The 112,073-nt window shown below is 70.2% G+C and carries 109 protein-coding genes, 3 tRNA genes and 1 pseudogene (1 of these 113 running past the window's edge); 82 read left to right on the forward strand and 31 right to left on the reverse strand.

Translation table 11 applies throughout. The annotated features are described in order from the left end of the window. Positions 1 to 290: 290 nt before the first annotated feature. A complete protein-coding gene (locus N1028_RS11735) occupies positions 291 to 611 on the reverse strand; it encodes a putative quinol monooxygenase (protein ID WP_259529110.1) in 321 nt (106 codons plus the stop codon). A 99-nt stretch (positions 612 to 710) separates the two neighbouring features. Between N1028_RS11735 and N1028_RS11740 the strand changes: the two genes are divergently transcribed. The 3 genes from N1028_RS11740 to N1028_RS11750 are packed head-to-tail and all read left to right on the forward strand — an operon-like array spanning position 711 to position 6,581. Next, positions 711 to 1,295, forward strand: coding sequence for a TetR/AcrR family transcriptional regulator (locus tag N1028_RS11740; RefSeq protein ID WP_259529111.1), 585 nt, complete (start codon positions 711 to 713; stop codon positions 1,293 to 1,295). Positions 1,296 to 1,344: 49 nt separating this feature from the next. Then, positions 1,345 to 4,476 (forward strand): MMPL family transporter, encoded by a 3,132-nt coding sequence (locus tag N1028_RS11745; protein ID WP_259529112.1) that lies wholly within the window; start codon positions 1,345 to 1,347, stop codon positions 4,474 to 4,476. Beyond that, positions 4,473 to 6,581, forward strand: a complete 2,109-nt coding sequence (locus tag N1028_RS11750) for a YhgE/Pip domain-containing protein (protein WP_259529114.1) — start codon at positions 4,473 to 4,475, stop codon at positions 6,579 to 6,581. The genes N1028_RS11745 and N1028_RS11750 overlap by 4 nt, the downstream gene beginning before the upstream one ends. On the opposite strand, the gene N1028_RS11755 is transcribed toward N1028_RS11750, so the two are convergent. After that, positions 6,551 to 6,730 (reverse strand): hypothetical protein, encoded by a 180-nt coding sequence (locus N1028_RS11755; RefSeq protein ID WP_259529116.1) that lies wholly within the window; start codon positions 6,728 to 6,730, stop codon positions 6,551 to 6,553. The two genes, N1028_RS11750 and N1028_RS11755, sit on opposite strands and share 31 nt — an antisense overlap. On the opposite strand from N1028_RS11755, the gene N1028_RS11760 reads away from it, so the two are divergent. The 9 genes from N1028_RS11760 (at position 6,729) to N1028_RS11800 (ending at position 16,188) form a co-directional block, all read left to right on the forward strand. Continuing rightward, a complete protein-coding gene (locus N1028_RS11760; protein ID WP_259529118.1) occupies positions 6,729 to 8,006 on the forward strand; it encodes an MFS transporter in 1,278 nt (425 codons plus the stop codon). The two genes, N1028_RS11755 and N1028_RS11760, sit on opposite strands and share 2 nt — an antisense overlap. Positions 8,007 to 8,128: 122 nt before the next feature. Continuing rightward, positions 8,129 to 10,030 (forward strand): MSCRAMM family protein, encoded by a 1,902-nt coding sequence (locus N1028_RS11765; RefSeq protein ID WP_259529119.1) that lies wholly within the window; start codon positions 8,129 to 8,131, stop codon positions 10,028 to 10,030. 9 nt (positions 10,031 to 10,039) lie between these two features. Beyond that, positions 10,040 to 10,966: an LLM class F420-dependent oxidoreductase gene (locus N1028_RS11770; RefSeq protein ID WP_259529121.1), complete on the forward strand. Its 927-nt coding sequence runs from the start codon at positions 10,040 to 10,042 to the stop codon at positions 10,964 to 10,966. Positions 10,967 to 11,073: 107 nt separating this feature from the next. Next, positions 11,074 to 11,412, forward strand: a complete 339-nt coding sequence (locus N1028_RS11775; protein ID WP_259529123.1) for an L-rhamnose mutarotase — start codon at positions 11,074 to 11,076, stop codon at positions 11,410 to 11,412. Continuing rightward, the gene (locus tag N1028_RS11780; protein WP_259529125.1) at positions 11,409 to 12,284 is read left to right on the forward strand and encodes an amidohydrolase family protein; all 876 of its coding nucleotides are present in this window, start codon (positions 11,409 to 11,411) and stop codon (positions 12,282 to 12,284) included. The genes N1028_RS11775 and N1028_RS11780 overlap by 4 nt, the downstream gene beginning before the upstream one ends. After that, complete coding sequence (locus N1028_RS11785) at positions 12,281 to 13,297, forward strand: aldo/keto reductase (protein WP_259529127.1); 1,017 nt, start codon at positions 12,281 to 12,283, stop codon at positions 13,295 to 13,297. Before N1028_RS11780 ends, N1028_RS11785 begins: the two co-directional genes overlap by 4 nt. A gap of 57 nt (positions 13,298 to 13,354) precedes the next feature. Beyond that, a complete protein-coding gene (locus N1028_RS11790; protein ID WP_259529128.1) occupies positions 13,355 to 14,494 on the forward strand; it encodes a mandelate racemase/muconate lactonizing enzyme family protein in 1,140 nt (379 codons plus the stop codon). 49 nt (positions 14,495 to 14,543) lie between these two features. Next, on the forward strand, positions 14,544 to 15,395 hold the full coding sequence (locus N1028_RS11795) for a fumarylacetoacetate hydrolase family protein (RefSeq protein ID WP_259529130.1): 852 nt from the start codon (positions 14,544 to 14,546) through the stop codon (positions 15,393 to 15,395). Further along, positions 15,388 to 16,188, forward strand: coding sequence for an SDR family NAD(P)-dependent oxidoreductase (locus tag N1028_RS11800; protein WP_259529139.1), 801 nt, complete (start codon positions 15,388 to 15,390; stop codon positions 16,186 to 16,188). The genes N1028_RS11795 and N1028_RS11800 overlap by 8 nt, the downstream gene beginning before the upstream one ends. 26 nt (positions 16,189 to 16,214) lie before the next feature. On the opposite strand, the gene N1028_RS11805 is transcribed toward N1028_RS11800, so the two are convergent. Continuing rightward, positions 16,215 to 16,964, reverse strand: a complete 750-nt coding sequence (locus N1028_RS11805) for a FadR/GntR family transcriptional regulator (protein WP_259529141.1) — start codon at positions 16,962 to 16,964, stop codon at positions 16,215 to 16,217. Positions 16,965 to 17,097: 133 nt separating this feature from the next. Here N1028_RS11805 and N1028_RS11810 point away from each other — a divergent pair, with 133 nt between their 5' ends. The 5 genes from N1028_RS11810 to N1028_RS11830 all read left to right on the forward strand — a co-directional run bounded on the left by N1028_RS11810 (position 17,098) and on the right by N1028_RS11830 (position 24,055). Beyond that, positions 17,098 to 18,453 (forward strand): ABC transporter substrate-binding protein, encoded by a 1,356-nt coding sequence (locus tag N1028_RS11810; RefSeq protein ID WP_259529143.1) that lies wholly within the window; start codon positions 17,098 to 17,100, stop codon positions 18,451 to 18,453. Between the two features lie 204 nt (positions 18,454 to 18,657). Next, entirely contained in the window at positions 18,658 to 19,446 is a 789-nt protein-coding gene (locus N1028_RS11815; RefSeq protein ID WP_259529145.1) for a carbohydrate ABC transporter permease, read from the forward strand. Further along, entirely contained in the window at positions 19,433 to 20,365 is a 933-nt protein-coding gene (locus N1028_RS11820; RefSeq protein WP_259529147.1) for a carbohydrate ABC transporter permease, read from the forward strand. The genes N1028_RS11815 and N1028_RS11820 overlap by 14 nt, the downstream gene beginning before the upstream one ends. 254 nt (positions 20,366 to 20,619) lie before the next feature. After that, positions 20,620 to 23,064, forward strand: a complete 2,445-nt coding sequence (locus tag N1028_RS11825; RefSeq protein WP_259529149.1) for a DEAD/DEAH box helicase — start codon at positions 20,620 to 20,622, stop codon at positions 23,062 to 23,064. Between the two features lie 16 nt (positions 23,065 to 23,080). Continuing rightward, positions 23,081 to 24,055 carry a DMT family transporter gene (locus tag N1028_RS11830; protein ID WP_259529151.1) on the forward strand — a complete coding sequence of 325 codons (975 nt, stop codon included), beginning with the start codon at positions 23,081 to 23,083 and terminating at the stop codon, positions 24,053 to 24,055. Positions 24,056 to 24,070: 15 nt separating this feature from the next. Here N1028_RS11830 and N1028_RS11835 read toward each other — a convergent pair whose 3' ends face one another. Genes N1028_RS11835 through N1028_RS11845 form a run of 3 tightly spaced genes read right to left on the reverse strand, consistent with a single transcriptional unit; the run spans position 24,071 to position 27,530 of the window. Further along, positions 24,071 to 24,925 carry a siderophore-interacting protein gene (locus N1028_RS11835; RefSeq protein WP_259529152.1) on the reverse strand — a complete coding sequence of 285 codons (855 nt, stop codon included), beginning with the start codon at positions 24,923 to 24,925 and terminating at the stop codon, positions 24,071 to 24,073. Continuing rightward, a complete protein-coding gene (locus N1028_RS11840) occupies positions 24,922 to 25,779 on the reverse strand; it encodes an energy-coupling factor transporter transmembrane component T family protein (RefSeq protein WP_375163467.1) in 858 nt (285 codons plus the stop codon). The genes N1028_RS11835 and N1028_RS11840 overlap by 4 nt, the downstream gene beginning before the upstream one ends. Further along, positions 25,776 to 27,530 carry an ABC transporter ATP-binding protein gene (locus N1028_RS11845; RefSeq protein WP_259529153.1) on the reverse strand — a complete coding sequence of 585 codons (1,755 nt, stop codon included), beginning with the start codon at positions 27,528 to 27,530 and terminating at the stop codon, positions 25,776 to 25,778. The genes N1028_RS11840 and N1028_RS11845 overlap by 4 nt, the downstream gene beginning before the upstream one ends. A 179-nt stretch (positions 27,531 to 27,709) precedes the next feature. Here N1028_RS11845 and N1028_RS11850 point away from each other — a divergent pair, with 179 nt between their 5' ends. After that, positions 27,710 to 28,990 (forward strand): hypothetical protein, encoded by a 1,281-nt coding sequence (locus tag N1028_RS11850; RefSeq protein WP_259529154.1) that lies wholly within the window; start codon positions 27,710 to 27,712, stop codon positions 28,988 to 28,990. A 7-nt stretch (positions 28,991 to 28,997) separates the two neighbouring features. Here the strand turns inward: N1028_RS11850 and N1028_RS11855 are convergent, their stop codons facing one another. Genes N1028_RS11855 through N1028_RS11865 form a run of 3 tightly spaced genes read right to left on the reverse strand, consistent with a single transcriptional unit; the run spans position 28,998 to position 30,282 of the window. Continuing rightward, on the reverse strand, positions 28,998 to 29,543 hold the full coding sequence (locus tag N1028_RS11855; protein ID WP_259529157.1) for an ECF transporter S component: 546 nt from the start codon (positions 29,541 to 29,543) through the stop codon (positions 28,998 to 29,000). Positions 29,544 to 29,572: 29 nt separating this feature from the next. Next, complete coding sequence (locus N1028_RS11860) at positions 29,573 to 29,869, reverse strand: DUF202 domain-containing protein (RefSeq protein ID WP_259529158.1); 297 nt, start codon at positions 29,867 to 29,869, stop codon at positions 29,573 to 29,575. Then, entirely contained in the window at positions 29,866 to 30,282 is a 417-nt protein-coding gene (locus N1028_RS11865) for a YidH family protein (RefSeq protein WP_259529159.1), read from the reverse strand. The genes N1028_RS11860 and N1028_RS11865 overlap by 4 nt, the downstream gene beginning before the upstream one ends. Before the next feature lie 88 nt (positions 30,283 to 30,370). Between N1028_RS11865 and N1028_RS11870 the strand changes: the two genes are divergently transcribed. Beyond that, a complete protein-coding gene (locus N1028_RS11870; RefSeq protein WP_259529161.1) occupies positions 30,371 to 30,511 on the forward strand; it encodes an LPXTG cell wall anchor domain-containing protein in 141 nt (46 codons plus the stop codon). A gap of 21 nt (positions 30,512 to 30,532) precedes the next feature. Here the strand turns inward: N1028_RS11870 and N1028_RS11875 are convergent, their stop codons facing one another. After that, a complete protein-coding gene (locus N1028_RS11875; protein ID WP_259529162.1) occupies positions 30,533 to 31,816 on the reverse strand; it encodes an isochorismate synthase in 1,284 nt (427 codons plus the stop codon). Positions 31,817 to 31,951: 135 nt separating this feature from the next. Here N1028_RS11875 and N1028_RS11880 point away from each other — a divergent pair, with 135 nt between their 5' ends. The 3 genes from N1028_RS11880 to N1028_RS11890 are packed head-to-tail and all read left to right on the forward strand — an operon-like array spanning position 31,952 to position 35,064. Continuing rightward, positions 31,952 to 32,620, forward strand: coding sequence for a class I SAM-dependent methyltransferase (locus N1028_RS11880; RefSeq protein WP_375163464.1), 669 nt, complete (start codon positions 31,952 to 31,954; stop codon positions 32,618 to 32,620). 10 nt (positions 32,621 to 32,630) lie between these two features. Continuing rightward, positions 32,631 to 33,674 carry a polyprenyl synthetase family protein gene (locus N1028_RS11885; RefSeq protein ID WP_259529164.1) on the forward strand — a complete coding sequence of 348 codons (1,044 nt, stop codon included), beginning with the start codon at positions 32,631 to 32,633 and terminating at the stop codon, positions 33,672 to 33,674. Between the two features lie 31 nt (positions 33,675 to 33,705). Next, positions 33,706 to 35,064 carry an FAD-dependent oxidoreductase gene (locus tag N1028_RS11890; RefSeq protein ID WP_259529168.1) on the forward strand — a complete coding sequence of 453 codons (1,359 nt, stop codon included), beginning with the start codon at positions 33,706 to 33,708 and terminating at the stop codon, positions 35,062 to 35,064. A 52-nt stretch (positions 35,065 to 35,116) separates the two neighbouring features. Here N1028_RS11890 and N1028_RS11895 read toward each other — a convergent pair whose 3' ends face one another. After that, on the reverse strand, positions 35,117 to 36,043 hold the full coding sequence (locus N1028_RS11895) for a DMT family transporter (protein WP_375163693.1): 927 nt from the start codon (positions 36,041 to 36,043) through the stop codon (positions 35,117 to 35,119). 64 nt (positions 36,044 to 36,107) lie between these two features. On the opposite strand from N1028_RS11895, the gene N1028_RS11900 reads away from it, so the two are divergent. Both N1028_RS11900 and N1028_RS11905 read left to right on the forward strand, forming a co-directional pair. Further along, a complete protein-coding gene (locus tag N1028_RS11900; RefSeq protein ID WP_259529177.1) occupies positions 36,108 to 37,517 on the forward strand; it encodes an aminotransferase-like domain-containing protein in 1,410 nt (469 codons plus the stop codon). Positions 37,518 to 37,698: 181 nt separating this feature from the next. Then, positions 37,699 to 45,396, forward strand: a complete 7,698-nt coding sequence (locus N1028_RS11905; protein ID WP_259529179.1) for a DUF5979 domain-containing protein — start codon at positions 37,699 to 37,701, stop codon at positions 45,394 to 45,396. A 132-nt stretch (positions 45,397 to 45,528) separates the two neighbouring features. On the opposite strand, the gene N1028_RS11910 is transcribed toward N1028_RS11905, so the two are convergent. Then, positions 45,529 to 46,209 carry an NUDIX domain-containing protein gene (locus tag N1028_RS11910; RefSeq protein WP_259529181.1) on the reverse strand — a complete coding sequence of 227 codons (681 nt, stop codon included), beginning with the start codon at positions 46,207 to 46,209 and terminating at the stop codon, positions 45,529 to 45,531. Continuing rightward, the gene (locus tag N1028_RS11915; protein ID WP_259529183.1) at positions 46,206 to 46,694 is read right to left on the reverse strand and encodes a YajQ family cyclic di-GMP-binding protein; all 489 of its coding nucleotides are present in this window, start codon (positions 46,692 to 46,694) and stop codon (positions 46,206 to 46,208) included. Before N1028_RS11915 ends, N1028_RS11910 begins: the two co-directional genes overlap by 4 nt. Before the next feature lie 53 nt (positions 46,695 to 46,747). On the opposite strand from N1028_RS11915, the gene N1028_RS11920 reads away from it, so the two are divergent. The 4 genes from N1028_RS11920 to N1028_RS11935 all read left to right on the forward strand — a co-directional run bounded on the left by N1028_RS11920 (position 46,748) and on the right by N1028_RS11935 (position 50,255). Further along, on the forward strand, positions 46,748 to 47,518 hold the full coding sequence (locus N1028_RS11920; protein ID WP_259529185.1) for a lytic murein transglycosylase: 771 nt from the start codon (positions 46,748 to 46,750) through the stop codon (positions 47,516 to 47,518). 91 nt (positions 47,519 to 47,609) lie between these two features. Next, positions 47,610 to 47,694: transfer RNA gene (locus N1028_RS11925), tRNA-Tyr, on the forward strand. 18 nt (positions 47,695 to 47,712) lie between these two features. Next, on the forward strand, positions 47,713 to 48,597 hold the full coding sequence (locus N1028_RS11930) for an inositol monophosphatase family protein (RefSeq protein WP_259529187.1): 885 nt from the start codon (positions 47,713 to 47,715) through the stop codon (positions 48,595 to 48,597). Between the two features lie 443 nt (positions 48,598 to 49,040). Next, the gene (locus N1028_RS11935; protein WP_259529189.1) at positions 49,041 to 50,255 is read left to right on the forward strand and encodes a M23 family metallopeptidase; all 1,215 of its coding nucleotides are present in this window, start codon (positions 49,041 to 49,043) and stop codon (positions 50,253 to 50,255) included. 8 nt (positions 50,256 to 50,263) lie between these two features. Here N1028_RS11935 and N1028_RS11940 read toward each other — a convergent pair whose 3' ends face one another. Further along, positions 50,264 to 52,027, reverse strand: a complete 1,764-nt coding sequence (locus N1028_RS11940; protein ID WP_259529191.1) for a glycoside hydrolase family 13 protein — start codon at positions 52,025 to 52,027, stop codon at positions 50,264 to 50,266. Positions 52,028 to 52,119: 92 nt separating this feature from the next. Between N1028_RS11940 and N1028_RS11945 the strand changes: the two genes are divergently transcribed. After that, a tRNA-Thr gene (locus tag N1028_RS11945) sits at positions 52,120 to 52,191 on the forward strand. 50 nt (positions 52,192 to 52,241) lie between these two features. Continuing rightward, positions 52,242 to 52,315, forward strand: a tRNA-Met gene (locus N1028_RS11950). Positions 52,316 to 52,375: 60 nt separating this feature from the next. On the opposite strand, the gene N1028_RS11955 is transcribed toward N1028_RS11950, so the two are convergent. Both N1028_RS11955 and N1028_RS11960 read right to left on the reverse strand, forming a co-directional pair. Continuing rightward, a complete protein-coding gene (locus tag N1028_RS11955; protein ID WP_259529192.1) occupies positions 52,376 to 52,672 on the reverse strand; it encodes a DUF2277 domain-containing protein in 297 nt (98 codons plus the stop codon). A 19-nt stretch (positions 52,673 to 52,691) separates the two neighbouring features. Further along, positions 52,692 to 53,033: a hypothetical protein gene (locus N1028_RS11960; RefSeq protein ID WP_259529194.1), complete on the reverse strand. Its 342-nt coding sequence runs from the start codon at positions 53,031 to 53,033 to the stop codon at positions 52,692 to 52,694. Between the two features lie 390 nt (positions 53,034 to 53,423). Here N1028_RS11960 and N1028_RS11965 point away from each other — a divergent pair, with 390 nt between their 5' ends. Further along, entirely contained in the window at positions 53,424 to 53,813 is a 390-nt protein-coding gene (locus N1028_RS11965; RefSeq protein WP_259529195.1) for a hypothetical protein, read from the forward strand. Between the two features lie 75 nt (positions 53,814 to 53,888). On the opposite strand, the gene N1028_RS11970 is transcribed toward N1028_RS11965, so the two are convergent. Beyond that, positions 53,889 to 55,241: an APC family permease gene (locus tag N1028_RS11970; protein ID WP_259529197.1), complete on the reverse strand. Its 1,353-nt coding sequence runs from the start codon at positions 55,239 to 55,241 to the stop codon at positions 53,889 to 53,891. 154 nt (positions 55,242 to 55,395) lie between these two features. Here N1028_RS11970 and N1028_RS11975 point away from each other — a divergent pair, with 154 nt between their 5' ends. The 3 genes from N1028_RS11975 to N1028_RS11985 are packed head-to-tail and all read left to right on the forward strand — an operon-like array spanning position 55,396 to position 58,765. Further along, complete coding sequence (locus tag N1028_RS11975) at positions 55,396 to 57,387, forward strand: amidase (RefSeq protein ID WP_259529199.1); 1,992 nt, start codon at positions 55,396 to 55,398, stop codon at positions 57,385 to 57,387. 53 nt (positions 57,388 to 57,440) lie between these two features. Then, complete coding sequence (locus N1028_RS11980) at positions 57,441 to 58,169, forward strand: SDR family oxidoreductase (protein ID WP_259529201.1); 729 nt, start codon at positions 57,441 to 57,443, stop codon at positions 58,167 to 58,169. Then, the gene (locus N1028_RS11985; protein WP_259529203.1) at positions 58,166 to 58,765 is read left to right on the forward strand and encodes a TetR-like C-terminal domain-containing protein; all 600 of its coding nucleotides are present in this window, start codon (positions 58,166 to 58,168) and stop codon (positions 58,763 to 58,765) included. Before N1028_RS11980 ends, N1028_RS11985 begins: the two co-directional genes overlap by 4 nt. A 36-nt stretch (positions 58,766 to 58,801) precedes the next feature. On the opposite strand, the gene N1028_RS11990 is transcribed toward N1028_RS11985, so the two are convergent. After that, the gene (locus N1028_RS11990) at positions 58,802 to 59,323 is read right to left on the reverse strand and encodes a cupin domain-containing protein (RefSeq protein ID WP_259529204.1); all 522 of its coding nucleotides are present in this window, start codon (positions 59,321 to 59,323) and stop codon (positions 58,802 to 58,804) included. Further along, positions 59,316 to 59,567 (reverse strand): tautomerase family protein, encoded by a 252-nt coding sequence (locus N1028_RS11995; RefSeq protein WP_259529206.1) that lies wholly within the window; start codon positions 59,565 to 59,567, stop codon positions 59,316 to 59,318. The genes N1028_RS11990 and N1028_RS11995 overlap by 8 nt, the downstream gene beginning before the upstream one ends. 209 nt (positions 59,568 to 59,776) lie before the next feature. Between N1028_RS11995 and N1028_RS12000 the strand changes: the two genes are divergently transcribed. The 14 genes from N1028_RS12000 (at position 59,777) to N1028_RS12065 (ending at position 72,376) form a co-directional block, all read left to right on the forward strand. Beyond that, entirely contained in the window at positions 59,777 to 60,466 is a 690-nt protein-coding gene (locus N1028_RS12000) for a helix-turn-helix domain-containing protein (protein WP_259529214.1), read from the forward strand. A gap of 191 nt (positions 60,467 to 60,657) precedes the next feature. Then, a complete protein-coding gene (locus N1028_RS12005; protein WP_259529218.1) occupies positions 60,658 to 61,677 on the forward strand; it encodes an alpha/beta fold hydrolase in 1,020 nt (339 codons plus the stop codon). 118 nt (positions 61,678 to 61,795) lie between these two features. After that, positions 61,796 to 62,995, forward strand: coding sequence for an acyl-CoA dehydrogenase family protein (locus N1028_RS12010; protein ID WP_259529222.1), 1,200 nt, complete (start codon positions 61,796 to 61,798; stop codon positions 62,993 to 62,995). Between the two features lie 101 nt (positions 62,996 to 63,096). Beyond that, a complete protein-coding gene (locus N1028_RS12015; RefSeq protein ID WP_259529224.1) occupies positions 63,097 to 64,134 on the forward strand; it encodes an ABC transporter substrate-binding protein in 1,038 nt (345 codons plus the stop codon). Next, complete coding sequence (locus N1028_RS12020; RefSeq protein WP_259529227.1) at positions 64,131 to 64,991, forward strand: ABC transporter permease; 861 nt, start codon at positions 64,131 to 64,133, stop codon at positions 64,989 to 64,991. Before N1028_RS12015 ends, N1028_RS12020 begins: the two co-directional genes overlap by 4 nt. Beyond that, positions 64,988 to 65,746, forward strand: a complete 759-nt coding sequence (locus N1028_RS12025; RefSeq protein WP_259529230.1) for an ABC transporter ATP-binding protein — start codon at positions 64,988 to 64,990, stop codon at positions 65,744 to 65,746. The genes N1028_RS12020 and N1028_RS12025 overlap by 4 nt, the downstream gene beginning before the upstream one ends. Continuing rightward, positions 65,743 to 66,249 carry a cupin domain-containing protein gene (locus tag N1028_RS12030; RefSeq protein WP_259529235.1) on the forward strand — a complete coding sequence of 169 codons (507 nt, stop codon included), beginning with the start codon at positions 65,743 to 65,745 and terminating at the stop codon, positions 66,247 to 66,249. Before N1028_RS12025 ends, N1028_RS12030 begins: the two co-directional genes overlap by 4 nt. 11 nt (positions 66,250 to 66,260) lie before the next feature. Further along, the gene (locus N1028_RS12035) at positions 66,261 to 66,668 is read left to right on the forward strand and encodes a nuclear transport factor 2 family protein (RefSeq protein ID WP_259529237.1); all 408 of its coding nucleotides are present in this window, start codon (positions 66,261 to 66,263) and stop codon (positions 66,666 to 66,668) included. A 14-nt stretch (positions 66,669 to 66,682) separates the two neighbouring features. Next, positions 66,683 to 67,951, forward strand: coding sequence for an acyl-CoA dehydrogenase family protein (locus N1028_RS12040; protein WP_259529240.1), 1,269 nt, complete (start codon positions 66,683 to 66,685; stop codon positions 67,949 to 67,951). Position 67,952: 1 nt separating this feature from the next. After that, the gene (locus tag N1028_RS12045; protein WP_259529242.1) at positions 67,953 to 69,236 is read left to right on the forward strand and encodes a carboxylesterase family protein; all 1,284 of its coding nucleotides are present in this window, start codon (positions 67,953 to 67,955) and stop codon (positions 69,234 to 69,236) included. Between the two features lie 103 nt (positions 69,237 to 69,339). After that, positions 69,340 to 70,659 (forward strand): phenylacetate--CoA ligase family protein, encoded by a 1,320-nt coding sequence (locus tag N1028_RS12050; RefSeq protein WP_259529244.1) that lies wholly within the window; start codon positions 69,340 to 69,342, stop codon positions 70,657 to 70,659. Positions 70,660 to 70,719: 60 nt separating this feature from the next. Then, a complete protein-coding gene (locus N1028_RS12055) occupies positions 70,720 to 70,923 on the forward strand; it encodes a DUF6052 family protein (RefSeq protein WP_259529245.1) in 204 nt (67 codons plus the stop codon). Between the two features lie 2 nt (positions 70,924 to 70,925). Further along, positions 70,926 to 71,831, forward strand: coding sequence for a fumarylacetoacetate hydrolase family protein (locus N1028_RS12060; protein ID WP_259529246.1), 906 nt, complete (start codon positions 70,926 to 70,928; stop codon positions 71,829 to 71,831). A gap of 53 nt (positions 71,832 to 71,884) precedes the next feature. Next, entirely contained in the window at positions 71,885 to 72,376 is a 492-nt protein-coding gene (locus N1028_RS12065; protein ID WP_259529247.1) for a VOC family protein, read from the forward strand. Positions 72,377 to 72,452: 76 nt separating this feature from the next. Here N1028_RS12065 and N1028_RS12070 read toward each other — a convergent pair whose 3' ends face one another. Beyond that, on the reverse strand, positions 72,453 to 73,028 hold the full coding sequence (locus N1028_RS12070) for a TetR/AcrR family transcriptional regulator (protein ID WP_259529248.1): 576 nt from the start codon (positions 73,026 to 73,028) through the stop codon (positions 72,453 to 72,455). 62 nt (positions 73,029 to 73,090) lie between these two features. On the opposite strand from N1028_RS12070, the gene N1028_RS12075 reads away from it, so the two are divergent. Beyond that, positions 73,091 to 73,666 (forward strand): dihydrofolate reductase family protein, encoded by a 576-nt coding sequence (locus tag N1028_RS12075; protein WP_259529250.1) that lies wholly within the window; start codon positions 73,091 to 73,093, stop codon positions 73,664 to 73,666. 87 nt (positions 73,667 to 73,753) lie between these two features. Here the strand turns inward: N1028_RS12075 and N1028_RS12080 are convergent, their stop codons facing one another. Next, positions 73,754 to 75,382 (reverse strand): thiamine pyrophosphate-binding protein, encoded by a 1,629-nt coding sequence (locus tag N1028_RS12080; protein WP_259529252.1) that lies wholly within the window; start codon positions 75,380 to 75,382, stop codon positions 73,754 to 73,756. A 3-nt stretch (positions 75,383 to 75,385) separates the two neighbouring features. Beyond that, entirely contained in the window at positions 75,386 to 76,168 is a 783-nt protein-coding gene (locus N1028_RS12085; protein ID WP_259529255.1) for a cyclase family protein, read from the reverse strand. A 181-nt stretch (positions 76,169 to 76,349) separates the two neighbouring features. Between N1028_RS12085 and N1028_RS12090 the strand changes: the two genes are divergently transcribed. The 7 genes from N1028_RS12090 to N1028_RS12120 all read left to right on the forward strand — a co-directional run bounded on the left by N1028_RS12090 (position 76,350) and on the right by N1028_RS12120 (position 83,874). Then, the gene (locus N1028_RS12090; RefSeq protein WP_259529258.1) at positions 76,350 to 77,564 is read left to right on the forward strand and encodes an ABC transporter substrate-binding protein; all 1,215 of its coding nucleotides are present in this window, start codon (positions 76,350 to 76,352) and stop codon (positions 77,562 to 77,564) included. Continuing rightward, positions 77,557 to 78,354 carry an ABC transporter ATP-binding protein gene (locus N1028_RS12095; protein ID WP_259529262.1) on the forward strand — a complete coding sequence of 266 codons (798 nt, stop codon included), beginning with the start codon at positions 77,557 to 77,559 and terminating at the stop codon, positions 78,352 to 78,354. Before N1028_RS12090 ends, N1028_RS12095 begins: the two co-directional genes overlap by 8 nt. Continuing rightward, positions 78,347 to 79,120, forward strand: coding sequence for an ABC transporter ATP-binding protein (locus N1028_RS12100; protein WP_259529264.1), 774 nt, complete (start codon positions 78,347 to 78,349; stop codon positions 79,118 to 79,120). Before N1028_RS12095 ends, N1028_RS12100 begins: the two co-directional genes overlap by 8 nt. Further along, entirely contained in the window at positions 79,117 to 80,001 is an 885-nt protein-coding gene (locus N1028_RS12105) for a branched-chain amino acid ABC transporter permease (RefSeq protein ID WP_259529266.1), read from the forward strand. Before N1028_RS12100 ends, N1028_RS12105 begins: the two co-directional genes overlap by 4 nt. Continuing rightward, on the forward strand, positions 79,998 to 81,077 hold the full coding sequence (locus N1028_RS12110; protein ID WP_259529267.1) for a branched-chain amino acid ABC transporter permease: 1,080 nt from the start codon (positions 79,998 to 80,000) through the stop codon (positions 81,075 to 81,077). Before N1028_RS12105 ends, N1028_RS12110 begins: the two co-directional genes overlap by 4 nt. A gap of 83 nt (positions 81,078 to 81,160) precedes the next feature. After that, positions 81,161 to 83,434 (forward strand): bifunctional salicylyl-CoA 5-hydroxylase/oxidoreductase, encoded by a 2,274-nt coding sequence (locus tag N1028_RS12115; RefSeq protein WP_259529268.1) that lies wholly within the window; start codon positions 81,161 to 81,163, stop codon positions 83,432 to 83,434. Then, positions 83,431 to 83,874, forward strand: coding sequence for a PaaI family thioesterase (locus N1028_RS12120; protein ID WP_259529270.1), 444 nt, complete (start codon positions 83,431 to 83,433; stop codon positions 83,872 to 83,874). The genes N1028_RS12115 and N1028_RS12120 overlap by 4 nt, the downstream gene beginning before the upstream one ends. Positions 83,875 to 83,987: 113 nt before the next feature. Here N1028_RS12120 and N1028_RS12125 read toward each other — a convergent pair whose 3' ends face one another. Then, a complete protein-coding gene (locus N1028_RS12125) occupies positions 83,988 to 85,580 on the reverse strand; it encodes a phytoene desaturase family protein (protein ID WP_259529273.1) in 1,593 nt (530 codons plus the stop codon). 109 nt (positions 85,581 to 85,689) lie between these two features. Here N1028_RS12125 and N1028_RS12130 point away from each other — a divergent pair, with 109 nt between their 5' ends. The 5 genes from N1028_RS12130 to N1028_RS12150 all read left to right on the forward strand — a co-directional run bounded on the left by N1028_RS12130 (position 85,690) and on the right by N1028_RS12150 (position 88,677). Further along, entirely contained in the window at positions 85,690 to 86,115 is a 426-nt protein-coding gene (locus N1028_RS12130) for a cupin domain-containing protein (protein ID WP_259529276.1), read from the forward strand. After that, complete coding sequence (locus tag N1028_RS12135; protein ID WP_259529277.1) at positions 86,112 to 87,026, forward strand: acyl-CoA thioesterase; 915 nt, start codon at positions 86,112 to 86,114, stop codon at positions 87,024 to 87,026. Before N1028_RS12130 ends, N1028_RS12135 begins: the two co-directional genes overlap by 4 nt. After that, positions 87,023 to 87,451 (forward strand): RidA family protein, encoded by a 429-nt coding sequence (locus N1028_RS12140; RefSeq protein WP_259529278.1) that lies wholly within the window; start codon positions 87,023 to 87,025, stop codon positions 87,449 to 87,451. The genes N1028_RS12135 and N1028_RS12140 overlap by 4 nt, the downstream gene beginning before the upstream one ends. Before the next feature lie 257 nt (positions 87,452 to 87,708). After that, a complete protein-coding gene (locus tag N1028_RS12145) occupies positions 87,709 to 87,957 on the forward strand; it encodes a DUF4287 domain-containing protein (RefSeq protein ID WP_259529279.1) in 249 nt (82 codons plus the stop codon). A gap of 42 nt (positions 87,958 to 87,999) precedes the next feature. Then, complete coding sequence (locus N1028_RS12150) at positions 88,000 to 88,677, forward strand: hypothetical protein (protein WP_259529280.1); 678 nt, start codon at positions 88,000 to 88,002, stop codon at positions 88,675 to 88,677. On the opposite strand, the gene N1028_RS12155 is transcribed toward N1028_RS12150, so the two are convergent. Then, on the reverse strand, positions 88,658 to 89,392 hold the full coding sequence (locus N1028_RS12155; protein ID WP_259529285.1) for a DUF72 domain-containing protein: 735 nt from the start codon (positions 89,390 to 89,392) through the stop codon (positions 88,658 to 88,660). The two genes, N1028_RS12150 and N1028_RS12155, sit on opposite strands and share 20 nt — an antisense overlap. Before the next feature lie 170 nt (positions 89,393 to 89,562). Between N1028_RS12155 and N1028_RS12160 the strand changes: the two genes are divergently transcribed. Next, positions 89,563 to 91,464: an ABC transporter ATP-binding protein gene (locus tag N1028_RS12160; protein ID WP_259529286.1), complete on the forward strand. Its 1,902-nt coding sequence runs from the start codon at positions 89,563 to 89,565 to the stop codon at positions 91,462 to 91,464. On the opposite strand, the gene N1028_RS12165 is transcribed toward N1028_RS12160, so the two are convergent. Further along, complete coding sequence (locus N1028_RS12165) at positions 91,461 to 92,669, reverse strand: glycoside hydrolase family 32 protein (RefSeq protein WP_259529287.1); 1,209 nt, start codon at positions 92,667 to 92,669, stop codon at positions 91,461 to 91,463. The two genes, N1028_RS12160 and N1028_RS12165, sit on opposite strands and share 4 nt — an antisense overlap. Positions 92,670 to 92,842: 173 nt before the next feature. On the opposite strand from N1028_RS12165, the gene N1028_RS12170 reads away from it, so the two are divergent. The 6 genes from N1028_RS12170 to N1028_RS12195 all read left to right on the forward strand — a co-directional run bounded on the left by N1028_RS12170 (position 92,843) and on the right by N1028_RS12195 (position 99,372). Beyond that, positions 92,843 to 94,159, forward strand: a complete 1,317-nt coding sequence (locus N1028_RS12170) for an extracellular solute-binding protein (protein ID WP_259529289.1) — start codon at positions 92,843 to 92,845, stop codon at positions 94,157 to 94,159. 129 nt (positions 94,160 to 94,288) lie between these two features. Beyond that, positions 94,289 to 95,182, forward strand: a complete 894-nt coding sequence (locus N1028_RS12175; protein WP_259529291.1) for a carbohydrate ABC transporter permease — start codon at positions 94,289 to 94,291, stop codon at positions 95,180 to 95,182. Then, positions 95,179 to 96,018, forward strand: coding sequence for a carbohydrate ABC transporter permease (locus N1028_RS12180; protein WP_259529295.1), 840 nt, complete (start codon positions 95,179 to 95,181; stop codon positions 96,016 to 96,018). The genes N1028_RS12175 and N1028_RS12180 overlap by 4 nt, the downstream gene beginning before the upstream one ends. Before the next feature lie 27 nt (positions 96,019 to 96,045). Then, a complete protein-coding gene (locus tag N1028_RS12185; protein ID WP_259529297.1) occupies positions 96,046 to 97,107 on the forward strand; it encodes a LacI family DNA-binding transcriptional regulator in 1,062 nt (353 codons plus the stop codon). Further along, positions 97,100 to 98,035: a carbohydrate kinase family protein gene (locus N1028_RS12190; RefSeq protein WP_259529298.1), complete on the forward strand. Its 936-nt coding sequence runs from the start codon at positions 97,100 to 97,102 to the stop codon at positions 98,033 to 98,035. Before N1028_RS12185 ends, N1028_RS12190 begins: the two co-directional genes overlap by 8 nt. Next, complete coding sequence (locus N1028_RS12195) at positions 98,032 to 99,372, forward strand: NosD domain-containing protein (RefSeq protein WP_259529300.1); 1,341 nt, start codon at positions 98,032 to 98,034, stop codon at positions 99,370 to 99,372. The genes N1028_RS12190 and N1028_RS12195 overlap by 4 nt, the downstream gene beginning before the upstream one ends. 103 nt (positions 99,373 to 99,475) lie before the next feature. Here the strand turns inward: N1028_RS12195 and N1028_RS12200 are convergent, their stop codons facing one another. Next, positions 99,476 to 100,378 carry a helix-turn-helix transcriptional regulator gene (locus N1028_RS12200; protein WP_259529302.1) on the reverse strand — a complete coding sequence of 301 codons (903 nt, stop codon included), beginning with the start codon at positions 100,376 to 100,378 and terminating at the stop codon, positions 99,476 to 99,478. A gap of 302 nt (positions 100,379 to 100,680) precedes the next feature. Between N1028_RS12200 and N1028_RS12205 the strand changes: the two genes are divergently transcribed. The 6 genes from N1028_RS12205 to N1028_RS12230 are packed head-to-tail and all read left to right on the forward strand — an operon-like array spanning position 100,681 to position 104,534. Next, positions 100,681 to 101,037: a cyclophilin-like fold protein gene (locus N1028_RS12205; RefSeq protein ID WP_259529303.1), complete on the forward strand. Its 357-nt coding sequence runs from the start codon at positions 100,681 to 100,683 to the stop codon at positions 101,035 to 101,037. 47 nt (positions 101,038 to 101,084) lie between these two features. Beyond that, the gene (locus tag N1028_RS12210) at positions 101,085 to 101,429 is read left to right on the forward strand and encodes a carboxymuconolactone decarboxylase family protein (RefSeq protein WP_259529305.1); all 345 of its coding nucleotides are present in this window, start codon (positions 101,085 to 101,087) and stop codon (positions 101,427 to 101,429) included. Beyond that, positions 101,426 to 102,673 carry an MFS transporter gene (locus N1028_RS12215; RefSeq protein WP_259529307.1) on the forward strand — a complete coding sequence of 416 codons (1,248 nt, stop codon included), beginning with the start codon at positions 101,426 to 101,428 and terminating at the stop codon, positions 102,671 to 102,673. The genes N1028_RS12210 and N1028_RS12215 overlap by 4 nt, the downstream gene beginning before the upstream one ends. Then, positions 102,651 to 103,688: a zinc-dependent alcohol dehydrogenase family protein gene (locus tag N1028_RS12220; protein WP_259529308.1), complete on the forward strand. Its 1,038-nt coding sequence runs from the start codon at positions 102,651 to 102,653 to the stop codon at positions 103,686 to 103,688. Before N1028_RS12215 ends, N1028_RS12220 begins: the two co-directional genes overlap by 23 nt. A gap of 15 nt (positions 103,689 to 103,703) precedes the next feature. Further along, positions 103,704 to 104,093, forward strand: a complete 390-nt coding sequence (locus tag N1028_RS12225) for a hypothetical protein (RefSeq protein ID WP_259529309.1) — start codon at positions 103,704 to 103,706, stop codon at positions 104,091 to 104,093. A gap of 3 nt (positions 104,094 to 104,096) precedes the next feature. After that, on the forward strand, positions 104,097 to 104,534 hold the full coding sequence (locus N1028_RS12230; protein WP_259529310.1) for a cupin domain-containing protein: 438 nt from the start codon (positions 104,097 to 104,099) through the stop codon (positions 104,532 to 104,534). 182 nt (positions 104,535 to 104,716) lie between these two features. Here N1028_RS12230 and N1028_RS12235 read toward each other — a convergent pair whose 3' ends face one another. Beyond that, positions 104,717 to 105,055 carry a MoaF-related domain-containing protein gene (locus N1028_RS12235; protein WP_259529311.1) on the reverse strand — a complete coding sequence of 113 codons (339 nt, stop codon included), beginning with the start codon at positions 105,053 to 105,055 and terminating at the stop codon, positions 104,717 to 104,719. Positions 105,056 to 105,088: 33 nt separating this feature from the next. Then, the gene (locus N1028_RS12240; protein ID WP_259529312.1) at positions 105,089 to 106,036 is read right to left on the reverse strand and encodes a quinone oxidoreductase family protein; all 948 of its coding nucleotides are present in this window, start codon (positions 106,034 to 106,036) and stop codon (positions 105,089 to 105,091) included. Positions 106,037 to 106,201: 165 nt separating this feature from the next. On the opposite strand from N1028_RS12240, the gene N1028_RS12245 reads away from it, so the two are divergent. Continuing rightward, entirely contained in the window at positions 106,202 to 107,083 is an 882-nt protein-coding gene (locus N1028_RS12245; protein ID WP_259529313.1) for a helix-turn-helix transcriptional regulator, read from the forward strand. 131 nt (positions 107,084 to 107,214) lie between these two features. Here the strand turns inward: N1028_RS12245 and N1028_RS12250 are convergent, their stop codons facing one another. After that, positions 107,215 to 107,802, reverse strand: coding sequence for a TetR/AcrR family transcriptional regulator (locus tag N1028_RS12250; RefSeq protein ID WP_259529316.1), 588 nt, complete (start codon positions 107,800 to 107,802; stop codon positions 107,215 to 107,217). Positions 107,803 to 107,897: 95 nt separating this feature from the next. On the opposite strand from N1028_RS12250, the gene N1028_RS12255 reads away from it, so the two are divergent. From N1028_RS12255 to N1028_RS19780, 6 genes and pseudogenes are all read left to right on the forward strand, one after another. Beyond that, positions 107,898 to 108,218, forward strand: coding sequence for a carboxymuconolactone decarboxylase family protein (locus tag N1028_RS12255; RefSeq protein WP_259529317.1), 321 nt, complete (start codon positions 107,898 to 107,900; stop codon positions 108,216 to 108,218). A 22-nt stretch (positions 108,219 to 108,240) separates the two neighbouring features. Further along, positions 108,241 to 108,642 (forward strand): cupin domain-containing protein, encoded by a 402-nt coding sequence (locus tag N1028_RS12260; protein ID WP_259529319.1) that lies wholly within the window; start codon positions 108,241 to 108,243, stop codon positions 108,640 to 108,642. Positions 108,643 to 108,741: 99 nt separating this feature from the next. Beyond that, positions 108,742 to 109,419: an SDR family NAD(P)-dependent oxidoreductase gene (locus N1028_RS12265; protein ID WP_259529323.1), complete on the forward strand. Its 678-nt coding sequence runs from the start codon at positions 108,742 to 108,744 to the stop codon at positions 109,417 to 109,419. Positions 109,420 to 109,451: 32 nt separating this feature from the next. Beyond that, positions 109,452 to 109,778, forward strand: coding sequence for a hypothetical protein (locus N1028_RS12270; RefSeq protein ID WP_259529325.1), 327 nt, complete (start codon positions 109,452 to 109,454; stop codon positions 109,776 to 109,778). A gap of 112 nt (positions 109,779 to 109,890) precedes the next feature. Next, complete coding sequence (locus tag N1028_RS12275; protein ID WP_259529328.1) at positions 109,891 to 111,051, forward strand: MFS transporter; 1,161 nt, start codon at positions 109,891 to 109,893, stop codon at positions 111,049 to 111,051. A gap of 38 nt (positions 111,052 to 111,089) precedes the next feature. Further along, a pseudogene (locus tag N1028_RS19780) lies at positions 111,090 to 111,185 on the forward strand (NAD(P)-binding domain-containing protein); the annotation flags it as partial. 44 nt (positions 111,186 to 111,229) lie between these two features. On the opposite strand, the gene N1028_RS19785 reads toward N1028_RS19780, so the two are convergent. Next, positions 111,230 to 111,592 carry an aldehyde dehydrogenase family protein gene (locus tag N1028_RS19785; RefSeq protein ID WP_375163413.1) on the reverse strand — a complete coding sequence of 121 codons (363 nt, stop codon included), beginning with the start codon at positions 111,590 to 111,592 and terminating at the stop codon, positions 111,230 to 111,232. Between N1028_RS19785 and N1028_RS12285 the strand changes: the two genes are divergently transcribed. After that, entirely contained in the window at positions 111,507 to 111,791 is a 285-nt protein-coding gene (locus N1028_RS12285; protein ID WP_259529331.1) for a phosphotriesterase family protein, read from the forward strand. The genes N1028_RS19785 and N1028_RS12285 overlap by 86 nt on opposite strands. Positions 111,792 to 111,970: 179 nt before the next feature. Here the strand turns inward: N1028_RS12285 and N1028_RS12290 are convergent, their stop codons facing one another. Continuing rightward, on the reverse strand, positions 111,971 to 112,073 hold the final stretch of the coding sequence (locus N1028_RS12290) for an SDR family NAD(P)-dependent oxidoreductase (RefSeq protein WP_375163412.1). 668 nt of this gene lie beyond the right edge of the window; the window shows 103 of its 771 coding nt (coding positions 669-771); its start codon lies off the right edge, out of view; it ends in the stop codon at positions 111,971 to 111,973.

The following is a 112,073-nucleotide window of genomic DNA, read 5'->3' on the forward strand; positions in this document are numbered from 1 at the left end:
GTGCGGGCGCCGGGCCGCCCGCTGCGAGCTCGATCACACGGTGGATTGGGCGCACGGGGGTCGGAGTACCGCGTCGAACCTCGCCCACCTCTGCACGGGCCACCATCACCTGAAGCACGAGGGCGGCTGGCAGGTCGCCCGCCCACCCGATACCGGCCCGGCATCCCGCACCCTCGAGTGGCGATCACCACTCGGCGCCACCTGCCGCACGACGCCCACCGGCCCAGGCGACGACATTCGAGGTGGCGATGATCCGCCGCCATTCTGACGATTCGTGCCGTGGCGGTGGGTTAGAGACTGCCCTGTTGCGGTGTGCCCACGGGCAGGGGAGTGAGCTCGGTGATGACAGGGATGGCCGACAGCAGAGGCGAGAGGCGCTCGGCCAACAGGGGGAGCGCGGCGCTCGTGCTGCCGTGATGATCGGCATCCGCCTTCGAGGCCCACTTCTCGATGAAGAAGAGCGTGCCGTCGGAAGCCTCGTGCAGAGCGTAGAGAAGACAGCCGGGCTCGGCCTGCACCATCTCGATGATCGGACCCAGGGCTTCGACCACATCGTCGCGCCGCCCCGGCAGCGGCAGGAACGACACGACCGCAACGAGCGGATCAGGCATGGGTTCTCCTTCGAACGGGTAGAAGCATAACTGGCAGAAGGCTCACAGTCTGACCGATCGTGCAGGCGCTGACCGATCGGTCAGAATAATCTCGACATCGTGCCCACGCCCCAGCCGATCACCCGCCCGCAGACCGATGTCGCGGCCGAACTCCGATCCATCGCACTCGAGATGTTCGCCGAGCACGGCTACACGGGCACGAGCCTGCAGCAGATCGCCGACGCCGCGGGCTACTCCAAGTCGAGCGTGCTCTACCACTTCCGCTCGAAGGAGGCGCTCTTCGAGGAGGCACTCGCCCCGAGCGTGGCCGAGCTCGAGGAGTTCCTCGACTCCATCGTCGAGAAGGCCACTTCCGGCGACTCGCGCGCCCAGTTCACCGCCGACTTCGTCGACCTCCTGCTCGACCACCGTCTCGCCGCCCACATCATCATCAACCAGGGGCAGACCCTCTCCGACATCCCCACCGTCGACCGCGCCCGAGGCCTCATCGACCGGATCGGCGAGTCGTTCATGTCGGGCCTGCCCACCACCAAGCAGCGCATCCGCCTGGGTGTCGCCCTCGCCGGCGCAGCCTACGTGATGGTGGCCTCCCGCCCGAGCGCCACCGAGATCGACGACATCGACGAGGTCAGGGAAGCCCTCATCGACGTCGTCGGCGAACTCATCACCCCCCTGTCGAACTGACACGAACGCACGACACCCGAACACGACCGCACACCCGAGGAGCTTCCCTGTGGCCACCCTGCTCTACCGCATCGGCCGATTCGCCTACCGCAAGGCGTGGTACGTCGTGATCGCGTGGCTGTTGGGGCTCGCCGCCATCCTCGGCGGCGGACTCGCCCTGGGCGGCCAGACCGCCGAGAGCTTCACCATCCCCGGCACCGAATCCCAGCAGGCCATCGACAAGCTCGAGAACCTCTTCCCCTCCGCCGCCGGCGCCGCCGCCACGGTCGTGATCGTGGCCCCCGACGGCCAGAACGTGAACGACGACGCCGTCGAACAGGAGATCACCGCGGTCTCGGACGACATCGCCGACCTCGACCAGGTCTCCGCCGTCATCTCCCCCTACTCCGAGTACGCCACCAACGCGATCTCGGAAGACGGCACCACAGCCCTCCTCAAGGTGCAGTTCGACGGCCCTGCCACCGACGTCACGGATGCCACCCTCGACGAGGTCATGACCGCCGGCGACACCCTCGAGAGCGAGGGCATGACCGTCTCCTTCGGCGGCGAGGTCTTCCAGAGCGTCGAGTTCGGCCTCACCCCCACCGAGGCCATCGGCGTGCTCTTCGCGGGCATCGTGCTCTTCATCACCTTCGGATCCCTGCTGGCCGCCGGCCTCCCTCTCTTGACCGCCCTCCTCGGCGTGGGCATCTCGATGGGCGGCATCATCCTCGCCTCGGCCTTCACCACCGTCTCGAGCACCGCCCCCATGCTCGCGGTCATGATCGGCCTCGCGGTCGGTATCGACTACGCCCTCTTCATCCTCTCGAGACACCGCACCCAACTGGCCGCCGGGATCGACTCCGAGGAGTCGGCCGCACGCTCGGTCGCCACCGCGGGTGCCGCCGTCGTGTTCGCAGGCCTCACCGTCATCATCGCGCTGCTGGGCCTCCTCGTGGTGGGCATCCCGTTCCTCTCGGTCATGGGTGTCGCCGCCGCGTTCGCCGTCTTCGTGGCCGTCGCGATCGCCATCACGCTGCTGCCCGCCATCCTGGGCATCGCGAAGGGCAGGCTCATCCCGAAGCCGGGCTCCCGTGCCGCCCGCCGTGCACTTGCCGCGGCCGAGCACGACGCGCAGGGCGAGCACGAGCAGAAGCGCGGCCGGCAGGCGGCACCGGATGCGACAACACACGACGCCGCCGAACCCACCCGGCCAGCCAAGACCGACACGCCCACCAAGACCGACAAGCCCACCAAGCCCCTCAAGCCCTCGATGGGCGGCCGGTGGGTGGCCCTCGTCATGAAGGCCCCGATCGTCTTCATCGTCGCCGTCGTCGGCCTGCTCGGCGTGGCCTCGATCCCCGTCGCGAGCCTCGACCTCAACCTCCCGACCGCCGCCTCCCAGCCCGAGGGCTCGACCGCCCGCACGGCCTACGACACCGTGGCCGAGAAGTTCGGCGCCGGCTACAACGGCACCATCGTGGTGGTGGCCGACATCACGCAGACCACCGACATCCAGAACGATCTCGATGGCATCCGCAGCGACCTCGAGGCCGTCGACGGCGTCGCGACCGTGGGCCCGGGCCTCCCCGACGAGACGCTCGACACCGCCATCTTCCAGGTGGTGCCCACCACCGCCCCCGACTCGCACGACACCAAGGAGCTCGTCGAGCGCCTCCGCGACATGAAGGGCGAGATCGAGGCCGACTACGGCACCCCCGTCGTGGTGAGCGGCCAGACCGCCGTGGCCATCGACGTCTCCACGCAGCTCACCAACGCGCTCGTGCCGTTCGGCATCCTCGTGGTGGGACTCTCGATCCTGCTGCTCGCGATGGTCTTCCGCTCGATCGCCGTGCCCATCAAGGCGGCCCTCGGCTTCGTGCTCTCCGTGGGCGCCTCGTTCGGCGTCACCGTGGCCGTCTTCCAGTGGGGCTGGCTCGCCGACCTCCTGCACGTCAACGCCACGGGCCCCATCATCAGCTTCCTGCCGATCCTCCTGATGGCGATCCTCTTCGGCCTCGCCATGGACTACGAGGTGTTCCTCGTCTCCGGCATGCGCGAGGAGTACGTGAAGTCGAGGGATGCGCGACGCGCCATCCGGATCGGGTTCCAGCACGGCGCACGGGTCGTCACGGCTGCCGCCCTCATCATGTTCTTCGTCTTCTTCGCGTTCGTGCCCGAGGGTGACGGCCCCATCAAGGCCATCGCGCTCGCCCTCGCGGTGGGGGTCGCAGTCGACGCGTTCCTCGTGCGCATGACGCTCGTGCCCGCCATCATGACGTTGCTCGGCGACAAGGCCTGGTACCTGCCGAAGTGGCTCGACCGGCTGCTGCCCAACGTCGACGTCGAGGGTGAGAGCCTCCGCGAGCACATCGAGCAGCGCGCGTGGACCGAGCGGGCCACCGGCACGGGCACTGGCACTGGCACGGGCACCCGCGCCGACGCCGTGAGCGCCGAGGGCCTCGAGGTCGAAGGCGCAGGACCGCCCGCGACCTTCCGCATCCCGCTGGGCGCCGTGGCCGTGCTCACGGGCCCCACCGCCTCCCGCCGTCTCGTGGGCGCCGCCATCGCCGGCCGCATCGCACCGGCCGCCGGTCACCTCCAGGTGCTCGGCCTCAGCGTGCCGTCGGAATCCGGAGCCGTGGCCAAGCTGGTGACCCTGGTCGACCTCGAGTCGCGGCGCCCCGACCTCTCCACCGCCGTCGGCGACGCCCTCAAGGAACGACTCCGCCTCTCCCGCGGCTGGTTCCGGGCCGTGCCGCGGGGTGCCGCCGAGCATCTCGTCGACCGCGTCAACCGCGCTCTCGAGCCCATCGAGGGTGAACGGCCCATCAGCATCCACCGCACACTGGGTGAACTGAGCCCCATGGCGCAGTCGCTCGTGACCGTCGCCCTCGGGGTCGCCGACGGCGCCAGAGTGCTCGTGATCGACGCCGGAGACGGCGACGTCCCGCACTCCACCACCCCGCACTCCACCACCCCGCACTCCACCACCCCCGAGTTCGTGCGGGCCGTCGCCGGCATCGCCGAACCGGATGCCACGGTGCTGTTCGGGGCCGCGACCCTGCACGCGGTGCACACGGCTCCGGATGCCTCCACGGGAGACCGGCCGCTCGTGCGCATCGATCTGGCTGAACACACTCCCGTAGCTTCCCGCACGACGAACCGCACGACCGACCTGCCCGAGGAGGGCACCCGATGAGCACCCCGACCTCCATCCCCACCCCGCGATCCCGCCGCCGCACCAGGATCGTCCTCGTCGCCCTGACCGCGCTCGCCGTGGTGCTCACACCCTTCGCCGTCAACGGCCTGTTCTCCGGTGCGCTCGCGAACGCCGACACCAACCTCTCCTCGGTGCCGGCCGCCGTGGTCAACAACGACGAGATGACCACCACCACGAACCCCGACGGCACCGAGTCGGTCAACTTCGCCGGCCGAGCCGTCGTGACCGAGCTCACCGGCAGCGGCGAGACCGGATTCGACTGGAACGTCACGAACTCGGCCGACGCCGAGAAGGGACTCGCCGATGGCACCTACTATGCGGTGCTCACCATCCCGAAGACCTTCTCGGCCGACATCAACACCCTCGGCACCCCCACCCCCGAGCAGAGCCTCATCCACATCGAGACCGACGACTCGCACGGCTACCTCCAGGGCGTGCTCGCCTCGACCGTGGCCTCCGCCGTGCAGGCCGGCTTCGGCCAGCAGATCACGGCCCAGGTCGTGAACGGCATCTACACGAGCTTCGGCACCGTGGGCACGAGCCTCTCGGATGCCGCCGACGGCGCCTCGCAGCTCGCCACCGGAGCCGACGGACTCGCCTCGGGCGGCACCCAGCTCACCGATGGGCTCACCCAGCTGAGCTCGGGAGCCGCCTCGGCCACCACAGGGGCCTCGGAGCTCGCCGACGGCCTCGGCCAGCTCTCGTCGGGTGCTACCGACGCTGCCAACGGAGCGACGCAACTGAGCGTGGGCGTCACGCAGTACACGACGGGCGTAGACGAGCTCGCGACAGGGCTCGGCACGCTGCGCGACCAGACCACCGGTCTGGGTCAGCTCAGCACGGGGATCGCCGACTACACGGGTGGAGTTTCGCAGACCGCGGCCGCCGCGCAGCAGCTGTCAGACGGAGCCGCCCTCGATCCTCGAATCCCCGAGGAGTACGTGACTGCACTCGGTCAGCTGTCGAGCGGACTGCAGGAGCTCGCGGCAGGCGGCACGGTTCTCACGAGCGAAGTCGCCGGCCTTCCTGAGCTCGAAGGCGGGATCGCCGATGCCGCGAACGGGGCGGCGCGGATCTCCACCGGCAGTGCCGACATCTCGTCAGGCGTTTCCGGCCTCGCCGACGGCGTGAGCCAGCTCGCCTCGGGCCTCTCGCAGACCGCACCCGGCGCCACCCAGCTCGCCGACGGCGTGGGCCAGCTCAGCACCGGCCTCGCGCAGACCGTGCCGGGCGCCCAGCAGATCGCATCCGGTGCCGGCCAGCTCGGCGACGGCGCCACCACCCTCGCCGATGGCCTCTCCACCGGCGCAGACCAGCTCTCGGCGAACGTCTCGGACGATCCCGAGGCGGCGTCGAAGGTCATCGCCCAGCCCGTGACGGTCGACGTCACGAGCCAGAACCAGGTCGGCGAGATCGGGCAGGTCGTCTCCACGCTCCTGCTGCCCGTCGCACTCTGGCTCGGCGCACTGGCCCTGTTCCTGTGGCTCCGCCCGTTCTCGGCGGGCGTCCTCGCCTCCTCGGTGTCGACCGGCCGCCTGACCCTCCGCACTTTCGGGCGTGCCGCGGTGTTCGCCGCCCTGCAGGTCGTGCCGATCGTCGCGTTCCTGCACCTCGCGCTCGGCGTGGAGTGGAGCCTGCTGCCCGCCACTCTCGGCTTCTCCCTCGTGGTCGGCCTCGCGTTCACGGCCTTCCATCAGCTGCTCGCCACGGCCTTCGGCCGGATCGGCGCGATCGTCTCGCTCGTGCTGCTCGCGCTGCAGCTCGCCTCCACGGGAGGGCTCTACCCCATCGAGATCCTCTCCGGACCGTTCCAGGCCATCAGCGCCATCAGCCCGCTGAGCTACGCGGTGTCGGGCATCCAGGCCATCTTCACGGGCGGATCGGGCGGCACGGTCGTCACGGCCCTGCTCGTGATGGCCGTGCTGCTGCTGGTCAGTCTGCTGCTCTCGGCGGCGGCCCTGAGGCGCAGGCGCCGACCCGTCGAGATCGGCTGGGTCGTGCCCGCCCCCACGCCGGTGCAGGCCCCGGCCGCCCGCCGGAGCGGACCTCGACCTCAGACCGTGGTGATCGGCTCGCGCGCGTAGAGGCTCGCCATCCTGGCCGGGCTCGCGATCCTGCCCGTGCGCCGTCGGTCGTTGTCCGGCGTAAAGTGGGTCTCGCCCCGCACCACCCCCGCCGACGACGCTCCGCCGTGGGCGTCGGCGGCGCCCGGGAATGAGGACCTTCTCGCCATGGATCGACCGAACCGCTCGGGCTTCCCGTGGCTGCTCGTGGCCGGCATCGTCTGCATCGGCTTCATCCTGCGCGGCCCGATCGTGGCGGTCGCACCCGTCTCGGGCGACATCGGCCAGGACCTCGTGCTCAGCGCCGCCCAGATCGGTCTGCTCACGAGCCTGCCCGTGCTGTGCTTCGCGGTGATGACGCCGTTCGCCTCGATCTTCGTGGGCAAGGCGGGGGCCAACGTCGCGACCACGGTCGCCATCCTCGGGGTGGGAATCGGCTCGATCGTGCGCTCGGCCGGCGGCGTGGAGGCCACGTTCGTCGGCACCATCGTGATGGGCGCCTTCATCACGATCGGCAACGTCGTCATCCCGGTGATCATCCGCCGCGACGTGCCGACCGCCCGGGTGGGCATCGTCACGGGCGCCTACACGTCGGCCATGAACGTGAGCTCGATGATCACGACCCTCGCCACCGTGCCGCTCGCAGCGGCGTTCGGCTGGCGCGGGGCACTCGCGGCCTGGATCGGCTTCGTCGTGCTCGCGGCCGCCGCATGGCTCGTGGCCACGGGCCGCGCCGCGTTCCGCTGGGGCCCGCTGAAGCCCGCCATCGAGACGGGCGCCTTCGACACCGTGGCCATCGACACCCGCGGCATCCCCGTCGCCGCACCCGAGCCGCGCACCTGGCGCAACCTCTCGGCGGTGCTGCTCGCCCTGGCCTTCGCCGGCCAGGCCTTCTCCTATTACGGGCTCACCGCGTGGCTGCCGAGCATCCTCGTCGACGAGGTCGGCTACTCGGCGTCGGCCGCGGGCACGAGCTCGTCGGTGTTCCAGATCGCCGCGGTGGTAGGGGCGCTCGGGGTGCCGCTGATCTCCCAGCGCATCGGCATCCCGGTGACCTTCGGGGTGGTCGCCGCGCTCTGGATCAGCTTCCCGCTCGGCATGATCCTGGCCCCGGACGCCTGGCTGGCCTGGGGCTTCCTCGGCGGCGTGGCACAGGGCGGCGGCATCACGGTGGTGTTCATGCTCATCGTGCAGCTCGCCATGACGGGCACCCACGCCCGTCGGCTCTCGGCCATGGTGCAGGGCGTCGGCTACGCCCTGGGCGCCACCTCGCCGGCGCTCATCGGCGCCGTGCACGACGCCACGGGGGAGTGGACGCTGCCCGTGGGAGTCGTGCTCATCGCCACCCTCGTCTTCACGGTCGCGGGGCTCGCGGGCGCCCTCCGCGCCACCGGGCCACGTGCGCGCCGGGATCCGCGCGACCCGCGGAACCGCCACCCGCGCTGACGGCCGGATCCGCACCCACGGAGATCCCCGTGCCCGCCACCCGCGGCCGTGCTGCCCGTCGCTAGAGTCGAGGCGCGCCCGTGCCGCCCAGGCCGGGCATCGACTCCCGGGGGAGAGCTGCTGTGAAGCGACTGCGCGCCGTCCATGTGTCCAGGCAGGCCGCCTCGGCCGTCACGACGGCCCTCGCGGGTGCACTCGCGAGCGCCCTCGTGCTCGCCGGTGCCGCGGGCCCCGCCCTCGCCGATCCGGCGCCTGGGCCCGACCCGTCGCCCACGGCCGGCTCGATCTCGGGTCTCCTCCTCACGGACCAGGGCGAGCCGCTCGCCGGTCACGTCTACGCCATCCCGCCCGAGGAGGGCTTCGAGTACCGCGGCACGGCCGGTGCCGACGGCGCCTATACGATCGAGAACGTGCCGGCCGGCGACTACGCCGTGCACTTCGAGCCTTTCCGCACCGAGACGGAGGCCGCCCCCTACGGCTACGGCCCCGCCTACTACCCCGACGCGCTCCGCCTCGACGACGCCGAGCCCGTGCGCGTCAACCCCTCCTCCGACACCCTGTTCGTGAACTCCGCGCTGGCCCCTGGCGGCCAGATCTCGGGAACGGTCGTGCTCGCGACCCTCACCGGGTCGACGCCCGCCGTCCACACCGTGGTGGTGCCCTTCACGGGTGAGGATGCGCCGCCCGAGGATCCGTTCGAGGCCGAGTACGGGGCCACGTTCGTGAACGACGACGGCACGTTCCGCGTGCACACCGCGGCCGGCGAGCACCGCCTCGCCTTCTACACGCGCTACCACGGCCAGTGGATCATCGACGAGTACTGGCAGAACGCCTCCGCCGTCGCCGACGCGACCCCGCTCGAGGTCGTCCCGGCCGAGGACATCCCGGGCATCGCGGCCGAGCTGCTCGCGCCCGGCAGCCTGCAGTTCACGCTGACGGCGCCCGACGGCACCCCGCTTCCCGGCGTCGACGTCTCGCTCGTCGACCACGCCGACACCCGCACGATGCTCGACCTCGTGACCGACGCGAGCGGCGTCGCGCTCGCAGGCGACCTGCCTCCCGGCTACTACGACCTCTCGGTCACGAACCCGCCCGCGGGCTACTCCGACGCGTTCATCCGCGGCGTGATGGTGTTCCCCGGCGAGACCTCTACGCTGCAGTCGGGCCTCGGCGACCCGCTCCCACGCGGTGCGACTGCCACCCCGGCGCTCCCCACCGACGACGGCTGGCTGCTGCTCGAGGGCGACTCGGTCACCCTCACGGTCCCGGATGCGATCGATCTCGAGAGCGTCGGCTTCGTCTACTCCTCCAACGAGCAGGACGACCCGCGCCGAGGCGAGTTCACGCTCGACGGCTCGACCTGGACGGCGACCATCGACCTCGAGGGCCTCTGGGGCCACGGCGCCCTCGGCATCGAGTACCGCTACGACCTCGACCTCACCCACGTCGCCGTGCTCGACACCTCGATCGCCCGCGAGCCCGGTGCGGCCGAGCTGACGGACGGCTCGCGCGGCGATGTCGCGCTCGCCGGTACGTCGGCGGTCGCCGGAGGCGTGAAGGCGGGCGGGACGGCGACGGCGTCGGGCCTCGAGCCCAAATCCTGGTACCACGCCTGGTGGTTCTCCACGCCCACCGCGGCCGGTTGGGTGCAGGCGGATGCCACGGGTGCGGTCTCGGTGCCGGTTCCGGCCGGGCTCGTGCCGGCGGGTGCTGCCTCGGCGGAGCACTCGCTCGCGTTCGTGTCGGTGCAGGGAGCGCTTGCGGGGTGGACCCCGGTGACCGTGCTCGCAGCCGACAACGGCGGAGGTGGCGGCGGGGGCGGCGGAGGTGGCGGCGGTGACAACGGCGGCGGAGGCTCCGGCGGGGACGGCTCCGGCGGGTCGTCCGGCCCGGCCGGCTCCGGTGCGGGAGCCACGCTCGCGGCCACCGGTTCGGAGCCCGCTCCATGGCTGGGTCTCGCCGCGCTCCTGGTGGCGGCCGGTGCGATGCCGGCGGCCCTGCGCATCCGTCGCCGGCCCGCCTAGGCTGGGGGCGTGGACTTCAGAATCTTCACCGAACCCCAGCAGGGCGCCACCTACGACGATCTCCTCGCCGTGGCTCGAGCCACGGAGGAGCTCGGCTTCGACGCGTTCTTCCGTTCCGACCACTACCTGCGGATGGGCGACGGCGATCCGGGCCCCGGCCCCACCGACGCCTGGACGACGCTCGCCGGGCTCGCCCGCGAGACCTCGCGCATCCGGCTCGGCACGCTCGTGTCGTCGGTGACCTACCGCTACCCCGGCATCCTCGCGATCCAGGTGGCGCAGGTCGACCAGATGTCGGGCGGCCGGGTGGAGCTCGGGCTCGGCACGGGCTGGTTCGACGAGGAGCACCGGGCCTACGGGATCCCGTTCCCGCCGAAGCGCTTCGACCTGCTCGAGGAGCAGCTCGAGATCGTCACGAGCCTGTGGGCCACGGAGCCGGGAGAGACCTACTCGTTCCAGGGTGAGCACTACTCGCTCGAGAACTCGCCGGCGCTGCCGAAGCCCGTGCAGTCTCCGCTGCCCGTGATCGTGGGCGGCAAGGGCGCCAAGCGCACTCCGCTCCTCGCGGCGCGGTTCGCGAGCGAGTTCAACGTGCCGTTCCCCGACCCGGGCACGCTGCCGGGGCTGTTCGAGAACGTGCGGCGCTCGTGCTCGGAGCTCGGCCGCGACCCGGATGACATCGTCTACTCGGCCGCGTTCGTGGCCGCGGCGGGTGCCTCCGAGGCGGAGTTCACCGCCCGCGCCTCGGCCATCGGGCGGGAGCCGGCGGAGCTGCGCGTGAACGGTCTCGCGGGCACGGCTGCGGAGGTCGTAGACAAGCTCGGGGCCCTGCGCGAGCAGGGGGTGGAGCGGGTGTACCTGCAGATGCTCGACCTGCACGACCTCGACCACCTCGACTTCTTCGCGCGCGAGGTCATCCCGCAGCTGGGGGAGTAGCGGCAGCGGGCTACACGTCGCTCGCCGTTCGTCGCCCTCCACGTGCCTGCCCGGCAAAGAGCATATGTATGATGTTGCCGAACGGTTTCGGGCGAAGGGGCATCGACGTGGGGCAAGGCATCGAGCGGCACGCGCTCATCGTGGGCGTCGACCCGAGGCTCCGTGAGGAGTACCTCAGGCTGCATGCTGCGGTCTGGCCGCAGGTGGAGGCCACGCTCTCGGCCTGCAACGTCACCAACTACACGATCTTCGTGCGCGGCGACCTCCTCGTGGCCTACTACGAATACACGGGAGCCGATCACGACGCCGACATGGCCCGGATCGGCGAGGATCCGGTGACCCGCGAGTGGTGGACCCGCACCGACCCCTGCCAGGTGCCCCTCTTCGCCGACCAGCCCGCGGGTGAGCGCTGGGCGCCGCTCACCGAGGTCTGGCACCTGCCGTGACCGCACGCGCAGCCGCCGGCCGCGGCACGAGGCGCTCGATCGTCGACGCGCACGCCCACGTCTGGGATCGCGCCCGCACCCCCATCGACTGGATCGACGAGTCGCTGCCCGAGATCGATCGCGACTTCTCGGTGGCGGAACTCCACGAGGTGGCGCGCGCGGCCGCGACCGCTCACGGGGTCGAGTTCGCGGGCGGCGTTCTCGTGCAGGCCCTGAACGACTCCGGTGAGACCGCCGACCTGCTCCGCGCCGCTCGAGGTCCGGTGGTGGGCTGGGCCGACCTCGACGCTCCCGGTCTCGACTCGCGCCTCGCCGAGCTCCGGCAGGGCCCCGGTGGTCACCGGCTCGCCGGACTCCGCCACCTGGCCCACGTCGATCCTGATCCCGAGTGGCTGCTGCGGCCCCAGGTGTCGCGGGGTCTCGACGTGCTCGCCGCATCCGGTCTCGTCTTCGACCTCGTGCTGCGGCCCTGGCAGCTCGAGCTCGCCGCGCGGGTCGCGGCGGACCACCCCGACGTGCTCTTCGTGCTCGACCATCTGGGCCAGCCGCCGGGAGCCGCCGCCCGCGACGAGGTGGCGACCTGGGAGCGCGACCTCCGCACCCTCGCCGACCTCCCGAACATGGTGGCGAAGATCTCGGGCATCGCCGTGCGCGGCGACCGTGCTCGGCTCGAGCGCCTCGGCGGATTCGCGCTGGACGCGTTCGGGGCGGATCGGCTGATGTTCGGCTCCGACTGGCCGCTCGTGCGCCTCGCCGACGACTACGGCTCCTGGCTCGGCGACCACCTCGCCTGGTCGGCCGCCCTCTCGCCCGACGAGCAGCTCGCCCTCGATTCCGCCACAGCCCGCCGCACCTACGGAGCGACCACATGACCGCCGAGAACGCATCCGACTCCCGCCTGCCCGAGCGCGCCCTGCCGGGCGATGCGCTGCCCGAGCGCGCCCTGCCGGGCACGGCGCTGCGTCTCACCGAGCTGGGTTTCGGGGCGGCGAGTCTCGGCAACCTCTACCGCGAGACCTCCGACGTCGACGCCCGGGCGGCGGTCGACCGCGCGTGGGAGCGCGGCATCCGCTCCTTCGACACCGCGCCCCACTACGGCCTCGGCCTCTCCGAGCGCCGCCTCGGCGCCGCCCTCGCCGATCGCCCGCGTGACGAGTACGTGCTCTCGACCAAGGTGGGCCGCCTGCTCGTGCCCAACGAGAATCCGCAGGGCCAGGACCCCGACTTCGTGGTGCCCGACACCCTGCGCCGGCAGTGGGACTTCTCCCGCGACGGCATCCTGCGCTCGATCGAGCAGAGCCTCGAGCGCCTCGGCACCGACCACGTCGACATCGTCTACGCCCACGACCCCGACCAGTTCGACGAGAAGGCCGCCTGGCAGGCCGCCGAGACCCTCACGGAGCTCCGCGACCAGGGCGTCATCGGCGCCCGCGGTGTCGGCACGAACGACGCGGGCCAGCTCGCCGCCCTGTTCGAGGCCGATGCGATCGACGTCGCCATGCTCGCGGGCCGCTACACGCTGCTCGAGCGGGAGGCGGCGCTGCCGGCGCTCGAGGCGGCGGTGACCCACGGCAAGGCGGTGGTGGCGGTCGCCGTGTTCAACTCCGGGCTTCTCGCCACCGACCGCCCCGCCCCGGACGCCCGCTACGACTACGGCCCCGTGCCGCCCGAGCTGCGCGCCCGCACCGTGGCACTCGCCGAGCTGTGCGAAGCGCACGGGGTGACGCTGCCCCAGGCGGCCATCGCTTTCCCGCTCGCGCATCCGGCCGTGGTCGACGTGACCCTCGGCATGCGCACGGCCGAGCAGGTCGATCGCAACGCGGACCTCTACGCGGCCGCGGTGCCGCCCGAGTTGTGGGCAGCGCTGCTATCCCGTCTAGAATGATAGAACATGTGATGTATGCTCTTTCCTGACGTCGCTGCCGACAGACACGGGGAGAGCATGAAGATCACAGGCTTCACCAGCCTCAGTACCGTGCACGACTGGGGCCGCCCCGTGGGCGACGTGAACGGCGTCATCGCCGGAGGCGTCACCGAGGTGGGCGTGCTGCTCGTGCACACCGACGGCGGTCTCACGGGTGTCGGCCTCGGAGCCCACTCCGACATCGCCCGGGTCTTCCCCGCGGTCGAGGGAGAGGACCCCCGCGCGGTCGTGGCCCTCTACGACCGGATGCTCGCCCACGTCTTCAAGACCGGTCACGCCGGCGCCACCTTCGGCGCCATCGGCGCGATCGACATGGCGCTCTGGGACCTCAAGGCCAAGATGGCCGATGAGCCGCTCTGGCGAACGCTCGGCGCGCGCGACCGCTTCGTGCCCGGCTACGCCTCGGGTCTCGACATCTCTCTCGACGACGAGGCGCTCGTGGCCCTCTACGAGCGCTACGCCGAGCGCGGCTTCTCGAGCGCCAAGCTCAAGGGCGGTCTCGACGCCGACACCGACATCGCGCGCCTCAAGGCCGTGGGCGACGTTCTCCGCCGCAACTCGCCGAGGCCCGCCCTCATGCTCGACGCGAACGAGGCCTGGAACCGCAAGCAGGCCGTGCGCTACGTCTCCCAGGTCGAGGCCGAGGTGCCGCTGACCTGGATCGAGGAGCCCGTGCGCCGGTGGGACGCCGAGGGCCATGCCGTCGTCGGCCGGGCCGTGCGCGCCTCCGTGGCCACGGGCGAGAACCTCGTGGGGCTCGAGCAGTACGGCCCGCTGCTCGCCGCGGGTGCGGTTGACATCGTGCAGACCGGCATGGTCTGGGGCATCACGCACTTCCTGCGCGTGGCGGCGATCGCGCACGGCCGCGACCTGCCGGTCAGTCCCGTCGGCTACAACGGCAACCCGGTGGCGCACGCCTCTGCCGCCGTGCCCAACCACCTCACCACCGAGGTGCAGGATCTCGGCGCGCCCGTGGGACTCACGATCGACCAGACGATCGCCGACGGCGGCATCGTGCTGGGCGACACCCCCGGCCTCGGCATCGTCGTCGACCTCGAGGCCATCGCCGCACTCGACTCGGCCGAGGGCTGGCGCGTTCCGGCGGGCCCGCACGTGCGACCCGAGCGCGCGGGGCTTCGGCTCGTGCCCGGCCCGTGACACCCCTCCTTCAGAAGCCCGCCCGCCCCGAGTACAGAAAGCAGCTCGCATGAAGTTCCAACGCCGTGGCCCGTCGGGCCACGAGATCCCCGCCGTGCTCGTCGACGGGGTCGCCTACGACCTCTCGTCGGTGACGGGCGACATCGACGGTGACTTCCTCGCCGGTGACGGCCCGGCGCGGGCGCAGTCGGCCCTCGACGTGGGCTCCCTCCCGGCGCTCGCCGACCAGGAGGCCCGGCTCGGCGCGCCGCTCGCGCAGCCCACGAAGATCGTCTGCATCGGCCTCAACTACCGCGACCACGCCGACGAGACCGGTGCGCCGTATCCGCCCGAGCCCGTCGTGTTCATGAAGGATCCGTCGACGCTCGGTGGGGCATCCGACACCGTGCCCATCCCGCGCGGATCGGAGAAGACAGACTGGGAGGTCGAGCTCGGCATCGTGATCGGCCGCACCGCCCGCTACCTCGACTCGGTGGACGAGGCCCGCGAGCACATCGCGGGCTACGTGCTCTCGCACGACGTCTCGGAGCGCCGGTTCCAGCTCGAGCTCGGCGGCACCTGGGACAAGGGCAAGAGCTGCGAGGGCTTCAACCCGCTCGGCCCGTGGGTGGCCACCGCCGACGAGTTCGACGACCCGCAGAACCTCGGCCTCCGCCTCTGGGTGAACGGCGAGCTGCGGCAAAACGGCTCCACCGCCAACCAGATCTTCGGGGTCGCGCACGTGGTCTGGTACCTCAGCCAGTTCATGGTGCTGCGGCCGGGCGACATCATCAACACCGGCACCCCCGCGGGAGTCGCCATGGGCATGGAGGGGCAGCCCTACCTCCGGGTGGGCGACGTCGTGGAGCTCGAGATCGACGGCCTCGGCCGTGCACGCCAGGAGTTCGTGAGCCATGAGTGACGCGCAGAACGCCGGATCGCCCGGATCGCCCGGATCGCCTGCCGGGGAGCTCCAGGGCCTGACCGCCATCGTCACGGGCGGTGCCTCGGGCATCGGCCTCGCGACCTCCCTGCTCCTCGCCTCGCGGGGCGCCCGGGTGGCCGTGCTCGACCTCAACGCCGAGGGCCTCCCCGAGGGGCTCACGGGCTTCGCCGCCGACGTCACCTCGCGCGAGTCGGTGGATGCGGCGGTCGCCGCTGTGGCCGAGTGGGCGGGCGGGATCGACATCGTCGTGAACAACGCCGGCGTCAGCGCCATCGGCACCGTCGAGGCCAACAGCGACGACGACTGGCGGCGGGTGCTCGACATCAACGTCATCGGCGTGGCCCGGGTCTCGGCGGCCGCACTCCCATGGCTCCGGCGCTCGGAGCACGCCGCGATCGTCAACACCTGCTCGGTGTCGGCGAACAACGGCATCCCCGAACGCGCCCTCTACAGCGCCTCGAAGGGCGCTGTGCTCGCGCTCACCTACGGCATGGCGGTCGACCACGTGCGGGAGGGCGTGCGGGTCAACTGCGTGCGCCCCGGCACCGTCGACACGCCCTTCGTGTCGAACTACCTCAAGAAGTACGACGACCCGGTGGCCGAGCGTGCCGCCCTGGACGCCCGTCAGCCGACAGGCCGCATGGTCACGCCCGAGGAGGTCGCGCACGCGATCGCCTACCTGGCGAGCCCCGCGGCTTCCTCGACCACGGGCACCGCGCTCGACGTCGACGGCGGCCTCACGACCCTCCGCATCCGCCCGCAGAGCTGAATGCCGCGGGTCGTGGGCGAGAACTCCTAGCGGGGCAGGCGGCGGCGTTCCCACGACTGCGCGATGTGCTCGCGCATGGCCGAGCCCGCCGCCTCGGCGTCTCCCGCCACGACCGCGTCGAGCACCTGCTGGTGCTCCACGAGGGTGAGCGCGAGCGCCTCGGGGCCGGGTTCGCCGTGGAACCGGGCGTACTCGCTCGCGCGCTGCACGAGGGTGTGGGCGATCGACTCGGCGAGACGGCTGCCGGAGGTCTCCATGATGACGTCGTGGAAGGCCCGGTCGAGCGCCTGGAAGGCATCCAGGTCGCCGAGCGCGTCGCGCTGCACCTGGAGCGCCTCGCGGAGGGCCACGACGTCGTCGTCGGTGCGTCGCCTCGCAGCCTCCGCGGTCATCGACGACTCCAGGTCGCCGCGCACCTGCGCGAGCTCGTCCAGGATGCCGAGGGTCTCGTCGTTCTCGATCATCGACGAGATCACGACCCGGTCGAGCAGATTCCACTCCGAGGGCTGGGTGACCACGGTGCCGCGGCCCTGCGCCACGGTCACCATGCCCTTCTCCTCGAGTCGCTTCACGGATTCGCGGATGACGGTGCGGCTCACGCCGAACGCGTTCACGAGCTCGCCCTCGGGCGGCAGCGGGTCGCCGGGCTTCACCGAGCCGGTCACGATCGCCGTGACGAGGTCGTGCACCACCGCGACACCGAGCCGGGTGGCGGGCGCCCGGCGCTCGCCGCTCGCGGGGATCCCGGTGCGGGAGGGGGTGCTCGACAGGGTCATGCGCACATCCTAGTAAACTGCCGTCCGCGGCATGGCAGCGCTAACTATTGCTCATACGTAAGATGTATGATCTGATAGCTCCACCGCTCGACCACAGCGGATCGACAACGACGCCGACATGAAGGACTCGCTCATGGCAGGACAGCACCGCCGCAAGGCCGCCCGCATACTCGCGACCGCTACGGCCGCCCTCACGGTGGCGGCTCTCGCCGGCTGTGCCGGCGGATCCGGCGAGGTCAACAGCGACTACGGCTTCGCCACCGCCGACCAGGAGGATGGCAGCACCATCACCGTCTGGGTCGACGCCGCGCGCGAGCCCGTCGCCAAGGCCTTCGAGGAGGCCAACCCCGACGTGCCGATCTCGATCGAGACCTACGACGGCAACGCCGGCGGCTCCGGCTCGTTCCAGACCAAGGTCGCGCTCTTCGACCAGTCGGGCGAGGGCTGGCCCGACGTCGTGTTCTCCACCCAGACCAACGACGCGTCGTGGGCCGCCAAGGAGACCAACGGCGTGCAGGCCTTCGCGGCCCCGCTGAACAAGGGTTACTTCAGCGACGACTTCCTCGCCGGGTTCACGGATGGCGCCAACGACCCCATGACGGTCGACGGCTCGGTCTACGGTCTGCGCAACGACCTCGCGCCCGTGGTGCTCTGGTACAACCAGAAGCTCCTCGACGAGTTCGGCTACGAGATCCCCACCACGTGGGAGGAGTACGAGGCAATGGGCGAGAAGCTCGCCGCCGAGCACCCCGGCTACATCCTCGGCTCGATCGGCGACTCGTTCGTGGGCACCTACGTCTACTACTGGGGAGCACAGGCCCCCATCTTCGCCCTCGACGGCAACACCTTCTCCTCCGACTTCGACGACCCGCACTCGGTCGCCATGACGGAGCTGCTCGACGGCATGGCCGCCAACGGCACCCTCGTGCAGGACAGCGTGTTCAGCGCCCCGTTCGTGGAGAACTACTCCGACAAGATCGTCGCCATGCCGGGGCCGGCATGGTACGCCGGGGCCCTCTTCCAGAACCCCGACAGCGTCAACGCCGAGCCCGGTACGTTCGGTGCAGCCGATCCGCTCTACTGGGAGGGCGAGGACGAGGTCACCGGCAACGTCGGCGGCGGCGTCTGGTACGCCTCCAGCCACTCGAAGAACCTCGACGCCGTCGAGACCTTCCTCGAGTTCGCCACCTCCTCCGAGGAGTCGGCCGAGCTGAACTCCGGTCTCCCCGCCTACGACGAGGCCGCCTCCACCTGGCTCGACGCCCAGGCCGAGAGCGCTTTCTTCGCCGGCGACTTCAAGGCCGCCGTGCAGAAGGCCGCGGGCAGTGTCTGGGGAGGCTGGGGCTTCCCGAGCTTCAGCCCGGAGACCGCGTACGCGGCGGTCGTCGTGCCCGCGCTCGCCGAGGGCAAGACCATCGCGGACGTCGTGCCCGAGTGGCAGGAGCAGATCCTCAACGAGGCCCAGGTCCAGGGCTACACGGTCGAGTAGCCGCACGGTCCAGCAGCCATACGGTCCAGAAGATAGGCGAGCATCATCACCACGACAGCCCAGATCACGGCCCCGGCCGTCGAGCCCCTCCAGGAGGAGGCTCGGCGGCCGGGCCGCCGGCGCCGCAAGCCCGACGCGAGCCAGACCCGCATCGGCTACATCTTCTCCAGCGGCTACGCCATCCTGCTCGTCGCGTTCGGCATCGTGCCCGCGATCTACGCGGTCGTGCTCGCGTTCACGAAGAACGGCGCCTTCGTCGGCATCGACAACTTCGTGAAGGTGTTCGCCGACTACCGCTTCTGGCCCGCGGTGCAGCACGTGGCGCTGTTCGTGGCGATCTGGCTCGTCTCGCTCACGCTGCTCGTGGTGCTGCTGGCGCTGCTCGTGCACGCCATCCGGGTGCGCTGGCTGTCGTCGGCGTCGCGGTTCCTGTTCTACATCCCCGGCGCGCTGGCCGGAGCCTCGAGCGTCATGCTCTGGCTGTTCCTGCTCGACCCCGCGGTGAGCCCGGTCGCGGGCATCCTGCAGCTGTTCGGGTTCGAAACCTTCGTGCAGACCGTCTCGATCGACAACCTGCCCGTCATCTTCACGCTCATCGCCTTCTGGGCGGGAGCGGGTGGCTGGATCATCATCATGTACGGCGCGCTCAACAACATCCCCGTCGAGGTGATGGAGGCGGCGCGCATCGACGGAGCCGGCCCCATCGGCACCGCCTGGCACATCCAGATCCCGCTCATGCGCAAGTGGATCTCCTACATGGCGGTCATGTCGCTCGCCGCCGGCACCCAGCTGTTCGTCGAGCCGCGCGTGCTCTCGCAGGCGTCCAAGGGCGTCGTGCCGCCGGACTACTCGCTCAACCAGCTGGCCTATCTCTTCGCCTTCCGCCAGAACGACTTCAACGGATCCGCGGCCATCTCGCTGCTGCTCCTCGTGGTCGCGGCCGGCCTGTCGGCGCTGTTCGTCTTCCGTGGAGGTCTCTTTGAGCGCGAGTGAACGACTCACCGTGAAAACGGATGCGCCGCGCGGCTCGCGCAGCCTGACCCCCGGCCCCGGCCGGTGGATCGGGCGGGTGCTCGCCTGGAGCGTCATCGGCGTGTTCCTGCTGTTCTTCGTGGTGCCGATCGCGTGGCTCATCCTGGCGCCCACCAAGACCGCCAGGCAGCTGCTGCTCGACAACCCGTTCAGTTTCGGCGGCTTCGAGACCCTCGCCGCCAACTGGGGCGAGCTCATGGCGTTCCAGAACGGCATCGTCTGGGTCTGGCTCGGCAACGCCACCCTCTACACGGGCGTCGCGCTCGTGATCACCCTCGTCGTGAGCATCCCCGCCGGCTACGCGCTCGCCATGGTGGAGTTCCGGTTCCGCCGGGCGCTGCTCGTCACGACGCTCATCGTCATGCTCATCCCGAACACGGCGCTCGTGCTGCCGATCTTCCTCGAGCTCAGCGCACTGAAGCTCGTGGGCACGCCGCTGTCGGTCATCCTGCCGTTCTCGTTCTTCCCGTTCGGGGTGTACCTCACCTACATCTACTTCTCCACGGCGGTCTCGCGCGATCTGCTGAACGCCGCGCGCATCGACGGCGCGGGGGAGTTCAGGGTGTTCGCGCAGGTGGCGATGCCGCTCGCGACGCCCGTGATCGCGCTCGTGGGCTTCTTCAGCCTCGTCGGCAACTGGAACAACTACTTCCTGCCGTTCGTCATGGTGCCTGGTCGCAAGTCGCCCATCCAGGTGGGGCTCGCGGAGCTGCTGTCGAATGTGCCGCTGTTCAATCCCACGACCGCCGGATCGGTCACGATCTCGCTGCCGGTGCTGGCTCTCGCGACCATCCTGTCGGTCGCGCCCGTGCTCGTGATCTTCTTGTTCTCGCAGCGCTTCCTCGTGAGCGGCCTCACGGCTGGCGGCACGAAGGAGTAGCGGCACTGGATTCTCGGGGGTGGATTCCCCGCGCTGGGTCGTGTAATGTTGGTCAGTCGGCTCTGGACACCGCGAGTTGCATCGCGGAAGGGTTTGTAAGTCTGGTGGGCCGGTTTCCCAGTCAGTGCGCAGATGCGCTGGTCACTGGTGAACGTCGCGTACGACACGGCCCCGGATAGCAGATAGCCGGGTTCTGGAAATCACTCCCAGCGAGCGCTGGGGTGTGCGCACTTCGAGATAACCCGGAAAGAACCATGCCCAAGAACAACAAGTCCGGCGGCTTCAAGCCCGCCAAGAACTACGAGCCCCGCACCCCCGGCAAGGGCGGCCCCAAGGCCGGCAGCCGGAGCCCCAGCCACCGCGGCTACCGCCCCGAGTCCGACGAGTCACCGCGCAAGCAGCGCTGGAGTGCCGACGACCGGTCGGCTCGCGGTGCTGCCCCGAGCAGCCGCGGCACCGACCGCCCGGAGCGTGGTGGCTACGGCGATCGTCCCGAGCGTGGCGGCTACCGCGGCAACGATCGCAGCGAGCGCAGTGAGCGTCCGTCGTACGGCGACCGTCCGGCGCGTGGTGGCTACGGCGACCGCCCGGCGCGCGGTGGCTACGGCGACCGCCCGGAGCGCGGTGGGTTCCGCGGCAACGACCGCAGCGACCGCAATGACCGCAGCGAGCGTCCGTCGTACGGTGACCGCCCTGAGCGCGGCTCGTACGGTGATCGCCCGGCCCGCGGTGGCTACGAGCGCCCGAACCGCGAGAACGGCTTCAACAAGTCGGGCACCGGTACCGGCCGCTCCGAGCGTCCCGCCTACGAGCGCGGCGACCGCGGCGAGCGCCCGGCGTACAACCGCGGCGAGCGTCCCTCCTACGAGCGCGGCGAGCGCCCCGCGTACAACCGCGACGAGCGTCCGGCGTACGGCCGCGACGAGCGCGGCGGGCGCGGCGGCGCCCCGGCCCGCACCGACCGCCAGAAGTGGAACGACGCCCGCAACGAGGAGCGTCGCGCCGCCGTGGCGGCCGAGCGCGCTGCCGGCAAGACCGGCAAGGCCCCTCGCGTCGACGAGAACGGCTTCAACCGTTCGACCCGCCCCGAGAAGGACTTCCGCCCCGCCGAGCGCACCGAGCGCCCCAAGCGCTCGTGGGACCGCGACGACCGCGCCCCGCGCACCAACGACTACCAGCGCCCTTCGGTCGACCGCACCGAGCGCCCGTCGCGTTCGTTCGATGATCGCCCGAAGCGCAGCTTCGACCGCGACGACCGCGCGCCGCGCACGAGTGGGTACGACCGTCCGGCGCGCCGCGACGACGACCGGCCCGCGCGCTCGTTCGACGACCGCCCGAAGCGCTCGTTCGACCGCGACGACCGCGCATCCGGAGCCGACCGCGCCGACCGCTCGTCGAACTTCTACCCGAGCCGCGACTCCAAGCCCGTCTACGGCAGCAACCACGGCGACGACGACGTGGTGCTCGAGCGCCTCGAGGCCACGGCCACGCTCGCCGAGGAGGTCGAGGGTGTGAGCTTCGGCGATCTCGGTCTCGGCGGCAACATCGTGAAGGTGCTCGCCGAGCTCGGCGCCGAGAGCCCGTTCCCCATCCAGGCCGCCACCATCCCCATGGTGCTGCAGGGCAAGGACGTCCTCGGCCGAGGCCGCACCGGCTCCGGCAAGACCATCGCGTTCGGCGCCCCCCTCGTGGAGCGCCTGCTCGAGAACGGCGGCGGCGCCAACCGCAAGCCGGGCCGCAAGCCCCGCGCGCTCATCCTCGCCCCCACCCGCGAGCTCGCCCTGCAGATCGACCGCACGGTGCAGCCCATCGCCCGCTCGGTCGGCCTCTTCACCACCCAGATCTACGGCGGCGTCTCGCAGCACCGCCAGGTGGGCGCGCTGCAGCGCGGCGTCGACATCATCATCGGCACCCCCGGCCGCATCGAGGATCTCATCGAGCAGCGCCGGCTCGACCTCTCCGAGGTCACCATCACGGTGCTCGACGAGGCCGACCACATGTGCGACCTCGGGTTCCTCGAGCCGGTGCAGCGCATCCTCCGCCGCACCAAGGACGGCGGCCAGAAGCTGCTCTTCTCCGCGACACTCGACAAGGGCGTGGCGAAGCTCGTCGAGGAGTTCCTCGTGGAGCCGAGCGTGCACGAGGTCGCGGGTGAGGACCAGGCGTCCTCCACCATCGACCACCGCGTGCTCATCGTCGAGAGCCGCGACAAGAGCGACGTCATCAAGCAGCTCGCCGACCGCGAGGGCAAGACGCTCATCTTCTCCCGCACCCGCGCCTACGCCGAGATGCTCGCCGAGCAGCTCGAAGACGCCGGGTTCCCGGCGACGAGCCTGCACGGCGACCTCAACCAGGCCAAGCGCACCCGCAACCTGCAGATGCTCACCTCTGGCCGGGTCAACGTGCTCGTGGCCACGGATGTCGCAGCCCGCGGCATCCACGTCGACGACATCGACCTCGTCATCCAGGCGGATGCCCCGGACGAGTACAAGACCTACCTGCACCGCGCCGGCCGCACCGGCCGCGCCGGCAAGAAGGGCACCGTCGTGACGCTGATCGGCCGCAGCCGCGGTCGCCGCATGCACGAGCTGCTCGGCCGCGCCGAGATCGAGGCCGAGATGGTCACGGTCGTGCCGGGCGACGAGATCCTGCGCGACATCTCCGCCGACACCGACGTGACCTCGCAGGGCACGAAGTAGGCCTCCGCCGCACCGCATGACCTCCGTCAGCACGCCGATCGCCGGCCGCCTGCCCCTCTGGGCGGCGGTCGGCGTCGCCGTCGGGTGCGGCGTGCTCATGGCCACCCAGTCGCGCGTCAACGGCGAGTTCGGCCGGCGGCTCGGCGACGGCTACACCGCCGCTGCCCTCAGTTTCACGGTGGGGCTCGTGATCGTGGTGGTCATCGTGGCGCTCACGCCCTCGGCGCGGCACGGGGTGCGGCAGGCCTTCGCCGAGGTGCGTGCCGGGCGGCTTCCCGGCTGGATGCTGCTCGGTGGTGTCGGCGGAGCCGTCTTCGTGCTCACGCAGAGCCTCGCCTCAGCTCTCGTCGGCGTCTCGCTCTTCACGATCGCGTTCATCGGCGGCCAGACCATGAGCGGTCTCGTGGTCGACCGGATCGGATTCGGGCCGGGCGGCCGACGCTACCTCACGGTGCGCCGTGTGCTCGGCGCGGGGATCGCGCTGGCCGTGGTGGTGTGGTCGGTGGCCGCGCACATCGATCCCGAGGTCCCGGTGTGGCTCCTCCTGCTGCCGTTCGGAGCCGGCGTCGTGCAGTCGGTGCAGCAGGCCGCCAACGGGCGGGTCGCCGCAGCCGCCGGATCGGCCGTGAGCTCGACGCTCTTCAACTTCGTCGCCGGGGCGAGCGTGCTCGTGCTGGTCGCGCTGGTGCACGCGCTCCTCGTGGGCGGGTTCCCGGCCTCGCTCCCCGCGCTCGTGTCGGCCGACTGGTGGCTCTACCTGGGCGGTCCGCTCGGCGTCACCTTCATCTTCGGGCTGGCCACCGCCGTGCGCGTCACGGGGGTGCTGCTGCTCGGGCTGTGCTCGATCTCGGGGCAGCTCGTCGGCTCGATCGCCATCGATCTCATCGCCCCCGGCCAGGGCCACGGCGTCGACTGGACCACCCCCATCGCGGCGGCGCTCGTGGTGGTCGCGGTGCTCGTGGTCTCGCTGCCCTCCCGCGGCCGCCCCTAGGGGCGCGGGCGGGGGTCAGCCGGCGGCGGCGTGGCCTACGCGCCAGTAGCCGACGAAGCTGATGTCGCTCTTCGCCATGCCCTGCGCCACCAGGTGGCGGCGGAGACCCGTGGCGAGAGCCGACTCGCCTGCGAGGTAGGCGTAGCCGCGACCCTCGGGGAGGGTGAGCGCGCTCGCCGCCTCGAGCGCGAGCCGCCCGGGCACGTGATCGTGGGACGCACCCGCACCCGCACCCGCACCCGCATCCGCTGCTCGGGGGAGCCAGTGCACCTCGACGCCGGCGGGGGCGTCGAGGTGCTGCGCGTCGGCGGCGTTGGGCAGCTCCACGAAGGCGTGCCCGCGCGCGTCTCGGGGGAGCGAGGCGAGGATGCCGGCGGCCGCGGGCAGTCCCGTCTCGTCGACGGCGATCAGGTGCCAGGCGGGTTCGTGCGCCGGCGGGTAGGCGACGCCCTGGTCGAGGATGCCCGCGGTGTCGCCGGGCGCGGCCGACGCGGCCCAGTCGCTGGCCGGGCCCGATCCGGAACCGTGCACCACGAAGTCGACGTCGAGCTCCGGATGCGCGAGCGCGGCACCCGCGGGGCGGAAGGCGCGCACGGTGTAGTTGCGCACGTAGGGCCGCTGGTCCTTGGGCATGCGCAGGAACTGGGCGTACCAGAGAACGCTCGAGCGGGTCGGCAGCCGCAGCGCCTGCTGCCCGGCGCGCGGCAGGAACAGCCGGAACCACTGGTCGTGCCCGAGCGGCTCGAACAGCCGCAGCGACTCGCCGCCGAAGGTCACGCGCACCATGTTCGGGGTGACCCGCTCGGTGCGCACCACCTCGGCGAGGATGACGTGCGGATCCTTCGGCTTGGCCTGCTTGAAACGACTCACGATGCCTCCAGGAAGGGGAACGGGCGAAGGATGCCGGCCGTCACCACGATGGCGGTGACGAGCCAGAAGACGATCACGAAGACGCCGTCGCGCACCCGGAACGGCACGAGGTGCCGCTCGGTGCGGGTGCGATGGGCGCCGAAGGCGCGGGAGTCCATGGCGAGGGCCACCCGCTCGGCATGGCGGATGCCACCGGCCAGGAGCGGCACCACGTAACCGATCCAGCGGCGCACGGCGGCCACGGGCCCGCGCCCGGCGGCCATGCCGCGCACCCGGTGGGCCTGGCGGATGACCTCGAGCTCGTGCCCGAATCGTGGCACGAAGCGATAGGCGGCGAGGGCCGTGTAGCCCACCCGGTAGGGCACCCGCAGCTGCTGCACGAGCGCGCGCACGAGATCGGGGCCGGAGGAGGTGAGGCCCGCGACGAGAGACAGCACGAGGATGGCGACGAGCCGCAGCGAGGTCGCGGTGCCGACGGCGAGTGAGCCGAGGTGGAAGCGGTAGTCGCCGAGCCGGAAGAGCACTGGGGTGGTGTCGACGCGGCTCGCGTCGGCCCAGAGGCCGAAGCTCACCGCGAGCACGGCGGCCGCGACCGGCAGCACCACGAACAGGCCGAGCAGCGCACGACCGGTGAGGTGCGCCCCCACGAGCAGCAGCACGAGCGCGATCAGGATGAAGGCGAGCGGCACCGCGATGTCCCGCGACACGATGAGCGCCACGATGGCCGGAAGCGGCGCCGCGATCTTCGCGAGCGGGTTGAGCCGGTGCAGGAACCGCACCGGGCCGTGGTCGGGTGCGTCGGCGTAGGGATCGACGGGCCCGCGCCGCGCGCGTGTCGCCGCGGCCGCGCTCACGGGGCCTCCTCCGCGGGGGACCGGGACGCGGACGGGGCGTCGAGGTCGGCGAGGCGGGTGAGGGCGTGCCAGGCGGGATCGCCGGCCGCGCGGAACGCACGCACGAGGGGCGGGGGCGCGAGGCCGGCCGCCTCGAGGGCGCCCGAGGCGAGCACCGCGGCCGTGCGGTCGTAGGCGGCCACGCGGCCGGCGTCGAGCACGAGCACGTGCGAGGCGTGGTCGGCCACGAGCTGCAGGTCGTGGGTCACCACCAGCACCGTCGTGCCGCCCGCGTTCAGCCCGTTCAGGATGTCGAGGAGCTCGGCTGCGCGCTCGCGATCCTGACCGAAGGTGGGCTCGTCGAGCGCGAGCACCGGCGCGCCCGCGATGAGCGCCGTGCCCACCGACAGCCGCCGCTTCTGCCCGCCCGAGAGCAGGAACGGATGCACGTCGCGCTGCGCCGTGAGCCCGAACCGCTCGAGCATCCGCCCCACCTGCCGCTCGATCTCGGCCGGCCCCGTCTTCTGCAGCTCGAGCCCGTGCGCGAGCTCGTCGGCCACGGTGCCGCGGATGAACTGGTGCTCGGGATTCTGGAACACGAACCCCACGGTGCGCGCGAGCCGCCGCACGTCCACTCGCGCCGGATCGATGCCCAGCACCTCGACCGTGCCGCGCGGAGGCGCCGCGACGCCCGCGATCGACTGCAGCAGCGTGGTCTTCCCGGCCCCGTTCGTGCCCACGATCGCCACGAACGCACCCCGTTCGATCTCGAGATCGACGCCGTGCAGGATCTCACTCCGGCCCTTCACCACGCGGAGCCCCCGCACCGAGACGGCGTTCCCGGCGGGTGCGAGCTCGACCGCGCCGTCGATCTCCGTGCTGCCCGCCGCGGCGCCGACCGGCACGGCCGATGCCGGCGGCACCAGCGTGTCGAGCAGGGCAGTGAGCTCGGTGGGCGTGAGGGGGAGCTCCGGCACCGGGTGGCCCGCGGCCCGCAGTCGCCGCCCCGCGAGCATCGCCGACGGCAGCCACACCCCCATGCCGACCAGCGCCTCCATGTTGTCGCGCAGCACGGAGCGCGTGGGGCCGTCGAAGGCGGGGCGACCGTCCCGATCGATCACGACCACGCGGTCGACGAGTCCGATGGCCGCATCGAGATTGTGCTCCACGAGCACGAGGGCGTGTTCGCCCGTCTGCACCAGCCGCTCGAGCACGGCGTAGACCTCGTCGATTCCGACGGGGTCGAGGTTGGCGGTCGGCTCGTCGAGCACCATCACCGCGGAGTCGAGCGCGAGTGCGCACGCGATGGCGAGACGCTGCCGCCCTCCGCCGGAGAGCCGATCGGGATTCTCGTGTCGCCGCTCCCAGAGGCCCACCTGCCTGAGCGCCGCCTCGGCACGCGCGAGCACCGCCTCCACGGGCACGAGCAGGTTCTCGGGCCCGAAGCAGACCTCGTCGAGCAGGGTGCCCGTGACGATCTGCGCGTCGGGATCCTGGAACACCATCGACACCCGCCTGCTCAGTTCAGCCACCGTGGTCGACGCGGTCTCGACGCCGTCGACCACGATGCTGCCCTCGAGGGTCGCGGGCACGGCGTGCGGCACGAGGCCGTTGAGTGCGAGCACGAGCGTCGACTTGCCGCTCCCGGACGGCCCGAGAACGAGGACCACCTCGCCCGGCCGCACCTCGAGCCCGACCCCGTCGGGGGTGGTGCGCTCGCTGCCGTCGTGCCGGATGCGCACACCGCGGGCACGGAGCACGGGCGCGGTCATGCCCCTAGCTTAGGTGACCCTTACTTGCCGCGGTGGTGCGGCAAGACGATGCATCCGGATGGACTTCTCGTCTGCTCTGGGGTTTTCCAGCGTCATTTGTTAAGCTGGCTGCACCCCTGGTCGTGAATCGCCGCCTTCTGCGTGCGCCACCCCCCGCTCCACCCGAAAGTTCTTGACGTTTGACCACTCCGGATCCCCGCGCTGACGGCCTGCCGTCCAGCGACGCGAAAGACGCTCCGGACGCACCCCTCACCCGACGCCAGCTGCGGGAACTGCGTCAGGCCGAGATCGCCGCCGCCGAGGCCGCCGCCTCGCAGGCCGCAGGCATCCCGGCTCCTCTCACCCGTCGGCAGCTGCGCGAGCGGGAGCTCGCCCTCCGTGCCGAGGAGATCGCCGACCTCGAGATCGCGCCCGCCGGCACCGCGCCCCTCGATCCCCACGTCGACCTCCCGCTCGTGCACCTCGAGACGGGCCAGGCCCTCGACGTTCAGGCACCTGTCGTTGCAGAGACCGTGGCGACCCGGCGCGATGCCCGGATCGCCGCGCAGTCGGCCGCTCCCGCCGCGCGTCGAGAGCTCGCTCGGCCGCCGGCATCCGGCCCGCGCAGTTCGAAGAGGCCCGGCACCACGAAGTCCGGCACCACGAACCCCGGCACCACGAAGCCCGGAGCCACCCGCCGCGCCCGCGCCAAGGCCGGTCTCAGCGCTGTGGCCATGGCCTTCGTGGTGGGCATCACCGCCGTCATCGCACTCCCCACGACCGTCTCGGCCGACCCCGACGACGCCAACGTGGTGAACCTCAGCCTCTCCACCGCGGCACCGGCCACCCAGCAGCTCGTCACCGCCGCCGACTCCTCGACCGAGTTCGTCGACCGCGACGGCTACAGCGTCTCGGATGCCGGCGAGCTGCAGGCCGCCGGCTACTCCACCGCGCAGCTGCTCGTGGGCCGCTCGCTCGCCCAGGAGCTTGTCGACGCCATGGACTCGGGCAAGCTCATCGGTTCGGTCCCGGATCACATGAAGGAGATCCGCTGGATCGCCCAGGGCGTCACGGTGCCCGACTGCGGAGTCGACTACCGCGTGCTCGAGATCATCGCGATCGCCGTGCGCAACTTCGACCAGGTGGGCGTGAGCGACATCAACCGCAAGTGCACCGGCCAGATCGAGGGCGCGGGCACGAGCTCGTCGCACTACATCGACGGCGGCGGCCACGCGGTCGACTTCTACCTGCTCGACAACAAGAGCCTCAACGGCGCAGACCCCGGCACGCTCAAGATGATCCAGCTGCTCGACCCCGTGATGCCCGTCGGCTCACGGGTGGGCCAGGCCGGCTGCCGGGCCTCCGCCGGCGTCTCGGTGAGTCTCACCAACTGGACCGAGTTCGACGACACCTGCAGCCACATGCACGTCGACGTGCCGGTCACCGACGCCCCGCTGCTCATGCCGAGCGCGGGCGAGTAACAGACTCTCAGCGCCTGCGGTCGAGGCCGCGGGTGACGCCGGTGGCCTCGAGAGCCCGCCCCAGCACGAGCGCCAGCAGCGTGAAGGCCACCGGCGACAGCACCGAGCCGGCGATCAGGATGCCCGCCCCCACCGCGTCAAGGGCGTGCGCCCCGACGAGGCGGTACATCCCGATCGCGAGCACGACGCCGGAGAGCACCGATCCGGCCACGAACAGCCACGCGGGCCACCGGCGGTAGCGGAAGAGGAGGAACGGCAGCTCCTGCACGAGTCCGATGCCCACCGCGATGAGCGCCGCCCCGAAGCCGAGCGGCTGGAAGGCGGCCGAGACGAGCCCCGAGATCGCGGCCACGAGGAGCGCGACGCCCCCGCGCCGGAACAGCCGCTGCGCGATGGCGCCCGGCATGAAGTACACGCCGAGCGTGAGGCCGTAGAGCACGGGCAGCACCGCGTTGACGGTGCCGCCGAGGTAGGAGTTGACGATGAAGAGGAGGCCACCGGCCACCCCGATGGCCGCGCAGCTCAGCAGCAGGCGTGTGCTCGTGTTCTTCATCAGCCCTCCGCCACAAGCTTAGGCGCGCCTCAGAACAGGATGAGCAGCGCGAGCACCCCGCCGATCACGGCAGTGGCGATGATGAGCGCTGTGATGCGCACGAGAGGCGTCCAGGCTCCCCGGCGCCCGCGTCCCGTGAAGAGCATCACCCCGCCGCCCACGGCGACCGCGCCGGCCACGAGTGTGCCGATCAGGAAGCCGCTGCGCAGGCACGCGAACGCCACGACGAGCGCCACCATCGAGGTCGAGAGCGCCGTGCGCTGCCACGCCAGCGCGGTGCGCTCGGGCTGCAGTCCGGGATCTCGGGCAACGGGATCGCGGCTCACAGGTCGCCCGCGAGCTCGAACACGGCGTAGGCGGCGAGCACGAGCGCGAGCACCACGACCCCGCCCACGAGCCAGGGCAGCGCGGCGGGGGCGGGCAGCGAGCGCCCCTCGCGGAGCGCGCGTTCGGCACGCCGCCAGGAGAACAGAGCGGATGCGGCGAGCAGTCCGCCGGCGAGACACGCCACGAGGGCCACAGCATCGATCACCCAGGGCAGGTCGGCGAGGGCGGCGAGCGTCGTGAGCGCGACTCCTCCCGCCACGAGGGCGAGCCCCGTGCGCACCCACGCGAGGGCCGTGCGCTCGTTGGCGAGACTGAACCGCACATCCGGATCGCTGCCCACGCCGTACACGGAACGCGGGCGGCGGGCGTCGGGCTCCGCATCGCCGGTCGGGGATTCCGGCCGCTCGCTCATGGGGCCAGCCTAATGCGGCCCTCGAGGGGTGCCGGGTTAGAGTGGGCGGGAACTCCGTTCGCCCCGCACCACTCCAGAGGAGCTCCACGTGACTTTCGCATCAGAACTCGCCTCCACCGGCGCCAATGGCCAGATCGCCCTCATCATCGGCGGCATCGCCGTGGCCGTGCTGCTCGTGGGCGGCATCGTGCTCTTCGTGGCCCGCCGCCGCCGCTCGAACAACGGCTGACGCAGCTCGCCAGACGGCGGATCAGCCGAAGGCCTCCACGATGGGCCGGAACTTCATCTTGGTCTCGAGGTACTCCCTCTCGGCATCCGAGTCGGCCACGATGCCGCAGCCGGCGTAGGCCGTGATGTCGCCCGCGGCATCGACCTGCGCCGAGCGCAGCGCCACCGCCCACTCCCCGTCGCCGTCGGCACCCACCCAGCCCACGGGCCCGGCGTAGCGCCCGCGGTCGAAGGGCTCGAGCTCGGCGATCAGCGCGAGCGCCGAGTCGCGCGGTGTGCCCGCGACCGCCGCCGTGGGGTGCAGCGCGGCGATGAGGTCGAGCGAGGTCGAGCCGTCGCTCAGCGTGCCCTCCACATCGCTCGCGAGGTGCCACAGGTTCGGCAGCTTGAGGGTGAAGGGGATCTCGCTCGTGGTGAGGCTGCGGCTGTGCGGAGCGAGCGCGGTCAGCACGCTCGTCACCGCGAAGCCGTGCTCGTCGAGGTCCTTGGCCGAGGTGGCGAGGGCCACGGCCTTGTCGTGATCGGCCTCCGCATCCGTGCCCCGAGAGGTGGTGCCGGCGAGCACGCGCGCGCTCACGGTGCCGTGCGAGACCCGCACGAGAGTCTCGGGGCTCGAGCCGAGGAAGCCGTCGACCGCGTAGGTCCAGCAGTCGGGGTAGCCCAATGCGAGGTCGGTGAGCGGCCGGCGGAGGTCGGAGCCCGCCGGGAGGTGCCCCACGAGATCGCGCGCGAGCACGACCTTGTCGAGCTCCTGGGCCGCGATGCGGTGCACGGCGTCGTCGACCGAGCGGCGGAAGGCGTCGGCGCTCATGGCGCCGGGCAGAAGAGACAGGCGGTACTCGGAGCCGAGCGGCCGGGGAGTGGGCAGGACGGTGCGCCCAGCCGCACCCGCACCGGATCCGGAATCGTCGCCGGCTTCGGAACCCTCGACCGTGAAGGTCGTCACCCAGTAGCGGCCGTCGCGCTTGCCGAGCAGCAGCCGCGGCACGATCAGCACGCTCGAGGCGGCGGAGTGGTCGGCGAAGGCGAAGCTGCCGAACGCCACGAGCCCGGTCCCGGGGATCTTGAGGGGGTCGGTGACGACGGCCTTCTCGGCCACGTCCTTCCAGGCCGCGCACGCGTCGAGCATGCGGTCGGGGCCGCTGAACTCGAGCCGCAGCGCCTCGCCCACTCCGGCGATGCCCTGGCCCTTGCGCATCCAGATCAGGGGCCGTGCCGGATCGATCAGGGGAAGGAGGAGCTTCAGCTCGTCGACCGGCTTGGTCTCGACCCGCAGGACGGGAACGGGACGTGCAGTTGCGCTCACGGTTTCAGCTTACGCCCGCACTTCCCGCTCCTAGGCGGCCCGGGAACGGCTCCGGCTCCACTGCCAGCCAACTGAACGTAAACTGTGACGGTGACCAAGGCAGACCTCACCAAGCGACCCGAGCAGGTCTCCGCCATGTTCGATCAGGTCGCGGCCAACTACGACCGCACCAACGACGTGCTGTCGGTGGGGAACGCCGTGCTCTGGCGGGTCGCCACCACGCGCGCCGTCGGCCCTCGACCCGGCGAGAAGGTGCTCGACCTGGCCGCCGGCACCGGCACCTCGAGCGCTTCGCTGGCGCGAAGCGGGGCCCACGTGGTGGCCGCCGACTTCTCGCCCGGCATGATCGACGTCGGCCGTCGCCGCCAGGCCGCGGTGCCGAACATCGAGTTCGTCGTGGCCGACGGCATGGACCTGCCGTTCGCCGACGCCGAATTCGACGCCGTCACGATCTCGTTCGGCCTCCGCAACATCGCCGACCCCAAGGTCGCGCTCGCCGAGCTGTTCCGGGTCACCAAGCCCGGTGGCCGCATCGTCATCTGCGAGTTCTCGCAGCCCGTGAAGCCGCTCCGCCAGGCCTACTTCTGGTATCTGCGCCGCGTCATGCCGGCGCTCGCGAAGGCCGTCTCCTCCAACGACGCGGCCTACGACTACCTGTTCGAGTCGATCGCCTCGTGGCCCGACCAGAAGACCCTCGCGGGCTGGCTCCGAGAGACGGGCTTCCGCTCGGTGCGCCACCGCGACCTGAGCGCAGGCATCGTGGCGCTGCACAAGGGCGTCAAGCCCGAATCCCCGGAAAAGTAGGCTAGAGACCGTGACCCCCAGCCTGCGCCGCTCGAACGCGCTCTCGCTCGCCGACCGCCTCTTCTCCACGGGGGAGGACAGGCGCACCGCCCGGCTGATCGAAGACAGCATCCAGACCCTGGAGGCGCGGCTCGCCGAAGAGACGAAGTTCTCCGGCGGACTCGTCGACGTGGTCGCCCGCTACCTCCTCGAGGCGGGCGGCAAGCGCGTGCGCCCGGTGCTGGCGTTCCTCACGGCCCAGCTCGGCGAGGGCGTGAACGACGACGTCGTCACAGCCGCCACCTCGATCGAGCTCACCCACCTCGCCTCGCTCTACCACGACGACGTGATGGATGTCGCCGACCAGCGCCGCGGGGTCCCGAGCGCCCAGATGGTGTGGGGCAACTCCGTCGCGATCCTCACCGGAGACCTGCTCTTCGCCCGGGCCAGCGCCCTGCTCGCCATCCTGGGCGAACGGGCCATCCGCCTGCAGGCCGACACCTTCGAGCGGCTCTGCCTCGGCCAGCTCAAGGAGACGATCGGCCCGGCCGACGACGAGGATCCCGTGGAGCACTACCTCGCGGTGCTCGCCGACAAGACCGGATCGCTCATCGCGGCGTCGGCCCAGCTCGGCGTGATCTTCGGCGGAGCAGACCCGACATTGGAGCAGCCCGTCCGCGAGTTCGGCGAGAAGGTGGGCATCGCGTTCCAGCTCGTCGACGACGTGATCGACATCGCACCCAGCGATGAGGACTCGGGCAAGACGCCTGGCACCGACATCCGCGCCGGCGTCGCCACCCTGCCGGTGCTCCTGCTGCGCCGTGCCGCCGTGACCGACGTCGGAGCGGCCGCACTGCTCGCCCGGCTCACCCCCGAGGCGCTCTCCGCTGCCGGCACCGACGAGTCGGCCGACGTGATCCGCCTGCTCCGCGAGCACGCCGTCACCGCCGAGACCGTGAGCGAGGCCCGCCGCTACGCGCACGAGGCCATCGCCGCGTTGGCGCCGCTGCCCGAAGGAACCGTCAAGAAGACCCTCACCCGTTTCGCCGAGACCGTGGTGGAACGCACCAACTGAACAACGCAACCCGAACAAAGGATCCCCACCCGTGACCAAGCTCCGTTTGGCCATCGTCGGAGCCGGCCCCGCCGGCATCTACGCCGCAGACCTCCTCGTGAAGGCGGAGCGCAAGTTCGACGTCTCGATCGACCTGTTCGAGCAGCTCCCCGCCCCGTACGGGCTCGTGCGCTACGGCGTCGCGCCCGACCACCCGCGCATCAAGGGCATCATCACGGCCCTCCGCGAGGTGCTCGACTCGGGCGTCATCCGCTTCTTCGGCAACGTGCGCTACGGCGTCGACATCACGCTCGACGACCTCAAGAAGCACTACAACGCCGTCATCTTCTCCACCGGCGCCATCCGCGACGCCTCGCTCGAGATCCCCGGCATCGACCTCGAGGGCTCCTACGGGGCCGCCGACTTCGTGAGCTGGTTCGACGGGCATCCGGATGTGCCGCGCACCTGGCCGCTCGAGGCGCAGTCGGTGGCCGTGATCGGCAACGGCAACGTGGCGCTCGACATCTCGCGCATCCTCGCCAAGCACGCCGACGACCTGCTGCCCACCGAGATCCCCTCCAACGTCTACGACGGGCTCAAAGCCTCGCCGGTCACCGATGTGCACGTGTTCGGGCGCCGTGGTCCCGCACAGGTCAAGTTCACGCCGCTCGAGCTCCGCGAGCTCGGCGAGATGAACGACGTCGACATGATCGTGCACGACGAGGACTTCGACCTCGACGAGGCCTCGAAGGCCGCGATCGCGTCGAACAAGCAGGTCTTCGTGATCAACAAGGTGCTGAACCAGTGGCGCGAGCGCCCGGTGGGACAGGCGTCCAGGCGGCTGCACCTGCACTTCTGGGCGAAGCCGCTCGAGGTCGTGGGCGACGAGAACGGCCGGGTCGCCGCGATCCGCTTCGAGCGCACCGAGCCCGACGGCGCCGGCAGTGTGCGGGGCACGGGCGAGATCCGCGAGATCCCCATCCAGGCCATCTACCGCGCCGTGGGCTACTTCGGCTCGCCGCTGGACGGCATCCCGTTCGACGAGCAGCACGGCGTCATCCCGAACCACGAGGGCCAGGTGCTCGACGACCACAACGACGTCCTCCCCGGCGTCTACGCCACGGGCTGGATCAAGCGCGGCCCGGTCGGCCTCATCGGCCACACCAAGTCGGATGCGATGGAGACCGTCTCGCACGTCATCAACGACCAGGCCAACTGGTGGGCCCCTGCCGCCCCCGAGGAGTCGGCCGTGCCGGAGCTCCTCCAGTCGCGCGGCGTGGAGTACACCGACATCGAGGGCTGGCACAAGCTCGACGAGCACGAGCTCGCCCTGGGCGCTGCGGATGCCCACCCCCGCGTGCGCGTGAAGGTCGTCCCCCGCGACGAGATGGTGAGAGTCTCCCGGGCCTAAGCACCCCCCACCACTACCCTCAGCTCACGAGACGTCACTTTCCACACGAAGATCATGTTTTTCGCGCGGAAAGTGACGTCTCGGCTGTCTTGACGCGGGCTCGCACCGCCAGGGCCGCGCAGGCTATCACCGCGAGGGCACCCAGGAGGGTGAGGGGGGTGAGGGGCTCGGCCAGGAGGAGGGCCGCCCAGACCAGGGTGAGCACGGGCTGGAGGAGCTGCATCTGGCTGACGGTCGCGATGGGGCCGATGGCGAGGCCCCGGTACCAGGCGAAGAAGCCGAGGAACATGCTGATCGCCGCCACATAGGCGAACGAGAGCCACGCGGCGGGCGATACCGCCGCGACGTCGAGCGGATGCGTGACGAGCGAGACGCCGCTCAGCACGATCATCACGGGCGAGGCCGCCACGAGCGCCCAGCAGATGACCTGCCAGGAGCCGATCTCGCGGGCCAGCAGCCCGCCCTCGGCGTAGCCCGTGGCGGCGGCGACCACGGCTCCGAGCAGCAGCAGGTCCGAGAGGTGGAGGCCGCCGAAGCCGCCTCCCGACAGCACGGTGAACGTCACCACCGCGGCCGCTCCCGCGAGCGAGGCCACCCAGAACAGCCGGCTCGGGCGCTCGCGTCCGCGCAGCACGGCCACGGCGGCCGTGGCGGCGGGCAGCAGGCCGATCACGACGGCGCCGTGCGAGGCGGGCGAGGTCTGCAGCGCGAACGACGTGAGGAACGGGAAGCCGAGCACGACGCCCGCCGCCACCACGAATATGCGTGGCCACAGCCGCCGGGCCGGTGGGCGCGTGCGGGTCACGGCGAGCACGGCCACGGCGAGGGAGGCCGCCACGACCGCGCGGCCCGCTCCCACGAGCAGCGGATCGAACTCGGTCACCGCCACGCGCGTGAACGGCAGCGTGAACGAGAAGGCCAGCACCCCCACGAACCCCCAGAGAAGACCGGCGGGCACCCTGGAGCGTGAGCCAGACACGGCACCGGCGCCCTGAGAGGATAGCGGTGCGGTCACCGATGGAGTAGCGCTACTATCATGCTTCATGAACAACGGTAGCAGTGCAGAGCGGATCGCGACAGAGCTGCGCGCCGAGCTCGCGGGTGCGCCCGTGGGTTCGCGCGTGCCCTCCACCCGCGCGCTCACCGAGCGCTTCGGCGCGAGCCCCGTGACCGTGCAGCAGGCGATGCGCCTGCTCGTGCGCCAGGGCCTCGTGGAGTCCCGGCCCGGTGCGGGGACCTTCGTGCGGCCGAGCGCTCCCGCCCCGCGCGCCGACTTCGGCTGGCAGACCGCCGCCCTCGGGCCGGTGCCGAGCGGTGGCGCAGAGGTGGGCTCCACGCTGCAGAATCCCACCGACGACGTGATCGCCCTGCACAGCGGCTATCCCGCCGACGACCTGCTGCCCGTGCGCGCCGTGCGGGCCGCCCTCGCGCGGGCGTCGCGGTCGCGCTCGGCGATCGACCGCCCCCCGGCCGCCGGGCTGCCCGAGCTCCGCACCTGGTTCGCCCACGAGGTCGCCGAGTCGGCTCCGGCCGGCGGGGCGGCGGGTGGTGCGCCGGCGGCATCCGACGTCGTGGTCATGCCGGGTGGGCAGAGCGCGCTGTCGTCGGTGTTCCGCGCGCTCGCCCGCCCGGGCGACACCGTGCTCATGGAGTCGCCCGGCTACTGGGGCGCCATCGCCGCCGCGCTCCAGGCCGGCCTCGTGGTGGTGCCGGTGCCGCGCACCGGCGACGGTGCCGTCGATCCGGTGGTGCTCGCCGAGGCCTTCGAACGCACCCGCGCCCGTCTCTTCTACGCCATGCCCCACTTCGCCAACCCCACCGGCAGCGCCTGGTCCCCGCGCGAGGCCTCCGCGATCCTCGACGTCGTGCGCCAGAACGCCGCGTTCCTCGTGGAGGACGACTGGGCCCACGACTTCGCGCTCGACGTGCCGGTGCGGCCGCTCGTGGCAGGGGATCCGGACGGCCACGTCGTCTACGTGCGCTCGCTCACCAAGAGCCTGTCGCCGGCTGTGCGCATCGCGGCCGTGATCGCCCGCGGGCCCGCGGGATCCCGCATCCGCACCGACCGCGTGATCGACGGCCTCTACGTCAGCGGCGTGCTGCAGACCGCGGCGCTCGAGGTCGTGACCGCGCCAGGTTGGCCGGCGCACGGCCGGCGCATGCGGGAGCAGCTGAGGCGACGGCGCGATGCGCTCGTGGCGCTCGTCGAGGCGCATCTGCCCGGCACGCTCACGGCGGTGCCGGCCGGCGGGCTCAACCTGTGGCTGCGGCTGCCCGACGGCTCCGACGCCGAGCGGTTCACCGCCGAGGCCGCCGTGCGGGGCGTGCTCGTGTCGCCGGGGGCCGAGTGGTTCCCGGCCGAGCCGACGGGCCCGTTCGTGCGCCTGAACTACTCGGGCCCCGATCCGTCCCGCTTCGGCGAGGCCGTCCGCACGCTCGCCGACTGCCTCTGAGAGGCGCTCGCGGCCGAGGGTGAACCGGAGGGTGAAGACGCCCCCCGCCGCCCTCCGCGGCGACAGCCGGTCCCTAGAGTGACAGCGATTCAGTAGAGAGCCGGTACTCCGCGCGCTCGCCCGGTGCGTTTCCTGCATGCCGCCCTCTGCTGGCTGAAGACCGCAAAAAGGGGATCCGATCGTGAAGCACCGCAGTACAACTCCGTCATCCGGCAAGCGCTGGTACCAGCGCCTCGGCCTCACCGCCTCCGCCCTCACCGTCGCGCTCCTCGGCGCGATGCTCGTGGTGGTTCCGGCGACCTCGGCGGCCGCGGCCGACCCGAGCTTCCTCGCCATCGACAAGTCGGTCAACGGCCAGGAGGCCGTGACCATCGACCCCGGTGAGGAGTTCACCTACACGATCTCGGTCAGCTGCAGCGACGAGGACTGCACCGACGCCGTGCTCACCGACGCCCTGCCGGCCGAGTTCGGCCTGCCCGGTCAGGGCTTCGAGATCCTCGCCACGAACACCGTGCCCTCAGGTGTCGCCACGATCGCCTTCGACGGGTGCTCGACGACCGTGACCGACCCCTGCATCCTCACCGCCACCTACACGCAGGACCTCGGCGCCGGTGCCGTGGGCATCGTCGCGGGCGAGTCGGTCGACGTGCAGGTGACCTTGAAGGCGCCGCAGAACCTCCCGGCCAGCTGGCCCTCCAACGGTGTCGCCGTCACGAACACCGCCTCGGTCTTCGCCACGAACGCCATGAATCAGCCCGAGGACGGCGCCGACGTCACCGTCGCCATCCCCGTCTCGGTCGGCACCGACGTCACGAAGACCTGGCAGCCGGCCACCCAGCCGTTCGCGCCCGGCAGCGACTCGGCCGTCACCCTCACCTCGCAGAACACCTCCAACGTGGCGGCCTCGAGCCTCGTCTTCCAGGATCCGACCTCGGCCACCGACGACGCGACGGCTCTCGGCGACGACAACCCGTTCCTCGTGACCGACTTCGCCGGGTTCGGCGCCGTCTCGCTTCCCGCGGGCGCCACCATGGTGCAGGTCGACGCCTATGTCTTCGACGCGGGCTCCGGCTCCTACGTCTGGGTTCCCGGATCGCCTCGCGGCCCGAGCGACATCGCTCTGCCCGACGGCATCACCGAGGCCGACGTCGTGGGTCTCCGCTTCACCTACGCGGCCGCCGACGGCGCCGCAGCTCTCGCCCCGAACGGTGCGGCCGGCAGCGTCGTGCTCGAGCTCGAGCAGCGTGCCACCGACCGCCGCTCCGGCGACTCCCTCGTGGGCGGCGCGAACGTCGTCAACACCGTGAACGGATCCGTGAACGTGCCGGGTGAGGAGCCCGCGTTCGACAACGCCGCCGCGCCGTACGCGATCGGCAGCGTCTCGGTCGCCGTCGACGCCGCCAAGTCGATCAGCCCCTCCCGCGTGCCCGCCGGGGTGCCCGCCACCGCGGTGATCACCGGTCAGAACTCCTCCAATGCCCCGCTCGAGGTCTTCACCCTCGAGGATCGCGACTTCTTCACCGAGAACGTGCGGTTCTCCGGCTTCCTCGCCCCCCTGGCCTACCCCACGGGCGCCACCGCAGGCACCATCACCTGGTTCTCCGCCGACGGAGCCCCCGTCTCGGCGCCGTTCGCCAACGGAGACACGCCCACGGCGCCCACCCCGGCGGCCGGCGACCACCTCACCGGCTTCTCGATCTCGTTCACCGGATCGATCCCGCCGAACGCCCAGGCCGGTGCCCAGTTCTCCGTGACACCCGGCGTCGGCCTCGTGACCGACCCCGCCGCCTCGGTCGAGCTCGTCAACACCCTCGTCGTCTCCGGCACCAACCCCGGCGGCTCGGCCGACGACTCCGCCACCGCCCCGCTCGAGGTCTTCTTCCCCGACATCGAGCTCGCGATCACGAAGACCATCCAGCCCGGAGGCGCCATCGCCCCCGGCGCCACCGCGGTGGTGCAGCTGCCGACCTCGACCTCGACCGACTCGGCGTTCGTGAACCCCCACACCATCGTGGTGGAGGACCTCTACCGCGACGGCGTCGCCGACGACTTCTGGAACGCGTTCCAGCCGATCGCGATCGCCCCCACCCAGGTGCTCGCGGGCTCCACGCTCACCATCGAGTACACCGTCGACGGCAGCACCTGGACGACCTTCGAGGTCGTCGGCCCCTCCGACACCACCGAGGTCTACTCCGGCAACCTGCCCGCCGGTGCGATCGCCGGCATCGTGGGCCTCCGCTTCACCTTCGAGAACCCCGAGGGCTTCCCGCAGGGCACGACCGTGAGCCCGAACGCCGTCTTCCAGGCGCTCCCCACCACCCGCTACGAGGGCACCCCCACCTCGGTCGTGAACGGCCCCGCCTCCTCCTACACCGACATCGCCACCGCGCAGGGCGAGGGATCCGTCGCCGGCGGCACCGTGCCCGTCGTGAGCGACGTGGTGCAGGACGACGCCGTGGCCCAGATCCGCAGCGAGTCGGGCATCGGCACGCTGATGGGCGCCAAGGCCTGGCGCACCACCGACTTCGGCGCCGACCTCGACCTGCTGAGCTCGCAGTCGGCCGAGCGCGCCGGAACCCGCCTGAGCTGGGGCGTCACCGCCACCGGCTACAGCGAGGTCACGGTCACCGACCCCGCAGGCGACCACGCGCAGCCCGCCGAGACCGTCTTCCAGGCATTCGACCTCAAGCAGATCCCGGCCATCATCTACGCCATCGACCCGCTGCTGCGCTGGGACAGCGTGACGGCCGTCGAGCTGTGGCGCTCGGGCGCCTGGGTCGAGGTCGCGCCGCCCGGCGGTGACTGGATGGGCTCGAACGGCTTCAAGGGCTACACGCTCTCCGGCCAGGAGTCGGCCGAGACCACGGGCGTGCGCTTCACCGTGGAGCCGAACGACGACGCGCGGGCCGCGAGCACGAACCCCGTCACCCCGCCCGTGGGCTCGGGTGTCGCCACGAGCGCCTTCGACAGCCCGCGCGAGTTCCGCCTCGTCTACGAGCTCCGCAACACGCTCCGGGTGCCCGCCGCGAACCCCTCCTACCCCTGGGTGACCGCCACGCAGTCGTTCAACGACCCCGCTCCGGGTTCGATCGTCAACACGGTCGCCGTGGCGGGCGTGCAGAACGGCTCGGACGTCGGCCCCCGCATCGCGAGCGACACCATCGCGCTGATCAACCAGCCGCCGGGTGTCGACATCGTCAAGTCGACCCAGAAGACCCAGATGGTGGTCCCGAACCTCGGTGACGTGCCGGCTTCTGGCTACCCCACCAACGACTTCACGCTCACGGCGAAGAACACCTCGTCGTCGCGCGCCTCCTACCTGCGGGTCACCGATCCGATGCCGTGCTCGAACGTCGCCGAGTGCGCGAGCCCCGCGGACGCCTGGGGCGCGAACCCCTACGCGGCCGCCGCGTACGACCCGGCCACCAACCCGTTCGAGCGCTTCACGCTCACCGGTCTCGTGTTCGCGGTCAACACCAACCAGATCAGCCCGGCCGACTCGGTCGTCACGCTCTGGGACCGCGCGGCGAACGGCGCCCTCAGCTCCCGCACCACCACGGTCGCGGCAGCGGGAGCACTCGCCGCCGCCGACCTGCAGACCGTGGTCGGCGTGAGCGTGACCTACCAGGGCACGAACCCGGCCGTGAACGGCGGATCCATCGTGTCGGGCACCGAGGCGAAGCTCACGCTGAAGACCCAGCTGCGCACCACCCTCCGCAGCGACAGCACGGTGGCGGTCGCTCCCTTCACCGTGGAGAACTACGCCTTCGCACAGGGCTACGACCCGGTGCTCTACCCGGCCGGCACCCCCGGTGACACGCCCTTCGACAGCGACAACAAGGCGATCACCCTCATCCAGGGCAGCCTCGACGTCACGGCCGCCAAGGCGTTCGACCCCGACGTGCTGCTCGAGAAGGATCGTGGAGCACTCGTGACCGCGACCCTCCGCGCCACCCAGGGCTCCTCGACGGTTCCGACCAACCAGGTGACGATCTCCGACACCGACGCCGAGTTCTTCAACCAGTACCGCCTCGACGGCCTCACCGCCGCCGACGTGACGCTGCCCACCGGCGCCGACCGCGTGCGTGTCGACGTGCAGCTCGACGGCAGCACCGACTGGATCGCGGGCACCGCCGCGGCGACGGCCTCGCTGCCGACCCTCCCGAACGGGAAGTCGGCCGCCGACGTCACGGGCATCCGCTTCGTCTTCGACCGCGCCGACGGCGGGCTCTTCTCGAACACGGCCATCCCGGCGAACTACACCGCCACGGCCCTGCTGAAGGTGCGCCTGCTCGAGGTGGCGAGGAACGGCGACCCGATCGTGTTCCCGAGTTCGCTCGAGAACACGGTGCAGACGAACTCGCACCGCACGGACGACCCCGCGGTCTACCCGGACGCGAACGCCGAGGCCACCGACGGCATCGCCCTCGAGGCGGGCACCTTCGCCCTCGACGTGTCGAAGACGCCGTTCGGCAACGTGCACACGGTGACCCCGCTCACCGACAACGAGTGGACGCTGACCTTCCGCAACTCCGGCTCCGGCATCCTCACCATCGCCGACCTCGTCGACACCCTCCCGGAGAAGCTGAACTGGGACGGCGAGGAGCCCGTGTTCTCCACGAGCACCGGCGGCACCCTGTCGACCGACGTGGCCGTGGTCTACGACGCTCCCACGAAGAAGCTCACGCTCAGCTGGCCCGAGGACGGTCAGCGGATGCAGCCAGGCGAGACCTTCACGGTCAAGCTCGGCATCGTGCTCGACGTGGGACTCACGAGCGGCCAGCGGGCCACCAACCAGATCGTGGTCTCGACCGGACAGACCCTCCAGGCCTGCACCAACACCTCGGGCAACGGTCAGGGCACCCTCGCAGGCGTCGCCGCCAACGAGTGCGGCACCACCAACTACGTGGGACCGCAGCCCGGCAGCGCGATGATCTCGACCAAGTCGGTCAAGGGCGACGTGGTGGAGCCGCTCGTCTCGGGCGCCGTCAACACCACCGACCCGACCCTGCCCTGCCTCGCCGACGCCGAGGGCTACTTCCGCTCGCCGTGCGCCGCGAACACGCGGGTCGGGGGCACCGACAGCTGGAAGCTCGTGCCGGTGAACAACGGCACGATCGCCTCGACCTCGCTCACCGTCGTCGACGCGCTGCCGTTCGCCGGCGACCGCCGCCTCGCCACGGGCGTCTCCCGCGGCTCGACCTTCCAGCCCGTGCTCTCGGCCGACTCCGTGACCGTCTCCGCCCCGGCCGGTGCCTCGAGCACCGTCGAGGTCACGACCGCGGCCGACGTCTGCCTCGGCTCGGGATCGACGTCGGCCTGGCCGACCGACCCCACCTGCTCCACGCATCCGGTGGCCTCGGAGTGGTCGGCGATCGCCGACTACGACGGCGACTGGGCCGACATCACGGGCCTCCGGGTCACCGTGGACTTCGCCGGCGCAGCCGACGGAGTGCTGGCACCCGGCGGTTCGGTCACCGTGCGCTACGACACGGTGAACCAGCCGGTCACGGCCGATGAGGCGGGGCTCGCTCCGGTGGTTGTGCCCGTGGGCGCCGAGTTCGCCTGGAACCAGATCGGCGTCTTCGCGCAGTTCGTCTCGGGGGCTCCCAAGAGCGCCGCCTCGAACTACGCGGGCGTCACGCTCCAGGGCGGACCGCTCCAGGTCACGAAGACGATCACGGGCGACGGCGCGCAGTTCGCGCCCGACTCCTTCGACGCCACCGTGGCCTGCACCGTGGTCGGTGCCGACGTGCAGTTCGATTCGGACCAGCTGAGCTTCGACGAGGAGAACGGGTACACCGTGCGCGTCGACGGCATCCCGCTCGGGGCATCCTGCTCGGTCGTCGAGAACGGCGATCCCGGATCGTACGGCGAGAGCAGCCGGTCGGTGACCCCCGCCTCGGTGAGCATCCTCACCCCGGCTGCGGGAACCGATCCGGTGCCCACCACGCAGAGCGTCGCCATCACGAACGACTACGCGCTCGCCTCGCTCACGGTCTCCAAGGCCGTCGAGACCGTCGCGACCGTGGGCTCGTTCGGGCCGTTCGACTACACCGTGAGCTGCATCGCGGCCGACGGATCGCCGGTCGAGCTCGCCGAGGGCGACGCGGAGTTCAGCCTCGAGGCGGGTGCCTCGCGCACGATCGGCGGCATCCCCGTGCTGGCCGACTGCACGGTCACCGAGACCGGTGTCGACCACGCGCTCGACGCGGGCAACTCGGTCACGGTGTCGGTCGACGGCGCCGCGGGCAGCACCGGCGCCACGGTCTCCGTCCCCGTGGGCCCCGACGGCGCGACGGCCGCGTACACGAACACCTACGCCGCCGGCACGCTGACCGTGTGGAAGGGCCTCGCCGGCGACGGCGCGGGCGACGGATCGGGAACCCCCTCACCCGAGGACGGCTATGGCCAGGGACCTTTCACCATCGCGGTGGAGTGCACCTACGACGGCCAGACGCTCTACGACGACTCCTTCGAGATCGTCGGCGACGAGTCGCACCTCGTGGAGGAGATCTTCCCGATCGGCACCCTGTGCGCCGTGTCGGAGACGGTCGACGGCGGAGCCACCTCCACCACGATCTCGGACGCCTCGGTGCTCATCGTCGGCCCCTCCGACGACACGCAGCCCTACGGCAACGTGCAGGTCGACGTGACCAACACCTTCGGCCTCGGCGAGGTGGAGGTCGTCAAGACCATCGAGGGCTCGGGTGCCGAGACCTACGGCGCCGGACCGTTCACCGCGGTCGTCACCTGCACCTGGGTGAAGGACGGCGAGACGCTCACCATCCCGCTGCCCGGCGGCGGCGTGGTCGAGCTCTCGGCCGAGAACGGCTACCGCGCCGTGGTGTCCGGCCTCATCGCCGGAGCCGAGTGCACGATCGTCGAGACCGTGACCGGAGGCGCGACGTCGACGACGTACTCTCCCGAGAACGGCAGTGGTGTCGGCGGCACGGTCGTCGTGCCTGACGGCTCGCCGGTCGAGGCCACCGTCACCAACACCTTCCACACCGGATCGCTCGAGATCGTCAAGGAGCGCGTCGGAAGCGGCGTCTCCCGCTTCGGCGACGGGCCCTTCACCGCGCAGGTCACCTGCACGTGGGAGAAAGACGGCGTGCTCACACCGATCGCGCTCGACGACGACGGCGTGGTGGTGCTCTCCGAGGAGAACGGCTACCGGGCCGCGATCGACGACCTCATCGCGGGCGCCGTCTGCGTGGTCGTCGAGACCGACCAGGGCCTCGCCACCGACTCGTCGGTCTCGCCCGAGGACGGCATCACGATCGTCGCCGACGGCGACGAGGCGGGGCCGGCCACGGTCACGATCACGAACACGTTCGACGTGGGCCAGCTGCAGATGTCGAAGACCGTGGACAAGAAGGCCGCGACCGTGGGCGACACCCTCGTCTACACGATCACGCTCGAGAACATCGGCGAGATCGACGCGACCGACCTCACGGTGACCGACTACCTGCCGGCCGCGCTCACGGTGGTCTCCACCGACCCGCCTGCCACGGCGGGAGCGGACGGCGAACTGACCTGGACGGTCGACTCGCTGCCGGTCGGAGCGACGCGCACCTTCGTGATCACCGCCACGGTGACCTCCGCAGGCACGGTCGCGAACCTCGCCGACGTCACCAACCCGCCCGGCCCGTGGGGCGAGGTGTCCCACGAGGGTGACACCTCTCCGGACGGCGACTCGCAGGCGGTCACCGAGGTCAGCGTGCCGGTTCTGCCCGGCGTGCCGTCCGGCCCCGGCGGCCTCGCGAGCACGGGATCGGGCCTCGCGCTCGGCCTCGGTGGCGGCGCCGCAGTGCTGCTGCTCGGCCTCGCACTGGTGCTCGTGCGACGCCGGTCGGCTGCTCTGCAGAGCGAGTAGAGACGTGCGCCCTGGTCCGTTCGAGAGAGCGGGCCCGGGTGTGCGGCAACAAGGCCCGGATCGTGTGTCCCCACCCTCGATCCGGGCCTTTCGTGCGCCTCCGCGGGGCGGCTCGCCCGGTCGCGGGTGACCTCAGCGGGCGAAGGGGCCGCGGAGGGCTGCCCACTGCAGGAGCATGATGGTCTTCGCGTCGACGATGTCGGTGCCGATTCGGGCCAGCGCGTCGTCGATGTCGAGCTCGACCAGCTCGATGTCCTCGCCCTCGTCAGCGAGCCCGCCTCCGGCATCCGCCCGGTCGGCCGCGTCGTAGGGAGCCGCGAAGAAGTGGATCTTCTCGGTGATCGACCCCGGGCTCATGTAGGCCTCGAAGAGGGTCTCGACCTCGCCCACGGCGTAGCCGGTCTCCTCCCGCGCCTCTCGTCGGATGGCGGTCTCGGCGTCGTCCTCGTCGAGCAGGCCCGCCGGGGTCTCCAGGAGCTCGCCGTCGGGGTGGCCGTTGACGTAGGCCGGGTAGCGGAACTGCCGGATCAGCAGCACGGTGCGCCTGCGGGCGTCGTGGAGCAGGATCGTGGCGCCGTTGCCGCGGTCGTAGGTCTCGCGATCCTCGGTCGACCAGTGGCCGTCGCGGTGCCGGAAGCGGATGCGTGTGGTGCGCGTGATGTACCAGTTCGAGCTCAGGAGCGTCACCGACTCGACCTTCACGCGGGGGTTGCCCGTGAGGTCGAGGCCCGTGCGGTCGAGACCGGTGCGGCCGCGGCGGTCGGGGACGTCGACGCCGGGGATGCCGGTGCGGGCCTCGTCGGCCGTCGTCACCGGAAGTTGATGAACTGCAGCGCCACGTCGAGATCGGCGCCCTTCAGCAGCGCCATCGTCGCCTGCAGGTCGTCGCGGCTCTTCGACGACACCCGCAGCTCGTCGCCCTGGATCTGCGACTTGACGCCCTTGGGGGCCTCGTCGCGGATGAGCTTGTTGATCTTCTTCGCGTCGTCCTGGGCGATGCCCTCCTTCATGGAGGCCTCGAGCCGGTATTCCTTGCCGCTCGCGTAGGGCTCGCCCGCATCCAGCGACCGGAGCGAGATGCCGCGCTTGATGAGCTTCGACTCGAACACCTCGAGGATCGCCTTCACGCGCTCCTCGGAGTTCGCCTTCATCATCACCTTCTCGCCGCTCCACTCGATCGACGCGCCGATGTTCTTGAAGTCGTAGCGCTGCGCCACTTCCTTCTGCGCCTGGTTGAGGGCGTTGTCCGCCTCCATCTTGTCGACCTTGCTGACCACGTCAAACGATGAATCTGCCATGCCCCGCATTTTACGCTGTCCCGACTGTCAGGGGGGTCTGCTTGAGTGGAGGCATGCGCTTCAGCCTGTCGTCCCGGTCCGGTCCCGGTGCGGTCGCGCGGGTGGCGACGGTGCTGGCGGCGGCGGCGGGAGTGCTGGTTCTCGGCGGGTGCGCGGCGGCACCCGGGGGCGATGGCGGGGCGGATGCGACGTACGCGGTGTTCGCCGAGGCTCCCGCGGCGAGCGGTGCCGGCAGCTACGCCGACGGCACGCCGACCGCCCTGCTGGCCGATCCCGCCTGGCTCGACGAGGTGGCCGAGGCCACCGGCATCCCGCGCCGTGCCCTGCAGGGGTACGCGGGCGCCGCCCTCGTGAGCGCCGAGGTGCGGCCCGAGTGCCACCTCGGCTGGAACACGCTCGCGGGCATCGGCTGGGTGGAGTCGCACCACGGCACGATCTTCGGCGGGGCGATCCAGGAGAACGGGATCACGAGCGACCTCATCATCGGGGTGCCGCTCGACGGCGTCGGCTTCCAGGAGATCCCCGACACCGATGCGGGGGCCGTCGACGGCGACACCGAGTGGGACCGCGCGGTCGGCCCCATGCAGTTCGTGCCCGCCACCTGGGCGGCCTGGGCCACGGAGGCCAACGGCGACGGGGTGCCCGACATCCACAACATCGACGACTCCTCCCTCTCGGCCGCCGAGTACCTCTGCTACTCCGGTGGCGACCTCGGCACCGAGGAGGGCTGGCAGGCCGCCGTGGCGGGCTACAACGAGTCGCCCGCCTACCTCGACGAGGTGCTCGAGTACGCCGACCGGTATGCGAGCGAAGCGGCCGGCTGAGCCCTCTGGGGCGCGATTTCGCGGCGGGGCCTCCGCCGGGTATCCTTGACCAGCGCCTTCGGTTGTGTGATGAACGTGGTCGGGTGCGCCTGGCGAGTTACCCAAGCGGCCAAAGGGATCTGACTGTAAATCAGACTGCTCAGCATTCGGGGGTTCGAATCCCTCACTCGCCACCAGAACATCACGGAGAAGCCATGCCCGGTGCATCGACCTCGTCCCCTTCCGAGTCCTTCGATTCAGGGTCTCAGGCAGCAGAGCTGCTCGCGATCGCCCGTGCGATCGGCGTCGAAGCCGGCTCCCTGATCGCGCACCGCCGAGCCGAAGGCGTCACGATCGCCGCCTCCAAGTCGGCTCCGGAAGACGTCGTGACCTTCGCCGACCGGGAGAGCGAGGACTTCATCCGCGCCCGCCTCGCCGAGCTCCGCCCCGAAGACGGCTTCCTCGGCGAGGAGTCGACGGGCTCCGCCACCCCGGGCACTTCGGGCATCGTGTGGGTCGTCGACCCCATCGACGGAACCGTCAACTACCTCTACGACATCCCCGCCTACGCCGTGAGCATCGCCGCCGTGGCCGTGACCCCCGGCGACCCCATCGACGCCGAGCACTGGCAGGCCCTCGCCGGCGTCGTGGTCAACCCCGTGCTCGGCGAGGTCTTCTCGGCGAGCCTCGGCGGGGGCGCGCACCTCGGCGACCGGCGGCTGCAGGCCAACACAGGCGTCGAGCTCTCGCAGGCCCTCGTGGGCACCGGCTTCGCCTACAGTGCCGAGCTGCGGGTGAAGCAGGCCGCCGTGGTGCAGGGGCTCGTGGGTCGGGTGCGCGACATCCGCCGCGCCGGATCGGCCGCGCTCGACCTCTGCTCGGTGGCCGCCGGCCGTCTCGACGCCTACGGGGAGCGCGGGCTGAACGCCTGGGACCACGCCGCCGGTGCGCTCATCGCGCGCGAGGCCGGAGCCCGCGTGAGCGGATTCGAGGGTGCGGCCGAGAGCACGATCATGACGTTCGCTGCGGCACCGGATCTGGCCGACCAGCTCGAGCCGCTCTTCTTCGACCTGCACAAGGCCGCCGGGCTGCCGCTCTGATCTGGACTTCTCCCGGGCCTGCCCGTCGTGCCCGTGCGGTGGCGCTCCCGGACGGCACCCGTCCTGTGGCAATCCCCAGGAACGGTCGGTAGCCTTGACCGATCCGTGATCTCGCACCCCCGAGACGCTGCCCGACGATCGACCCGGAGATTTCTACGCCCGTGCCACGCCCGACTTCACGCCAGGATGACGACGCATCTGAACGCGAGGCCTCCGGTTCGACGACGCACCAGACACCCTCTTCCCGTGGCGGATCTGCTCTGCCGTCGCGCCGCAGCCTCCGGGCGGGCGGGCCGGTGACCGCCGACTCCGCAGCGGAAGCCGCATCGCCTTCTCCCGCCGCCCGTCGGCGCCGCGACCTGCGAGGAGCAGGCGCTCCGGTCGAGGGGAAGCCGGCTGACGCCGCTGTTTCCGCCGAGACCGCTGTTTCCGCCGAGACCGCTGTGCCTGCCGAGACTGCCGTGCCTGCCGATCCCACCGTGTCGGCACGCCGTGCGGCGCGGCTCGCGGCTGCCAGCACCATCGCGGCGCCGCGCCCCCACGCTCAGCCACTCACCTTCGAGCAGCAGGTCATCACCGTCGAGGGCACCGTCGCCGAGGGCGACACCGCCGCGGCCAGGCGGAAGGCCGGCCGACGCGCCGCTGCGGCCTTCTCCGACTCGATCGAGCGCCCGTCGGGCGGCCGCCGTGCCATCGTGCCCGTCGCCACGACCGTCGTGCCGATCGAGCCGCTCGACGAGGTCGCGATCGTGCCCGCCGCCGACTCCGCCCCCGCCCTCGCTCCCGTCGTGTCCAAGCCCGTGAGCCGGCGCTCGCTGCGCACGGCCTCGCCCGCCGTGCCCGTCGCCGACGCGCCATCCGTGTCCGCTGCACCGGCCGCATCCGGCGCTTCGGTCTCGCCCACGGGCCGACGCAGCAGGCGCGGCCCCGGCGGCTCAGGCGCCAAGGGCGCCTTCAGCATCATCGCCATGCTCTTCGCCACCGGCATCGCCGTGGCCACCACCATGCCCGCCACCGCCCTGCACGCGGCCTCGGGCGCTCCGAGCACCTCGGCCGAGACCGTGCTCGCCGACGTGGCCCCGCTCGAGGCCCAGGAGCTCACCACGAGTTCCGACGTGGTGCTCGGCACGGTGGCCCGCGACGGCTACGGCGTCACCGACCCCCGCATCCTGCAGGCTGCTGCGCGTGCGAGCGGCATGCGCGTGGCCGACACCTTCTCGAACAACCCCGTCGCCGCGGTGCAGTGGCCCTTCCCGGTCGGCGTGCCGATCTCGAGCCGCTTCGGCCCGCGCGAGTCGCCCGGCGGAATCGGCAGCACCGACCACAAGGGCGTCGACTTCACGCCCGGCGAGGGCACGATCATCCAGTCGATCGCCGACGGCGTCGTGCGCGAGGTCGTGCCGAACGACAACGGCGGCCTCGGCGTGCACGTGATCGTCGACCACGTGGTGAACGGCCAGGCCGTCTCGAGCGTCTACGGTCACATGCTCACCGGATCGATCGAGGTCGAGGAGGGCCAGGTCATCAAGGTCACGCAGGCCCTCGGCCGCGTCGGCAACACGGGAACCTCCACGGGCGCGCACCTGCACCTCGAGATCCGCCTCGACGGCACCACGCCCGTCGACCCCTTCGCCTGGCTCGAGGCCAACGCCGGCTGAGCCGCGCGTCAGGCCAGCCAGACCGTCGTGTCGGCGGGCAGCGCGGCCTCGTGCAGCTCCTCCGAAGAGAGCAGCAGCTCGCCGACCGGCAGCTCCACGGGAGTCGATCCGAGGTTCGAGATCACCGTCACGCCGTTGTTGCGGAGCGCGATCACGTCGTCCCCGTAGCCCGGCAGCCACTCCACGGATCCCGTGCCGAGCGCGGAGCGGGCCCGCAGCGAGAGCGCGAGCCTGTAGAGCTCGAGCGTCGAGCCCGGCACGCCCTGCTGCGCGGCGCGCGCGAAGGCATCCCAGTCGCCGGGCTGCGGCAGCCAGCTGGCGGTCGAGCCGGCCGGACCGAAGCCGTAGGTGGGTGAACCCGTCTCCCAGGGGATGGGCACGCGGCAGCCGTCGCGGCCGTACTTCTCATGGTTCGTGCGGAACCAGGTCGGGTCCTGGCGCGCGTCGTCCGGGAGGTCGATGGCCTCGGGCAGGCCGAGCTCCTCGCCCTGGTAGACGTAGGCGCTGCCCGGCAGGGCGAGCATGAGCGCCGTGGCCGCTCGGGCGCGGCGGAGGCCGAGCACGGGGTCGGGGAGGCCGGGGGAGTCCGGCCCGATGCCGGCGCCCTGCGGGTTCTCCGCCGTGAGCGCGAGGCGGGAGGCGTGCCGCACCACGTCGTGGTTCGACAGCACCCAGGTGGAGGGCGCCCCCACCGTTCCGAAGGCGTGGATGGAGGTGTCGATCACCGTGCGAAGCTCCGGCGCCGACCAGCCTGCCGAGAGGTAGGTGAAGTTGAAGGCCTGGTGCATCTCGTCCGGTCGCACCCAGCGTGCGAGCTTCGTGAGCGGCTCCACCCAGGCCTCGGCGCAGAGCACGCGGTCGCCCTCGTACTCGGCGAGCACGTCGTGCCAGGCGCGGTAGATCTCGTGCACGCCGTCCTGCGCCCAGTAGGGCGGGGTGGGCGGGTCGTCGTCGGCGTGGGCGTCGATGCCCGGCTCGAGGCCGACAGGGCCGCCCGTGCCGCCGCCCATGCTGCCCGCGTCGGCCGGGGGCGTGTAGTCGGGGAGGCCGGCCTCCTTGATGAGCCCGTGCGCGACATCCACCCGGAACCCGTCGACCCCGCGGTCGAGCCAGAACCGCAGGATGTCGTGGAAGCGCTCGCGCACCCACGGGTTCTCCCAGTTGAGGTCGGGCTGGGACTTGTCGAAGATGTGCAGGTACCACTGGCCGAGCGTGCCGTCGGCGCGGATCTCGCGCTCCCACATGGGGCCGCCGAACACCGACTCCCAGTTGTTGGGCATCTCGTCGCCGTTCGGGCCCAGGCCGTCGCGGAACATGTAGCGGTCGCGCTCCGGGCTGCCCGGCTCCGCGGCGAGGGCCTCCTTGAACCACTCGTGGTCCCACGAGGTGTGGTTCGGCACGAGGTCGACGATCACCTTGAGGCCGAGCTCGTGCGCCCGCGCCAGCAGGAGATCGAAGTCGGCCAGGGTGCCGAAGATCGGATCGACGTCGCAGTAGTCGGCCACGTCGTAGCCCGCGTCGTGCTGGGGGCTCGTCATGAAGGGGGAGAGCCACACGGCGTCGACACCGAGCTCGGCCAGGGCGGTGAGGCGGGAGGTGATTCCGGGCAGGTCGCCGATGCCGTCGCCGTTCGCATCGGCGAACGAGCGGGGGTAGATCTGGTAGATGACGGCCGAGCGCCACCACTCGCCACCGGTGCCGACGAGGGTCGGGGTGGTCTCGGTGACAGGGGCGTCCGGGGTCTCGGGATCAGGAACGGTCTCGATGGTCATGGGGAGAACTCTAATGCGGGGCGGGGCGGCAAAAGCTGGGCCGGAGGGATGCTATTCTCTACTGGTGCCAAAAGCCGCTTGCGGCTGTGCGCGCCCCCTTAGCTCATTGGTAGAGCACTTCCTTGGTAAGGAAGAGGTAGTGGGTCCGATTCCCACAGGGGGCTCCGGCTTCCGGCCGGCTGCCACCCTCGCGGGTGCGGCGACACGGAGGCATGGCGGGGTAGCTCAGTTGGTTAGAGCACACGGCTCATAATCGTGGGGTCGCGGGTTCAAGTCCCGCTCCCGCTACGAAAACCCCCAAGATCTCGCCATCTTGGGGGTTTTTGCTTTCCCGGGGGCGGGGGTGGGTCAGGCGGGGGCGGTGCGCAGGCGGACCTCGCGTTGCATGCGGGCCTCGTGGCGGGCTCGGCCCTTGAGGGCCTCGGCCTCTCGGGACTTCGGCGGGGCGGAGGTGGTGAGGCCGTCGAGGAGGCGGCGGGTGGCCGCCGCGATCTCGTCGATGGCCTCATCGAACGCCTCGGCGTTCGCGCGGGAGGGACGGGTGGATCCGCTCACCTTGCGCACGAACTGGAGGGCGGCCTCACGCACCTCTTCGTCGGTGGTGGGCGGGTCGAAGTTGTGGAGCACACGGATGTTCCTGCACATGCCCGCGAGGATACTCCGCTCACAGGTCGTCGGGCCAGCCGTCCTGCTGCGGCACCTCGTCGGCCGCCACCGGGGTGATGACGTCGCCGCGACGGAGCTCCTCCGCGTCGTACCTGAGCTTCTGCACGACCTCGTCGTCGACGAGCTCCTCGTGCTCGCTCTCCTCGGCGTCGCTGATGAGCTGACTGGCCGGCCCGATCAGGATCGTGGAACGGCTGAGGGCACCGTCGTCGCCCACCGTAGGGATGTCGACCGTGGCCGACGTGTCGTGCTCGGCGAGCACGTGCGCGTACTCGAGGAGAGCTCGGGCGATCTCGGTGCCGGTGACCACGGAGTCCCCGGCGTAGTGAATGCGGTCCATGATGAAATCCCTACCTCGACTCCGCGCGCCACGCCAGACGGCCGACTGCGGACGAACACGGCGCGAACGCATCGACACCGATTCAACCCTGTCCCGATCCCGGCCGCACGGCCTCGGGCTTGACAGATGCCGGGGATGCCCGAGAATCGCTGAGCGAGGCGGGTGATGGATCAAGTGCCTGAGCCAAAATCAAGCCCCTGCCGAGATCCGGGCCGGGGTGTTCGCTGGGAAGCATGCACCACGCAGCGCCGCAGCTCACCACCCGGAACCGTCTCGCCCCGCGCGACGACTGGCGCCGGCCGTGCAAGAACGCAGCGTGTGCCCTGACCGTGACGATGCGCCGGAGCCGTGCCGCCGGCCACCCCGGGTACTGCTCGGAGGCCTGCGCCGATGCCGCCGCCCGGCGCCGCGCGGGCTGACCAGGACGTGAGCGCCGCCGGGGATCAGGCCGCCGTGGAGCGGCGGGCCGAGCTCGAGCGCCACGCCGCCGTGCTCTTCGTGGGTGCCGTGCTGTGCGTGGCTGTGGTGTGCGGCGGCGTGATCGTCTCGGGCTGGTTCGCAGGCGTGCTCGTCGACTCCTGGGAGCGGCTGTTCTGGCTGGGCTTCGTGCTCGCCATCGTCATGGTAGGGGTCTTCGCGGCCGCGGCGGCACCGGGCGGTCGGGATGCGCATCGCGCGAGCATCCGCATCGCCTGGTTGCTGCGGGTGGGCCTGGTGCTGTTCGTGCTGTCGCCGGCCCTGTGCATCCTGGCCCTCGTGGGCGACTTCTACCGACTCTGAGCTGGCCCGTTCACCAGGCGCCGCACCTGGTGATCCTGCATCCTCTGCAGGGCTTCACGTGGCAGATGAAGTCGATCACGAGGTGCGACGAGACGTCGTGAACCTCCGGATGGCGTAGAGGATGCAGCCGAGCACGACGAACCCGCCGCCGAACGCCCACACGATCGGCTCCTGCTGCGTGAGCAGGAGGAGGCAGGAGAGCACGCCGAGCACCGGCACGAACGTCCAGACCCGGAAGTGCTCGTGCTCCACCTCGTCCTTCCGCAGCACGAGCACGGCCACGTTGGTGCTGATGAACACGAACAGCAGCAGGAGCACCACGGCTGAGGCGAGCGTCTCGAGATCGCCGACGAGAGTGAGGAGCATCGCCACGACGGTGGTGGCGACGATGGCGACCCAAGGGGTCCTCCGGCGCGGCAGCACGCGGCCGAGCACGGCGGGCAGCAGTCCCTGCTCGGCCATGCCGAAGGTCACCCGGCTGGTCATGATCATGGTCAGGAGCGCGCCGTTGGCGACGGCGATGAGCGCGATCAGGCCGAACAGCCAGGGCGGCACGGGGAACCCGGTGGCGGCGACGACCGCCAGGAGGGGCCCCGACGACTCCGTGAGCTCGTCGGCGGGGAGCGCGATGGCCGAGGCGAGACCCACGAGCAGGTAGACGACGCCGGCGGTGACGAGTGCTCCCAGAAGGGCCTTCGGGTAGACCCGGGAGGGATCCCGCACCTCCTCGGCCACGTTGGCCGAGGTCTCGAACCCCACGAAGGAGTAGTAGGCGATGATCGCGCCGCCCAGCACGGCGAGCCCGGGTGAGGCTCCCGCCGGGAACTCCGTGACCCGGGAGACGTCTCCTCCTCCGCCGCCGAGCATGGCGGCCACCGCGACCACCACGATCACGAGACCCGAGACCTCGATCACCGTCATCACGACGTTGCCCTTGAGCGACTCGCTGATGCCGCGGGCGTTGAGTGCCGCCACGAGCAGCAGGAACACCATGGCGGCGGGGATCGGGGGCACCGCGAGGAAGGCCTGCAGGTACTCCCCAGCGAAGGCGAGAGCGAGACCGGCCGCGCTCACGACCCCGGCCGAGAGCATGCAGAAGCCCACGAGGAACGAGATGAGGGGCGGCTTGTAGGCGCGCTGGGCGAACACGGCGGCTCCGCCGGCGCGCGGATACTTGGTGACCAGCTCGGCGTAGGAGCCTGCGGTGAGCAGCGCGAGCAGCAGCGCCAGTGCGAGCGGCGCCCAGAGGGCCCCGCCGACCTCGCCGGCGAGCACACCCATGAGGGCGTAGATGCCGGCCCCGAGCACGTCGCCGAGGATGAAGAGGAACAGCAGCGGTCCGGTGATGCGCCGCTTCAGCTTGGTCTCGCCTGCCGTCACCCCTGCGTCCAGCGGGGCGGATGGGGACACGGATCGATCGGCGCTCATCTGCGCGAGCCTAGGCCGGTCGTGCTCTCGCCCCTTGGGGCTTGACAAGTGCAGGGCCGACGCACCAGCAGTGCCGTCCTCGGGGGGAGGGCGTGCGAGAGAGGGGAATGACGCGCCCGGGCTGAGAGGATGGACCAGACGAGAGGGGTGCGGCATGGAACGGATCGACGTCGTGGAGCTGGGCATCGGCGAGATGCTCGAGATGCTCGAGGCGGGCACGGTGACGAGCGTCGAGCTGGTCACCGCCTACCTCAATCGCATCGCCTATTACGACCGCACGGGGCTGTGCCTGCACGCTATCGCGGTGCTCGACCCGACCTGCCTCGAGCAGGCCGCTGCGTCGGATGCCCGCCGCCGGGCGGGCGCGGCCGGCCCGCTCGAGGGCGTGCCGTTCACGGTCAAGGACAGCTACAAGGTGAAGGGCCTCACGGTCGCCTCGGGGAGCCCGGCCCTCGCCGAGCTGGTGGCGAACGACGACGCCGCATCCGTCGCCCAGCTGCGCGCCGCCGGAGCTGTGCTGATCGGCAAGACGAACATGCCGCCGATGGCGGCGGGCGGCATGCAGCCCGGCATCTACGACTACGCCCGCAGCCCCTACCACCCGCAGTACCTCACGGCGGCCTACGGCTCCGGTTCGTCGAACGGGTCGGGCACCGCCACGGCCGCGAGCTTCAGCGCCTTCGGGATGGCCGAGGAGACGGTGTCGTCTGGCCGAGCGCCGGCCTCCAACAACAGCCTCGTGGCGTACACCCCCTCTCGCGGCGTGCTCTCGATCCGGGGCAACTGGCCCCTCCGGCCCACCTGCGACGTGGTGGTGCCGCACACCCGCACGGTCGCCGACCTGCTGCGGGTGCTCGACGTGCTCGCCGTCGACGACCCCGACCGCTCGGGCGACTTCTGGCGGCAGCAGAGCGCGGTCGCGCTCCCCGCCCCCGAGTCGGTGCTGCCGAAGCCGGTCTCGCGGCGGCGACCGGATCGGCTCGACGGGCTGCGGATCGGCGTGCCCCGCCTCTACATCGGCGAGGACACAGAGCCCATCGATCCGCCGGTCATCCGGCCGAGCGTGCGGGCCCTGTGCGACCGGGCGGCCGACGACCTGCGCGCGCTCGGCGCCGAGGTGGTCGTGGTCGACTTCCCGGTGGTGTCGAACTACGAGGAGGATCGTCCCTCGGCGGAAGGGCTCCCCGCGCGCGGCCTCGTGCCCGCGGACTGGCGGGCGCTCGAGGGCGGCACGGTCACGGCGATGGCGCTCGACGGGTTCCTCCGCGACAACGCGGATCCCCGGCTCTCGAGCTGGGCCGACGTCGACGGCGACACGGTCTTCCCGGTCGCCGATGCCCCGGTGCCGGTGTGGATCACTCGCGCCCGCGGCGGCTTCGACTGGCAGCGCCTGGCCGAGCTCGTGAAGCAGGGGCTGCCCGAGACCTTCGACGACGTGCCGGGCCTCGACCACCTGCTGCGCGGGCTCGAGCGCGCGCGCAAGCAGGACTTCGAGGACTGGATGGCGGCCTCCGGGCTCGACCTCGTCGTGTTCCCGGCGGCGGGCGACGTGGGGCGGGTCGACCTGTTCGAGCGGCCGGAGAGCCTCGAGGCGGCCTCGCGGAACGGCGTGGTGTACTCCAACGGCAATCGCGTCATCCGGCACCTCGGCATTCCGACCGTGACGGTGCCGATGGGGTTCATGGCCGACATCCAGATGCCCGTGGGCCTCACCTTCGCGGGCGCCGCCTACAGCGACGACGCGCTGCTCGACCACGCGTCGGCCTACGAGCGGGCCACGAGGCGGCGGCAGCCGGCGTTCCTCACGCCCACGTTGCCCAGTAACCAGATCGAGCCGGGTGACCAGATCGAACCCGGCGACCGGATCGAGCCGGGGGATGAGCTGGCCGACGCGACCGCCACCGTCGAGATCGAGGCGCGCGGCCGGTCGTGGGAGGTGGAGGTGCGGGTGCCGTCGGGCTCAGCACCCGAGGCCCGGGTCTGGGCCGACGGTCACATCCTCCGCCAGGTGGCCGACGAGCCCGGGTTGTTCCGCGGCCGGGTCTCGCTGTCGCGGAAGCGCCTCACCGACGAGATGATGATCGTCGTGCGGGCCGGTCGCTCGAGCGCGTCGTTCCAGCTGGTCGCTCTGCCACCCCTTGCCTGATCCGGCGTCTCGTGTTTATATGTACTAGTCGTACATAAACGAGAGGACGCATCATGGGCAACAAGACGGTCGCCATCGTCACCGGGGCCTCGGGCGGGATCGGCCGCGCCGTGGCCGAGCGCTTCGGCTCCCTCGGCCACGACGTGGTCGTGCACTACGGCGGCGGCGCCGAGCGAGCTGCCGAGGTCGTCGAGGCGGTGCGCGCGGCGGGCGGCCGGGCGATCGCCGTGCGCGCCGACGTGGCCGACGGGGCCGAAGTCGCGGCGCTGTTCGCGCGGGCGCAGGAGGAGTTCGGCGGGGTCGACGTGGTGGTGCACACCGCCGGCATCATGCCGCTCGCGCCGATCGCCGAGATGGATCTCGCCGACTTCGACCGCGTGCAGCGGGTGAACGTGCGCGGCACCTTCGTGGTCGACCAGGCCGCGGCCCGCTCGGTGCGCGCCGGGGGCGCCATCGTGAACTTCTCCACCTCGGTCACCCGACTGCAGCAGCCGGGCTACGGCGCCTACGCCGCGTCGAAGGGGGCGGTCGAGTCGCTCACGCTCATCCTGGCCCGCGAGCTCCGGGGGAGGGATGTCACGGTCAACGCCGTGGCACCCGGCCCCACAGCGACTCCGCTGTTCCTCGAGGGCAAGACGCCGCAGGCCATCGAGCACATCGCCTCGCTCGCGCCGCTCGGGAGGCTCGGCGAGCCCGCCGACATCGCCGACGCCGTGGTGGGCCTCGTCGCCTCGCGCTGGATCAACGGCCAGGTGGTCTACGTCAACGGCGGGATCGCGTGACCGAGGCGGTCGCGCGGCCGGGGAGGGGCAGGCGGCCGAGCGCCGAGGTGCGCCGCGACGTGCTCGCCGCGGCCACCGAGCTGCTTCTGGCTGACGGTGTCGCGGCGGTGACGTTCGAACGGGTGGCCCAGGCGGCGCCGGCGAGCAAGGTGACGCTCTACAAGTGGTGGCCCACCCCCGGGGCGCTCGCCGCCGAGGCCTACTTCGCCCACGTCGAGTCCGGTCTGCGCTTCGACGACTCCGGCGATCTCACCGCCGACCTGCGCGCGCAGCTGCACGCCTTCGTGGCGACCCTCACCGACGAGCGGATAGGCCCGGTCATCGCGGGCTTCATCGGGGCGGCGCAGGCGGATGCGGCACTCGCGGAGGCCTGGTCGGCCGGCTACTCGCTCGAGCGCCGGCGCCTCGCCGTCGAGCGGTTCGCCCGCGCCGAGGAGGCGGGTCAGCTGCGCACCGGTCTCGACCTCGAGGTGCTCGTCGACCAGCTCTGGGGCGCCTGCTACCACCGCCTCCTCGTGCGCGACCAGCCGCTCACGCCGGCCTTCGCCGACGCGATCCTCGACAACCTGCTGCGAGGGGTCGCCACTGCGCCCTAGGAGCCGACGCCGGACTCGGTCTCCGGATGCGACCGGTCAGGAGGGATCGACGAAGTGCACGCCCCACTTGGCCGAGGCGGCCAGGATGCGCTCCATGTCGGGTGGCCCGGCCATGCCGGGGGCGTACCAGAGGTCGGTGACGTCGCCGATGTCCTCGAAGAAGCGGTCGAGCCCGCCGGGAGTCGAGATCACGAACACCTTCGACTGGTCGAGGCCCACGTTCTTGAAGGTGTGCACGACCGATCCGGGGATGGAGGCGATCGATCCGGGCCCGCCCGTGACGAGTTGCGGGCCGGAGTCGGTGACGTGCATGAACTGCACCTCGCCCGAGAGCACATAGAACAGCTCCGCCTGGGGGTGGTGGTGCGGGGGCGGGCCGCCGTTCGGCGGGGTCAGCTCCTCGAAGGCGCAGAACAGGTCGCCGGTCGAGGAGGAGGGCACCTTGATGGTGACCAGGTCGCCCACCACGTTGCGGGTGGGGCCCACGGCCTCACCGGGCAGGATGTGCCCGAACGGCATCGCGAGCGGCGTGCCGAGGGCCAGCTCCGGGTCAGACATCGGCCGTGACCGGAGCCGCCGCCTCGTTGCCGGCGGCGATGGCGCCGAGCACGAGCTCCGTCGTGATGCGGTCGCCGCCGCCGCCCCAGTCGCCGCTGTCGACCTCGTTGAGCAGCACGGTGACGAAGGGGCGAACGCCCTCTCCCTTCACGGCGACGACCGCGTTCGTGAAGCCCGCGATGAGCGCGCCCTTCTCGGCGGCGTCGTACGTTCCCGCAACCACGGTTGCGTTGATGACCGGCATGTTCTCTCCTTCTGCTGAACGGGATCGTCGCTGCACCGGCGGGCGGAGGAACCCTCGTCGCCAGCCCGGATCCAGCTTGTCGACGAACATACCCTGCGAGACGAAAGGGCGACAAGAGGCCCGGAATCCAGGGTGTTACAGTTGTGTTTCCTCATCGTCGCCAAGGCCGTTCCGCTTTGTCGCCGACCCTCGATCACGCGGAGGTGCTCATGGCGCACGACGACACTCTCGAGCAGGAGGTCGCGGTCACCGGCGAGCCCGTGACCGATCGCTTCGCGGCCAAGCTCCGCGCCCTCCGCGCCCAGCGCGAATGGTCGCTCTCCCGCCTCGCCGCCGCCACCGACCTCTCGAAGGCCTACGTCTCCCGCCTCGAGCTCGGCGAGCGCCAGCCCTCGCTGCCCGCCCTCGTGGCGCTGGCCCGCGCCTACGGCCTCAGCGTGGGCGACCTGGTCGACGAGGAGCCGGCCTCGTCGAACATCACGCGCACCGGATCGTTCGACTGGAACGCCGACGCCGCCACCCCGCACGGCCGCCTCGTGGGCGGAAGCGGCGCCCTCGACGCCGACTTCTCCTTCGACGGGCGCATGCTCGCCGAAGGGTCGAGCCCCGAGGAGATGGTGGCGTGCGCCCAAGCCGCGTGCGCCGCCATGAGCCTCAACACCCTCCTCACGACCGCCGGCTACGAGCCCCGTGCCATCGGCACGCGGGTGTCGGTCACGATGGAGGTGTTCGACAGCAGCGCCGCCACTCTCCAGTCGATCGACATCGAGCTGCAGGCGGACGTGCCGGGCATGTCGTCGACGGAGTTCGGGCAGCTCGCCCAGCGGGTCGCACGCAACTCCACCATCGCCAAGGCGCTCGCGGTCGACATCCATATCGCCTCCACGCTCGTGGCCTGAAGCCCGGCTCGTTCATTACGGGGCCGTGACGACAGAAACGCAACCGTAACAAACGCTTAACAAGCTCGTCCCATGAGCGGGTGCACCCCGACTGTAGTGTCGTCGACAAGCGAGATCGGGTTTGGCGACGACCACCCTCCCGAACCGGATCCGCGTCCCTGTCCGACATGACGACGCCGAACGGATCCCCCATGGAACGCTCGATCGACCTGGCAGCATCCGCCGCTCCGCACGAGCGCGCCGGCGTCTCCGCGGTCACGGTGCGAAGCGGGCAGTTCTGGATCCCCGGTGACGTCACCCAGGTCGGGGTCACCGTGCAGAGCGGGCCGATGTACGTCTACTGGGAGGCGCCCGAGGTCGTCACCCGGCCGCATCCGGTCATCTTCGTGCACGGCGGCGGATCGCAGGGCACCGACTGGCTCGGCACGGTCGACGGCAGGCCCGGGTGGGCCCGCCGGTTCGTGGAGGCCGGTTTCGCGGTCTACGTGGTCGACCGCCCTGGGCACGGCCGCTCGGCCTTCCACCCCGACGTCATCGGCGCGATGGGCCCGCAGTTCGGCTACGAGCCGGCCATGGGCCTGTTCATCGACTCCGCCACCGACGAGCCCCACTCGGCCTGGCCGTGGGGATCGGCGCCTGGAGACCCCGAGATGGACCAGATGCTCGCCGCGGTCGGACCGCTGCCGGCCGACCTCGGCCTGAGCGAGGAGCTCGACAGCGCCCGCCTCGCGAAGCTCCTCGACCTCACGGGACCGGCAGTTCTCGTGACCCACTCCGCGGGCGGCCCCTCGGGCTGGCTCGCCGCGGCGCTCCGGCCCGGCCTCGTGGCGGCGATCGCCGCGATCGAGCCGATGGGCCCGGCCTTCGCCGAGTTCCCCGGTCTCGGCACCCTCACCTGGGGTCTCACGGCCGCGCCCCTCGCCTACGACGCGGGCTACGGGACCCCCGCCGAGGTCGAGGCCGCGCCGGCCGACGCACGCACCGTCGCCGCTCTCGCGGGCCTGCCGATCGCCGTCTTCACCGGGGGCAGCTCGCCGTTCTCGCACGTCGCGCCGGCGGTGGTCGAGTTCCTCGGGCACGCCGGGGCCGCCGCCGAGTGGGTGCACCTGCCCGACCTCGGCATCCACGGCAACGGCCACGGCCTCATGTACGAACTCAATTCGGACGACACCGTGCGCCCCGTCGTCGACTGGATCGCCGCGCTCGACTGATCCGGATCCATCGCACCGCCTGCTCCACCCCGTTCCACCGCACCGCCCGCACCGCCAGCTCCGCCGCACCGACTGCTCCGCCAGCCCCGCCCGCGCCACCGAACGAGAGAGAGCCGCCATGCCGGTCAGCACCGCCCCCCACACCGCGGCCCCCCGCACCGCGCTCCATGTCAGCGATGACTTCGAGCCCCTGATGGAGCGCCTCGACGCGATCCTGCCGCTGATCGCCGAGAGCGGCGCCCAGAACGACCTCGACGGCCGGCTCACCCCCGAGGTCGAGGAGGCCCTCGCCGCCACGGGCATCTACGGCATGACCGTGCCGGCCGAGCTCGGCGGCTACGAGTTCTCGCCCACCCAGGTCATCAAGGCGGTCGAGCGGATCGCGGCCGCCGACGCCTCGACCGCGTGGGTCACGATGGCCCTCCAGATGGAGACCGGGAGCACCGCGGCCTACCTCGACCCCGCCGCCGCCCGGGAGCTCTACGCCCACGGCTTGCCGTTGCACGCCGGACAGGGCACCAAGCCCGGCACCGCGGTGCCGGTCGAGGGCGGCTACCGCCTCTCGGGCTCGTGGTCGTTCGCCTCGGGAATGCACCAGGCCACCCGCCTCCAGACGGCGGCGCTCGTGCGCGAGACGGGCGAGTCGCTCATGATCACGGTGCCCGCCGGATCCGCGACCCTCATCGACAACTGGGACGTGATGGGGCTGAAAGCGACCGGCAGCATCGACTACGACCTCGACGACGTGTTCGTGCCCGCCGAGCACGCCTGGCCCGCCGCCACCATGGAGCCGCGCACGGGTGGTGCCCTCTACCGCATCGGCATCGTGAACCTCTCGGGGCTCGGCCACGCGGGCTGGGCGCTCGGTGTGGCGCGCCGCATGCTCGACGAGATGGCCGAGCTCGCCCGCCGCAAGACGGGATCGCGCGGCGCGACCGTCGACTCCGCCCACTTCTACGCCGATTACGCGAAGGCCGAGGCGAAGGCGCGCTCGGCCCGCGCCTGGCTCCTGGAGGTGTGGGCAGACAACGAGGCCACGCTCGCCGCCGGGCTCCCGCTCTCGGCCGAGCAGGAGACGCTCATCCGGCTCGCCCTCAGCAACGCCACCTGGATGGCCCACGAGGTCACGATGACCGTCTACACGTGGGCCGGCACGGCAGCGCTCCGCTCGGGCGACCTGCAGCGCTACTTCCGTGACATGCACGCCGGAACCCAGCACGTGACGAGCGGGCCGGGGGTGGTGCAGGGCTGCGGGCAGATGCTCGCGGGCCTCGCCCCCGGCAAGCGGTGGATGTTCCTCGACCTCGTACCCGCCTGACCCGTCCGTCCCGCCTGACCCGTCCATCCCGCCCACCCGTTCCGTTCCCCGCCCCTCCCCATCCCGATCCACTCGCAGCACGACGAAGCAAAGGACGCACCATGAGAAACCGCAGACCGGCCGCCGTCGCCGCCGTCCTGGCCACCGCCACCGCCGTGGCCCTCGCCCTGACCGGCTGTGCCACGTCGTCGACCGCCACGCCCGACTCCACGAGCGAAGGCTCGGCCGAGGGCGAGACCAAGACCGTCACGGTCGGCATCGACATCCCGTTCCACCCGCTCTACGCCTACCTCACCGCCAAGAGCGACGAGATCTTCGCCGATTCCGGCTACGACATCGACTTCGAGGTGCTCGACGCCACGACCCTCGTGCCGAGCTTCGGGCGCGGCGACATCGACATCGTCACGACCGTGCCGTCGTTCCAGCCCCGGATCAAGGACCAGTACGGCATCGACACCCAGTTCTTCTACCCGATGGCCCGCTGGACCCCGGGCTCCGAGCTCTACGTCGCGGGCGACTCCGACATCCAGTCGATCGAGGACCTCGCGGGCAAGAAGGTCGCCATCCCGCCGCTCGCCACCCGCTTCGGCGCCGAGGAGGCCGCGGTGCTCGCCACCACCGGCGAGACCATCCAGGACTACTTCGAACTCACCGAGACCGACGCCGCGGCCCAGGAGCTCACCCTCGGCCGGGCCGACGCCGCGTTCATCGAGGCCCCCGCCACGGCGCCGCTGATCGAGGCGGGTTTCCGCCCGGTCTACAACGTGCAGGAGGCCTTCGAGGAGGAGTTCGGCGACCCCGCGGTGCTGAGCGGCGGGTTCATCGCGAGCAACGAGTTCGCCGAGGCCAACCCCGAGGTGATCGACCTCATCGTGCAGGCCACCCAGGATGTCTGGACCCAGTTCCAGGAGGATCCCGAATCGGTGCTCACCGTGGCGAGCGACGAGACCGGCATCCCGGTCGAGCAGCTCGAGCTCGTCTCCCAGATCCTCAACCTCGCCGAGATGCCCGACGACCAGAAGATCGTCTCCGAGACCGACGTGGCCACCTGGAGCGCGATCTTCCCGCTGCTCGTCGAGGCCGGATTCCTCACCGAGGAGCCCGAGGACCCGGCGTCGATGTTCATCGTCACGGAATGAGCACGATGACCTCGACCATCGAGCCCGCCGCGGGGGCGGCCGCCGTGCCGGGCGCCCCCGCCGCCGCGGCCCGCCCCGCTGCCGCCGCCTCTGCTCGGCGCGGTGGCTGGAAGCGCCCCGCCCGCGTGATCCTGAGCGTCATCGTGATCTTCGCGGGCTGGGCGATCGCCTCCACCCAGTTCCCGTCCTACATCCTGCCCTCGCCGCTGGACGTCTGGGACCAGTTCCTCAGCGCCGTCGGCCGGGGGGTCTGGGTCGAGGAGATCCTCGCCACCGTGCAGCACCTGCTCGCCGCCTTCGGGCTGGTGATCGTGATCGGCCTGCCGCTGGGCATCCTGATCGGCCGTTCGAAGATCGCCGAGGACCTCGCCCGGGTGCCGATGATCTTCCTGCAGACCGTGCCCACGATCGTGCTGATCGCCCTCGCCCTCGTGATCATGGGCGTGAGCGACACCGCGGTGATCGGGGTGACCGTTGCGGGCTCGATCAGCTACTTCCTCATCAACGTCATCCAGGGAACGCGCTCGATCGATCCCGACCTCACCGAGATGAGCCGGGCCTACCAGGCCTCCGAGGGCTCGATCATGCGCTCCGTCGTGCTGCCCTCGGTGGTTCCCTACCTCCTCGCGGGGGCCAGGATCACGCTCGGTGTGGCCTGGCAGATCACGCTCTTCTCGGAGTACCTGATGGGCACCGCGGGCGTGGGCTTCCAGGTCAACACGTCCATCAAGCTCCTCGACACCGCGGCGGTGTTCATGTGGGGCCTGTCCATCGTCGCACTCACCCTGCTGGTGGAGTACGGCATCTTCCGGCCGGTGGAGCGACTGCTCACCCGCCACGTGAAAGGACGATCATGACGATCACCGAGACCATGGTGGGCTTCCGCGGGGTGGGCAAGACCTACCCCAAGCAGGCCCTCCCCGTGCTCGAGGGCATCGACCTCGAGCTCCGCGAGGGTGAGGTGGTGGCCCTCATCGGCCCCTCGGGCTGCGGCAAGTCGACGCTGCTCAACATCCTCGCCGGGCTCACCGACGTCTCGACCGGCACCGTCGATCTCGCGAGGTCGGACCTGCGGAGCGCGTACGTGTTCCAGAACCCGCGGCTGCTGCCGTGGCGCACGGTGCTGAAGAACGTGGAGTTCGCCCTCGAGCAGATCGGCGTGCCGGCCGAGGATCGCCGTCGGCGCGCCGTCGCCGCGCTCGAGACGGTGCACCTCAGCGAGCACCTCGACAAGTACCCCAACCAGCTGAGCGGCGGCATGCAGCAGCGCGCCGCCCTCGCCAGGGGCATCGCGATCGAGCCCACCCTGCTGCTGCTCGACGAGCCGCTCGGCGCGCTCGACGCCCTCACCCGCAGCTACCTCCAGGAGGAGCTGCTGCGCATCATCGCCGAGCTGAAGACGACCACCCTCCTCGTGACTCACGACATCGACGAGGCCATCCTGCTCGCCGACCGCGTGGTGGTGCTCTCGAGCCGGCCCGCGCGCATCCGGGAGATCTTCGAGGTGCCGTTCGGCCCCACTCGCTCGCTCGACACGATCATCGGCGACCCGCGCTTCGGTGCGCTCCGGCACGAGATCCGCGAGCTGCTGCGCCCGGAGGTGGCGGCATGACGGAGAGCACCCCCGGCGAGGTCGTGATCGTCCGCGACACCGAGCGCGAGTCGCTGTGGTTCCTCGGCGACCTCGTCGAGATCATCGTCGACGGCTCCAAGACCGGCGGCCGCCTCACGGTGGCCATGCACCACGCCCGCCCGAGCTCGCAGCCGCCGCTGCACGAGCACGACGCCGAGGACGAGATCTTCTTCATCCTCGAGGGCGAGATCACCTACTGGGCGCAGGGCATCACCGCGACGCTCGGCGCGGGCGACTTCATCCTGCTGCCGAAGGACGTGCCGCACAGCTTCCAGGTCTCGCCCGACCGGGAGGCGCGCTGGCTCGTCATCCTCGCCCCCTCGGGTTTCGAGGACTTCCTGCGCGAGGCCTCCGACCCGGCCGGGCATCGCGGGCTGCCGGAGGACTTCACGATGACCCCCGAGATCGAGTCGCGCCTCATGACCGCGGCCGAGACGGCGGGCATCACCATCCTCGGCCCTCCCGGCACCCGCCCGTCCTGACAGGAGTAACCATGTCCAACCTCCCCCTCGTCGAGCGCTTCTGGGCGGCCAACGCCACGGGCGACGTCGACACCCTGAAAGCGGTGCTCGCCCCGGATGTCGAGTGGACGGTCGTCGGCCGCACCGTGCCGATCGCGAAGACCTACCACGGTCAGGACGAGTTCTTCGGCGAGCTCATCGCCACCCTCATCGCCTCGTTCACGCCGGGCACCGTGCAGATGACGGTCACCGGCATGTTCGAGGACCTCGAGCGCTCCACCGTCGTCACGCAGGTGCACGAGCGGGCGGAGTCGATCACCGGCGCCACCTTCGACAACGACATCGTGACCGTCATGACCATCGCGGACGGCAGGATCGTGGCCTCCGCCGAGTACATGGACCTCCTCGAGGTCTCCCGCAGCATCCCCACCCCTGAATAAGAGGAGTCAGCATCATGGAAAGCACCGCAACCCTCGAGGCCCCCGCAGCGCCCACGCCGGGATCGCCCACATCCGCAGCGCCCGCGCCCGCGCCCGCAGAGAGCGTCGCGACCACCGCGGAGATCGTGCGCCGCATCCACGAGATCGGCCCCACCCTCCGTGCCAACTGGGCCGCAGGGGAGGCCGGCCGCTGCCTGCCCGCCGAGTCGATCGCCGCGATCCAGTCGACCGGAGCCTTCGACATCGCCCGCCTCGCGCGCTACGGCGGCTACGAGGGCGGTGCGCTCATGCTCGCCGAGGTCGCCCGCACGCTCGCCTACTACTGCGCGGCATCCGGGTGGGTCACCGTGATCTCGAACGGCTCGGTCATGCTCACCAACCGCTTCGAGGACTCCGTGGTGGAGGAGGTCTTCGGCTCGGGCGAGACCGTGAAGATGGCCTCGATCTTCGTGAGCCCGCACGGCTTCGCGAAAGGCGAGGACGGCGGCTACCGGGTGGCGGGGGAGTGGCCGTACTCCTCGAACGTCAACGACTCCGACTGGGCCATCGGCATCCTCCCCGTGCAGCGAGAAGGTGCCCCAGAGGGCGAGACCGAGATCGGCTTCGCCCTCATGAAGCGCGGCGAGTACACCGTGAAGGACACCTGGCACACCGTCGGCATGCGCGCCACCGGCAGCAACACGATCGTGGCCGAGGACGTCTGGATCCCCGCCGACCGCGTCTGCTTCTACGAACGACTGATGGGCGAGGCGTTCGAGACGGATGCCGAGGCGCCGCTCGGCCGCCGGCTCACCCCGATGGCCACCATGGCCACCACCATCTCGGCGCCGATCGTGGGGGCCGCCCAGGCCGCCCTCGACATCGTGGCCGCGAACGCGAAGAAGAGGGGTGTGGCGAACACGACCTACGCGAAGCAGAACGAGTCGGGCGCGTTCGTGAAGGATCTCGGCGAGGCCGCCATGAAGATCGACACCTCCATCCTGCACCTCACCCGCGCGGCGGAGCTCATCGACCGCACCGCGCAGGGCACGGTGCCGCTCACCTCCGAGCAGCGCGCGAAGATCCGCGGCGACGCCGGGCACTCGGGCCGCAGCACGGTCGAGGCGATGAACGAGCTGATGTGGCTGGCCGGTTCGTCGGCGTTCGCCGCGTCGAGCCCGCTCGAGAAGCTGTGGCGCGACGTCAACACCGGCGCGCGGCACGGTGCCGTGGCCGCCCCGATGAGCTACGAGGTGTTCGCCGACGGACTCGTGGGCGCCGAGTACATCGTTCCCGTGCTCTAGCGTGAACCGCATCGTCGCGTCGCTCGGGCTGCGCTATGCCGAGCTTGCGGGCGGCGAGCGGTTCGCCGCTCCCGTGCGTGCCCGTGGCCAGCTGGGGGTGCGGCGCCTCGTCGACGTGCCCGTCTTCCCGCAGCTGCCCAGCCGCCTCTCGGCCGCCATGGGCACGGAGCTCGAGCGCAACCCGCAGTCCGAAGACGCCTTCCACCTCAACGTGTGGGCGCCGGAGGGTGCCCGCGACCTCCCCGTGCTGGTCTACCTGCACGGTGGGGCGTGGGCGACGGGCGGCGGGTCGGCGGCCTGGTACGACGGCTCGGTGCTCGCGGCCCGCGGCATCGTGGTGGTCACCGTCAACTACCGGGTGGGCCCGCTCGCGCACCTGCAGCCGGACGACACCGAGGTGCTGCACAACCGCCCGGTGGAGGATCTGCTGCTCGCGCTGGACTGGGTGCAGGAGAACATCTCCTCCTACGGCGGCGATCCGCTCGAGGTGACGGTCGCCGGCCATTCCGCGGGCGGCTGGTACGGGCACGCGCTGAGCGTGCATCCGGCCGCTCGGGGCCTTCTCCGGCGGGTGGCCCACCTCAGCATGGGCACCGAGCCCGGGCGCTCGCCGGAGCTCGCACGCGCGATCACGGCCCGGGTGCAGGAGCTCACGGGGGATGCGTCGCTCCAGCGGGTGCCCCTCGGCGAGCTGCTCGCGGCGGGTCGTGCGGCGCTTGCGTTCGACCGCCCGCTCGGTGAGCTCCCCCGCTCGTACCTGCCGGCGGAGGGCGAGTTCGCGGCGCCCGATCTGTTCGACCCGCAGGTCGCCGCGGCCACCTGCCACGCCGACGCCGTGTACATCCGCACCACCGCCGACGAGACGGGGATCTTCGGCTTCGCCGACCCGGTCGATCGCGCCGTGACCGACGCGCAGGTCGACCGGCTCGCGGGGGAGTGGGGCGCCCCGCCGCCCGCCGGTGGCACGCCCTACGAGCGCCTCGTCTCCCTCACCACCTGGCGGCACTTCTCGGGGTTCGCCGTGGCGCTCGCCGCCGCCCACGCAGCCCTCGGCCGGCCCGTGCAGCTCGAGCGCTTCGAGGAGCGCAGCCCGCTCGAGGGCCTCGGCGCCGCACACTGCTTCGATCTGCCGTTCCAGTTCGGCAACCGGCCGCTCTGGGGTGATGCACCGATGCTCCGCGATGTGCATCCCGTGCGCTTCGCCGAGGTCTCCGCCCACTGGGTGACGAACCTGGCCGACTTCGTCTCGGGACATCCGGTGCCGAAAAAATCCATTCCGCACTAGTGACGATCGTAACTGCAATGTAATCTGGCCGAAACGAACGATGCCTACTGTCGATGGAGTACCCGCTCCATCACGCCGGAATCGAACGAAAGGTGATTCGCTGATGAATGACAGCCCGTACTGGAACCCGAAGACGGAGACGATGTCGAGGGACGACCTGCGCGCCCTCCAGTTCGTGAAGTTCAAGCGGGTGGTGGAATGGGCCGAAGCGCGCAGCGTGTTCTACCAGAAGTCGTTCCAGCGGGCCGGGTTCGACTCGTCTCAGCTGAACAGCTGGGACGACTACGACCGCGTGCCGTTCCTCACCCGTGAGGAGTGGATGCGCAGCCAGAACGACTTCCCGCCCTACGGCGAGCTGCCGGTGGCCGGTCACGAGAACGCGATCCGCTTCCACACCACGAGCGGCACCTCGGGCAAGACCCCGCTGCGGGCGCTCGACAGCCGCAAGGACTGGTCGTGGTCGGCCGAGATGTGGTCGTACGCCCTCTGGGGCATGGGCGTGCGCCCGCACGACATCGGCTACGTGGCCTTCGGCTACGGCACCTTCATCGGCTTCTGGGGCCTGCACAACGGCCTCGAGAAGCTCGGCGCCACCACGATCCCGGGCGGTGCCCAGCCCACCCCCACCCGCGTGAAGCAGATCATCGACTACGACGTCACGGTCGTGGCCTCCACCCCCACCTACGCCCTGCGGCTCGCGCAGGAGGCGGAGAGCCTCGGCATCGACCTGAAGAACTCCAAGGTGAGCCGGATCGTGCTCTCGGGCGAGCCCATCCCGCCGAAGACCAAGGAGCTCATCGAGGAGCTGTGGGGCGCCAAGTCGTTCGACACCGCCGGAATGACCGAGATCTCGACCATCTTCATGTTCGAGCCGGAGGACCAGCCGGGCGGCACCCACATCATCGAGGACCAGTTCGTGGAACGCGTGATCGATCCCGAGACCGGCATCGAGCTGCCCTACGGCGAGCGGGGTGAGCGCATCACGACGTCGTTCGGCCGCAGCATGATCCCCCTCATCAAGTACCGCACCTCCGACCTCGTGGTGAAGGTGCCGCACACCACCACCTCGAACGGGCGCACCTGGGACCTCTACCAGGGCGGCATCCTCGGCCGGGTCGACGACATGAAGCTCGTGCGCGGCACGAACGTCTACCCCCGCGCCGTCGAGGCCATCGTGCGGGCGTTCCCCGTGATCGACGAGTTCCAGGTGAAGATCACCCGGGAGGGCATCCGCGACGAGATCACGCTGCTCGCCGAGCCCGTGCCCTCGGTGACCGATGCGGAGTGGACCGAGCTCATCGCGAAGCTCGGCACCGAGCTGGCCGACGGCCACGAGGGCCTGCGTTTCATCATCGAGCGCGCGCCCGAGAACACCCTCCCCCGCTTCGAGCTGAAGGCCAAGCGCCTCCAGGACCTGCGCTGAAGCACCCGACTCCCACCGCAGACAACCGACAGCAGACAGTAGAAACAAGGAGCTGACGACATGGCCGTTGACCTCATCGGCAACGAACTGACCGCCAAGGAGCAGCAGCTCCTCGACGCCTACGAGAGCCTGAAGGCCCTCGAGGCCGGCGGCGGACTCGCCCCCAGCACCGAGTCGAACGTGCGGGTGGCTCTCGCGGCGCTCGGCGTGGCGGTGGGCGATCTCGCGCTCTGCTACGAGCACCTCACCGACAGCAGCTGCTGAGGATGCGGCTCGCACGCATCGCGCTCGGCGACGCAGGCTCCACGGATGCCCCGCGCACGGCCGTGGTGGAGGGCGAGCAGCTGCTCGTGCTGCCCGCCGGCGCCCCCACGATCGACGACCTCGTGCGGCTCGGCCTCGCGGCCGCGCTCGCCGCGGTCGAGGAGCTGCTGCCGACGGCCGAGACGGTGGCGCTCGCCGACGCCGTGCTGCTCGCCCCGCTCGCGCGCTTCAACCGCGACATCCTCTGCACGGGCTGGAACTACACCGACCACTTCTACGAGTCGCTCGGCAAGCGCGCGGGCCAGGGGCCGGACGAGATGCCCGAGCACCCCACGTTCTTCACGAAGGGCCCGGGCGTCGTGATCGGGCCGACCGATCCGATCGCCTTCGACGCCGCGCTCTCGGCGAAGTGGGACTACGAGGCCGAGGTGGCGCTCGTCATCGGCACCGGCGGGCGCTCGCTCCGCGCCGAGACCGCCGCTCGGCACGTGTTCGGCTACTTCGTGGCCAACGACGTCTCGCAGCGCGACCTGCAGCGCCAGCACGGCGGGCAGTGGCTGAAGGGCAAGTCCGTCGACGGCACGATGCCGATCGGCCCGTGGATCACGACGGCCGACGAGGTCGACCTCGACGCCCTGCACCTCTCGCTCACCGTCAACGGCGAGCTGCGGCAGAACTCCTCCGCCACCGCGATGGCGTTCCCCGTGCCCGTGCTGCTCGAGGAGCTCAGCCGCGGAATGACCCTCGAGGCCGGCGACGTGCTGCTCACGGGCACGCCGAGCGGCATCGGCAGCGCGCGCGAGCCCGCGGTGTTCCTGGCCGACGGCGACGAGATCGTCACGCGTGTCGACGGCCTCGGCGAACTCCGCAACCGCGTGACGGCGACGGATCTGACCTCACCCGCCTAGACCAGCCGCCCCCGGCATCCACCCAGGCATCCACCCCGAAGGAACGAGACACCATGGCCACGCCTCCCCCCGCCACCGCCTTCAGTCACGCCGGCGTCACCGTGCCCGACCTCGAGGCCGCCATCGACTGGTACCGCGACACGCTCGGCTACTACCTGCTGGCCGGCCCGCTCGAGGTGCTGGAGGACGACAGCCCCCTCGGCATCGCGGCGACCAACATCTACGGCGTGGGCTTCACGAGCTTCCGGTTCGCGCACCTCTGCGGTGCCGACGGTGCGGGGCTCGAGCTCTTCACCTTCGCCTCGCCCGCCACGGTGGCGCCCGAGGACAACTTCGAGTTCTGGAAGACGGGCATCAACCACATCTCGCTCACGGCCGTCGACTTCGAGGGCGTGAGCGACCGGATCGTGGCCGCCGGCGGCCGTGCCCGCTCGGAGACGGTGGTCATCGACCCGGCGAAGAACTACCGCATCCAGTACATGGAGGACCCCTGGGGCACGGTCGTGGAGCTCTGCTCCCACCCCTATACCCAGATGTGGGCCTGACTCCCTCTGCAGAGGGCGCTAGTTGTTGCTGGCCAGGAGGTTGTCGACGCGCACACTCGTAGGGCTGAGAGCAGGCTTACTGAAGTATGCGGTCGACGAGTTCGTCAACAGCGGCGTCGACAGATAATCCCGTGTCGAGTGGCGCGGTGAGGTGGTCGAGCATCAGTCCGTCGATGGCGTAGTGGAACAAGGCGATCTCGGTTCGCCCCCCGGGCAGGCCAGAAGCGTCGTTGAATGCGACATCCTCCTGGAATGCTCGCTGTCGCCACGTTCCGAGCGTCGCGGCGATTGCGGGGCGTCGAGCGGCCTCCAGCCGCAGCTCGAAGAGGGCAAGCGACACATGCGGGTCAGCGCTGAGTCGTCGCACGACGTCTCGCAGGTAGTCGGCAAAGAGTGCCCGGTCGGCAGATCGAGCGCCACGGGAAGGAACGATGTCGGGATCGGGTGTTAGTCGCTCTCCGATGCGGTCAACGAGTGCGGAGATGAGATCGTCGCGGGTCGGGAAGTAGTTCGACGCGGTGCCGCGTGGCGTGCCGGCTGCGGCGTCGACAGCTCGGTGGGTGAGACCGCGGGCTCCTTCCTGAGCGAGCACGCGGATCCCGGCGTCGGCGAGAGCGGAGCGTCGTTCATCATTGCGGGCCATGTCGCCCATGCTAGCCAAACCACGACTGCTGTTGTAGTTTAACTACGACAAATGTCGTGATTGGAGAGATCGTGCGAGAACTGATCTATTACGTCGCCGTCAGCATCGACGGGTATATCGCCGACCCGACGGGTGGGTTCGACGCGTTCCTTGTCGAAGGCGACCATTCGTCGGTGGTGTTCGGCGAGTACGCAGATGCGTTGCCCGCGCATGCACATGCAGCGCTGGGCATCGAACCGCCAAGAAAGCGATTCGACACGGTGATCATGGGGTGGAAGACACTCAGACCCGCACTCGATATGGGCATCACCAGCCCCTACCCTCACCTGCGTCAGATCGTCGCGAGTCGCCACTCACGCGACGTCGACCCGGCGATCATCCTCACTGACGATCCGCGCGCCACGGTCCGCAGCCTGAAGCAAGAAGACGGTCTGGACGTCTGGCTCTGCGGTGGTGGCGAGCTTGCAGGCACGCTTCTGCCCGAGATCGATCGCCTCGTCATCAAACGCAACCCCGTCGTCTTCGGCTCTGGCATCTCCATGTTCGGCGGTGCCCCCTACGAGCTGTCCGCGTTCGCTCTGACCGAAACCCGCTCCTTCGAGTCGGGTGTCGTGATCGAGGAGTACGTCTCCCGTGGCAGAGCATGAGTATCGTGAACGGGCCATCGCGCGAAGGCCACCGCATGCGAACGCTCGAGCTCGCTCTCGAAGGCGTAGCAATCAGTCGCCGGACAGCTAGTGGCCTTTGAAGGCCTCGTGCAGCCACCAGGAGCCGCCGTCGGAGGCGATCTTCGCGTCGATCACCAGGGGCGCCGTGGGTGAGGATGCGAGCCAATCGGTCACGCCCGCCAGGTCGGCGGGGCTCCGCACCGTGAGGGCGGCCGCCCCGTAGCCGCGCGCGATCGAGGCGATGTCGGTCTCCGGGAACGTGACGGTCGAGAGGTCCGTGCCCTCGCCGAAGTGGTGCACCTCCGCGCCGTAGGCGGCGTCGTTGTAGACGACCACCACGAGCGGCAGCCCGATCCGCACGGCCGTCTCGAGCTCCGCGATGGCCATCAGGAACCCGCCGTCTCCCGTGCCGAGCACGGGCAGCCGCGACGGCTGCGCGAGCGCGGCGCCGATGGCGGTGGCGAGCCCGAGGCCGATCGACTGGAAGGCCTGCGTGAAGCAGAAGCCCCGCTCGTCCGGCACCGCGAGGTAGGCGCTCGGGTAGCCCATGAAGTTGCCCGAGTCGATCGACACGATCCGTTCGGCGGGCAGCAGCCGGTCGAGCTCCTTCGAGAGCTCACGCGGGTCGATCGCCGTGGCGGTCGAGACGTCCGGCGTCTCCTCGTCGTTCCAGCGCACCGAGCCCTCGAGCGGCGCCGAGCGGTAGCCGGCGCCCTCGCGCGGCGACGCCTCGAGCGCCGCGAGCACGTCGACGGCGGTGAGAGCGGAGTCGCCCACCACGCCGAGGTCGATCGGGCGATTGGCGCCGAGGGCCCGGCCCTCGACATCCACCTGCACGACGGTCGCGTCGGGGCCGATGAGGTTGCCGTGCCGCATGGTCCACATGTTGAGCGCGCAGCCCCAGCCCACCACGAGGTCGGCGGAGGAGATGAGCTCGGCCGTGCGGGGCGACGAGAAACCGCCCGAGATGCCGAGCGCGAACGGCTGGCCCTGGAAGAGTCCGTTGGCCACGGCCGAGGTGGCCAGAAGGGCTCCGGATGCCTCGGCGAGGGCCACGAGCTCGGGCCCCGCACCACGGGCTCCGCGGCCGGCCACGAACACCGGGCGGGAGGCGGCGCGGATGGCGGCGGCGAGCTCCTCGACGGCTGCGGCCGACGGGCGGATCGGCGTGTCGGCCAGCACCGAGAGGTCGTCCGGCAGAGCGGGAGCGGCGGCGGCCTGCACGTCGAGGGGCAGGCTGATCACGACCGTGCGGCGCTCGTTGACGGCCGTGCGGTAGGCCCGCACGACATCCGCGAGCGCCGTGCCCGCCGAGTGCACGCGCTCGGCGACGGCGCCGAGACTGCGGGCCAGCGCATCCTGATCGATCTTGAAGTTCGAGGTGACCGAGCCGTTCGCCACGTCGGCCGTGAGCACGATCATCGGCGTGCGGCTCTTGGCCGCCTCGCCGATGCCCGTGGCCGCGTTGGTGAGGCCGCAGCCCTGGTGCGTGGTGAGCACGGCGGGCAGGTCGCTCATGCGGGAGAAGGCGTCGGCCATCGTGGCCGCACCGCCCTCGTGCCGGGCCGTGGTGACCGGCACGCCGGCGGCCGCGAGCGCGTTGGTGACCTCGAAGTTGCCACTGCCGACCACGGTGAAGACGTGGCCGACACCGAGCCGGCCGAGGGCGGTTCCGACGAGTTCTGCGACGTTCACGACTCAGGCGCCGGTGATCGCGAACACGCGGGTGGGGCTGCCCGTGCCGCCGACGATCGGCAGCGGGCTGACCACGATCATGGCGCCGGTGGCGGGGAGGTCGCCGAGGTTCTGGAGCGATGTGAGGCCGTACTTGTCGGCGCCGAGCAGGTAGTAGTGGGCCGGGAACGCCGGGTCCATGCCGCCGGCCGAGCCGGCGTCGATGCCCACGGTCTCCACGCCGAAGCCCGAGATCGGGCGCTCCTCGGCGAGCCACTGGGCGCAGGCGGCCGAGATGCCCGGGGTGTGCGGGCCGTTCTCGTCGGCGTTGAGGAACGCGTCCTGGTCGTCCGAGAACTTCTCCCAGCCGGTGCGGAGGAGGAGCCAGCTGTTCGCGGGGAGCTCGCCGTGCTCGGCCTCCCAGGCCAGGATGTCGTCGACCTCGAGCAGGAAGTCGGCGTCGGCCTCCACCTCGGCGGTCTTGTCGATCACACAGGCCGGGCCGATCAGGCGCTCGGGCAGGATCTCGGAGACGTCGAGGCCCTCGCGGCCCGAGGCCCAGTGCACCGGGGCGTCGATGTGCGTGCCGATGTGCTCGCCGGTGTGGATGTTGTGGTGCTTCCAGTACGGGCCGGGCTCGTTGTAGGCGCTGACCTCTTCGAGGCTGAAGTCGATCAGATTGGCGAACGGATCCGGCAGGCGGAGGGTTGGGGTGGTGCTGCTCAGCCTGTTCGTCAGGTCGACGACCTTCAGTGAGCCTCCGGTGATCCCGGAGAGGAATTCTGCGATGACATTCGATCCGCTCACGATTCTCCAATCAGATGTGTGACCCGACTCTAGCGCCCACCGTCCGAATCTGGCACCCTCAACTAACGATCGTCATGCGGCTGTAATTCTCCGGAAACGAAAGCACCGTAGCTTGAGTCTCCAGACAGCACCGCAACGCACCGCACAGCAACGCACCCGTATCCCTACCCGGAGGTCCGTCATGAAACCCATCGTCGCCCGAAGCGGAGCCGCCGTCGCGGTCGCCGCGTCGTTCGTGCTCCTCGCCGGCTGCGTCAGCAGCGCCCCGGCCGAGTCCGACTCCACCTCGTCCGCCGCCGGTGAGGGCGGGGGTCTCACCATCGGCGTCGTCATGGCCGAGACCGGCTTCATGTCGCCGTTCGACATCCCCGCGCTCAACACCATCAAGATGGAGGTCGACGCGGTCAACGAGGCCGGGGGCATCGACGGAGCGCCGATCGAGCTCAACATCGTCGACACCGGCTCGGACCTCGACCAGTACGCCTCGGCGGCCCAGGAGGTCATCGACGCGGGCGCCGACGTCATCGTCGTGACCTGCGACTACGACGTCGCGAGCCCCGCCTCCCTCGTGGCCGAGGCCGCGGGCATCCTCAACATCGCCCCGTGCGTGGGTGACACCATCTACGGCCCCGCGGGCGGCCTCGAGCTCGGCTTCTCGATGGGCAACGGCACCCCCGGCGAGTCGTCGGTGATGGCCGAGTTCGCCGTCGACGAGGGCTGGAAGAACGCCGTGTTCCTCACCGACACCTCGATCAAGTACACGGTCGGCCAGTGCGACGTGGCCCAGAAGCGCTTCGAGGAGCTCGGCGGCACCACGGTCGGCACCTACGACTACGTGCAGGGCGAGTCGATCGTCGAGACCGTCTCCCAGATCACCGCGGGCACCGCGCCCGACGTGGTGTTCAACTGCGGCTACAGCCCGGGCGGCGCCCAGGCGGCCAAGGATCTCCGCGACAACGGCGTGACCGCCCCGATCGTCTCGGGGTTCGGCATGGACGGCACCTTCTGGCTCGACTCCGTTCCCGGGCTGAGCGACTACTACACCGTGACCTACTCCTCCATCATGGGCGACGACCCCAACGCGGCGGTCAACGAGCTGGCCGACGGCTACGAGGCCGAGTACGGTGAGCGCCCGAGCGTGGGCAGCTTCGTGACCGGCACGTCGACCGTGCAGGCGCTCGTCGCGGCTCACGAGACCGCGGGTTCGTGGGACGGCAAGGCCCTCGCCGACGCCTTCCTCGCCTTCGACGGCGAAGACCTCCTGGTGGGGCCGACGAGCTTCACCGATGAGCTGCACATCAACGTCGAGCGCCCCCAGCGCGTGATGAAGATCACCGGCGGCGAGCTCGCGTTCCTCGAGGAGCGGGCGCCCGAGAAGGTCGTCTTCGTTGACTGACAGCTCCACCCCGCAGGGGTCGCCCTCTTCGCAGCCAGGGCCTTCGGGCACCCTGGCCGCGGAGGGGGTGACCCGGCACTTCGCCGGGGTCAAGGCCCTGAGCGACGTGCACCTCGAGGTGCCGGCCGGGCGCATCACGGGCCTGATCGGCCCGAACGGCGCCGGCAAGTCGACCCTCGTGAACATCCTGAGCGGCTACGACCGGCCCGACGAGGGCCGGGTGCTCCTCGGCGGCGTCGACCGCACCCGGGAGCGCTCCTACCGGCGCACCCGCCGCGGGGTCGCGCGCACCTTCCAGCACGGTCACATCTTCAAGGAGCAGACCATCCTCGAGAACGTGCAGCTCGGCGCCCTGGGCGTCGGCCGCAGCTCCCGGGCCGCCCGGCGGGAGGCGATCGAGATCCTCGACCGCTTCGACCTGCTCGAGCACGCCGGCGAGAGCGCCGCGCACCTCCCGCACGGCGTCGAGCGCCGGCTCGGGGTGGCCAGAGCCCTCGCCACGCGCCCCACCCACCTGCTGCTCGACGAGCCGGCCGCCGGACTCAATGACGGCGAGATGGAGCTGTTCAAGAGCGCCATCCGCTCGGTCGTCGACGACCTCGACGTGGGCGTGCTGCTCATCGACCACAACATGCGGCTGATCTTCGGCGCCTGCGACCACATCCACGTGCTCGCCGCGGGCGCCAACGTGGTCGACGGGCCGCCCGAGACGGTGCGCGCCGACCCGCGCCTGGCCGAGTCCTATCTCGGCAGCATGGCCGCCACGATCGCGGGAGGCGACGATGCCTGACACCCCTGTGAACGGTGAGACACCTCAGAACGCTGCGTCCGCATCCGCCCGCCCCGAGCCCATCCTCGACGTGCAGAACCTCTCGGTGGCCTACGGCGGCGTCACCGCGGTGGCGGGCGTCTCGTTCCACGTCGGCCCCGGCGAGCTCGTGGGCGTCATCGGCCCGAACGGCGCCGGCAAGTCCTCCACCCTGCTCGCCCTCGCGGGGGCCGTGCGCGGCAAAGCGGATCGGCTGACCTTCGAGGGCACGTCCCTGCTCGGCCGCAAGCCCGAGCAGATCGCCCGCTCCGGCTTCGCCCTCGTGCCCGAGGGCCACCACATCTTCGGGGCCCTCTCGGTGAGCGACAACCTCCGCCTCGGCGAGGTCGCGCGGCGCGACAGAGCGGGCCTCGCCACCACGCGGGAGTGGGTGCTCGAGCTCTTCCCGATTCTGCGGGAGTTCCTCGGCCGGCCCGCCGGCCTGCTCTCCGGCGGGCAGCAGCAGCAGCTCGCCATCGCGCGCGCCCTGCTCTCCGAGCCCCGTCTGCTCGTGCTCGACGAGCCCTCGCTCGGCCTCTCGCCCACCGCGATCGACACCGTCTTCGAGGCCATCGCCGCAGTGCAGCAGGCCGGCACCGCCGTGCTGCTCGTGGAGCAGCGCGCGCAGCAGACGGTGGCCGCGGCCGCCCGCACCCATGTCCTCGGCGAAGGCAGGATCACGATGACCCTCGGCCCCGCCGACGCCACCGACGCCGAACTCCTCGCGAAGGCCTACCTCGGATCATGACCTCCTTCCTCCAGGCACTCATCGACGCCACCTCCGCGGGCGCCGTCTACGCGCTCGCGGCGCTCGGCATCGGCCTCGTCTTCGGCGTGCTGCGGCTCGCGAACTTCGCCTACGGCGAGATCATCACCGCCTCGGCCTACACGCTCATCATCGTCTGGCCGATGAACCCGGTGCTCGCCGTGCTGGGCGCCGCGGTGGTGGGCGTGGCCGTCGCGCTCGCCATGAACTACGCCGTGTTCTCCTGGCTGCGCTCGCAGTCGGCGGCCACGCTGCTCATCGCGAGCTTCGGCCTCAGCATCCTGCTGCAGCGCATCTACGAGGGCATCTTCGGCGCCAACGTGCTCTCGGCCTCCGTGGCGAGCGGGCTCTCGACCTCCGTGAACCTCGGCGGCGTGCGGCTCAACCTGCTCTCGGTCGTCACGATCGTGCTCGCCGCCATGCTCCTCGTGGGGGTGCAGCTCTTCCTCACCCGCACGAGCATCGGGCTGCAGGTGCAGGCCGCGTCGGCCGACTTCCGGATCGCGCGCCTGCTCGGTGTGCGCTCGGGTCTCGTGATCGCCGTCACCTTCGCCATCAGCGGCTTCATCGCCGCGGCCGTCGCCTTCGTGCTCACCGTGCAGTCGGGCACCGTGGGGCCCTCGTTCGGCGTGCAGCCCACGCTCTTCGGCCTCATCGGCGCCGTGATCGGCGGTCTTCGCAACCTCCGCGGCGCGGTCGTCGGCGGCTTCGTGGTGGGCGTGGCGCTCTCCCTCCTCACCAGCTGGCTGCCGCCGGAGATCAATCCGTTCCGCACGGCCTTCGTCTACCTCCTCGTCATCGCCGTGCTCGTGCTGCGGCCGAACGGCCTGTTCTCCGCAGGCGCCGGAAAGGTGCGCACATGATGCGTCGCGACCGCAAGGCCCAGGGCCTCGTGCCCGTTCCCGAGTGGGTGGGCGACGCCTGGACGATCGCCGCGCCGCTCGGCCTGCTCTACCTCGTCACCGCCCTCGCGAGCGGCGTCTCCTCCTCGGCCAGGGTCGACCTCGGCTACATGCTGGTCAACCTCGTGATCGTGGTGGGCCTGTCGATCTTCGTGAGCAACAGCGGCGTGCTGTCGTTCGGGCACCTCGCCTTCGTGGCGATCGGTGCGTGGACGATGTCGCTCCTCACCATCCCCGTGAACATGAAGGACTCGATCATGCCGGCGCTCCTGCCGGTGCTCCGCGACGCGTCGCTCCCGCCGCTCGTGGCGGTGCTCGTGGCCGCGGTCGTCGGCGGCGTCGTGGCGCTCCTCGCCGGGGCCGCCCTCATGCGGCTGCACGGGCTCGAGGCCGGCATCGCGACCTTCGCGCTGCTCATGCTCGTGGTGCAGGTGCTCACCTACTCCACGGCCCTCGGCCCGCGCTCGGGCCAATCCATGGTCGGCATCCCGCAGTCCCTCGACCTGCAGAGCATGCTCGTGATCGCACTCCTCATGGTGGTGGTGGCCTGGTTCTACAGCCGCTCCCGCAGTGCTCGACTGCTCCGCGCATCCCGCGACGACATCACCGCGGCCCCGGCCTCGGGCATCCACGTGACCAAGCACCGGATCATCGCGTTCGCGATCTCGGGAGCCGTCGCCGCGGTCGGCGGGGCGCTCTGGGCGCAGACGAACCGGGTGGTTCAGGCCTCGCAGTTCAACCTCGACTTCACCTTCACCACGATCGCGATGCTCGTGATCGGCGGCATGTTCTCGCTCTGGGGAGCCGTGGTGGGCGTGATCGTGGTGTCGGTGCTCAACCACGTGCTGGGGCTCCTGGAATCGGGTCTCCAGCTCGGCGGCGTGATCGTGTCGCTGCCCTCGGGCAGTCGGCTGATCATCGTGGGCCTCGTGCTGATCGTCGTGCTGATCCTCCGCCCGGGCGGTCTCACCGGCGGGCGCGAGGCGAGGTGGCCGCTCCGGCCGAAGCTCGCCCTGGGACTCTCCCGCAACTCCTAATTCGTAAATCGTGACGATCGTCACTTCCGAGTAATATAAAACTCGTATCCCACTCGACTCGACGGAACGGAAAGCACCCCACGATGAAAATCGCATGCATCGGTGGAGGCCCCGGCGGCCTGTACAGCGCCATCCTGCTCAAGCTCGCCGATCCCGCCCACGAGGTGACGGTCTACGAGCGCAACGCCGTCGACGAGACCTTCGGCTTCGGCGTCGTGTTCTCGGAGGAGACCCTCGACGGCCTCCGCGCGGCCGATCCGGTGAGCTTCGAGCGCATCGAGAAGCTCTGGCGCAAGTGGAGCGCCATGGACGTCGACTTCCTCGGCTACCAGGAGCGCAGCGACGGCCACGCCTTCGCGGCCCTCGCCCGCAAGGACCTGCTGATGGTGCTCGCCGACCGCGCCGCCGAGCTCGGCGTCGAGCTCGTGCACAACACGGATGCGCCGCTCGCCGAGGAGCTGCGGCTCACCCACGACCTCGTGATCGCCTCCGACGGCGTCAACAGCCGCACCCGCGAGACCTACGCGGCTGAGTTCGGCGAGAAGGTCGAGGTGCGACCCTTCAAGTACGCCTGGTTCGGCACCGACCGGCCGATCGAGTGCTTCACGTTCGTGTTCGTCAACACGCCCTACGGCATGTTCTGGGCCCACATCTACCCGTTCGGTGAGAACGGATCGACCTTCCTCGTCGAGACCGATCCCGAGACCTGGCACCGCGCCGGGCTCGACGACTCGGTGCGGGTGCCGGGGCAGACCGACGAGAAGGCCCTGAAGTTCTGCGAGGAGATCTTCGCGGAGTACCTGCAGGGCCATGCGCTGCAGGGCAACAACTCCAACTGGCTGAACTTCCGCGACGTCACGAACGAGCACTGGCACACCGGCAACGTCGTGATCATCGGCGACGCAGCGCACACCGCCCACTTCTCCATCGGCTCCGGCACCAAGCAGGCGCTCGAAGACGCGGTGGCGCTCGTGGGCGCGGTCGCGGGGGAGCCCACCGTCGAAGACGCGCTCCTGCGCTACGAGGAGATCCGCCGGCCCGTCGCCGCGTCGCTCCGGCGCTCGGCCATGACGAGCCTCGAGTGGTTCGAGAGCATCCACCGCTACACCGTGCTGCCGCCCGCGCAGTTCGTGTTCCAGCTGCTCACCCGCAGTCAGCGCATCACCTACGACAACCTGCGCGTGCGCGATCCGCTCTACATGGCCCGCGTCGACGACTGGTTCGCCGAGGATCAGGCCGCCCGCGGCACCGGCGCACCCTCGGGCACGCCGCCCATGTTCTTCCCCTACAAGCTGCGCGACCTCGAGCTGAAGAACCGCGTGGTGGTCTCGCCCACGGCGCAGTACTCGGCCGTCGACGGCGTGCCCACCGACTGGCACCTCGTGCATCTCGGCTCCCGCGCCGTGGGTGGCGCCGGGCTCGTCTTCACCGAGATGACCTGCGTGTCGCCCGAGGGCCGCATCACCCCCGGCTGCCCCGGCATCTACGACGACGAGCAGGAGCAGGCGTGGGCGCGGGTCGTCGACTTCGTGCACTCCAACAGCTCGGCCGCCATCGGGCTGCAGATCGGCCACTCGGGCCGGAAGGGCAGCACCAAGCTCATGTGGGAGGGTATGGACGAGGCGCTCGACGAGGGCAACTGGCCCATCGTCGCCCCGTCGCCCATCCCGTACCTGGCCGACGGACAGGTGCCGCACGAGCTCACCGAGGCCGAGATCGCAGGGATCGTGGAGGAGCACGTGCAGGCCGCTCTCCGCGGGGCGAGGGCCGGCTTCGACATCCTCGAGCTGCACTTCGCGCACGGCTACCTCGTGTCGAGCTTCCTCTCTCCGCTGTCGAACAAGCGCACCGACGGCTACGGCGGCGACGCCGCGGGCCGCAGCCGGTTCGCGATCGAGGTGTTCGACGCCGTGCGCGCCGTGTGGCCGGAGTCCAAGCCCATCAGCGTGCGCATCAGCGCCACCGACTGGGTCGACGGCGGATTCTCGGGCGACGACGCGGTGGAGCTCTCGCGCGTGCTCAAGGAGCACGGCTGCGACATCATCGACGTCTCGACCGGGCAGACGAGCACCGAGGCGAAGCCCAACTACGGCCGGCTCTACCAGACGCCGTTCGCCGACCGGATCCGCCTCGAGGCCGGCATCCCGACCATGACGGTGGGGGCGGTGTCGTCGATCGACGACGTCAACACCATCCTCGTGGCCGGCCGTGCCGACCTCTGCCTGCTGTCGAGGCCGCACCTCGTCGACCCGTACTGGACGCTCAACGCCGCGCTCGACCTCGGCTACCGCGACAAGACCGTGCCCAAGCAGTACAAGTCGGGGCTGCGCGCACGCCGGCGGGCGCAGACGCCGTGAGCGCGGCAGGCGCCGGTCCGGGCCCGTCGGTGGGCCCGTCGGTGGGCCCGTTCTCGGAGTCGCCCTTCGATCAGCACTACGGTCTCGAGATCGTGTCGCTGGGGGAGGGCGTGGCCGAGGCGCGGCTCGAGACCGGGCCGCAGCACGCCCAGCCCACGGGCGTCGTGCACGGCGGGGTCTACTGCGCCATCGCCGAGGCGATCGCCTCCGAGGGCACGAACCACGCCGTGCGGCCGTCGGGGCGGGTGGGCATGGGGCTGTCGAACAGCACGAACTTCCTGCGCTCGGCGCCCGTGCCCGGAGTGCTCGTGGCGCGCGCCGAGGCGCTGCACCGGGGCCGCAGCACGTGGGTCTGGGACGTCACGATCGGCGACGAGGCTGGCGCCGTGCGCTACGCCGTGACGCGCATGGTGATCGCCGTGCGTGATCTCCCGGCCTAGCCGGCGGCCCCGCCGGCCGCGATCCCGTTCGAAACCGCAAACCTCCCGTCACCCGGCCGCTGTGAGGCGCCGGATGCCGGGAGGTTTGCGGTTCTGAACCGATCCGGGGCCGATCAGGCGCGGGGGCGGTGGGCCTTCGCGAGGGCGGTGGCCACCAGGTGGCCCGAGCCCGCGCCGAGGCCGGGGCCAGGATGCGACGAGGCGCCGAGGTGCCAGACGCCCTTCACGGAGGTCTTGTGGGTGCCGGCCGAGGGGAGGGGGCGCCAGAGCAGGTTCTGGTCGATCTCGGCGGAGCCCGCGTAGGGGTCGCCCGCGACGGCGTTGGGGTTGTAGGCCTCGAGGTCCTGCGGAGTGATGACCTCGGTGGCGAGGATCGAGTCGCGGAGGCCGGGCGCCACCGACTGCACGCGGTCGAGCACGCGGTCGACGTAGGCGCGCACGACGTCGGGCGACCAGCCGCCGTCGGCACCCGCGATGGTGCCGGACGCGTCGCCCTTCAGCTCGAACGGCACCTCCTGCAGCTGCAGCCACAGCGAGCCCTTGCCCTCGGGCACCCGTGTGGGGTCGAGCAGGTGCTGACGGCCGATCACCACCGTGGGGGCGCTCGGCAGGAGGCCCGCCTCGGCCTGGGCGCAGGCGACTCCGGTCGATCCGGAGCCGTCGCTGACGTGCACGAGCGGTGCTTCGTCGAGGCGCGCATCCGTGAAGGTCAGGGGTGCGTCGAGCGCGAGGTGCAGCTGCATGGCCGCGCGGCCGTAGCGGTAGCGGGCGGCCTCGCTGCGGGTGCGCGCGGGCACGGCTGCCGAGGGCAGGAGGTCGCGGTAGAGGGCGCCGGGGGTCGTGCCGGCCAGCACGGCGCGGCGGGCCAGGATGCGGCCGGAGCTCGTCTCGACGCCGGTGGCGCGGCCGTCGGCCACGATGATCTTCTCCACGCTCGTGCCCGTCACGATCTGCACGCCGTTCGCTTCGAGCACGCCACGGAAGGCCTTGACGAACTCGCCGGCGCCGCCCTTGACCACGGGCAGGCCGAAGCCGTGCATCGAGAGGGCCATGATGGCGAACATCATGCCTCCCGTCGCGCTGTCGGGCGAGAGCCCCGCGTGCAGCAGCCACGGTGCCCACAGGCGGTCGGCCTCGTCGCCCTTGAAGCGCTCTCGGGCGAACGAGCGGCCGCTCATCAGGGCGTCGCGGACGAGCGATTCGCTGCCCTTGAGCTTGAAGGTGCGCAGGGCCTTCGCGGCGAGGCCCACGGCGGCCGGCGTGCGGAGCTCGGAGCCGAGGGCGCCGAACACCACGGGGGCGCGGCCGCCCATCTGCTCGAGCATGAGGCCGTAGTTCTCGCGGTCGGAGGCGTGCTCGAAGGCAGCGGCGGTGGCCACGGGGTCGCGATGCGCCACGGCGGCTTGGCCGTCGGGGGAGATGCTGCCCGTGAGCGGGCCGTCGGTGTTGCAGTACTCCAGGCCCTGGGCGTGCAGGTCGGGGCCGAGGGCCGCGTAGGCGGCGCCCGAGACGAAGAGCGGATGCCACGACGAGTACGTGTCGTGCACGAAGCCGGGTTCGGTGAGCTCGCCCGAGGCGATGAAGCCGCCGATCTCGGGGTTCTTCTCCACCAGCGCCACCGACCAGCCGGCCTTGCCGAGCTCGGCTGCGGCCACGAGGGCGTTGATCCCGGATCCGATGATGACGGCGTCGACTGTGCGCTCCATGACTCGACGATACCGGGCATCCGGTCACGAATGGCACATTCATGTTACGAACGGAATAAAAGTGTGTGATTCGAGCGCTCTGGTGATAGCGTGCCGGTGGAGGTAGACCATGTCAGCAGAGATCGTCCCCGTCGTCACCCGCCGCGGTGAGGAGCACACCGAGACCGGCCAGTCCGGTGGAGCCGTCCGCGTCTCCGGAGTGAGCATCCAGCACACCCCCGCCACGAAGATCTGGTTCGGCCAGGTCAGCAACGAGCCGGGCTACCGGTCGTTCCCCCACCACCACGGCGAGGCCGAGACCGGCGGCTACGTGCTGCGCGGCTCCGCCCGCATCTACTTCGGCGAGGGCTTCTCGGAGTGGCTCGACATGAGCGAGGGCGACTGGGTCTTCGTGCCGCCGTTCATGCCGCACGTCGAGGCGAACATGTCGACCACCGAGGAGCTCGTGTGGCTGACCACCCGCACGCCCGAGAACATCGTGGTGAACCTCGACGACGTCGACGACTCGACGCTCGAGGGCTACCGGCGGGCATGAGCTCCGCACAGTCGCCGTCGGCAGCACCCTCGCTCGAGCCCACGTCGGCGCCGTTCCTCGCAGCGGTCGATCTGACGGATGCCGGTGGCGACGTGTTCACCGCGCGCACCCAGTACGTGCCGTGGCCCAAGGCCTACGGCGGGGACATGGTGGTGCAGGCGCTCGCCGCCGCCATCCGCACCACCGACTCCGACCGGCGGGTCAACTCGTTCCACGGTCACTTCCTGCGGCCCGTCGACGTCTCGAGCGAGGTCTCGTACGCCGTCGATCGTGTGCGGGACGGCCGCGGGTACTCCACCCGCACCGTCACCGGGCAGCAGAACGGCAAGTCGGCGTTCATCGCGACCGTGACCTTCCAGGTGCCGGAGGACGGGCCCGACCTGCAGATCGAGATGCCCACGTCGCTGCCCGCGCCTTCTTCGTTGCCGTCGTCGGCCGAGGCCGTCGCCGGGGTCGAGGGGCCGGCCGCGGCCTATTGGGCCTCCGGTCGGAGCTTCGACATGAGGCACGTGCCCTCGCCCGTCTACTTCGACGTCGACGGAGCCGCGGTGCCGCACCAGGCCGTGTGGGTGAGGGCGTTCGACGCCCTGCCCGACGACCTCGACGTGCACCGCACCGCGCTCGCCTACGTGTGCGACTACACGATCCTCGAGAGCGCCCTGCGCGCCACCTCGACCCCGTGGGCCGCCGCCGGGCTCGCGACCGCGAGCCTCGACCACGCCATGTGGTTCCACCGCGACGGCCGTGCCGACGAGTGGGTGCTCTACGCCCAGCAGCTGCAGTCGCTGCAGAGTTCGCGCGCTCTCGTGCACGGCTCCTTCTTCTCCATTGACGGGCGGCTGCTCGCCTCCGTCGCCCAGGAGGGCATGATCCGCCTTCCCTCCCCGACACCACCAGGAGCCTCGTCATGACCACGCCTGTGCGCGCCAAAGAAACCATCAACCCGCCGAGCCTGTCGAAGCCCTCGGGGTTCGCGCACGGCACGAAGGTGGGCGACACCGTCTACCTCGGCGGGCAGACCGCCATGGGGGCCGACGGCGCGATCGTGCCCGGCGGCATCGTGGAGCAGTTCCGGCAGGCGTTCTCGAACGTGCTCGCCACGCTCGAGCACGCCGGCGGGGTGCCATCGGATCTCGTCGACGTGACGATCTATCTGACCGACATCCCGGACTACCAGGCCCACGGGCGGGAGATCGGGCGCATCTGGCGGGAGCTCGCCGGGTCGGACTACCCGGCCATGGCGGGGATCGGGACGACCGGGCTGTGGCAGGCCGAGGCGCTCATCGAGATCAAGGGTGTTGCCGTGATCGGGTCTTCGGCGGCTGCTGCTTCTTAGCCCTCGGTATCGGGCTCGGGGCGGCGTGCCGCGGGGTGGATCTTCCTGTCGCGTTGCATCCCGCGTCCGCGTCGCGGACGCCCGCCAGTCCCGAGCCTGCAACGCGACAGGAAGACCCACCCCGCGGCACACCTCGGGTGCGCGGGCGTCAGGTTTGCTCGGGGGTAGCGCTTGTTGCGGTAAGCAGCTCGGTGTGGAGCGGGTGGCGCTACCCGGGTGGGGTGACGGTCGCGGGGGCTCTTGGCTAGCATGGCGGCATGAGTGAGCATCGGGTGGTGGCGCCGACGATCGTGGCGGGGGAGAAGGTCAAGGGGCCTGCCTCGTACTTTCCCAGCATCGAGAAGACGTATGGGCGGCCCGTGCAGGAGTGGCTCGATCTGGTGGCCGATCGGCTGGACACGGAGCGGCACATGGATGTCGTGGCCTGGCTGAAGACCGAGCACGGGCTGGGGCACGGGCACGCGAATGCGATCGTGGCCTACGTGAAGGCGAACCTTCCCAGCTGAGAGGTCGATCCCCGCGGGAAGATGCGCGGGCGGAGGTGATCGATGGACGCGGTGGAATGGGAGGCCGTCGTCCGGGGCGTGCTCCCCGGGCCGGCGTGGGCCTTTCGCGGCTCGTTGTGCTATTCGCTCCCCGTCGGCCGGGTGCTGTTCGGCGTGCGCATGGAGGCGACGCACGACCCGGAGACGATCCGCATCGCCCGGGTGTCGAGCCCGCTGTTCGTGCCGACCGATCGTATCGATCGCGGGATGCTCGTCACGGGCGCGACGGGCGAGGACATCTCGCTCATCAGTGACGACGTGCGAGCGATCGTGCGATCTGTCGTCACGATCGGGTACGACGAGCGCGAGGAGCTCGAGACGCTGATCAGCGAGGGTCTCGACACCCGCAGTCTGGAGCGCGCGGAGATCGCGGGCTACGCGCTCCTGCTGTCGGGTGACGCGCCGTCGGCGCTCCGCATCCTCCATCGAGTGGGGGAGCGCGCCGCCGACGACGCGGGACCGGCAGAATTGGCGCTCTGGACACGCGTCGGTGCGATCTGCGACCTGCTTCGGGCCGGTGGTTTCGCCGCCGCCAGGGAGCAGCTCGAGCGCTGGACGGATGTGTCGGTGCATGAGCTCGGGCTTGTGCGCGTGCACGGCGTCGCGGGGCGGGCGGGGCTGCCGACGATGCGGTCGCGAAGGGGGATCGGGTCTCTTCGTCCTAGTCGAGGTTCTCGGTGAGGTGCTGGAGGGTCCGGGCGTTCCGCACGGCGTGGCCGGCGCCGTCGTTGTTGAAGTAGACGAGCACGTCGTGGCCGGATGACTGCCACTCGCGGCAGCGGTCGGCCCACCAGGCGAGGTCGGCGTCGGAGTACGAGCCGGCGTAGAGGTGCTCGTGGTCGGGGCCGTGCATGCGCACGTAGACGGTCGGCGCGGTCGCGCGCAGGATGCAGGGCTGGCCGGCTCCGCTCATGACGCAGTAGGCGGCGCCGTGCCGCTCGAGCAGAGCGAACACCTCGTCGACGTGCCAGGAGTCGTGGCGGAACTCGACCGCGACCTGCAGCCACTCGGGCAGGGCGCCGAGGAAGTGGTCGAGGCGAGCGTCGTCGCGCGCGAGGTCCGGGGGCAGCTGCACGAGGAACATGCCGCGGCGGTCGCCCAGTTCGTGCAGTGAGCTCCGGATGCGTTCGACCCAGGCCTCGGGCTCGCGCAGGCGCTTCGCGTGGGTGAGTCCGCGCGGTGCCTTCACCGCCATCGTGAAACCCTCGGGCAGGCTCTCGCGCCAGGCGGCGAAGGCGCGATCGCCGGGCCAGCGGTAGAAGCTGCCGTTCAGTTCGACGGTGGGGAACTCCTGCACGTAGCGCTCGAGCCGGTGCTGACGGTCGTGCGGAGTCGTGTAGAGCACGTCGTTCCAGTGCGGGTAGCTCCAGCCCGAGGTGCCGATCCGGATGCTCATGGCGTCGACGCTACGCCTGCTCCCGGTAGAGCGCTGCAGCGCCCGAACCGGCTCGCTTCGGTGCGTACTGCTGCGTCTGACGCAGCCGAGCGGATGGTGCCTTAGCGTGGAGTTGCACTGACCTGACCGTTGTCGAGGACCGTGTCGAGCCCGCGACGGAAGGAACCACAATGAGCATGGAAAGCGCGGCCTGGAGCTCGCTGTACAAGATCTCGAGCGCCAGGGACGGCAAGCACGGCATCTCCCGTGAGGCAGTGCGGCGGATCATGACGTTCGCAGTGCCCTACCGGGCCAAGCTGCTGATCTTCATCGCGCTCTCCGTCGTGGGCGCTTTCCTCGCGGTCGCGACGCCGGTGCTCGCCGGCCAGGTGGTCAACGTCATCGTCGCGCGGGGCGCGGTCAGCACGATCGTGTGGCTCGCCGTCGTCATCGCCCTCGTGGCCGTGGCCGACGCCGCCGTGTCACTCGTGACGCGCTGGTTCTCGGCGCGGATAGGCGAAGGCGTGATCCTGGATCTGCGCACCGCCGTCTTCAACCACGTGCAGAAGATGCCGATCGCGTTCTTCACCCGCACACGAACGGGCGCCCTCGTGAGCCGCCTCAACAACGATGTGATCGGCGCTCAGCAGGCCTTCAGCGGCACGCTGTCCGGCGTGGTCACGAATCTCGTGGCTCTGATCCTCACCCTGATCGTCATGCTCAGCACCTCCTGGCTCGTGACGCTTCTCGCCGTGATCATGCTCCCCATCTTCTTGATACCCGCACGCCGCATGGGCAGCCGTCTCGCCGCGCTGCGCCGCGAGGCCGCCGACCACAATTCCGCCATGAGCACGCAGATGACCGAGCGCTTCTCGGCGCCAGGCGCCACCCTCGTGAAGCTGTTCGGCCGGCCCGACGAGGAGGCCGAAGAGTTCCGCATGCGTGCCGCCCGCGTGCGAGACATCGGGGTGCGCACAGCGATGCTGCAGTTCGTCTTCGTCACCGCGCTGACGCTCGTCTCGGCTCTGGCTCTCGCGCTCGTGTACGGCCTTGGAGGTTTCCTCGCACTCGCCGGGCAGCTCGACACCGGCGATGTGGTGACGCTGGCGCTCCTCCTCACACGCCTCTACGTGCCGCTGACCGGGCTCGCCAACGCACGCGTCGAGATCATGAGCGCTGTCGTGAGCTTCGAGCGCGTCTTCGAGATCCTGGATCTCGAACCGCTCATCACGGAGAAGCCCGACGCCGCCTCCGTGCCCGAGGGGGCGGTTTCGGTCGAGTTCGACGACGTGCGCTTCGCCTACCCGTCTGCCGACAAGGTGTCGCTCGCGTCCCTCGAGGAGGTCTCCACGCTCGACACCCGCGGTGGCGAGGAGGTGCTGCACGGCGTCTCCTTCAGGATCGAGCCGGGGCAGACCGTCGCCCTTGTCGGTACCTCCGGTGCGGGCAAGTCCACGATCGCCCAGCTGCTCTCACGCCTTTACGACGTCGACAGCGGCACCGTGCGCCTCGGGGGGACGGACGTCCGCGACGTCACCTTCGCCTCCATGAAGCACACCCTGGGCATGGTGACGCAGGACGGTCACCTGTTCCACGAGACCATCCTCTCCAACCTGCGCCTCGCGCGGCCGGAGGCGTCCGACGACGAGGTGTGGGACGCCGTCCGCCGGGCGCGGCTCGAGCCGCTCATCCGGTCCCTGCCGGACCAGCTGGACACCATGGTGGGAGAGCGTGGCTACCGGTTGTCCGGCGGCGAGCGTCAGCGGATGACCATCGCGAGGCTCCTGCTCGCCCAGCCGCGCGTCGTCATTCTCGACGAGGCGACGGCGGCGCTGGACTCGACGTCGGAGGCCGCCGTGCAGGCGGCGCTCAGCGAGGCGCTCGAAGGACGAACGGCGCTGGTCATCGCACACCGGCTCTCCACCATCCGCAACGCGGACGTGATCCTCGTGGTCGAGGACGGCTCGATCGTGGAGTGCGGTACGCACGAGGAACTGCTGGCGGTGGGTGGGCGGTACGAGGAACTGCACCGCACCCAGTTCGCGGTGCAGAAGAACGTCGCGGCCGACGAAGAGGCACCGAGCGGGAACTAGTCGCTGAGCTGGGTACCCCGCCAGACCGGGGAGAAGGGGGCGTCCGCGCCCACGGCGAACGAGGCGTGCCCGGCGAAGACCTCGACCGTCTCTGCGTCCACGAGCACATCGACTGCGCCGGCCCAGGCCGGTACTTCAGTGTCCTGACCGTTCCAGGAGCAGCGGACGGCTCGTTCGTCGCGATGCAGCAGGAGGGGCCCCGCCGGGTTCGCGATCTGGATCCGGTCTCCGATCCCGATCGTGAGTGGAGCGGGTGAGGACGCCCCGGCGAACGCCGCGGTGGCCACGGCGGGGTGCGGGGTGGCGATCAGGCTGTCGCCCTCGAGGTGGAGCACGTGCGGCACGCTCAGCGCGCTGGCCCGGCCGGCCTCCTCGTCGAGTGCGCCGCGCATCCAGTAGATGAGGCAGGGCTGCCCGTCGCGGTCGCGGAAGAACGACGGTGCGTAGTAGCTGTCACCGAAGGTGAGGCGTCCCCAGTGCGCGGCCTCGAAGCGGCCGTCCGTGAACTCGCCGATCGCGTAGACCACGTAGTGCAGGTCGTCGTCGTCCCAGACGGACGTCACCATGACGTCGCGGTCGCCGACGGAGAAGATCTGCGGGCATTCCCAGAGGGTCCCTGTCCACACCGGCTCGGTGTCGCGGGTGCTGCGCGAGGCCGCCAGGCCCTCGTAGGTCCAATCGGCCAGATCGTGCGAGACGAAGGAGCTCGCCGCTGCGTCTCCGCCGGCGATGGCAGTGCCCACGAGCATCCGCCAGCGGTCGCCGTCGCGCAAGAGGAACGGGTCGCGGAAGGCGACGAGGTCGAGCGGGGGAGCCTCGACGACGACGTCGCCCTTCGCCCAGGTCAGCCAGTCGTCGTCGACGGGGGTGGCCGTGCGGATCCTGCCGACACCGAAGTCGGGGGTGGAGACGGCCGTGTAGAAGATCGTCGGCCGGCCCTCGTCGTCGACCGCGATCGAGCCCGACCAGATGCCGTCGTCGCCGTCGCCGGGCTCGAGGGCGACCGGGTGCTCCGTCCAGGTGACCAGGTCAGGAGACGTCGCATGCCCCCAGCGGCACTCGGGGGCCCAGGTTGTGCGCCCGGGCACGTACTGGAAGAACAGGTGGTACAGCCCGTCGTGCCAGGTCACCGCGAGGGGGTCGTTCATCCACCCGGACTGCGGGGTGAAGTGGATGCGAGGGCGTGGGCGCTGCGCGTCCGGCATGGGCGGCTCCTTCTGCGTCCGCCCTCCATGGCGGTCGCGGTCGAACCAGTATGGGCTTGACAAGACGTTTTGGCAAAACGTATTGTCATGGTCAGTCGCCTCGGCGGCGGGCGCCGTCCCTCGGCGCGTATCCTCGCAACCACACCACGCCGCACAGAATTGGAGTCGGAGTAATGATGCTTCGCAAACACCGGCAGATCCCTCGACGAGTCCTCGCCGGAGCAACCGGAGCGCTCGCCGCTCTCGTGGCCGTGACCCTCACCGGGTGCGGCGCAGGAGGCGGGACGACCGCCTCCGGTGACGACTCGATCACCGTGCTCGTCGAGGCCGGCGGCCACGGCGAGCTGCAGCCCATCGCCGATCAGTTCGAGAAGGACACCGGAACCTCGGTCACCTTCGTCGAACTGCCCTACGACGGTCTCTACAACCGCCTCAACAGCGAGTTCAGCTCGGGTGCGCTCTCGTTCGACGTCGCCGCGCTCGACTCCATCTGGCTGCCCACCTTCGCCGAAGCCCTCACGCCCCTCGACGACATGATGACCGACGACGTGCAGTCCGACCTCTTCCCGGCCCTCGTGACCGAGGCGCAGGTCGACGGATCGTTCGTGGGGATGCCCGCGTGGACGAACTCCGAGATCCTGTACTACCGCACCGACCTCTTCGAGGATCCGGCCCAGCAGGCCGCCTTCAAGGCCGAGTACGGCTACGACCTCGTGCCGCCGACGACGTGGGAGCAGTACGCGGACATCGCCGCGTTCTTCACGCAGGACACCGACGGCGACGGCCAGGTCGACGTCTTCGGCACCGATGTCAAGGGCGCCGTGGAGACCGAGTGGCTCGCCACCCTCTCGCAGACCGGGGAGACCGAGATGGTGGTCGGCGACGACGGTGCCGTCTCGCTCGGCGACGCCGAGAGCCTCGAAGCGCTCGACTTCTACACCAGCCTCCTGCCCTACGCCCCTTCAGGTGCCGCGCAGCTCGACTGGGCCGGATCGCAGAACCTCTTCAACCAGGGCCAGCTGGCGATGATGCGGTTCTGGGCCCACGCCTACAAGCAGATCCCCGCCGACTCCGCGGTCGCCGGCAACGTCGGTGTCACCACCATGATCGGAGGCCCCGGCGGAGTCGCGGGTGTTCCGGGCGCCTGGTACCTCTCCGTGCCCTCCGGCACGAGCAAGCAGGAGAAGGCGCTGGAGTTCGTGCAGTACGCCTACGACCACAACGAGCTCTCCGTCGACACCGACCTCGGGCTGGCGTCGCGCATCTCCGTGCTCGAGCAGTATCAGGACGAGCCCGGCTACGAGAACTACGGGCCGCTCATCGACACCCTGAACGCGGCGTCGACCATCCCTCGGCCTGCCAACCCGCAGTGGCAGGAGATCGTCGACTCGGCGCTGATCCCGATGATCCAGAAGGCCGTGGTGCCGGGAGCCGACAACCAGAAGCTCCTCGACGAGGCCAAGGCGCAGGTCGAATCCATCATCGGCTGACCCCGCGGCTGCGGCGCCACCGGCCTGACCGGAGCGCCGCAGCCGAGCCCACCGATCAGCCGAGCTCACCGATCTCCCGACCCCGCCGATCTCCACGGCCCCGCCCACCTCCCGACCGAAAGTCTCCTCGTGCGTCTCACAGATCGCCGGTTCGCCTTCCTCCTGATGCTGCCGGCCACCGTCTTCCTCGCCGTGTTCGTGGCGTGGCCTCTCGTGCAGTTCATCTCGGACTCGTTCTTCGAGATCAGCAAGTTCGCCGGCGGTCCGCGCACCTTCGTGGGTCTCGACAACTACGTCGAGGCGTTCACCTCGGGCGACTTCGGCAACGCCGCCTGGCGCACCGTGGTCTACACGGTGATCGTGGTGGTCTTCGAGTTCGTGCTCGGTCTCGCCGTGGCGCTCATCTTCACCGCCCTCGGCAACTCCTCGAGGATCTTCCGCACGATCTTCCTCTACCCCCTGATGATCGCCCCGATCGTGGCGGGGCTCCTGTGGCGGTTCCTGCTCATCGACAACTTCGGCATCGTCAACCAGCTGCTGACGGATGCGCACATCCTCCAGGATCCGGGACAGATCCAGTGGCTGAGCGACCCGAACATCGCCCTCTTCTCGGTGGCCATCCCCGACATCTGGCTCACCACGTCGTTCATCTCGCTCGTGCTCTTCGCCGGGCTGCAGAACATCCCCGGTGACGTCATCGAGGCCGCCCGCCTCGACGGCGCCCGCTACCCGACGATCCTGTTCCGGATCATCATCCCGTTGCTCCGGCCCGTGATCGCCGTCGCCTTGATCCTCCGCGGCATCGACGCAGCGCGTGCCTTCGACGTCATCCTCATCCAGACCAACGGTGGCCCGCAGCAGAGCACGGAGACGATGTCGCTGCTGGTCTACCGCACCATGGTGAGGTTCGGCGACCCGGGGCTCGCGAGCGCGATGGGGACCATCTACCTGGTGGCCATGCTCGCGGTGTCGGTCGCGGCCATCCTCTTCATCTGGCGTCCCGGAAGTGAGAACCAACGATGAACGGCCTCGAGACCACCCGCATCAGCTCGAGGGTCATCCTCTGGATCGCCCTCGTGCTCCTCGTCGTGCTGTACGGCTTCCCCTTCCTCTACATGCTGCTCACGTCGTTCAAGACCCCGCTGGAGACGATCGCGGTGCCGCCGACGGTGCTGCCCTCGACCTGGACGATCGAGAACTACGCCTCGGCCATCGGGCGCGACGGCGTGGTGGCCTCGTTCGTCAACAGCGTCGTCACCGCCGTGCTCAGCACCCTCATCTCCCTGGTGCTGGCCGTGCCGGCCGCCTACGCGGTCACCCGGTTCCGCACTCGGTTCGGCCGGTTCTTCATCGTGGGTGCGCTCGTGATGCGGATGGTCCCTCCGATCGTGATCGGAGTGCCGATGATCGCGATCTTCCGGAACCTGGGCATCTCGGACACCTCGTTCGCCTTGGCGATCGCCCACGCCACCATCTCGCTGCCTTTGTCGATCTGGCTCATGTCGAGCTTCTTCGAGGCGGTCCCCGAAGAGCTCGAGGAGGCCGCGAAGATCGATGGCGCAAGTCGGTTGGGCGCGCTCTGGCGGGTCGTGCTTCCGGTCACGGCCGGAGGAGTGGCGGTCACGGCCATCTTCGCGTTCCTCGCCTCGTGGAACGAGTTCCTCTTCGCGCTGCTGCTCACGGCCACCCGATCGCAGACCACTCCGATCGTCATCGCGAACTTCCAGACCCAGTTCGGTCTCGATTGGGGAGCCATGACCGCCCTGGCTGTGCTCTACTCGGTTCCGGTGATCCTGTTGGCGCTCGTTCTTCAGCGCCACATCGTCGCCGGGCTGACCGCCGGTGCGGTCAAGGGTTGAGACGGCAGCGGAGCGCAGGGGAAGACGATGGCCAGGAAGACAGTAGGCATCCGGGATGTCGCACGCGAGGCGGGTGTGTCGGTCACGACCGTATCCCACATCCTCAACGACGTCGAGTCCGCTCGGGCGAGTGACGAGACGCGCGAGCGGGTCCGCGCCACGGCGGAGCGCCTCGGCTACGGCGCCAACCGGATAGCCAGGAGCCTGCGCCGGCAGCAGTCCGAGATGATCGGACTGCTGAGCGAGGAGATCGCCACCACGCCGCACGCCGGCCGGATCATCCTCGGTGCGCAGCAGGCCGCGCGGGAACGAGGACTGACCCTCGTGCTCATCAACACCAGCCGCAACCAGCTCGACATCCAGCGTGACACCGACGCCCTGCTGCGTCAGCAGGTCGACGGTGTGCTCTACGCCACCATGTACCACCGCGAGATCGCTCTGCCGCGATCGCTGCAGTCGGTTCCGACCGTGCTGATCGACTCGACCTCCGACGACGGCAGCGTGCCCTCGGTCGTGCCGGACGAGGAGGGCGGGGCCTACGCGGCGGTCGGCGAGCTGATCCAGCACGGTCATCGGCGCATCGGGTTCGTCACCAACATCGACGACGTGCCCGCCACGCGAGGGCGACTGGCCGGCTACCGCCGGGCCCTCGGGGATGCCGGACTCGAGTTCGACGAGTCGCTCGTCGTCGCCGAGCAGTCCGAGACCCCGGGCGGCTACAAGGCCTCCCTGGCCGTGCTCGACCGGGCCGACCGCCCCAGCGGGCTGTTCTGCTACAACGACCGCATGGCGATGGGCGCCTACCGCGCTGCCGCCGAACTGGGGATCCGCATCCCCTCCGACCTCTCGATCGTCGGGTTCGACAACCAGGAGCTCATCGCCGAAGGGCTCTACCCGGCCCTCACGACCGTGGCGCTGCCCCACTTCGAGATGGGGGAGTGGGCGCTCGACGCGCTCGCGGCCTTGATGCAGGATGACGCTGCAACCGAGGCGGTCGCCTCCTACGAGCCCGCGGTGCTCTCGTGCCCGCTCGTGCGCCGCCAGTCGGTCGCCGCGCCAGCCGAGGATGGAGCGAGTTCGAGTGACTGAGTTCCTCGTGGTCGGTGAGGCACTGGTCGACGTCGTGTCGACCGCAGCCGGGCGCACCACGCACCCGGGAGGGAGCCCCATGAACGTGGCCGTCGGGCTCGCGCGACTGGGAGCTCCGGTGGCCCTCGCAACCCGTCTCGGTGCCGACGAGCACGGTCGGCTCCTCGCGCGGCACCTCGCGGAGTCGGGAGTGCGACTGGCTCCCGGATCCGTCGACCCGTTGATCCGCACCTCCTCGGCGACCGCGACGATCCGGGCCGATGGTTCGGCGGAGTACGACTTCGACATCGCATGGAACCTCGACGATCTGCCGACGAGCGGGTATGACGTGGTGCACACCGGGTCGATCGGGGCGATCCTCGCACCGGGCGGCGCCGCCGTCGCCGCCGGTTTCGAGCGTGCGCGCGCCGATGTCCTCCGATCGTTCGACCCCAACATCCGGCCATCCGTCCTGGGAGCGCGTGACACCGTGCTCCCCCTCGTCGAGCGCCTCGCACGCATGAGCGGTGTCGTGAAGCTGAGCGATGAAGACGCGGACTGGCTGCACCCCGAGCTCGATCCGCTCGGGGTCGCGGCGCACTACGCGAGGCTCGGGGCGTCCGTCGTCGTCGTGACGCGGGGCGCCGAGGGCAGTCTTCTCCGGCTGGGTCCGGAGACCCTCCTCGTCCCGGCCCAGCCCGTCGAGGTCGCCGACACCATCGGTGCGGGCGACTCGTACATGGCCGGACTGCTCTTCTCCCTCGCCACGACCATCGGGACCGCTGCCGTGCTCGGGGGAACGGTGCAGCTCGCCGAAGCGGCCGAGGCCTGTCGCTTCGCCGCCGCCTGCGCCGCCGTGACAGTGAGCCGCCCCGGCGCCGACCTGCCGCGCCTCGGCGAGGTCGCCGTCCCCTCCTCCTCGTTCCCCTCCGAAGGTGAGACACCATGACGAACGGCAACCGCTACGACGTGACCACCTGGCCCGTCGGCGACCCGGTCGAGGACATCGGCGAGGTCATCAACAGCATCATCGCCGACATCACGAGCAGGCAGGTCGGCGCGGACGACCGCGACGGCGGCAAGCCCGGCGCCGTCATCTACGTGCCTCCCGGCGACTACCGCCTCCGCACCCAGGTCGTCATCGACATCAGCTTCCTCCGGATCGAGGGCTCGGGGCACGGCTTCACCTCGTCGAGCATCCGGTTCAACGTGCCCGAGGAGGAGTGGCCGGACCTGCACGAGCTCTGGCCGGGGGGCAGCCGCATCCTCGTGGACATGCCGTTGACGGAGGGCTCCACCGAGGTCGAGGGTGCCGCCTTCTACGTCGAGCGGGCGGGCAGCCCCCGCATCAGCTCGGTCGAGTTCTCGAACTTCTGCATCGACGGGCTGCATTTCCGCCCCGACGGATCCCGGAAGCATCCGGAGAACACGTACGTCAACGGCAAGACCGGGATCTACGTCGCGAGCGCCAACGACTCGTTCCGCATCAACGGCATGGGCTTCGTCTACCTCGAGCACGCGCTGACGGTCTGTCAGGCCGACGCGCTCTCGATCCACGACAACTTCATCGCGGAATCCGGCAGCTGCATCGAGCTGCGGGGCTGGGGTCAGGCCTCGAAGATCACCGACAACCTCATCGGTGCAGGCCCGGACGGCTACTCGATCTACGCCGAGAACCACGGCGGTCTGCTCGTCACCGCGAACAACGTCTTCCCGCGCGGTGCGAGCAGCGTGCACCTCGAGGGGGTCTCGCGCTCCAGCGTGAGCAGCAACCGGCTGCACTCGTTCTACCCGGGCATGGTGGTCCTGGCCGGCGACAGCTCCGAGAACCTCATCGGCGCCAACCACCTCCTCCGCGATGAGGAGCCGTGGACGCCGTTCCTCGGTGTCGGCAACGGGGCGGACGACCTGTACGGCGTCATCCGCGTGGAAGGGAGCTTCAACTCCGTCATCGGCAATCACATCTCGGAGGTCGTCGACACCCACAGCATCCGACCGGCCGGGGTGACGCCGGTCATGGTGCGGCTGGCGTCCGGAAGCGGCAACTACGTCGCGAGCAACCACGTGGTCGCCAGGGGCGTGCACGCCGCGTCCGGCGGCTCCGCCTTCGAAGCCCAGGTGGGCGCCCTGCTCACGACCGCGTCGGCCGAAGCGCTCGCCGTCACGGCTGTCGTCGTCGATTCGGAATCCACGGGGAACACGGTGCTCGACACGGGAACGGACGACCAGATCACCGCGGACCGGAATGCCAACGCCATCAGACCTGCTCCGGCGCCAGGGGCCTAGCGCAGCAGCACCGCACCTGCTCGCGGATGTCGGCGCAGATCTCGGCGGGGGAGGAGAGTCGTCGACCGAGCGCCCTCCTGTCGGTTGGCGACAGCGTCGGCTTTCAGTCGGTTGTGACTCGAGGGCGTGTCGATAGGTCGCGGGCGGTATCGGCGATGCGCTCTGTTGCCGCCCAGCTAGCAAGAAGCCGCATACCTTCCTCCGACGGGCTGCCAGGGGCCGGCGTGTAGACGGTGAGGGTGTGGCCTGGGTCATCTTCCAGGTCCATGACGTGGTAGGTCAGCTCGAGCAGACCGACCGCCGGGTGCTGGAACTGTTTGGCCCCTGAGTAGTGGCGGCGAACGTCGTGGGCGCCCCACAGTGTTCGGAACTCTTCGCTTCGCACCGAGAGCTCCCCGATGAGATTGCTGAGCTCTTTGTCGAAGGGGCTGCGGCCGGCGTCTCGGCGAAGGATCTGCACGTTCACGTTCGCCGCGCGGTTCCAGTCGGGGTAGAAGTCGTGTGCGCGAGGATCGAGGAAGATGAACCGAGAATGGTTCGCCGGTCGTGCCGGGCCTCGGTACATCTCGGAGTAGAGCGCGAACCCGAGATCGTTGGCGGCCACGAGGTCCATCCGGTTGTTGCCCACGAATGCCGCTGCCCCGGTGATCGAATCGAGCAGATGCTGGGTCGCGGGCCGCAACGACGGAGCGGGCGGTTTGGGCGCCCGAGGCCTCGCCCCGATGTTGGCTGTTCGGGCGAGGTCGTGCAGGTGATCGCGTTCGGCACGGTCGAGGGCGAGCGCCCTCGACACGGCGTCGAGCACACTGTCCGAAACCCCGGTGAGGTTCCCGCGTTCGACTCGCGTGTAGTAGTCGACGCTGAGGCCGGCGAGTCGGGCCACCTCGTCGCGTCGAAGTCCTGGCACCCGACGTCGTCCGCCCGTCGGCTCCACCCCGGCTCGTTCGGGGCTGATCCGAGCCCGGCGTGACACCAGGAACTCGCGTACCTCGCTGCGATTGTCCATGGCACCACGGTAGATCCCCGACCAGTCAGGAGGGAGGGTCTACTGAAACCCGTTTAGACAGCACCCTCCCTCCGACTGATCAGTACGGCTTGACTTCCTCTGTGACCACACTTCCTTTGAAGGCATCCGGCCGAATGTTCGCAGTGGCCGCCGCTGTTGCGCTTGGGCTCTCGGGATGTGCGGCCGACGCCGCCACCGTCCCTGGCGATGAGGCGGCGACTCGCCCTGCCTCGGCGGTGCCGACCGTCATGCCCCCCACCGCACCGCCTGCCACCCCTGTACCTGATGTCCCGGAGGTTCCCGTGTCGTCGGACACTCGCATCACGGTCACGGTGAACGGCAGCACCGTGACCGGCACGCTTGTCGAGAGCGCCGCTACCGCCTCCCTTGTGGCCCAGCTACCGCTCGAGCTCTCGTTCACCGATTTCGGCGGGCAGGAGAAGATCGCCACGATCCCCGCCCCGCTCGACCTCGACGGAATGCCCTCCGGTGGCAGTGCCGAACCGGGCACGGTCGGTTACTACGCTCCGGACCAGGCGCTCGTTCTGTATTACGACTCCGTCGGCTACTACGAAGGCATCATCCCGCTCGGAACATTCGACGACGTAGCTGCGGTGCGCGACGCCCCGGCATTCACCGGCACGCTCGACTCGAAATGAGCCGACCGCCTGACAGCCGAACCTCACACTCTTTCAAGGAGCACTCCATGAACGATCAGCCCCGCCAGGTCGGCGGTGGTCGCCGCAGCATCGGCGACATCGCCCCGAAGCTCGCCGCCCTCACCGACGACGTGCTCTTCGACGACGTCTGGAACGGGCCCGGTCTCGGCGCCCGGGACCGCAGCCTCATCACCGTCGCTGCCCTCGTGCGCGGCGGTGACACCGAGCAGCTCCGCTTCCACGTCGGCCGTGCGCTCGAGAACGGCGTCACTGCCGACGAACTCGTCGAGACCGTCACCCATCTCGCTTTCTACGCCGGCTGGCCGAAGGCGATGAGCGCCACCACCATCCTGAAAGACGTGCTTGGCGCGTCCGAGGCAGAGCACGAATGAGCACGGCCACCGCCAGTGTCCCCGTGATGCCGGCCACCACTGAGCGCAGGCTGCCGGTCGTCGCGCTGATCACGCTTGCCCTGATCGGGTTCATCTTGATCGCGATGGAGACCATGCCGGCCGGTCTGCTGCCCGACATCGCCTCGGGCATGGGAACGAGTGAAAGCACCGTCGGGCTGTTCGTCAGCGCGTACGCCCTCGGCACGGTCATCGTCACTGTCCCGGCCATCTCGCTCACCAGGGGCTTCCGTCGCAGGCCTTTGCTGCTGGTCGGTGTGGCGGGCCTGATTCTGGCGAATGCTGTCACGGCCGTGTCGCCCGACGTCACCGTCTCGCTCATCTCCCGCTTCGTGGCCGGATCGTTCTCCGGGGTGATCTGGGGCATGCTCGCGAACTATGCCATCCGCATCAGCCCCCCGGCCCGCTCGGGACTCGCGCTGTCGATCATGTCGACCGGAGCTCCGCTCGGATTCGCATTCGGCACGCCGCTCGGAGCGTTCATCGGCGGTGCCACCGATTGGCGCTGGTCGTTCATAGGTCTGAGCCTGCTCGGCCTCGTCGTGGGCGCACTCATCCTGGTCGTCGTGCCTGACGCGCCCGGGCTGCCCGCCAGTGGCCGCCTGCCGCTGCGCCGGGTGCTCGGTCTTCGCGGGGTACCGATCGTGCTTGTCGTGATCGTGGTGTGGATGCTCGCCCACAGCACCCTGTACACCTACGTCGCCCCCTATCTTCGTGTCACCGGCACCGGCATCACCCCCGATCTGATGCTGCTCGTGTACGGCATCGCGTCGCTCGGCGGCGTCGCTCTGGTCGGGGCCTTCCTCGACCGGCACCCCAGGGCGCTACTGCATCTCTCTGCAGCGACCTTCACCGCAGCAGGGACCGTGCTGCTCGTCGGCCACGGATCGGTGCCGGCGATCCTCATTGCGGCCGTGCTGTGGGGTGTCAGCTTCGGTGGCACCGCCCCTCAGCTGCAGAACGCCCTCACCCACGCGGGTGGTGACAACGCCGACATTGCCAACTCGTTCCTGCCGGTGGCGTTCAACCTCGCCATCTTCGGCGCCGGCATTCTCGGCGGCCTCCTCCTCACAGACTTCGACGCCCTCATCCTCCCCGCCACCATGGCCGTCCTAGGTCTCGCTGCACTCGGCCTCACCCTGCACGGGCGGCGCTCCGCCTTCACCGATTCCTCACTGCCCCCCTCCAGAGAAAAGAACCATCATGCGCGCAACACTCATGTATGAAGCCGGTGACGTCCGCGTCGAGACCGTCCCCGACTCCCGCATCGAAGAACCCACCGATGCCCTCGTGCGGGTCACCGCCGCCTGCATCTGCGGCAGCGACCTACACCCCTACCACTCGATGACCGCCGAGAACGGCTCTGCCCGGATGGGTCACGAGTTCATCGGCATCGTCGAGGACACCGGCACCGCCGTCACCACCCTGAAAAAGGGCGACCTCGTCGTCGCCCCCTTCGCGATCTCCGACGGCACCTGCGAGTACTGCCGGGAGGGCCTCCAGACCTCGTGCGTTCACGGTTCGTTCTGGGACACCCAGCCGCGCGAGGGCGGCCAGGCCGAAGCCGTCCGAGTGCCCTTTGCCGACGGCACTCTGGTGAAACTCCCCGTCGACGCCGACTCCGCGCTCATCCCCTCGCTGCTGACCTTGTCCGACGTTCTTGGCACCGGCTACCACGCCGCCGTCCGAGGCGGGGTGAAGCCCGGATCGACCGTCACCGTCATCGGCGACGGTGCCGTCGGGCTCCTCGCAGTGCTGTCGGCGAAGCGACTAGGCGCCGAGCAGATCATCCTGATGGGCCGCCACCAGGCCCGCACCGATCTCGGTCGCGAATTCGGTGCCACCGACGTCGTCTCCGAGCGTGGCGACGAAGGGATTCAGAAGGTGCGCGACCTCACCGGCGGCCAGGGCACGCGCGTCGTGCTCGAGGCCGTGGGCCACATGCCCGCCTACGAGCAGGCCTACGGAATCGTGCGCCCCGGCGGCACCATCAGCCGCGTCGGCGTGCCCCAGTACGAAGCTGCCCCTGTCGGTTTCGGTAGCCTGTTCGGCAAGAACGTCACCCTCACCGGCGGCCCCGCACCCACCCGCGCCTACATCGAAGAACTGATGCCCGACATCCTGAACGGCAGCATCGAGCCGGGGAAGGTCTTCGACACCACCACCGACCTCGACGGCGTTCCCGCCGGCTACAAGGCGATGGACGAGCGGCGTAACCTCAAGGTGCTCGTCACTCCGTGACCGACTGATCTGAGCGTGATGACCGTCGAGGCCGCCGGGGCAGCTCTGCACGATGGGAACATCGTGCAGGCGGCCCTGGCAGCGCGTGCCGCCCTGGTCGTCGGTGACGCCATCGCGCGTTCGCACGCGGTCTCACTGCGCGATGCTGGCCCTGACACCGAACAAGGAGCCTGGATCAGAACCCGCCTCTCTCAGGAACTGGCAGCGGCACGCACGACCCTCCGCAGTGTGCTGAACGGGGAGGTCGCTCTCGATTACCCGGACCGCCTCGCCGAGGCTCTACAACTGTGTCGCATCTGGCGAGAGCTGGATGCCGAGTTCGCACTGAACGAGAGTCTCATCGTGCGTGAGCTGCGCGAACGGCACGGCATCGTCCTCCCGATCCCCCAACCGGAAGTGAAGTGAAACATGACCAGCAACAGCAGATTCGACCAGATGTTTCCTCTCGGCGAGAAGAACGACGCCTACGCCCAGTACTTCTCGGGCCAGAGCTATTTGGCGCCTCTCACCGCCGGAAGCGTGCCCGTGAGCAACGTCAGCTTCGAACCAGGCTGCCGTAACAACTGGCACATCCATCACGGCGCAGACGGAGCGGGCGACCAGATCCTGCTCGTCACCGCGGGGAGCGGCTGGTACCAGGCCGAGGGTGAAGAACCCATCAGCCTTGAACCAGGTACAGCGATCCGAGTGCCGGCCGGCACCAAGCACTGGCATGGAGCGAAAGCCGACGCGTGGTTCTCTCACGTTGCCTTCATCACGCCCGGTGACGGCGTCTGCAACGAGTGGCTCGAGCCCGTCACCAATGAGGAATACGATCAGTTGCCGACCACCGCACAGCAGGCATAGGCGCTACCAGGACGAGGTAAGAGGTCATGTCGCGGGTGATTCCACCGGCATCGATGACTGCACGGCCCTGTCGAACCGCCCGAATAAACCAACGCGTGCCACCCAGATCGGCACGAACACCAGACGGTTGTGGAGGGTCGTGCCGATCCGCAACTCCTCGGCATCCCCCTCGTGTGTTCGGGCTAGCGGACGCGGGTCCAGGTGCCGGTGAGCTGTACGAAGTGGCCGCCGATGACGGAGCTGGCCATGCAGGCGCCCTCGGTGTAGTCCTCGATGTGGGTGACGTGGTCGCCGGAATCCGGTTCGGTCCATCGCACGACGTACAGGCCGTCGCGGACCTTCGTGGTGGTGTAGTCCATCGTCTCAGTGCGGCCGGCGATTGCGCCGCCGGTGACGGTGAAGGTGACGCTGGTCTCGGTGTTGAAGGTGATCTCGACGGTGAAGTGACCGAGCGGCGTGTCGGGCCCGAGGTCGGCCAGCCAGGTCTGTCCGACGCTGGGGAGGGTTGCGGTGGTGTCCATCGCTTTCTGCTTTCTTCTAGGGTTCGTCGGTGATCAGAACTCGAGGATCTGGCGGCCGCGGAGGCCACCTTGCTCGAGTCGTCGATGGGTGGCGGCCGCATGGGCGGCGGGGTAGGAGGCGGCCACTCGGGTGGTGAGCTCGTTTCGCTCGACCGCCCTGGCTAGGCGGACGATCGCATCGTGGCGCAGGTTGGAGCGCATCACGTAGGAGCCGAACACGCGGATGCCGCGGCCGGGGACCACGTCGGTCGGGAGGTAGAAGGCGACCTGGCCGCCGTCCCGCACAGCACCGATGACCGCGTCGGTGAGGATCGCGGCGTCGGCGAGGGCATCCGCGCCTCGTCCGTGTGTGGCCTCGAGGACGCCGGCGACGAAATCGGCCTCGCGGTCGAGCACAACGGCTGCGCCGAAACTGCGCACCAGGGCTTGGTCGCTGCTGGGCGCGTCGGCGATCACCGTCAGGCCTCGTTGGGCGGCACGTTCGACGAGGTAGCCTCCGACCGCGCCGGTGGCGCCTGTCACGGCCAGCGTGTCGCCGGGCTGGAGGTCGAGTTCCTCCAGAGTGATTTCCGCGGTCAACGCATTCGAGAGGAAGGAAGCGCCCTCCACGTAGTCCACATTCGCGGGCATGGCCGTGACGGACTCGGACGGAAGAACGATCAACTCGCTGTAGCCCCCATGGCTGCCATCCGGAACCACGAACCCGATCACGGAGTCGCCGATGCTCAGGTCGAACCCCGCGGGCTGGCCCGGGCCGATCTCATCGATGGTTCCAGCGACATCCATCCCGGGGACGACCGGTTCGGTGACCGTGCCGTCTTTGCCGGCGAACCCGCCCGAGCGGATGATCGCGTCGACCGGATTGACCGCTGCCGCCCGAACCTCGATACGAACCTGCCCAGCGCCCGCGTGCGGCTCAGGGAGCTTGACCGGACGCAGCACGTCCGCGTCGCCGAACCGGGTAAGACCGATTGCCTTCATAGTTTTCTCGCTTCTCAAAGATGTGGACGGCATCCCGTGCCTGCCCACAGGCAGCTGGGATCGTTCTTCGATCACAGCGCAGGAGCCGCCGCCGGGGGAGTCTGCGATGTGAGGTGTTCCCGCAGGGAACCCCACGGACGTGACTGATGGAATTACCGTGGAGGCATGACCAATCGCGAGGATGTGCGCGCGTTCCTGATGTCCCGTCGCGCCAATGTGACTCCCGAGGACGTCGGACTGCACGGCGATTCGAACCGGCGCGTTCCGGGGCTTCGCCGCAACGAGGTTGCTGTTCTCGCCGGCGTCAGCGTCGAGTACTACTCGCGGGTCGAGCGCGGCAACCTCGCTGGTGTGTCCGACGCTGTGCTGGATGCGCTCGCTGAAGCGCTTCGCCTCGACGACGCCGAGCGGGCGCACCTGTTCGATCTGTCCGGTGCGGCGAACGCGTCACCGGTGCGCCGGTCACGACGCGCGCCCGCTCAGACCGTTCCGGCGTCGATGGCGTGGACACTGGAAGCGGTCACGAGGGGTGCCGCGTTCATTCGAAACAACCGGCTCGACATCGTGGCCGAGAACGCCCTGATGCGAGGGCTGTACAACGAGGCATACTCGCACCGAGAGCGCCCCGTGAACCTGGCCCGATTCGCATTTCTGCAGCGTGATCTCGCGGAGCAGTTCTATGTGGACTGGGATGCCGCCGCCGACCTGAACGTGGGCCTTCTCCGAACCGAAGCCGGAAAGAGCCCTCACGACAAAGCCCTCCACGATCTGATCGGGGAGCTCGGAGCGCGAAGTGACGATTTCCGGCAGAGGTGGGCAGCTCACGACGTCCGAGTGCACACCAACGGTCCGAAGCTCATCCGGCACTCCGTCGTGGGGGACCTCGACCTCGTCTTCCAATCATTCGATGCGGGCATCGATCCTGGCCTCCACCTCGTCACCTATACGGCGGCACCTGGGTCACCTTCGGAACAGAGCCTCGCCTTGCTGGCGACGTGGGTTGCAACGAACGAGTCGGAGAACGCGACCTCGACGCTGCCGCAGTAGCCGATTTGTGGGGTGCCCTGGTGGTACGCGTCACCACAGACGGGAGCCGGTGGTGTGATCTCCCGAGTCGGCGTAACGCAGTACGAGGAGGCCCCATCGGTTTCATGTCGCTCTTCGGCAAGAGCTCCGAATCAAGGTGTAGCCGCGAGTCGGCGGGCTGCCTCCACGACGCTCGCTCGGCGGCGTGCAACTTCGGCGACGCTTTGGTCGTTGGTCATCATCCGCGCGACCTGGGGAAGGACTGACCAGTAGCCGGCGAGGGCCAAAAGGAGAAAATTCAGATGCTCCGGCGGAAGTGCAGCGGAGAGATCCCCGGACGTCTGAGCCTCACCGAAAGAGTTCGTTTTGCCGGCGTAATAGTCGCGGCGCTGCTGCTCCTCCGGGACGTCGGCAGGGAACGACAGCGCCTCCCAGAGCACCAGCCTCACGAGGTCGGGGTGTTCGTAGTTGTAGTCGAAAAGCTTGCCCGCATATTCGCCGATCCCTTCCGGAGTGAATGAGTCGACCGGTATCGCCTCAGCGATGATCGCAAGCTTCTCGCGAAGCACGATCTCGAACAGCTCGTGCTTGCCGCCGAAGTAGTTGTAGACCCGCTCCTTGTTCACGCCGGCGAGCTTCGCGATCCGCTCCATCGTCGTACCGTCCGGGCCTCGCTGGGTGAACTCTCGCGCAGCAGCGTCGAGGATCTTGCGTTTGGTACCTGCTACGTCCCACGCCATGTTCTCTCCTTTTCCAACGTTGGCGTTGCATTTCTTCGCCAACGCTACTACATTGATAACCAACGGCAACGTTGGATAATGAGAGAAGGACGCCCATGCCCGATTCAGACCAGACGCCCATGCAGAAGATGATGGGCGACTTTGCCCCCACCTTCGTGTCCCTCACGGACGACGTGCTCTTCGGGCAGGTGTGGGCGCGGCCGGAGCTCTCCAAGCGCGACCGCAGCTTGATCACCATCAGCAGCCTCGTCTCGGCCGGCAACATCGAGCAGTTGAGCGCACATATCCCGATGGGAATCACGAACGGGCTGAACAAGGACGAGATCATCGAGGCCATCACACACGTCGCGTTCTACGCGGGCTGGCCGCGAGCGGTCTCCGCCCTCACTTTGGCCCAAGAGATCTCCACCGACTAACGGCACCAGCAGAAAGACGATCATGATCATCGAACCTCAGCGCGAGACCGTCCTGAACCCGGAGGAGCAGTTCCCCGGCGGCGTCTGGCTTGACGTCCTCGCAGCTCCCCATGGGCCCGAGCAGCGAGCCACCATGGCGAAAGTCCGCTTCCAGCCAGGTGCCCGGACCGCGTGGCACTCCCATGCGCGGGGCCAGTATCTGCACGTCACTGACGGCGTTGCTCGCTTCGGCGACCGGGACGGAAACATCATCGAAGTCCACCCCGGCCAAACCCTCTACACGCCCCCCGGGGAACAGCATTGGCACGCCGCAGCGCCAGGCGTGTTCATGGAACACCTGGTGCTCCTCGAAGCCGACGACGGGGCCGACCACGCCTCCTGGTGGGGCGAGCAGATCACGGAGGACGAGTACGAAGGCCGCTGACAAACACCTGCACCCACCTCTTCCCAACCTCTCCATTCCTGATTCCCGCCAATCCGTGCCCGTCCGCCAGGGCGGCCTCACACAGAAGGAACAACAACGATGACCGATTCACCCTCCACCCCTCAGGCACTCATTGTGGGTGTGGGACCCGGCCTGGGTCTCTCCCTCGCACGTAAGTTCGGGAACGAAGGATTTGCCCTGACCATCGCCGGCCGCAGCGAGCAGAAGCTGGCCGAGTTTGCCACACAGCTTCGTTCCGAAGGGCTCAGGGTCGACACGGCGATCGCCGACGCCGCCGACCCCAAAGGCTTCCAGGCCTCCCTGCAGGAACTCGCTGGAAAGATCACTCCCAGCGTGGTGGTCTACAACGCCGCGATCGTCGCCAGCGACAACATCCTCACCAGCGACATCGACTACCTGATCACCAACTACAACATCGATGCTCTCGGTGCGATCATCGCCGCTCAGGTGTTCACCCCCGCGATGCGCCACGCCGGCACAGGAACGTTCCTCACCTCCGGCGGGTACGCCTACATCGACCCGTATCCCGCCTACGCCACGATCGCGCTCGGCAAGGGCGGTCTGCGCGTCGCGACGGTTCTCATCCACAAGGAACTGAAGGACGAGGGTGTGCACGTCGCGTCCGTCACCATCGCCGGCGGCATCGAGCCCGGAACCGCCATGGCGCCCGAGCTGATCGCCGACACCTTCTGGGAACTGCACACCCAGCCGGCCGACGAGTGGACCGCCGAGACCGTCTTCGACGGCACCAAGTAACACCCGGCCACACCAGAGAGAAGACGACGGCCATGGCGAGACGCTTCCGAGTGGGCTACCACTTCTTCCAGGAGCACACCAGCGTCACGGAGCTGCGGCTGGTTGCCCAGTACGCCGATATGTGGAGCACCTTCGGACCGCCCGAGAGCTGGACGGCGAAGAACAAGGTCCTGGATGAGTGGTGCAACCGTGTAGGCCGGAGCCCCGCCGACACCGAACGCACCGTCTTCATCCGCGATAGCGAAATCCCGAACGTCGATCAGTGCGTCGACGCCGGCGCCCAACACATCGTCGTCGGCGGACCCGCGCCCTTCGACCTCGGCCCCCTCCGAACTCTGCTGGCCGCAGCCGACCGCTGAATCGCCCGCATCCCGCCGCACGCAGACCCGCGGTCAGCCGGCCCACACTCCACCAGACACGAGAGACACGATCTCCATGACCACCTCGGCCACAAGCACTCAAACACGGGGGATGAGCCGCGGGCTCACCCTGCTGTTCGCCATCGCCGCCAGCGCTGCAGTCGGAAACCTCTATTGGGCCCAGCCCCTTCTCAACGTCATCGGTGAGGACTTCAACGTCCCGACCGGGTCCACCGGGCTCATCGTCACCGTCACCCAAATCGGCTACGCGGTGGGCGTGTTCCTCCTTCTCCCGCTCGGTGACATGGTGAACCGGAAATTCTTCATTCCCGGCCTGATGATCCTCACCGCGGTCTTCTTGCTCGCCACCGCCGCTGCCCCCGCCTATCCGGTGATGCTCGGAACACTCGCCCTGATCGGATTCAGCGCGGTCGCGGGACAGTTCCTGATCCCGCTCGCCGGCGACCTCGCCCGCGACGACCAGCGCGGACGAGTCCTCGGCACCGTGGCTGCCGGAATCATGATCGGCCTGCTCATCGCCCGTGCCCTCAGCGGGGTCGTCGCCGAGCACTTCGGGTGGCGCGCGGTGTTCATCATGGCCGCTGTCATCATGGTCGTGCTCGCGGCATTCCTCGCCCCCCGCATCCCCACAATGGAAGCGCGACCGAAAGTGCCCTACTGGCGCCTGCTGCTCGCCGTCGTGCGCACCATCACCGGAAATCGGACAGTGCAGGTGACGATGCTGATCGGCGCGTCCGCGATGTGCGTGTTCACGATGTTCTGGACGGGCATGACGTTCCTGCTGTCCTCGCCGTCGTTCGGTTTCTCGGTGTCGCTGATCGGCGCCGTGAGCCTAGTGGGTGTCGTCGGCGCCCTCGCAGCTCAGCGGGTCGGCGTGCTCTTCGACCGCGGACTGTTCATCCCCGCTCTGGGTGTCGGCCTCCTCATCACCGTCGTCGGGCTGATCGTCGCCGCGTTCGGCTCGGAGTCGATCATCGTGCTGATCATCGGCGCGGTCATCTTCGGGGTAGGCCTGCAAGCGGTCCAGATCCTCGCGCAGACCCGCATGCTGTCGATCGACGCGTCCGCTCGAAGCCGCCTCAACACCGCGTTCGTCTTCGGGAACTTCGTCGGCGGCGCCATCGGCTCCGCCCTCGCCGGAGCATTCTGGCAACTCGGCGGCTGGGTCCCTGTCATGATCGCCGCCTCCGTCGTTGTCGCCCTCGCACTCCTGATCTGGGTAATCTCCCACAAAGGTGCCCTCGCCCGCTGACGCGTCGCAACTACTCGAGTCGGAGAGAAAGAGAACCAATGCAGATCGCGATACTCGGGACCGGAGTAGTCGGACGCACCCTGGCCAGCCGTCTCGACGAGCTCGGACACCACATCGTCATGGGAGCGAGAGACCCTGAATCGACCCTCGCCCGGACCGGCCCCGTCGTCGTCGGCGATCATGACGGGTGCTTGGAAGAAGCCCGGCCCCGAGGGCGCGGCCCCGCTCGTGAGGAACCCGACGCCGTCTTCCCGCGCCGTCGCCAGGTGCTCCTGCACGAGCGAGAGCTGGCGCGACGAGACGAGCGGCCCGAGCTCGGTGGCACGAGCTGACGCTGCTCGGCCGAGGTGCGCGACCAGGCCGGGAAGGCCGCCTGAGCGGCGCGCACGGCGTCGTCGACATCGGCCGGTGAGCTCTCCGGCAGCACGGCCCAGGCCTCGCCGACACTCGGATCGATGGCGTCGAATCCGCCGGCCGCCGGCCGCCAGCGGCCCCCGATTTGGCCTGAACATCCGCTGATCGAATCGCTCGCCAGCGTCATAGAGCGCGGACACGGCGCGCAGGTACTGCTCGGCGCCGACATCGCCCGAGCAAGCCGCTACACGTCTTATAGAGGGATGCCGGGCTTGGCTTACCTCGGACGCCATTTCGTACCGCGCTTGACCGAGCGCATCGGTGCTGAAGGCATGCACCGCATTGCTGTGACGAATCCAGCTCGCTTCCTTACCTGGCATCACTGAGAAGTCGGTCCCCACATCTCGGGCAGTGTCGGAGCCATGCGAATTGGTCCGAGCTGCGGCCCCAGGACATGCGAAGACGCGCGACTCGTGGAGTTCGGAGGGTGTTCCGCCCGACTGAGGTGAGCAAGAGGACCTAACTGTCGCTGACACGGCCAGCCGGGCGGAAGAGGATGGTGCGGTCAGTGCAGGTGGCTGCCGCCGTTGATGTCGATCGTGGTGCCGGTGAGGTAGGACGCGTCGTCGGACGAGAGGAACGCGATCACTCCGGTGACCTCGTCGACG

It is taken from the genome of Herbiconiux oxytropis, from assembly GCF_024979315.1.
In the GTDB taxonomy this organism is placed as follows: Bacteria; Actinomycetota; Actinomycetes; order Actinomycetales; family Microbacteriaceae; genus Herbiconiux; species Herbiconiux oxytropis.

Excerpts from the sequence above, each read along its gene's own strand:
- N1028_RS11795 (WP_259529130.1), top strand. The coding sequence starts at position 14,544 with ATGAAGTTCCAACGCCGTGGCCCGTCGGGCCACGAGATCCCCGCCGTG.
- N1028_RS11845 (WP_259529153.1), bottom strand. The coding sequence starts at position 27,530 with ATGACCGCGCCCGTGCTCCGTGCCCGCGGTGTGCGCATCCGGCACGAC.
- N1028_RS12235 (WP_259529311.1), bottom strand. The coding sequence starts at position 105,055 with ATGGACACCACCGCAACCCTCCCCAGCGTCGGACAGACCTGGCTGGCC.
- N1028_RS11960 (WP_259529194.1), bottom strand. The coding sequence starts at position 53,033 with ATGGACCGCATTCACTACGCCGGGGACTCCGTGGTCACCGGCACCGAG.
- N1028_RS11930 (WP_259529187.1), top strand. The coding sequence starts at position 47,713 with ATGCCCGGTGCATCGACCTCGTCCCCTTCCGAGTCCTTCGATTCAGGG.
- N1028_RS12040 (WP_259529240.1), top strand. The coding sequence starts at position 66,683 with ATGGAAAGCACCGCAACCCTCGAGGCCCCCGCAGCGCCCACGCCGGGA.
- N1028_RS11965 (WP_259529195.1), top strand. The coding sequence starts at position 53,424 with ATGCCGCCGCCCGGCGCCGCGCGGGCTGACCAGGACGTGAGCGCCGCC.
- N1028_RS12200 (WP_259529302.1), bottom strand. The coding sequence starts at position 100,378 with ATGGACAATCGCAGCGAGGTACGCGAGTTCCTGGTGTCACGCCGGGCT.
- N1028_RS11970 (WP_259529197.1), bottom strand. The coding sequence starts at position 55,241 with ATGAGCGCCGATCGATCCGTGTCCCCATCCGCCCCGCTGGACGCAGGG.
- N1028_RS11920 (WP_259529185.1), top strand. The coding sequence starts at position 46,748 with ATGCGCTTCAGCCTGTCGTCCCGGTCCGGTCCCGGTGCGGTCGCGCGG.
- N1028_RS12135 (WP_259529277.1), top strand. The coding sequence starts at position 86,112 with ATGAGCTCCGCACAGTCGCCGTCGGCAGCACCCTCGCTCGAGCCCACG.
- N1028_RS11825 (WP_259529149.1), top strand. The coding sequence starts at position 20,620 with ATGCCCAAGAACAACAAGTCCGGCGGCTTCAAGCCCGCCAAGAACTAC.
- N1028_RS12285 (WP_259529331.1), top strand. The coding sequence starts at position 111,507 with ATGGCGTCGAATCCGCCGGCCGCCGGCCGCCAGCGGCCCCCGATTTGG.
- N1028_RS12065 (WP_259529247.1), top strand. The coding sequence starts at position 71,885 with ATGGCCACGCCTCCCCCCGCCACCGCCTTCAGTCACGCCGGCGTCACC.
- N1028_RS12155 (WP_259529285.1), bottom strand. The coding sequence starts at position 89,392 with ATGAGCATCCGGATCGGCACCTCGGGCTGGAGCTACCCGCACTGGAAC.
- N1028_RS12255 (WP_259529317.1), top strand. The coding sequence starts at position 107,898 with ATGCCCGATTCAGACCAGACGCCCATGCAGAAGATGATGGGCGACTTT.
- N1028_RS12165 (WP_259529287.1), bottom strand. The coding sequence starts at position 92,669 with ATGCCGGACGCGCAGCGCCCACGCCCTCGCATCCACTTCACCCCGCAG.
- N1028_RS12180 (WP_259529295.1), top strand. The coding sequence starts at position 95,179 with ATGAACGGCCTCGAGACCACCCGCATCAGCTCGAGGGTCATCCTCTGG.
- N1028_RS11790 (WP_259529128.1), top strand. The coding sequence starts at position 13,355 with ATGAAGATCACAGGCTTCACCAGCCTCAGTACCGTGCACGACTGGGGC.
- N1028_RS12110 (WP_259529267.1), top strand. The coding sequence starts at position 79,998 with ATGATGCGTCGCGACCGCAAGGCCCAGGGCCTCGTGCCCGTTCCCGAG.
- N1028_RS11810 (WP_259529143.1), top strand. The coding sequence starts at position 17,098 with ATGGCAGGACAGCACCGCCGCAAGGCCGCCCGCATACTCGCGACCGCT.
- N1028_RS11880 (WP_375163464.1), top strand. The coding sequence starts at position 31,952 with ATGTTCGATCAGGTCGCGGCCAACTACGACCGCACCAACGACGTGCTG.
- N1028_RS11755 (WP_259529116.1), bottom strand. The coding sequence starts at position 6,730 with ATGGCGAGAAGGTCCTCATTCCCGGGCGCCGCCGACGCCCACGGCGGA.
- N1028_RS12130 (WP_259529276.1), top strand. The coding sequence starts at position 85,690 with ATGTCAGCAGAGATCGTCCCCGTCGTCACCCGCCGCGGTGAGGAGCAC.
- N1028_RS12100 (WP_259529264.1), top strand. The coding sequence starts at position 78,347 with ATGCCTGACACCCCTGTGAACGGTGAGACACCTCAGAACGCTGCGTCC.
- N1028_RS12170 (WP_259529289.1), top strand. The coding sequence starts at position 92,843 with ATGATGCTTCGCAAACACCGGCAGATCCCTCGACGAGTCCTCGCCGGA.
- N1028_RS12020 (WP_259529227.1), top strand. The coding sequence starts at position 64,131 with ATGAGCACGATGACCTCGACCATCGAGCCCGCCGCGGGGGCGGCCGCC.
- N1028_RS11865 (WP_259529159.1), bottom strand. The coding sequence starts at position 30,282 with ATGAGCGAGCGGCCGGAATCCCCGACCGGCGATGCGGAGCCCGACGCC.
- N1028_RS11990 (WP_259529204.1), bottom strand. The coding sequence starts at position 59,323 with ATGTCTGACCCGGAGCTGGCCCTCGGCACGCCGCTCGCGATGCCGTTC.
- N1028_RS12055 (WP_259529245.1), top strand. The coding sequence starts at position 70,720 with ATGGCCGTTGACCTCATCGGCAACGAACTGACCGCCAAGGAGCAGCAG.
- N1028_RS12050 (WP_259529244.1), top strand. The coding sequence starts at position 69,340 with ATGAATGACAGCCCGTACTGGAACCCGAAGACGGAGACGATGTCGAGG.
- N1028_RS11995 (WP_259529206.1), bottom strand. The coding sequence starts at position 59,567 with ATGCCGGTCATCAACGCAACCGTGGTTGCGGGAACGTACGACGCCGCC.
- N1028_RS11980 (WP_259529201.1), top strand. The coding sequence starts at position 57,441 with ATGGGCAACAAGACGGTCGCCATCGTCACCGGGGCCTCGGGCGGGATC.
- N1028_RS12185 (WP_259529297.1), top strand. The coding sequence starts at position 96,046 with ATGGCCAGGAAGACAGTAGGCATCCGGGATGTCGCACGCGAGGCGGGT.
- N1028_RS12070 (WP_259529248.1), bottom strand. The coding sequence starts at position 73,028 with ATGGGCGACATGGCCCGCAATGATGAACGACGCTCCGCTCTCGCCGAC.
- N1028_RS12000 (WP_259529214.1), top strand. The coding sequence starts at position 59,777 with ATGGCGCACGACGACACTCTCGAGCAGGAGGTCGCGGTCACCGGCGAG.
- N1028_RS12090 (WP_259529258.1), top strand. The coding sequence starts at position 76,350 with ATGAAACCCATCGTCGCCCGAAGCGGAGCCGCCGTCGCGGTCGCCGCG.
- N1028_RS12195 (WP_259529300.1), top strand. The coding sequence starts at position 98,032 with ATGACGAACGGCAACCGCTACGACGTGACCACCTGGCCCGTCGGCGAC.
- N1028_RS12250 (WP_259529316.1), bottom strand. The coding sequence starts at position 107,802 with ATGGCGTGGGACGTAGCAGGTACCAAACGCAAGATCCTCGACGCTGCT.
- N1028_RS12270 (WP_259529325.1), top strand. The coding sequence starts at position 109,452 with ATGGCGAGACGCTTCCGAGTGGGCTACCACTTCTTCCAGGAGCACACC.
- N1028_RS19785 (WP_375163413.1), bottom strand. The coding sequence starts at position 111,592 with ATGACGCTGGCGAGCGATTCGATCAGCGGATGTTCAGGCCAAATCGGG.
- N1028_RS12215 (WP_259529307.1), top strand. The coding sequence starts at position 101,426 with ATGAGCACGGCCACCGCCAGTGTCCCCGTGATGCCGGCCACCACTGAG.
- N1028_RS12010 (WP_259529222.1), top strand. The coding sequence starts at position 61,796 with ATGCCGGTCAGCACCGCCCCCCACACCGCGGCCCCCCGCACCGCGCTC.
- N1028_RS12275 (WP_259529328.1), top strand. The coding sequence starts at position 109,891 with ATGAGCCGCGGGCTCACCCTGCTGTTCGCCATCGCCGCCAGCGCTGCA.
- N1028_RS12150 (WP_259529280.1), top strand. The coding sequence starts at position 88,000 with ATGGACGCGGTGGAATGGGAGGCCGTCGTCCGGGGCGTGCTCCCCGGG.
- N1028_RS12245 (WP_259529313.1), top strand. The coding sequence starts at position 106,202 with ATGACCAATCGCGAGGATGTGCGCGCGTTCCTGATGTCCCGTCGCGCC.
- N1028_RS12140 (WP_259529278.1), top strand. The coding sequence starts at position 87,023 with ATGACCACGCCTGTGCGCGCCAAAGAAACCATCAACCCGCCGAGCCTG.
- N1028_RS12015 (WP_259529224.1), top strand. The coding sequence starts at position 63,097 with ATGAGAAACCGCAGACCGGCCGCCGTCGCCGCCGTCCTGGCCACCGCC.
- N1028_RS12030 (WP_259529235.1), top strand. The coding sequence starts at position 65,743 with ATGACGGAGAGCACCCCCGGCGAGGTCGTGATCGTCCGCGACACCGAG.
- N1028_RS12220 (WP_259529308.1), top strand. The coding sequence starts at position 102,651 with ATGCGCGCAACACTCATGTATGAAGCCGGTGACGTCCGCGTCGAGACC.
- N1028_RS11830 (WP_259529151.1), top strand. The coding sequence starts at position 23,081 with ATGACCTCCGTCAGCACGCCGATCGCCGGCCGCCTGCCCCTCTGGGCG.
- N1028_RS12260 (WP_259529319.1), top strand. The coding sequence starts at position 108,241 with ATGATCATCGAACCTCAGCGCGAGACCGTCCTGAACCCGGAGGAGCAG.
- N1028_RS11735 (WP_259529110.1), bottom strand. The coding sequence starts at position 611 with ATGCCTGATCCGCTCGTTGCGGTCGTGTCGTTCCTGCCGCTGCCGGGG.
- N1028_RS11805 (WP_259529141.1), bottom strand. The coding sequence starts at position 16,964 with ATGACCCTGTCGAGCACCCCCTCCCGCACCGGGATCCCCGCGAGCGGC.
- N1028_RS11900 (WP_259529177.1), top strand. The coding sequence starts at position 36,108 with ATGAACAACGGTAGCAGTGCAGAGCGGATCGCGACAGAGCTGCGCGCC.
- N1028_RS12060 (WP_259529246.1), top strand. The coding sequence starts at position 70,926 with ATGCGGCTCGCACGCATCGCGCTCGGCGACGCAGGCTCCACGGATGCC.
- N1028_RS11915 (WP_259529183.1), bottom strand. The coding sequence starts at position 46,694 with ATGGCAGATTCATCGTTTGACGTGGTCAGCAAGGTCGACAAGATGGAG.
- N1028_RS12230 (WP_259529310.1), top strand. The coding sequence starts at position 104,097 with ATGACCAGCAACAGCAGATTCGACCAGATGTTTCCTCTCGGCGAGAAG.
- N1028_RS12035 (WP_259529237.1), top strand. The coding sequence starts at position 66,261 with ATGTCCAACCTCCCCCTCGTCGAGCGCTTCTGGGCGGCCAACGCCACG.
- N1028_RS11940 (WP_259529191.1), bottom strand. The coding sequence starts at position 52,027 with ATGACCATCGAGACCGTTCCTGATCCCGAGACCCCGGACGCCCCTGTC.
- N1028_RS12125 (WP_259529273.1), bottom strand. The coding sequence starts at position 85,580 with ATGGAGCGCACAGTCGACGCCGTCATCATCGGATCCGGGATCAACGCC.
- N1028_RS12160 (WP_259529286.1), top strand. The coding sequence starts at position 89,563 with ATGAGCATGGAAAGCGCGGCCTGGAGCTCGCTGTACAAGATCTCGAGC.
- N1028_RS12240 (WP_259529312.1), bottom strand. The coding sequence starts at position 106,036 with ATGAAGGCAATCGGTCTTACCCGGTTCGGCGACGCGGACGTGCTGCGT.
- N1028_RS12115 (WP_259529268.1), top strand. The coding sequence starts at position 81,161 with ATGAAAATCGCATGCATCGGTGGAGGCCCCGGCGGCCTGTACAGCGCC.
- N1028_RS12005 (WP_259529218.1), top strand. The coding sequence starts at position 60,658 with ATGGAACGCTCGATCGACCTGGCAGCATCCGCCGCTCCGCACGAGCGC.
- N1028_RS12105 (WP_259529266.1), top strand. The coding sequence starts at position 79,117 with ATGACCTCCTTCCTCCAGGCACTCATCGACGCCACCTCCGCGGGCGCC.
- N1028_RS11855 (WP_259529157.1), bottom strand. The coding sequence starts at position 29,543 with ATGAAGAACACGAGCACACGCCTGCTGCTGAGCTGCGCGGCCATCGGG.
- N1028_RS11785 (WP_259529127.1), top strand. The coding sequence starts at position 12,281 with ATGACCGCCGAGAACGCATCCGACTCCCGCCTGCCCGAGCGCGCCCTG.
- N1028_RS11975 (WP_259529199.1), top strand. The coding sequence starts at position 55,396 with ATGGAACGGATCGACGTCGTGGAGCTGGGCATCGGCGAGATGCTCGAG.
- N1028_RS12145 (WP_259529279.1), top strand. The coding sequence starts at position 87,709 with ATGAGTGAGCATCGGGTGGTGGCGCCGACGATCGTGGCGGGGGAGAAG.
- N1028_RS11750 (WP_259529114.1), top strand. The coding sequence starts at position 4,473 with ATGAGCACCCCGACCTCCATCCCCACCCCGCGATCCCGCCGCCGCACC.
- N1028_RS11955 (WP_259529192.1), bottom strand. The coding sequence starts at position 52,672 with ATGTGCAGGAACATCCGTGTGCTCCACAACTTCGACCCGCCCACCACC.
- N1028_RS12265 (WP_259529323.1), top strand. The coding sequence starts at position 108,742 with ATGACCGATTCACCCTCCACCCCTCAGGCACTCATTGTGGGTGTGGGA.
- N1028_RS11800 (WP_259529139.1), top strand. The coding sequence starts at position 15,388 with ATGAGTGACGCGCAGAACGCCGGATCGCCCGGATCGCCCGGATCGCCT.
- N1028_RS12210 (WP_259529305.1), top strand. The coding sequence starts at position 101,085 with ATGAACGATCAGCCCCGCCAGGTCGGCGGTGGTCGCCGCAGCATCGGC.
- N1028_RS12025 (WP_259529230.1), top strand. The coding sequence starts at position 64,988 with ATGACGATCACCGAGACCATGGTGGGCTTCCGCGGGGTGGGCAAGACC.
- N1028_RS11760 (WP_259529118.1), top strand. The coding sequence starts at position 6,729 with ATGGATCGACCGAACCGCTCGGGCTTCCCGTGGCTGCTCGTGGCCGGC.